Source organism: Sphingobium yanoikuyae (assembly GCF_013001025.1).
Classification (GTDB): Bacteria; Pseudomonadota; Alphaproteobacteria; order Sphingomonadales; family Sphingomonadaceae; genus Sphingobium; species Sphingobium yanoikuyae_A.
This window is the reverse complement of record NZ_CP053021.1, coordinates 4,172,501-4,282,500: the sequence shown is the minus strand read 5'-3', so window position 1 is coordinate 4,282,500 and position 110,000 is coordinate 4,172,501. Positions and strand designations below refer to the sequence as shown.

Annotated in this window: 98 protein-coding genes, 3 tRNA genes and 2 rRNA genes (1 of these 103 cut by a window edge); 61 read left to right on the top strand and 42 right to left on the bottom strand. The window is 65.4% G+C overall.

Annotated elements, in window-relative coordinates:
- From HH800_RS20675 to HH800_RS20655, 5 genes are all read left to right on the top strand, one after another.
- Positions 1–3: transfer RNA gene (locus tag HH800_RS20675), tRNA-Ile, on the top strand (it extends 74 nt beyond the left edge of the window).
- A gap of 8 nt (positions 4–11) precedes the next feature.
- Positions 12–87 (top strand) — tRNA-Ala (locus HH800_RS20670).
- A gap of 314 nt (positions 88–401) precedes the next feature.
- Positions 402–3,193: ribosomal RNA gene (locus tag HH800_RS20665) — 23S ribosomal RNA — on the top strand.
- A gap of 176 nt (positions 3,194–3,369) precedes the next feature.
- Positions 3,370–3,484: ribosomal RNA gene (gene rrf / locus HH800_RS20660) — 5S ribosomal RNA — on the top strand.
- Between the two features lie 112 nt (positions 3,485–3,596).
- A tRNA-Met gene (locus HH800_RS20655) sits at positions 3,597–3,673 on the top strand.
- 68 nt (positions 3,674–3,741) lie between these two features.
- Here HH800_RS20655 and HH800_RS20650 read toward each other — a convergent pair.
- Both HH800_RS20650 and HH800_RS20645 read right to left on the bottom strand, forming a co-directional pair.
- Positions 3,742–4,962 carry a cytochrome P450 gene (locus HH800_RS20650; RefSeq protein WP_169862169.1) on the bottom strand — a complete coding sequence of 407 codons (1,221 nt, stop codon included), beginning with the start codon at positions 4,960–4,962 and terminating at the stop codon, positions 3,742–3,744.
- 11 nt (positions 4,963–4,973) lie between these two features.
- Positions 4,974–5,297 (bottom strand): 2Fe-2S iron-sulfur cluster-binding protein, encoded by a 324-nt coding sequence (locus tag HH800_RS20645; RefSeq protein WP_169862168.1) that lies wholly within the window; start codon positions 5,295–5,297, stop codon positions 4,974–4,976.
- Positions 5,298–5,403: 106 nt separating this feature from the next.
- Between HH800_RS20645 and HH800_RS20640 the strand changes: the two genes are divergently transcribed.
- Complete coding sequence (locus HH800_RS20640; protein ID WP_169862167.1) at positions 5,404–6,048, top strand: TetR/AcrR family transcriptional regulator; 645 nt, start codon at positions 5,404–5,406, stop codon at positions 6,046–6,048.
- Here the strand turns inward: HH800_RS20640 and HH800_RS20635 are convergent.
- Complete coding sequence (locus HH800_RS20635) at positions 6,045–7,130, bottom strand: alpha/beta hydrolase fold domain-containing protein (RefSeq protein ID WP_169862166.1); 1,086 nt, start codon at positions 7,128–7,130, stop codon at positions 6,045–6,047. The genes HH800_RS20640 and HH800_RS20635 overlap by 4 nt on opposite strands.
- A gap of 82 nt (positions 7,131–7,212) precedes the next feature.
- Here HH800_RS20635 and HH800_RS20630 point away from each other — a divergent pair, with 82 nt between their 5' ends.
- Positions 7,213–7,668 carry a MarR family winged helix-turn-helix transcriptional regulator gene (locus HH800_RS20630; RefSeq protein ID WP_169862165.1) on the top strand — a complete coding sequence of 152 codons (456 nt, stop codon included), beginning with the start codon at positions 7,213–7,215 and terminating at the stop codon, positions 7,666–7,668.
- Here the strand turns inward: HH800_RS20630 and HH800_RS20625 are convergent.
- Positions 7,665–8,279: a glutathione S-transferase gene (locus HH800_RS20625; RefSeq protein WP_169862164.1), complete on the bottom strand. Its 615-nt coding sequence runs from the start codon at positions 8,277–8,279 to the stop codon at positions 7,665–7,667. The two genes, HH800_RS20630 and HH800_RS20625, sit on opposite strands and share 4 nt — an antisense overlap.
- A gap of 31 nt (positions 8,280–8,310) precedes the next feature.
- Positions 8,311–9,093 (bottom strand): SDR family NAD(P)-dependent oxidoreductase, encoded by a 783-nt coding sequence (locus HH800_RS20620; RefSeq protein WP_097384894.1) that lies wholly within the window; start codon positions 9,091–9,093, stop codon positions 8,311–8,313.
- A gap of 156 nt (positions 9,094–9,249) precedes the next feature.
- Here HH800_RS20620 and HH800_RS20615 point away from each other — a divergent pair, with 156 nt between their 5' ends.
- Positions 9,250–10,158, top strand: coding sequence for an SDR family NAD(P)-dependent oxidoreductase (locus tag HH800_RS20615; RefSeq protein WP_097384893.1), 909 nt, complete (start codon positions 9,250–9,252; stop codon positions 10,156–10,158).
- Between the two features lie 100 nt (positions 10,159–10,258).
- The gene (locus tag HH800_RS20610) at positions 10,259–10,651 is read left to right on the top strand and encodes a group III truncated hemoglobin (protein ID WP_097384892.1); all 393 of its coding nucleotides are present in this window, start codon (positions 10,259–10,261) and stop codon (positions 10,649–10,651) included.
- 30 nt (positions 10,652–10,681) lie between these two features.
- On the opposite strand, the gene HH800_RS20605 is transcribed toward HH800_RS20610, so the two are convergent.
- From HH800_RS20605 to HH800_RS20595, 3 genes are all read right to left on the bottom strand, one after another.
- Complete coding sequence (locus HH800_RS20605; RefSeq protein WP_169862163.1) at positions 10,682–11,458, bottom strand: helix-turn-helix domain-containing protein; 777 nt, start codon at positions 11,456–11,458, stop codon at positions 10,682–10,684.
- A gap of 68 nt (positions 11,459–11,526) precedes the next feature.
- Positions 11,527–11,964 carry a c-type cytochrome gene (locus HH800_RS20600; RefSeq protein ID WP_169862162.1) on the bottom strand — a complete coding sequence of 146 codons (438 nt, stop codon included), beginning with the start codon at positions 11,962–11,964 and terminating at the stop codon, positions 11,527–11,529.
- Between the two features lie 49 nt (positions 11,965–12,013).
- On the bottom strand, positions 12,014–13,642 hold the full coding sequence (locus HH800_RS20595) for an AMP-binding protein (protein WP_169862161.1): 1,629 nt from the start codon (positions 13,640–13,642) through the stop codon (positions 12,014–12,016).
- Between the two features lie 154 nt (positions 13,643–13,796).
- Here HH800_RS20595 and HH800_RS20590 point away from each other — a divergent pair, with 154 nt between their 5' ends.
- Positions 13,797–15,296: a CoA-acylating methylmalonate-semialdehyde dehydrogenase gene (locus HH800_RS20590; protein ID WP_169862160.1), complete on the top strand. Its 1,500-nt coding sequence runs from the start codon at positions 13,797–13,799 to the stop codon at positions 15,294–15,296.
- Positions 15,297–15,425: 129 nt separating this feature from the next.
- Entirely contained in the window at positions 15,426–16,454 is a 1,029-nt protein-coding gene (locus HH800_RS20585; protein WP_169862159.1) for an acetyl-CoA hydrolase/transferase family protein, read from the top strand.
- On the opposite strand, the gene HH800_RS20580 is transcribed toward HH800_RS20585, so the two are convergent.
- Positions 16,455–17,225 (bottom strand): thioesterase family protein, encoded by a 771-nt coding sequence (locus tag HH800_RS20580; RefSeq protein ID WP_169862158.1) that lies wholly within the window; start codon positions 17,223–17,225, stop codon positions 16,455–16,457.
- 198 nt (positions 17,226–17,423) lie between these two features.
- Here HH800_RS20580 and HH800_RS20575 point away from each other — a divergent pair, with 198 nt between their 5' ends.
- Together HH800_RS20575 and HH800_RS20570 are read left to right on the top strand one after the other, a co-directional pair.
- Positions 17,424–18,509: an endonuclease/exonuclease/phosphatase family protein gene (locus tag HH800_RS20575; RefSeq protein ID WP_169862157.1), complete on the top strand. Its 1,086-nt coding sequence runs from the start codon at positions 17,424–17,426 to the stop codon at positions 18,507–18,509.
- Positions 18,506–19,675, top strand: a complete 1,170-nt coding sequence (locus HH800_RS20570; protein ID WP_169862156.1) for a TonB-dependent receptor domain-containing protein — start codon at positions 18,506–18,508, stop codon at positions 19,673–19,675. The genes HH800_RS20575 and HH800_RS20570 overlap by 4 nt, the downstream gene beginning before the upstream one ends.
- A 23-nt stretch (positions 19,676–19,698) precedes the next feature.
- Here the strand turns inward: HH800_RS20570 and HH800_RS20565 are convergent, their stop codons facing one another.
- Positions 19,699–22,092: a membrane-bound PQQ-dependent dehydrogenase, glucose/quinate/shikimate family gene (locus HH800_RS20565; RefSeq protein ID WP_169862155.1), complete on the bottom strand. Its 2,394-nt coding sequence runs from the start codon at positions 22,090–22,092 to the stop codon at positions 19,699–19,701.
- A gap of 197 nt (positions 22,093–22,289) precedes the next feature.
- Here HH800_RS20565 and HH800_RS20560 point away from each other — a divergent pair, with 197 nt between their 5' ends.
- The 4 genes from HH800_RS20560 to HH800_RS20545 are packed head-to-tail and all read left to right on the top strand — an operon-like array spanning position 22,290 to position 26,540.
- Positions 22,290–24,413 carry a TonB-dependent siderophore receptor gene (locus tag HH800_RS20560; RefSeq protein WP_169862154.1) on the top strand — a complete coding sequence of 708 codons (2,124 nt, stop codon included), beginning with the start codon at positions 22,290–22,292 and terminating at the stop codon, positions 24,411–24,413.
- Positions 24,410–24,718 carry a hypothetical protein gene (locus tag HH800_RS20555; protein ID WP_010336207.1) on the top strand — a complete coding sequence of 103 codons (309 nt, stop codon included), beginning with the start codon at positions 24,410–24,412 and terminating at the stop codon, positions 24,716–24,718. The genes HH800_RS20560 and HH800_RS20555 overlap by 4 nt, the downstream gene beginning before the upstream one ends.
- Positions 24,715–26,229 carry a PepSY-associated TM helix domain-containing protein gene (locus HH800_RS20550; RefSeq protein ID WP_010336208.1) on the top strand — a complete coding sequence of 505 codons (1,515 nt, stop codon included), beginning with the start codon at positions 24,715–24,717 and terminating at the stop codon, positions 26,227–26,229. The genes HH800_RS20555 and HH800_RS20550 overlap by 4 nt, the downstream gene beginning before the upstream one ends.
- On the top strand, positions 26,226–26,540 hold the full coding sequence (locus tag HH800_RS20545) for a DUF3325 family protein (protein ID WP_010336209.1): 315 nt from the start codon (positions 26,226–26,228) through the stop codon (positions 26,538–26,540). The genes HH800_RS20550 and HH800_RS20545 overlap by 4 nt, the downstream gene beginning before the upstream one ends.
- Here the strand turns inward: HH800_RS20545 and HH800_RS20540 are convergent.
- Together HH800_RS20540 and HH800_RS20535 are read right to left on the bottom strand one after the other, a co-directional pair.
- Positions 26,537–27,907, bottom strand: coding sequence for an ATP-binding protein (locus HH800_RS20540; RefSeq protein WP_010336210.1), 1,371 nt, complete (start codon positions 27,905–27,907; stop codon positions 26,537–26,539). The genes HH800_RS20545 and HH800_RS20540 overlap by 4 nt on opposite strands.
- The gene (locus HH800_RS20535) at positions 27,904–28,632 is read right to left on the bottom strand and encodes a response regulator (RefSeq protein WP_004209098.1); all 729 of its coding nucleotides are present in this window, start codon (positions 28,630–28,632) and stop codon (positions 27,904–27,906) included. Before HH800_RS20535 ends, HH800_RS20540 begins: the two co-directional genes overlap by 4 nt.
- 197 nt (positions 28,633–28,829) lie before the next feature.
- On the opposite strand from HH800_RS20535, the gene HH800_RS20530 reads away from it, so the two are divergent.
- The 4 genes from HH800_RS20530 (at position 28,830) to HH800_RS20515 (ending at position 36,421) form a co-directional block, all read left to right on the top strand.
- Positions 28,830–29,963: an efflux RND transporter periplasmic adaptor subunit gene (locus tag HH800_RS20530; RefSeq protein ID WP_026109107.1), complete on the top strand. Its 1,134-nt coding sequence runs from the start codon at positions 28,830–28,832 to the stop codon at positions 29,961–29,963.
- A gap of 10 nt (positions 29,964–29,973) precedes the next feature.
- Entirely contained in the window at positions 29,974–33,135 is a 3,162-nt protein-coding gene (locus HH800_RS20525) for an efflux RND transporter permease subunit (RefSeq protein ID WP_206379181.1), read from the top strand.
- Positions 33,132–34,502, top strand: coding sequence for an efflux transporter outer membrane subunit (locus HH800_RS20520; RefSeq protein WP_169862153.1), 1,371 nt, complete (start codon positions 33,132–33,134; stop codon positions 34,500–34,502). Before HH800_RS20525 ends, HH800_RS20520 begins: the two co-directional genes overlap by 4 nt.
- Before the next feature lie 302 nt (positions 34,503–34,804).
- Positions 34,805–36,421 carry an alpha-amylase family glycosyl hydrolase gene (locus HH800_RS20515; protein WP_169862152.1) on the top strand — a complete coding sequence of 539 codons (1,617 nt, stop codon included), beginning with the start codon at positions 34,805–34,807 and terminating at the stop codon, positions 36,419–36,421.
- A 1-nt stretch (position 36,422) separates the two neighbouring features.
- Here HH800_RS20515 and HH800_RS20510 read toward each other — a convergent pair whose 3' ends face one another.
- From HH800_RS20510 to HH800_RS20485, 6 genes are read right to left on the bottom strand one after another with little or no spacing between them, the layout of a single operon-like run.
- Entirely contained in the window at positions 36,423–37,421 is a 999-nt protein-coding gene (locus HH800_RS20510; protein ID WP_169862151.1) for an NAD(P)H-dependent flavin oxidoreductase, read from the bottom strand.
- Positions 37,421–38,584: an acetyl-CoA C-acetyltransferase gene (locus HH800_RS20505; protein WP_037508496.1), complete on the bottom strand. Its 1,164-nt coding sequence runs from the start codon at positions 38,582–38,584 to the stop codon at positions 37,421–37,423. The genes HH800_RS20510 and HH800_RS20505 overlap by 1 nt, the downstream gene beginning before the upstream one ends.
- A gap of 3 nt (positions 38,585–38,587) precedes the next feature.
- Positions 38,588–39,379, bottom strand: a complete 792-nt coding sequence (locus HH800_RS20500; protein ID WP_169862150.1) for an enoyl-CoA hydratase/isomerase family protein — start codon at positions 39,377–39,379, stop codon at positions 38,588–38,590.
- Positions 39,379–40,140, bottom strand: a complete 762-nt coding sequence (locus tag HH800_RS20495) for a 3-hydroxyacyl-CoA dehydrogenase (RefSeq protein ID WP_169862149.1) — start codon at positions 40,138–40,140, stop codon at positions 39,379–39,381. The genes HH800_RS20500 and HH800_RS20495 overlap by 1 nt, the downstream gene beginning before the upstream one ends.
- A 22-nt stretch (positions 40,141–40,162) precedes the next feature.
- On the bottom strand, positions 40,163–41,347 hold the full coding sequence (locus HH800_RS20490; RefSeq protein WP_010336219.1) for an acetyl-CoA C-acyltransferase: 1,185 nt from the start codon (positions 41,345–41,347) through the stop codon (positions 40,163–40,165).
- 12 nt (positions 41,348–41,359) lie between these two features.
- Positions 41,360–42,484, bottom strand: coding sequence for an acyl-CoA dehydrogenase family protein (locus HH800_RS20485; RefSeq protein ID WP_169862148.1), 1,125 nt, complete (start codon positions 42,482–42,484; stop codon positions 41,360–41,362).
- 83 nt (positions 42,485–42,567) lie between these two features.
- Here HH800_RS20485 and HH800_RS20480 point away from each other — a divergent pair, with 83 nt between their 5' ends.
- The 12 genes from HH800_RS20480 to HH800_RS20425 all read left to right on the top strand — a co-directional run bounded on the left by HH800_RS20480 (position 42,568) and on the right by HH800_RS20425 (position 56,414).
- Positions 42,568–43,203, top strand: a complete 636-nt coding sequence (locus HH800_RS20480) for a TetR/AcrR family transcriptional regulator (RefSeq protein ID WP_169863382.1) — start codon at positions 42,568–42,570, stop codon at positions 43,201–43,203.
- Between the two features lie 112 nt (positions 43,204–43,315).
- Positions 43,316–43,855, top strand: coding sequence for a nuclear transport factor 2 family protein (locus HH800_RS20475; protein WP_169862147.1), 540 nt, complete (start codon positions 43,316–43,318; stop codon positions 43,853–43,855).
- An 11-nt stretch (positions 43,856–43,866) separates the two neighbouring features.
- Positions 43,867–44,745 (top strand): SDR family NAD(P)-dependent oxidoreductase, encoded by an 879-nt coding sequence (locus HH800_RS20470; RefSeq protein ID WP_169862146.1) that lies wholly within the window; start codon positions 43,867–43,869, stop codon positions 44,743–44,745.
- A 1-nt stretch (position 44,746) separates the two neighbouring features.
- Positions 44,747–45,295 (top strand): nuclear transport factor 2 family protein, encoded by a 549-nt coding sequence (locus HH800_RS20465; protein WP_169862145.1) that lies wholly within the window; start codon positions 44,747–44,749, stop codon positions 45,293–45,295.
- Between the two features lie 163 nt (positions 45,296–45,458).
- Entirely contained in the window at positions 45,459–46,907 is a 1,449-nt protein-coding gene (locus tag HH800_RS20460) for an NAD-dependent succinate-semialdehyde dehydrogenase (protein WP_169862144.1), read from the top strand.
- A 19-nt stretch (positions 46,908–46,926) separates the two neighbouring features.
- Positions 46,927–47,604, top strand: coding sequence for an SDR family NAD(P)-dependent oxidoreductase (locus HH800_RS20455; protein ID WP_169862143.1), 678 nt, complete (start codon positions 46,927–46,929; stop codon positions 47,602–47,604).
- Positions 47,605–47,741: 137 nt separating this feature from the next.
- A complete protein-coding gene (locus HH800_RS20450) occupies positions 47,742–47,912 on the top strand; it encodes a hypothetical protein (RefSeq protein ID WP_155276487.1) in 171 nt (56 codons plus the stop codon).
- A 186-nt stretch (positions 47,913–48,098) separates the two neighbouring features.
- A complete protein-coding gene (locus tag HH800_RS20445) occupies positions 48,099–49,928 on the top strand; it encodes a flavin-containing monooxygenase (protein WP_048939201.1) in 1,830 nt (609 codons plus the stop codon).
- Between the two features lie 167 nt (positions 49,929–50,095).
- A complete protein-coding gene (locus tag HH800_RS20440) occupies positions 50,096–51,472 on the top strand; it encodes an aromatic ring-hydroxylating oxygenase subunit alpha (protein WP_004209075.1) in 1,377 nt (458 codons plus the stop codon).
- Entirely contained in the window at positions 51,469–53,253 is a 1,785-nt protein-coding gene (locus HH800_RS20435) for a thiamine pyrophosphate-binding protein (protein ID WP_169862142.1), read from the top strand. The genes HH800_RS20440 and HH800_RS20435 overlap by 4 nt, the downstream gene beginning before the upstream one ends.
- Before the next feature lie 145 nt (positions 53,254–53,398).
- Positions 53,399–54,814, top strand: a complete 1,416-nt coding sequence (locus HH800_RS20430; protein WP_169862141.1) for an aldehyde dehydrogenase family protein — start codon at positions 53,399–53,401, stop codon at positions 54,812–54,814.
- A gap of 1 nt (position 54,815) precedes the next feature.
- Positions 54,816–56,414, top strand: a complete 1,599-nt coding sequence (locus HH800_RS20425) for an SMP-30/gluconolactonase/LRE family protein (RefSeq protein ID WP_169862140.1) — start codon at positions 54,816–54,818, stop codon at positions 56,412–56,414.
- Here the strand turns inward: HH800_RS20425 and HH800_RS20420 are convergent.
- The gene (locus HH800_RS20420) at positions 56,400–57,233 is read right to left on the bottom strand and encodes an IclR family transcriptional regulator (protein WP_169862139.1); all 834 of its coding nucleotides are present in this window, start codon (positions 57,231–57,233) and stop codon (positions 56,400–56,402) included. The genes HH800_RS20425 and HH800_RS20420 overlap by 15 nt on opposite strands.
- 155 nt (positions 57,234–57,388) lie before the next feature.
- Between HH800_RS20420 and HH800_RS20415 the strand changes: the two genes are divergently transcribed.
- The 4 genes from HH800_RS20415 (at position 57,389) to HH800_RS20400 (ending at position 62,409) form a co-directional block, all read left to right on the top strand.
- The gene (locus HH800_RS20415; protein WP_235681928.1) at positions 57,389–58,957 is read left to right on the top strand and encodes an AMP-binding protein; all 1,569 of its coding nucleotides are present in this window, start codon (positions 57,389–57,391) and stop codon (positions 58,955–58,957) included.
- A gap of 16 nt (positions 58,958–58,973) precedes the next feature.
- Positions 58,974–60,122 carry an FAS1-like dehydratase domain-containing protein gene (locus tag HH800_RS20410; RefSeq protein WP_010338881.1) on the top strand — a complete coding sequence of 383 codons (1,149 nt, stop codon included), beginning with the start codon at positions 58,974–58,976 and terminating at the stop codon, positions 60,120–60,122.
- Positions 60,123–60,190: 68 nt separating this feature from the next.
- Entirely contained in the window at positions 60,191–61,408 is a 1,218-nt protein-coding gene (locus HH800_RS20405; RefSeq protein ID WP_169862138.1) for a CaiB/BaiF CoA transferase family protein, read from the top strand.
- Between the two features lie 83 nt (positions 61,409–61,491).
- A complete protein-coding gene (locus HH800_RS20400) occupies positions 61,492–62,409 on the top strand; it encodes an SDR family NAD(P)-dependent oxidoreductase (protein WP_169862137.1) in 918 nt (305 codons plus the stop codon).
- Positions 62,410–62,413: 4 nt separating this feature from the next.
- Here HH800_RS20400 and HH800_RS20395 read toward each other — a convergent pair whose 3' ends face one another.
- The 8 genes from HH800_RS20395 to HH800_RS20360 are packed head-to-tail and all read right to left on the bottom strand — an operon-like array spanning position 62,414 to position 70,741.
- On the bottom strand, positions 62,414–62,821 hold the full coding sequence (locus HH800_RS20395; protein ID WP_169862136.1) for a nuclear transport factor 2 family protein: 408 nt from the start codon (positions 62,819–62,821) through the stop codon (positions 62,414–62,416).
- A gap of 4 nt (positions 62,822–62,825) precedes the next feature.
- Positions 62,826–63,989: a sulfotransferase family protein gene (locus HH800_RS20390; RefSeq protein ID WP_169862135.1), complete on the bottom strand. Its 1,164-nt coding sequence runs from the start codon at positions 63,987–63,989 to the stop codon at positions 62,826–62,828.
- Between the two features lie 21 nt (positions 63,990–64,010).
- Positions 64,011–64,760, bottom strand: coding sequence for a 3'(2'),5'-bisphosphate nucleotidase CysQ (locus tag HH800_RS20385; protein WP_328805808.1), 750 nt, complete (start codon positions 64,758–64,760; stop codon positions 64,011–64,013).
- An 8-nt stretch (positions 64,761–64,768) separates the two neighbouring features.
- Entirely contained in the window at positions 64,769–66,691 is a 1,923-nt protein-coding gene (gene cysN, locus HH800_RS20380; protein ID WP_169862102.1) for a sulfate adenylyltransferase subunit CysN, read from the bottom strand.
- Complete coding sequence (gene cysD, locus HH800_RS20375) at positions 66,691–67,596, bottom strand: sulfate adenylyltransferase subunit CysD (RefSeq protein ID WP_169862133.1); 906 nt, start codon at positions 67,594–67,596, stop codon at positions 66,691–66,693. The genes cysN (HH800_RS20380) and cysD (HH800_RS20375) overlap by 1 nt, the downstream gene beginning before the upstream one ends.
- A 23-nt stretch (positions 67,597–67,619) precedes the next feature.
- Positions 67,620–68,888 carry an MBL fold metallo-hydrolase gene (locus HH800_RS20370; RefSeq protein ID WP_169862132.1) on the bottom strand — a complete coding sequence of 423 codons (1,269 nt, stop codon included), beginning with the start codon at positions 68,886–68,888 and terminating at the stop codon, positions 67,620–67,622.
- On the bottom strand, positions 68,885–69,898 hold the full coding sequence (locus HH800_RS20365) for a zinc-dependent alcohol dehydrogenase (RefSeq protein ID WP_169862131.1): 1,014 nt from the start codon (positions 69,896–69,898) through the stop codon (positions 68,885–68,887). The genes HH800_RS20370 and HH800_RS20365 overlap by 4 nt, the downstream gene beginning before the upstream one ends.
- 21 nt (positions 69,899–69,919) lie before the next feature.
- Positions 69,920–70,741 (bottom strand): SDR family oxidoreductase, encoded by an 822-nt coding sequence (locus HH800_RS20360; protein ID WP_169862130.1) that lies wholly within the window; start codon positions 70,739–70,741, stop codon positions 69,920–69,922.
- Between the two features lie 151 nt (positions 70,742–70,892).
- On the opposite strand from HH800_RS20360, the gene HH800_RS20355 reads away from it, so the two are divergent.
- The 4 genes from HH800_RS20355 to HH800_RS20340 all read left to right on the top strand — a co-directional run bounded on the left by HH800_RS20355 (position 70,893) and on the right by HH800_RS20340 (position 73,988).
- Entirely contained in the window at positions 70,893–71,759 is an 867-nt protein-coding gene (locus HH800_RS20355) for a helix-turn-helix domain-containing protein (protein ID WP_169862129.1), read from the top strand.
- A 127-nt stretch (positions 71,760–71,886) separates the two neighbouring features.
- Positions 71,887–73,038, top strand: coding sequence for a sulfotransferase family protein (locus HH800_RS20350; RefSeq protein ID WP_169862128.1), 1,152 nt, complete (start codon positions 71,887–71,889; stop codon positions 73,036–73,038).
- A 3-nt stretch (positions 73,039–73,041) separates the two neighbouring features.
- Positions 73,042–73,509, top strand: coding sequence for a VOC family protein (locus tag HH800_RS20345; RefSeq protein ID WP_169862127.1), 468 nt, complete (start codon positions 73,042–73,044; stop codon positions 73,507–73,509).
- A gap of 95 nt (positions 73,510–73,604) precedes the next feature.
- Positions 73,605–73,988, top strand: a complete 384-nt coding sequence (locus HH800_RS20340) for a VOC family protein (protein WP_037518825.1) — start codon at positions 73,605–73,607, stop codon at positions 73,986–73,988.
- 1 nt (position 73,989) lies between these two features.
- Here HH800_RS20340 and HH800_RS20335 read toward each other — a convergent pair whose 3' ends face one another.
- Positions 73,990–74,790, bottom strand: a complete 801-nt coding sequence (locus tag HH800_RS20335; RefSeq protein ID WP_235681927.1) for an SDR family NAD(P)-dependent oxidoreductase — start codon at positions 74,788–74,790, stop codon at positions 73,990–73,992.
- A 258-nt stretch (positions 74,791–75,048) separates the two neighbouring features.
- Between HH800_RS20335 and HH800_RS20330 the strand changes: the two genes are divergently transcribed.
- The 8 genes from HH800_RS20330 to HH800_RS20295 all read left to right on the top strand — a co-directional run bounded on the left by HH800_RS20330 (position 75,049) and on the right by HH800_RS20295 (position 83,954).
- Entirely contained in the window at positions 75,049–77,478 is a 2,430-nt protein-coding gene (locus HH800_RS20330; RefSeq protein WP_169862125.1) for a TonB-dependent receptor, read from the top strand.
- Positions 77,479–77,688: 210 nt separating this feature from the next.
- Positions 77,689–78,369, top strand: coding sequence for a TetR/AcrR family transcriptional regulator (locus HH800_RS20325; protein WP_010336475.1), 681 nt, complete (start codon positions 77,689–77,691; stop codon positions 78,367–78,369).
- Between the two features lie 42 nt (positions 78,370–78,411).
- Entirely contained in the window at positions 78,412–79,395 is a 984-nt protein-coding gene (locus HH800_RS20320) for an MDR family oxidoreductase (RefSeq protein ID WP_169862124.1), read from the top strand.
- A 4-nt stretch (positions 79,396–79,399) separates the two neighbouring features.
- The gene (locus HH800_RS20315; protein ID WP_169862123.1) at positions 79,400–81,076 is read left to right on the top strand and encodes a class I adenylate-forming enzyme family protein; all 1,677 of its coding nucleotides are present in this window, start codon (positions 79,400–79,402) and stop codon (positions 81,074–81,076) included.
- Positions 81,073–81,972: a sugar phosphate isomerase/epimerase family protein gene (locus tag HH800_RS20310; protein ID WP_169862122.1), complete on the top strand. Its 900-nt coding sequence runs from the start codon at positions 81,073–81,075 to the stop codon at positions 81,970–81,972. Before HH800_RS20315 ends, HH800_RS20310 begins: the two co-directional genes overlap by 4 nt.
- A gap of 27 nt (positions 81,973–81,999) precedes the next feature.
- Positions 82,000–82,761 carry an SDR family NAD(P)-dependent oxidoreductase gene (locus HH800_RS20305; RefSeq protein ID WP_169862121.1) on the top strand — a complete coding sequence of 254 codons (762 nt, stop codon included), beginning with the start codon at positions 82,000–82,002 and terminating at the stop codon, positions 82,759–82,761.
- Positions 82,761–83,183 (top strand): nuclear transport factor 2 family protein, encoded by a 423-nt coding sequence (locus tag HH800_RS20300; RefSeq protein ID WP_169862120.1) that lies wholly within the window; start codon positions 82,761–82,763, stop codon positions 83,181–83,183. The genes HH800_RS20305 and HH800_RS20300 overlap by 1 nt, the downstream gene beginning before the upstream one ends.
- Positions 83,184–83,261: 78 nt before the next feature.
- Positions 83,262–83,954, top strand: a complete 693-nt coding sequence (locus tag HH800_RS20295; RefSeq protein WP_017501849.1) for a CDP-alcohol phosphatidyltransferase family protein — start codon at positions 83,262–83,264, stop codon at positions 83,952–83,954.
- Between the two features lie 6 nt (positions 83,955–83,960).
- On the opposite strand, the gene HH800_RS20290 is transcribed toward HH800_RS20295, so the two are convergent.
- Positions 83,961–84,500, bottom strand: coding sequence for a cupin domain-containing protein (locus tag HH800_RS20290; RefSeq protein WP_169862119.1), 540 nt, complete (start codon positions 84,498–84,500; stop codon positions 83,961–83,963).
- 185 nt (positions 84,501–84,685) lie between these two features.
- Between HH800_RS20290 and HH800_RS20285 the strand changes: the two genes are divergently transcribed.
- From HH800_RS20285 to HH800_RS20270, 4 genes are all read left to right on the top strand, one after another.
- Positions 84,686–85,468 (top strand): hypothetical protein, encoded by a 783-nt coding sequence (locus tag HH800_RS20285; RefSeq protein WP_169862118.1) that lies wholly within the window; start codon positions 84,686–84,688, stop codon positions 85,466–85,468.
- Between the two features lie 100 nt (positions 85,469–85,568).
- Positions 85,569–86,306, top strand: a complete 738-nt coding sequence (locus tag HH800_RS20280; RefSeq protein WP_169862117.1) for an SDR family oxidoreductase — start codon at positions 85,569–85,571, stop codon at positions 86,304–86,306.
- A gap of 51 nt (positions 86,307–86,357) precedes the next feature.
- Positions 86,358–87,827, top strand: a complete 1,470-nt coding sequence (locus HH800_RS20275) for an aldehyde dehydrogenase family protein (RefSeq protein ID WP_169862116.1) — start codon at positions 86,358–86,360, stop codon at positions 87,825–87,827.
- A gap of 31 nt (positions 87,828–87,858) precedes the next feature.
- The gene (locus HH800_RS20270; RefSeq protein WP_010336464.1) at positions 87,859–88,593 is read left to right on the top strand and encodes a TetR/AcrR family transcriptional regulator; all 735 of its coding nucleotides are present in this window, start codon (positions 87,859–87,861) and stop codon (positions 88,591–88,593) included.
- Between the two features lie 265 nt (positions 88,594–88,858).
- On the opposite strand, the gene HH800_RS20265 is transcribed toward HH800_RS20270, so the two are convergent.
- The 4 genes from HH800_RS20265 to HH800_RS20250 are packed head-to-tail and all read right to left on the bottom strand — an operon-like array spanning position 88,859 to position 92,978.
- Positions 88,859–89,665: an enoyl-CoA hydratase/isomerase family protein gene (locus HH800_RS20265; RefSeq protein ID WP_169862115.1), complete on the bottom strand. Its 807-nt coding sequence runs from the start codon at positions 89,663–89,665 to the stop codon at positions 88,859–88,861.
- Between the two features lie 10 nt (positions 89,666–89,675).
- Complete coding sequence (locus HH800_RS20260; protein ID WP_169862114.1) at positions 89,676–91,886, bottom strand: acyl-CoA dehydrogenase; 2,211 nt, start codon at positions 91,884–91,886, stop codon at positions 89,676–89,678.
- A gap of 5 nt (positions 91,887–91,891) precedes the next feature.
- Positions 91,892–92,725 (bottom strand): coniferyl-alcohol dehydrogenase, encoded by an 834-nt coding sequence (locus tag HH800_RS20255; RefSeq protein ID WP_169862113.1) that lies wholly within the window; start codon positions 92,723–92,725, stop codon positions 91,892–91,894.
- A gap of 22 nt (positions 92,726–92,747) precedes the next feature.
- Positions 92,748–92,978, bottom strand: a complete 231-nt coding sequence (locus HH800_RS20250; protein ID WP_004209034.1) for a ferredoxin — start codon at positions 92,976–92,978, stop codon at positions 92,748–92,750.
- A gap of 234 nt (positions 92,979–93,212) precedes the next feature.
- Here HH800_RS20250 and HH800_RS20245 point away from each other — a divergent pair, with 234 nt between their 5' ends.
- From HH800_RS20245 to HH800_RS20225, 5 genes are read left to right on the top strand one after another with little or no spacing between them, the layout of a single operon-like run.
- The gene (locus tag HH800_RS20245) at positions 93,213–94,466 is read left to right on the top strand and encodes a cytochrome P450 (RefSeq protein WP_169862112.1); all 1,254 of its coding nucleotides are present in this window, start codon (positions 93,213–93,215) and stop codon (positions 94,464–94,466) included.
- Positions 94,466–94,870 carry a Zn-ribbon domain-containing OB-fold protein gene (locus HH800_RS20240; protein ID WP_169862111.1) on the top strand — a complete coding sequence of 135 codons (405 nt, stop codon included), beginning with the start codon at positions 94,466–94,468 and terminating at the stop codon, positions 94,868–94,870. Before HH800_RS20245 ends, HH800_RS20240 begins: the two co-directional genes overlap by 1 nt.
- The gene (locus HH800_RS20235; RefSeq protein WP_169862110.1) at positions 94,867–96,033 is read left to right on the top strand and encodes a thiolase family protein; all 1,167 of its coding nucleotides are present in this window, start codon (positions 94,867–94,869) and stop codon (positions 96,031–96,033) included. Before HH800_RS20240 ends, HH800_RS20235 begins: the two co-directional genes overlap by 4 nt.
- Positions 96,034–96,038: 5 nt before the next feature.
- Positions 96,039–96,785: a DUF2889 domain-containing protein gene (locus HH800_RS20230; protein WP_169862109.1), complete on the top strand. Its 747-nt coding sequence runs from the start codon at positions 96,039–96,041 to the stop codon at positions 96,783–96,785.
- A gap of 13 nt (positions 96,786–96,798) precedes the next feature.
- A complete protein-coding gene (locus HH800_RS20225; protein ID WP_169862108.1) occupies positions 96,799–97,767 on the top strand; it encodes an alpha/beta hydrolase in 969 nt (322 codons plus the stop codon).
- A 9-nt stretch (positions 97,768–97,776) separates the two neighbouring features.
- On the opposite strand, the gene HH800_RS20220 is transcribed toward HH800_RS20225, so the two are convergent.
- The 6 genes from HH800_RS20220 to HH800_RS20195 all read right to left on the bottom strand — a co-directional run bounded on the left by HH800_RS20220 (position 97,777) and on the right by HH800_RS20195 (position 102,656).
- Positions 97,777–98,784: an LLM class flavin-dependent oxidoreductase gene (locus HH800_RS20220; RefSeq protein ID WP_169862107.1), complete on the bottom strand. Its 1,008-nt coding sequence runs from the start codon at positions 98,782–98,784 to the stop codon at positions 97,777–97,779.
- A 78-nt stretch (positions 98,785–98,862) separates the two neighbouring features.
- A complete protein-coding gene (locus HH800_RS20215) occupies positions 98,863–99,702 on the bottom strand; it encodes a TauD/TfdA dioxygenase family protein (protein WP_037512962.1) in 840 nt (279 codons plus the stop codon).
- A gap of 73 nt (positions 99,703–99,775) precedes the next feature.
- A complete protein-coding gene (locus tag HH800_RS20210; RefSeq protein ID WP_230588698.1) occupies positions 99,776–100,360 on the bottom strand; it encodes a TetR/AcrR family transcriptional regulator in 585 nt (194 codons plus the stop codon).
- Positions 100,361–100,427: 67 nt separating this feature from the next.
- A complete protein-coding gene (locus HH800_RS20205) occupies positions 100,428–101,180 on the bottom strand; it encodes an SDR family NAD(P)-dependent oxidoreductase (protein ID WP_026109319.1) in 753 nt (250 codons plus the stop codon).
- A gap of 37 nt (positions 101,181–101,217) precedes the next feature.
- Positions 101,218–102,039 carry a TauD/TfdA dioxygenase family protein gene (locus HH800_RS20200; protein ID WP_169862106.1) on the bottom strand — a complete coding sequence of 274 codons (822 nt, stop codon included), beginning with the start codon at positions 102,037–102,039 and terminating at the stop codon, positions 101,218–101,220.
- Positions 102,040–102,143: 104 nt separating this feature from the next.
- Positions 102,144–102,656: a nuclear transport factor 2 family protein gene (locus tag HH800_RS20195; protein ID WP_169862105.1), complete on the bottom strand. Its 513-nt coding sequence runs from the start codon at positions 102,654–102,656 to the stop codon at positions 102,144–102,146.
- 124 nt (positions 102,657–102,780) lie between these two features.
- On the opposite strand from HH800_RS20195, the gene HH800_RS20190 reads away from it, so the two are divergent.
- Together HH800_RS20190 and HH800_RS20185 are read left to right on the top strand one after the other, a co-directional pair.
- Positions 102,781–103,341, top strand: coding sequence for a TetR/AcrR family transcriptional regulator (locus HH800_RS20190; RefSeq protein WP_037512969.1), 561 nt, complete (start codon positions 102,781–102,783; stop codon positions 103,339–103,341).
- 97 nt (positions 103,342–103,438) lie between these two features.
- Positions 103,439–104,890, top strand: coding sequence for a carboxylesterase/lipase family protein (locus HH800_RS20185; RefSeq protein WP_169862104.1), 1,452 nt, complete (start codon positions 103,439–103,441; stop codon positions 104,888–104,890).
- 140 nt (positions 104,891–105,030) lie between these two features.
- Here the strand turns inward: HH800_RS20185 and HH800_RS20180 are convergent, their stop codons facing one another.
- The 3 genes from HH800_RS20180 to cysD (HH800_RS20170) are packed head-to-tail and all read right to left on the bottom strand — an operon-like array spanning position 105,031 to position 108,625.
- Positions 105,031–105,762 (bottom strand): 3'(2'),5'-bisphosphate nucleotidase CysQ, encoded by a 732-nt coding sequence (locus HH800_RS20180; protein WP_328805806.1) that lies wholly within the window; start codon positions 105,760–105,762, stop codon positions 105,031–105,033.
- 8 nt (positions 105,763–105,770) lie between these two features.
- A complete protein-coding gene (gene cysN / locus HH800_RS20175; RefSeq protein ID WP_169862102.1) occupies positions 105,771–107,693 on the bottom strand; it encodes a sulfate adenylyltransferase subunit CysN in 1,923 nt (640 codons plus the stop codon).
- A complete protein-coding gene (gene cysD / locus HH800_RS20170) occupies positions 107,693–108,625 on the bottom strand; it encodes a sulfate adenylyltransferase subunit CysD (RefSeq protein ID WP_169862101.1) in 933 nt (310 codons plus the stop codon). The genes cysN (HH800_RS20175) and cysD (HH800_RS20170) overlap by 1 nt, the downstream gene beginning before the upstream one ends.
- 191 nt (positions 108,626–108,816) lie before the next feature.
- Between cysD (HH800_RS20170) and HH800_RS20165 the strand changes: the two genes are divergently transcribed.
- A complete protein-coding gene (locus HH800_RS20165) occupies positions 108,817–109,830 on the top strand; it encodes an aldo/keto reductase (RefSeq protein WP_169862100.1) in 1,014 nt (337 codons plus the stop codon).
- Positions 109,831–110,000: the final 170 nt, after the last annotated feature.

Genomic DNA, 110,000 nt, shown 5'->3' with positions numbered 1-110,000 from the left:
CCATATGGTTGGGGGCTTTAGCTCAGCTGGGAGAGCGGTTGCTTTGCAAGCATCAGGTCATCGGTTCGATCCCGATAAGCTCCACCATTTGATTTTGGTCCGCCGCATGAGCGGCGTTGATCGGTCAGATGGGTTCTAGCCAAGATTTCCAGGGATGAAGATAGCGGTTTACCAGCCAAGGCTGGTGATATGGCTCGCACAAGCGAGCCTCTTTGACATTGTGAATGGGTTTTTTAATCGATGCCGTGGCGACATGGTTCGGTTTTTGGTGTTTCCGCAAGGAAGCATCCGGAAAGCGAGCGATGTTGTACACACAAGATTATCTGGCTGAGTTTAATAACCACACCGATACAGCTAATGGCAAATGCTACCCAGTATTGTCGTTGGTGGTGTGGACTCTCAAGCGTGAGGTAAGGGCATCTGGTGAATGCCTTGGCATGTACAGGCGATGAAGGACGTGGCACGCTGCGATAAGCGTGGGGGAGCCGTGAGCAGGCTTTGATCCCGCGATTTCCGAATGGGACAACCCACCTTCACCATTTAATTCCGTTGTCGGTTTTCCGGCCGCGTAGTTAAATGGGAGAGGTATCACTAAGCTGAATAAAATAGGCTTTGGTGAAGCGAACCCGGAGAACTGAAACATCTCAGTACCCGGAGGAAAAGACATCAACCGAGATTCCGTTAGTAGTGGCGAGCGAACGCGGACCAGGCCAGTGCCTGATGTTTAATTAGCAGAACGATCTGGAAAGTTCGGCCATAGCGGGTGACAGCCCCGTATGCGAAAATGAAACATCAGGACTTGAGTAGGGCGGAGCACGTGAAACTCTGTCTGAACATGGGGGGACCACCCTCCAAGCCTAAATACTCGTACATGACCGATAGTGAACCAGTACCGTGAGGGAAAGGTGAAAAGCACCCCGATGAGGGGAGTGAAACAGTACCTGAAACCGGATGCCTACAAGCAGTGGGAGGGTCCTTGAGACCTGACCGCGTACCTCTTGCATAATGGGTCTGTGACTTAGTGTATCAAGCAAGCTTAAGCCGTTAGGTGTAGGCGCAGCGAAAGCGAGTCTGAATAGGGCGCCATAGTTTGATGCATTAGACCCGAAACCCGGCGATCTATGCATGACCAGGTTGAAGGTGCGGTAACACGCACTGGAGGACCGAACCGTTCAATGTTGAAAAATTGTCGGATGAGTTGTGCTTAGGGGTGAAAGGCCAATCAAGCCGGGAAATAGCTGGTTCTCCGCGAAATCTATTGAGGTAGAGCGTCGAATATTTGCCGTTGGGGGTAGAGCACTGGATGGATGCGGGGGTCGCGAGATCTACCAATTCTAACCAAACTCCGAATACCAACGAGTCTAGTTCGGCAGACAGACGGCGGGTGCTAAGGTCCGTCGTCAAAAGGGAAACAGCCCTAACCTACAGCTAAGGTCCCCAAGTCATCACTAAGTGGGAAAGCATGTGGGATTTCCAAAACAACCAGGAGGTTGGCTTAGAAGCAGCCATCCTTTAAAGAAAGCGTAACAGCTCACTGGTCTAAATAAGAGATCCTGCGGCGAAGATGTAACGGGGCTAAAGTGATGCACCGAAGCTTAGGGTTCAGTCTTTGACTGAGCGGTAGCGGAGCGTTCCGTAGGCCGTTGAAGCGGAAGGGTAACCGACCGTGGAGGTATCGGAAGTGCGAATGCAGACATGAGTAGCGATTAAGAGGGTGAGATGCCCTCTCGCCGAAATTCCAAGGGTTCCTGCTTAAAGCTAATCTGAGCAGGGTAAGCCGGCCCCTAAGACGAGCCCGAAGGGGGTAGTCGATGGGAACCACGTTAATATTCGTGGGCCTGGTGGTGTGTGACGGATGCCGTAAATTGTTCGGGCTTATTGGATTGCTCCGGGCAGTGAAGGGGTCCCAGGAAATAGCCCCACCGTATAGACCGTACCCTAAACCGACACAGGTGGAATGGTAGAGTATACCAAGGCGTTTGAGAGAAGTATCCTGAAGGAACTCGGCAAATTGCCTCCGTACCTTCGGAAGAAGGAGGCCCCATCTTAAGGCAACTTTTGATGGGGGGCACAGGCCAGGGGGTAGCGACTGTTTAGCAAAAACACAGGGCTCTGCTAAGTCGGCTTCAAGACGACGTATAGGGCCTGACGCCTGCCCGGTGCCTGAAGGTTAAGAGGAGGAGTGCAAGCTCTGAATTGAAGCCCAGGTAAACGGCGGCCGTAACTATAACGGTCCTAAGGTAGCGAAATTCCTTGTCGGGTAAGTTCCGACCTGCACGAATGGCGTAACGACTTCCCCACTGTCTCCAGGATATGCTCAGCGAAATTGAATTCTCCGTGAAGATGCGGAGTACCCGCGGTTAGACGGAAAGACCCCGTGCACCTTTACTGCAGCTTCAGAGTGGCATTAGGAAAGAACTGTGTAGCATAGGTGGGAGGCTTTGAAGCATTGACGCCAGTTGATGTGGAGCCATAGGTGAAATACCACCCTGTTGTTTTCTGATGTCTAACCTCGCACCGTTATCCGGTGCAGGGACCCTCTGTGGCGGGTAGTTTGACTGGGGCGGTCGCCTCCTAAAGAGTAACGGAGGCGCGCGATGGTGGGCTCAGGACGGTTGGAAACCGTCTGTTAGAGTGCAATGGCATAAGCCCGCCTGACTGCGAGACTGACAAGTCGAGCAGAGACGAAAGTCGGTCATAGTGATCCGGTGGTCCCTCGTGGAAGGGCCATCGCTCAACGGATAAAAGGTACGCCGGGGATAACAGGCTGATGATTCCCAAGAGCTCATATCGACGGAATCGTTTGGCACCTCGATGTCGGCTCATCACATCCTGGGGCTGGAGCAGGTCCCAAGGGTTTGGCTGTTCGCCAATTAAAGTGGTACGTGAGCTGGGTTCAGAACGTCGCGAGACAGTTTGGTCCCTATCTGCCGTGGGCGTCGAAATTTGAGAGGAGTTGACCCTAGTACGAGAGGACCGGGTTGAACATACCTCTGGTGTACCTGTCGTCACGCCAGTGGCGCAGCAGGGTAGCTATGTATGGACGGGATAACCGCTGAAAGCATCTAAGCGGGAAGCCTCCCTCAAGATAAGATTTCATCGAGCCGTCGTAGACCACGACGTTGATAGGCTGGATGTGGAAGTGCGGTAACGCATGGAGCTAACCAGTCCTAATTGCTCTGTTCGCGCTTAAGAGTCCCACCATCAACGACAATGCTGGAAACAGCTAAGACGCTGATGGCGTGGTGTTAAGCCAGCCCAGATATACGAACATACAAACTCAAAAGCTCTTGTTGTTCACTTTCCCAAGTGAAAGTGAATAGTGCACGGTATCGATTAAAAACCCGCAGTTATGCGCCTGCTTCATTGCTTGGTGACCATAGCGTCTGTGACCCACCCGATCCCATCCCGAACTCGGCCGTGAAACCAGTCTGCGCCGATGGTACTATTGCTCAAGCACTGGAAGAGTAGGGCGTCGCCAGGCATTGAAGCACGCGCATAGCAACGGATCAAAAACCCATCACAATGTTACAAAACAGGGCGGCCCGCAAAGCCGCCCTTTTTGCATGTCAGGGCCACACAAAAACGCCCAGTGTCGCGGGATGGAGCAGCCCGGTAGCTCGTCAGGCTCATAACCTGAAGGTCGTAGGTTCAAATCCTACTCCCGCAACCAACACAAACACAGCACACACACGCACGCCGCCTCGGAGCACTCCAAGGCGGCTTTTTCGTGTCCGCGCCTTACCAAAACAGCGGCAGCGACTTGGGCCCAACCACACCGCCAGGCCAGTAGCTGATCTCCGCATCCGACCGAACCGCAAAGTCCGGCAACCGTCGCAGCCACTCCTGCAACGCCACCTTCACCTCCAGACGCGCCAAATGCGCACCAATGCAGCTATGCACCCCGCCGGCAAAGGCCAGAATCGGCTTGCGTGGCCGGTTGAAATCCACGCGCGTCGGATCCGGGAAGATATCGGGGTCATAGTTGCAGGCAGGCAGGATGCTGTTGAACTTGTCGCCTTTCTTCATCTGCACGCCGCGCATTTCCAGATCCTGGGTCAGGGTGCGGCCGGAGAAAGTGACGGAAAAGACCCGCAGCAATTCCTCCACCTGGGCATTGATCTGGTCGGGATGGGCGATGATCTCACGCCGCCGATCGGGATTTTCCGCCAGCCATAGCCAGATATTGTTGAGCGTCGCGAACACCGTGTCGAGCCCGGCGATGAACAGGAAGAAGGTGAAGCCGAAAATCTCCCGCTCCGTGAGCGGTTCGCCGCCGGGTCGCGCCTGGATGATCGTGCTGATGACGCCATCATCGGGCCTGGCCGTCTTCTCGACGATCACCTGTGCCAGATAGGCCTCGATCCCGCGCATGGCGAGGCCGGCAGTCATGCGATCCTGCGAATGGAGCAGGTCGACCGCCCAGCCGACGAAGGTATCGCGCATCTCCTGCGGCAGGCCCATCAGGTCGAGGAAGATCGACACCGGCAGCGGTCGGCCGAAGGCGGTGGTGAATTCCACTTCGCCGGCATCGATGAAGCTGTCGATCAGGTCGTTGGTCAGGCGACGCATATAGGCTTCAAGCCGCAACACGCTTTGCGGCGAAAAGGTCGAATCGAGGATCGCGCGATATTTGCGATGATGCGGCGGATCGATCTCCAGCGGAATGAAATGGAAATAATTATTGGGATCGCGCGGGAAGGGGGTGGCCCCGGCGGTGGTGAAATATTCCGGGTGGCGCAACGCGAAGAAGGCATCCTCATGCTTGATCGTACACCAGCTGTTCCCGATCAGCGGATTGACGCTGTAGAAGATCGGCGGATGCGTCTCGTGCAGTTTCGCCATGAAGGCGTGGGGCGCGGCGAGAAATTCCGGGCCGGTGGTCAGGCCGATCTCGCGCACCAGTTCGGGCGGGACATGGGCCGGAATGTCCATCACCGGCGTCGCTTGAGTGGTTGCCATGATCGGGTTCCTCAATATTGCGCGGCGGGCAGATGGACGACCAGCCCGTCGAGCGCGTCGCTGACGACGATCTGGCAGCCAAGGCGGCTGCTCGGGCGGCGCTCGCTGGCGGTGCATTCGAGCATGTCCAGCTCGGTCTGCGCAGGCGCGGGCAGACGGTCGGCCCAATCCTCCTCGACATAGCAATGGCAGGTCGCGCAGGCGAGGCCGCCGCCGCATTCGCCGACCATGCCGTCGAGCCCTTCGTTGAGCGCCGCGCGCATCAGATTCTCGCCCGCCGGGACATCGATCCGATGCTCCGCGCCGCTGGCCTCGACAAAGAGGACCGTCGCCATCCTGCTCTCCCATATATCTTCGTGATGAGAACATTGTTCTCAATGCTGGCACTATAGTCGCGGGCTGCTAGATGGAAAGCGATTATTGCAGAGAGGATCGCCGAACATGTACCGGGCGCAGCAAACCGACGACGCGATCGCGGAACTGGACGATCGCAACCAGCAGATCGTCGCCGCCGCCTATGATCTGCTCGACGAGGAGGGGCTGGAGGGGCTGACGATCCGTGCCGTATTGCAGCGCACCGGGCTCGCGCGTCGGGCGCTGTACGATCGCTTTGCGGGCAAGGACGATCTGGTTCTGGCGGTGTTTGCCCATACACTTCGCCGCGCAGCGGAACAGTTCGGCGAACAGGTGCGCGACCTGCCGGATCCGCTGGCGCGCTTGCATCATATCGTAACGGCCATTGTCATCGGTCGCGCAGCCATTGATGGCGATTGGCAAGGCGGCCAGCGCCGGAGCGCGGCGCTCAGCCGCGAGCATCTGCGCCTGGCGGAGGCGCGTCCGGTCGAACTGCAAAAGGCGGTAAGCCCGCTCATCGACCTGATTGCCACGATCCTGTCCGAAGGCATGGCAGAGGGGCAGGTCCGCGCAGGACCGCCGTCGTGGATGGCGCTGCTCGTCTATAATCTGGTCTCGACCACCGTCCACAGCCAGTTGCTTGCCGAGGAGGCCGCCATTCCCGACCGCCAGCGCCGATCCGAACTGGCGGTCGAGATATGGGAATTTTGCCGCCGGGCGATCGCGGCCTAGCGCGCCAGCTTCAGCCGATCGCGGAAGAAGGCGGTCATGACGTCGAAGGCCTCGCGCGATTCCGGCAGGGCAGGATCGTAGAAAAAGGCATGGCCCAGCCCATCCCACATATGCAGGTCGGCATCGACCCCGGCCTTCACCAGTTCGCGATGGGTATTGACGGTCGCGCTCATTTCGAAGGCGCGGGTGCCGGTGATCAGCAGCGTCGGCGGAAACTGCTTCAGCGTCGTGGGCGACAGCGCCGGCGACACCAGCGGATCGCTGCGGTCGATACCCTTGAAATAGGCGCGGACATCGTCACGCGGCGGCAGCGCCTGGAACGGCCGGGCGAAGCTCTGGCTGTCGCCGCCCCAGCGCGCATCGCCCGAGGCGCAGAAAATGCCGATCGCACCGGGCAGCGGCAGCTTCTCATGGATGAACCAGGCGATCGCCTCGGCCGTCAGCAGCCCGCCGGCCGAACAGCCGAAGATGCCGATATCCTGCGGCTGGTAGGTCTTGAGCAGTGCGCGATAGACCTTGGTCACATCCTCGGTCGCTGCCGGCCAGATGGTCTCGGGCGCCTGGCGGTAGGTGATGGAGAGGATCTCTACCCCGGCCAGCCCCGCAAGCGGGATCGATTCCATCATGCCGGTGCCGCCGGCCACGCCCATGATGAAGCCACCGCCCGGCAGGTTGAGCAATATCTTCCTGCGGTTGCCCGGTGCGACGCCGGCCGCCGGGGTCGCGCGCACGGCCGCTATGCCGGCGATCTGTTCCTCGCGCGTCGTCACCTTGTACATCGCCTTCAACGCGTCGATGCGCGGCGCGACCAGTTGCGGCATGCGCTGGCGCAGCGCACCGGCCTGCCCGGCGGCGACCGCGCGCATCATCGGCTCTTCGGGATCGGTCGGCGTGCGCGGCAGCGCCTTCTTTGCCGCCTCGCTCAGATAGATGGAGGGCGGCAGGCGAAAGCCGGGAACATGGACCGTGCCATCCGGCTCGATCGTGCCGGAAGCCGCGGGGCTATCGGGTGGCGGCGTCTGAGCCGCTGCCGTCCCGGCCAGGGCCAGCAGGGTCAGCGGCAAGGCGAATCGCATCGTCATGAACATCGCTCCTCTCCATCTTATATTATGGTATATAACATATCGACTTGAGCCGGCACGGCAAGGGGGCTAGACCCGCGCGGTGACGATCGACCCCGACAGCGCCTTCACCGACCCGCTCGACGCGATGCTGGGCTTCCACCTGCGCCGCACCGCGGCGGCGGTCACCGGCGCGCTGGGCGAGGCGCTCGCGCCGCTCGGCCTCAATCCGGGCGAAGCGACCTTGCTGCGCCTGATCGGCGCCAATCCGGGGTGCAGCCAGAGCGACATTGCCCGCGCGCTGCGCGCCCAGCCGGCCAATCTGGTGCCGCTCATCAACAAGCTGGCGCTGTCTGGCCTGTTGGAAAAGGGCGCGGGCAAGGGGCGCGCCATTCCGCTGACGCTGACGGCGCAGGGGCAGGCGCTGCATGGCCAGGTCTGCGCGGCGTTCGACGCGCATGAGGCGCGGATCGGCCGCTCCATCCCGATCGAACAGCGCCGCGACGTCATCGCCCTGCTGCGCCAGATCTGCCTCGACGCCTGTTGCGGTCCGGACTAGCCGGCGTCCGCCTCCACCCATAGCGGGTGCCGCACCATGGCTTGAGCGAACAGCTCGGATTCCAGATGCCCGGCCAGCCAGCCGCGCAATGCGGCCCAGGGCTGCGCCGCAAACCAGTCCGGCTCCACCGCCGCAAACTGCCGCACGAACGGAAAGATCGCCATGTCGGCCAATGTCCGCCGCGCACCGCAAAGCTGGGCCTGATCCCGCAACCGCGCCTCCAGCGCGTCGAGCAGTCCGGCCGCCTCGGTCCGATGCGCGATAGGGTCGCTGCCATGGCGCTCGGCATATTTGTAGCGATCCAGATGCCGTTTGAACGGTCCGTCATTGGTCGCGATCAGCGCCGCGTCATCACCCGCCAGCCACGCCTCTGGGTCATGCTGCCCCAGCGCCCAGCGCATGATCTCCAGACTCTCGTCGATCACCCGTCCGTCGGGCAGGACCAGCACCGGCACCGTCCCCTTGGGCGAGGCGGCCAGCATCGCCGTCGGCTTGGCGCGCAGCAGGATTTCGCGATGCGCCACCGGCTGCCCGCTCACCAGCAGCGCCAGCCGCGCCCGCATCGCATAGGGACAGCGGCGGAAGGAATAGAGGATCGGGGCATCGGCCATGGCCCGCCCTAACCGAGCGGCCGGCCAAGGACTAGCCTTGCTCCGCCTCGACCCATGTCGTCGTCAGCGCGCGCGGCGAGAGATATTTGGTCGAGGTCCAGCCGCCATCCACGACGATCGTCTGGCCGTTGATGAAGGCGGCGCCGGGCGAACAGAGGAAGGCGATGGTGCTGGCCACATCCTCCACCTCGCCCAGCCGCGGGAAGGGGGTGGTCTCCACATTCACCCGCTTGAACATCTCGTCCTCGAACCGGTGGCGCACCATGTCGGTCATGGTGACGCCGGGTGCGACGCAATTGGCGCGGATGCCCTGCGGGCCGTAATCGCAGGCGATATGCTTGGTCAGCGCGTCCAGCCCGCCCTTGGCCGCCGAATAGGCGCCGCCGCGCCGCCCGCCGATCACCGCATAGGTGGAGGTGACGTTCACGATGCCACAGCCCTCGCCCATATGGACGATCGCCTCGCGCGCCAGGCGGAAGGGCGCGCGCAGCATCAGGTCCAGGAACCCGTCCAGCGTGGCGTCGTCGGTTTCGTGCAGCGGTTTGGGGCTGCCCGCGCCGGCATTGTTGACCAGGAAGTCGATGCGGCCGAACCGGTCGAGCGCCAGCTGCACGATCTGCGCCGGCGCATCATCCTGAGTCACGTCGATGGACAGGGTGGCGACCCGCGCCGGATCGCCGATTTCGCTCTCCAGCGTCGCCAGCTTGGCCGGATCGCGGCCGACGCCGACGATCGCCATGCCGGCGTTATGCAGCATCTTCGCCGTGCAGAGCCCGATGCCGCTGCCCGCCCCTGTGATGATCGCTACCTGCATCTATCCTGTCCTCTACTCTGTCCTGCCCCGCTCTTATCCCCTTCGCCGGGCATCGGCGAACCGCCATGGCGATGCCTTGCCGCCCCGGCTTGAACCCACGCGCGCGCCGCGTCACCCCTGCGCCATCATCTGCATAATCCAGCGAAAGGCCCGCTCATGTCCGAACTGCGCTACGACGATCGCGTCATCGTCATCACCGGTGCCGGGCGGGGGCTTGGCCGCGCCTATGCGGAACTGCTGGGCGCGCGCGGCGCCAGGGTCGTGGTCAATGATCCGGGCAGCGCCGTGCGCGGCGAGGGGATCGACGTCGGCCCGGCGGCCGAAGTGGTCGCCGCGATCCAGGCGCAGGGCGGCGACGCGATCGTCTCGACCGACAGCGTCGCCACGCCGGAGGGGGGGCGTGCCATCATAGAGGCGGCGCTCGACCATTATGGCCGGATCGACGGGCTGATCCACAATGCCGGCAATGTCCGCTACGGATCGATGCAGGATCTCAGCCAGGAAGATTTCGACGCCGTGCTCGACGTCCATCTGCGCGGCGCCTTCCATGTCGCCCGCGCTGCCTTCCCGCACATGTGCAAGGCCCGCTATGGCCGCATCATCCTCACCAGCTCGATCGGCGGCCTCTATGGCAACAGGGATTGCGTCAATTATGGCATGTCCAAATCGGGGATGATCGGCCTCAACAATGTATTGGCGCTGGAGGGGGAGGCCGAAGGGGTCAAATCCAACATCATCGTGCCCGGCGCCGTCACCCGCATGGCCGAGGGGCTGGATATCTCCCAATATCCGCCGATGGGGCCGGAACTGGTCTCGCCGGTCGTCGCCTGGCTGGCGCATGAAAGCTGTTCGGTCACCGGTGAGATGCTGGTGTCGATTGCCGGCCGCGTCGCCCGCGCCTTCATCGCCGAAAGCAAGGGCGTGTATCAGCCCAGCTGGACGCCGGAGGATGTCGGCGCCCGGATCGACGCGATCATGGACAGCCAGGATCCGCTGGTCTTCGGGCTGGAGGGCCATGTCGATCATATCCGCTACAGCTTCGGCCGCGCCGTCGCGGGGGAATAAAGGCCGCGTTCCGATCGCATCCGGCCAGTCGAAACCGGCCGGTCGAACCCCGGCGGTCGATGCGCTATGGATCGGGCATCCCCGTGCGGAGTCGGAACCCATGAAGGCGGAACGGATCGACGAGGCCAGTCTGCGCCAACTGGTCGAAAGCTTCTATGCCCGCGTCCGCGCGGACGACCGGCTTGGTCCGATCTTCAACGACGCCGTGGATGACTGGCCGGCCCATATCGACCGGCTGGTCGATTTCTGGTCGTCGGTGATGCTGTCATCGGGCCGTTACAAGGGACAGCCCGTCCCGGTGCATATGGCGCATCGCGACCGGATCACGCCCGACCTGTTCGACCATTGGCTGAATCTCTGGTCGCAGACGACCGACGCCGTCATGGTTCCGGCGGCGGCCGCCGCCTTGCAGGACAAGGCGCAGCGGATCGCGGAAAGCCTGCAACTCGCGCTGTTCTTTCGGCTGGGGACGCCACCGGCCGCGGGGGCATGAAGGGCGCGCGGATACGCGCCCCTGTCCGCCTTATTCGATCGTCACGCCGACCACGCGCCATGCGCCATTTTCGCGATCCAGCGTCACCGTCTCGATCGCCTGTGCCTGGTTGGCGTAGCTGGCGCGGAACTTCACCACTTCATAGCCATGGGGCGGGGCCGGCAGTTCCTCCTGGCTCAGCAGGCTGCGCGACTGGAGGGCGCCGAACCGGCCACGCATCGTCTGCGACACCTGCGTCCAGACCTGCACCGTGTTGAGCTTCTGGAAAGCGCTGCCGGTGCCGCGATAGCTTTCGGCCCATTTGTCCTGGTCGATCAGCGCCAGCCATTGGCGCGCGGCGTCGACGACCTCGGCATTATGGGCCTGGGCAGCGGCCGGCGTCGATTGTGGTGTGGGGGCGGCATCGGGCAGGGCGGCGAGCGCCAGCAGGCCAAGGACAAAAGTCATGAGAAGCACTCCAGGCAGGATCGGGCGCCGGCGATCGGCCGGCCCCACGCCGACGACCGGCGCCTCGTCCTGATCCACCTCGACCGGGGCTGCGTCTGCCCCCAATAGCCTGTCCCTCAGAAAATCGGGGGGTGATGCCTCGGGCGTGCCTTCGGCTTCCAGCAACAGCCGGGCGGCCTCGCGGCTGCTCGACACCGCCATCTTGCGCCGGGCGTCGCGCAGCCGTTCGTTGATGGTATGGACCGACAGGTCCAGGCTGCGCGCGATCGATTTCGCGTCATGGCCCCGAACCATCAGGCGCAGCGTCTGCTTTTCCTTCTCGGTCAGCGCCCAAAGGCCGTCTGTCATCCCACTGGTCATGGCGCCAGATGTACGAAGCCCCCGGCGCGCCAGCTACCCCAAAAAATTCGTATCTTCGGCGGGGCCGCTCAGTCCGACAGGCTGCGCAGATAGGCGATCAGGTCGGCGCGCGCGAGCGGGTCGGGGATGCCGCTGAATTGCATCTTGGTGCCGGGCACGAAGCGCTGCGGATTGGCGATCCAGGCATCGAGCGCCTTGTCGTCCCAAACGCCGCCCTTGGCGCGCAACGCGGCGGTATAGCCGAAGCGGGCGCTGTGCTGGCCGATCGGCTGGCCGTAAATGCCGTGCAGATTGGGTCCGCCAGTGTCGGGGCCGCCGGCGCTGCTGGTGTGGCAGGCGGCACAGGTGCCGAACAGGCGGGCGCCCGCCTTGGCATCGGCCACCGTCATCAGCTTTTCCAGTGTCGGATTGGGGCCGGCCGCCTTCAACCGCTCGGCGCGGTGATCGTCGGCACAGCCGATCAGGCTCAGGGTCAGCAACATGGCGGCGGAGGCGGAACGCAACATGGCGCGCCCATGCCCGATCGCACGGCGCGTGGCCAGCGGACCAATTGTCCTACGACGTTGCTGGTGCGGCCTCTTCCACCAGCCGGGCGCGGATCTGCTGCTTCAGCACCTTGCCGGCGTCATTCTTGGGCAGCGCGTCCCACAGCGCCACCGCCTCGGGATATTTGAAGCGCGCGACGCCATGGCCGGCCAGATGTGCGGCCAGCGTCGCGACATCGGGCGTGGCGCCGGGACGCGGCACGATCACCGCCACCGCCCGCTCGCCGGTGCGCGGGTCGGGGACGCCGACGATCGCGATCTCGGCAATGGCGTCATGGCCGACCAGCAGATCCTCGATCTCCTTGGGCGCGATATTCTCGCCATTGCGGATGATCAGATCCTTGATCCGGCCGGTCACCACCAGATGGTCGCCATCGACCCAGGCGCCCTGGTCGCCGCTGCGATAATAGCCGTCAGGATCGAAGCTCGCGGCCTCATCCGCCTTGTGGATATAGCCGACCATCATCTGCGGCCCGCGCGCGCGGATCTCGCCATCCTCCGCGATGCGGACGGTGGCGATGCCGGGGCGGCCGTCGGTCTCGGCGGCATGGGCGACATCGGCCCGGTCGATCACCCCCACCGTGGTAACCGGCAATTCGGTCGATCCATAGACGCGGCTGACCACCGCCTGCTCGAAATAGCCGGCCGCTTCGCGGATCAGCGCCGGCGGCACCGACGCCCCGCCACAGATGAACAATTTGAGCGCGGGCAGTCGCGTATCCGCCGCGCGCGCCGCCGCCAGCAGATGTTGCAGGAAGGGGGTGGCCCCGGCCATATGGGTGCAGTCGGCTTCGGCCATGATCCGCACCGCATCGTCCGGGTTCCACTGTTCCATCAGGATCGCCGTCGCGCCCAGCAGCAGCGGCGTCTCGAACGCATAGATCGACCCGCCAATATGGCTGATCGGCGACGGCACCAGGAAGCGGTCGCCCGGCTCGACCAGCCAGTGGCGGCCGATCTGGCGGATCAGCGCATTGATCGAATTATGGCTGTGCATCACCCCCTTGGGCCGGCCGGTGGTGCCGCTGGTATACATCACCATGCGCACCTCGTCGGCATCCAGCGCGGGCAGGGGGGCGCCGGCCGGGGCCGAAGACAACAGGGCGTCATAGGCGCAAACTTTGCCATCTTCCGCCCGGACGATGACGATCTCCGGCGGCCTTTCCATCTCCGCCGCCACCCGTTCCAGCATCGCGCCATAATCATGGCCGCGGAAGCTGTGCGGCACAAAGATCATCCGGCTGTCCACATCCGCCAGAATGAAACGCAGGTCATGGTCGCGCAGCGACGGCAGGATCGGGTTGGCGACCATGCCGGCGAGTGTCACGCCCATGTAGATGACGGCCGCCTCCTGCCAGTTGGGCAGCATGAAGGATATGACGCTGCCGACCGGGAAGCGCGCCAGCAGCGCCTGCGCCAGTCGCTGGGCCTGATCGTGCAGGCCGGCGGCGGTCAGGCAATGATCGCCGTCGATCAGCAGGATGCGGTCGGGCGTATCGCGCGCTGCATGCGCCAGCGCATCGGCAGCGGTGTCCGATCGCCACCAGCCATCGGCATAGGCCTGCGCCGCCTGATCGGCGTCCCAGCGTATGTCCCACCCTGCGGCGGTGATCCGCCGTCCTGCTCCTGTCCCGGCCATGCTCGCTCCGCTGTCGATGGATGAGCCATGCGAAAGAAGCGCCGACCGGGCAAGCGCAGCGCCGATCCACCGTCCCCGCGATCAAATCGGCCAGCCGGTTCCGACCCTTCCGATCCTCCTTTATGGCCGACCCGATCCGTTTCGAGAGGGCAGCATGCGCATAGTCGACAATTTCATCGGGGGGCAGCATCGCGCATCGGCGTCGACGCGCCTGGGCAACATCTTCAATCCCGCCACCGGCCAGGTGCAGGCGCAGGTCCGCCTGTCCGCGCCCAGCGAACTGGATGAAGCCGTCGCCAATGCGCAGGCCGCCCAGCCCGCCTGGGCTGCGATGAACCCGCAGCGCCGCGCCCGGGTGATGTTCAATCTCAAGGCGCTGATCGAACAGCATATGGACGAACTGGCCGAACTGCTGTCGGTCGAACATGGCAAGGTTCATTCCGATGCCAAGGGCGATATCCAGCGCGGCCTCGACGTGGTCGAATTTGCCTGTGGCATCCCGCATTTGCTGAAGGGCGAATATACCGAAGGGGCAGGTCCGGGCATCGACGTCTATTCGCTGCGCCAGCCGATCGGCATCGCGGCCGGCATTACCCCGTTCAACTTCCCGGCAATGATCCCGATGTGGATGTTCGCGCCGGCAATCGCCTGCGGCAATGCCTTCATTCTGAAGCCCAGCGAGCGCAATCCCTCTGTCCCGGTGCGCCTTGCCGAACTGGCGATGGAGGCGGGGCTGCCGGCCGGCATCCTGAACGTCGTCCATGGCGACAAGCAGGTGGTGGACGCGATCCTCGATCATCCCGCGATCAAGGCGGTCAGCTTCGTCGGCTCGTCCGACATCGCCCAATATGTCTATGGCCGTGGCGCTTCGAACGGCAAGCGGATGCAGTGCATGGGCGGCGCCAAGAATCACGGCATCGTCATGCCCGACGCCGATCTGGATCAGGCGGTCGCCGACATTCTGGGTGCGGCCTATGGTTCGGCGGGCGAGCGCTGCATGGCGCTGCCGGTGGTGGTGCCGGTGGGCGAGCAGACCGCGGTGGCGCTGCGCGCCAAGCTGGAGGCGGGGATCGCCGGGCTGCGCGTCGGCGTGCCGAGCGATCCTGACGCTCATTATGGCCCGGTGGTGAGCGCCGCGCACAAGGCGCGGATCGAAAATTATATCCAGATGGCGGTCGACGAAGGTTCCGAGCTGGTGATCGACGGCCGCGGCTTCGCGCTCCAGGGCTATGAGGACGGCTTCTTTCTCGCCCCGACCCTGCTCGACCGCGTGACGCCGCAGATGAAGAGCTATCAGGAGGAGATTTTCGGTCCCGTCCTGCAGATGGTCCGCGCCGAGACGTTCGAGGAAGCGATCGGCTATCCGACCAGGCATCAATATGGCAACGGCGTCGCGCTCTTCACCCGCAATGGCGATTTCGCGCGCCGCTTCTGCGCCAATGTCGAGGTCGGCATGGTCGGGATCAACGTGCCGATCCCGGTGCCGGTCAGCTATCACAGCTTCGGTGGCTGGAAGCGCTCGGGCTTTGGCGACATGAATCAATATGGCATGGACGGCGTGCGTTTCTACACGCGGGTCAAGACCGTGACCCAGCGCTGGCCGAGCGGCGGCGCGGTGCTGGACCAGAGCTTCGTCATCCCGACCATGGGCTGACGCGTCTCCTGGGAAGGAGAAGACGAGGGCGGGCCGGGCAACCGGACCCGCCCTTGGTCCTTTTGCCGCGTGGTGAAACGCGCGCCGGCGGCTATAGGTTAGGGATCGACCACAGGAGAGAGGCGATCCATGACCCCAAAGGGCGACCAGGCATTATATCAGCAGACACGGCGTTCGGCGCAGGAGGCGGCGGCGCTGATCCCGTCGGGTGCGAAGATCTGCATGGCTTTGGGTACCGGTCAGCCGCCCGCCCTGCTCGCTGCCCTTGCCGAACGCGCCCGGTCCGGTTCTGTCGCTGATCTGCGTATCTATTATATGCTCTGCACCGGGATCGCCGGGGCCAACGTATTCGACTTCGCGCTGCGCGACCGGATCACGCCGATGAGCCTGTTTCATGGCGGCGTCGAACGGATGCTGGATCGCCAGCATGGCGACGCGCATCTGCCGATGGTCGATTTCCTGCCCTGCCATTTCAGCCAGGTGCCGCGCGCCATGGTCGAGCATGTCGGCGTCGACACGCTGATTGCGACGGTCGCGCCGATGGATGCGGACGGCAATTTCAGCCTGGGAACCGATGTCGACTATGCACTGGCGGTGGCGCGCAAGCCGGGCACCCGGATCATCCTGGAGGTGAATGCGCATATGCCCTATGTGCGGGGCGATTGCATGATCCCCCTGTCGGCGGTGACGGCGCTGGTCGAGCATGATGTCGCGCTGCCGACGCTGCCGGCCATCACCCGCACGGCGGTCGACGATGCGATCGGCGCCACCGTCGCCGGTCTGATCCGCGATGGCGACTGCCTGCAGATGGGGATCGGCGCCTGCAATTCCGAATTCGTCAACGGGCGACAGTTCAGCGGCACCGGCGGACAGGTGGATTTCGTGCGCGGCGCCTATGCTTCGCGTGGTGGACGATCGATCATCGCCTGCCATTCCACCGCCGCCAAGGGCACGATTTCCCGCATCACCCCGCGTCTGGACGGGCCGGTGACGACGCCGCGCATGGACACGCATCTGATCGTCACCGAATATGGCCTGGCCGATCTCAAGGGCAAGTCGGTGGGGCAGCGGGCCAAAGCCCTGATCGCCATCGCCCATCCCGATTTTCGGGAACAGCTGGAGCGCGCCGCGTTCGAAGCGGGATTGTTTGCCAACTGATCAGCGCGGACGGATCGTCAGCCATTGCGAGACGGTGCCGATCGCGCCATCCCGGTCGTGAAGGATGCTGTGGGTAAGGCCGATGCCGTCGGTGCCGAAGGAGACGGTAACGTCGCAGCCCAGCCATTCGCCGACCGGCGCGCGGAAGATATGGGCGGTGAGGTCGAGATTGGGAAAGGCGGCGTCGGCGGTCGATACCAGAGGCGCCAGGCCATTGGCGGTATCGACCAGCCCCATGGCGCGGGCGAGCGGCGATACTGCCTCATCCTCGATCAGCGCATGGGGCGTGCGGATCCAGCCAACGGCGCGGCCCGGCGCGATAGGCTGGCGGCGGGCGTCGATGCTGGCGATGAAGCCGCCGGGCCATTCGCCGGTGCCGTCCCAGGGGGCCATGGTTTCCGGGCCGGGAACGGGATCAAAGCCCCCGCCGGCGATCGCGCTGGTGTCGTAGGTCTGGGCCAGCCAGGCGCGCAGCAGGATTGCGGGTCGGCCGCCATGGCTGAGCCGCGCTTCGACCAGCTCGATGGTGCGGCCGGGTCGGATGACGCTGACGTCGATTTCGATCGTATCGAGCGGGATGGTGCCCAGGATATCATAGGACAGGCGCCCCAGTTGCAGCGGATCGGGTCGGCGTGCCTTGGCGTCCACCTCGATCGCATGGGCCAGCAGGCCGATTGCGGGGGCGACATGCTGTTCCGTCACGTTCCAGGCGCCGCCGACTAGTTCCGTCGGGGTGAAATGGCGGGCATCAAGCCGCCGGAAATAGGCCATGGGATCCTCTTCATTGCCGTCTGGGCGGGTCGGATTTCCCCTATCAGCAGGAACCGGCCGCCCGCAAGCTGACGGCGATGATGACAGTCCGGCGTCGGTCGGATGACGATCGCCGCCTTCAAAATTTAACCCCACTGCCGCGCGAACGACACGAGCATGACTCATGCGCCTGCTAGGGAGGAGGCAGGGGAATGAGGGATGGCGAAGCCTTTGCGTGCCATATTGGTCGCGAGCCTGGCGGTGTTGGCCGCCACGGGATCGCAGGGCGAAAGTCGGCGGAGCGATACTGCCGGGCTGGCGGCGACCGCGCCACAGCCGGATAGGCCGCTGTCGGTGATGACCTATAATGTGATGGGCCTGCCCTGGCCGATCGCCCTTGGCCGGGACGAGGCACTGGGCCACATCGCCGATCGGCTGGCGGCGCTGCGCCGGGCCGGGCGCCAGCCGCATATCGTCCTGTTGCAGGAAGCCTTCTCGCCGCAGGTCGCACAGTTGGCGCGCCGTGCGGGCTATGCCCATGTCGCGATCGGCCCGGACAGCGGGTTGCGTACGGCGATTGTGGCGGGACCGGATGACCGCCACTTTCTGCAGGCGGCGCGATGGGACCGGGGCGAGACAGCACCCAAGCAGTTGAACAGCGGTCTGCTGATCCTGTCCGATTATCCGATCGCCGGCATCGACCGCATGGCCTTTCCCGATTTCGCCTGTGCCGGCTTCGATTGCCTGGCGAACAAGGGCGTGCTGATCGCTCATCTGGCGGTGCCGGGCTTCGACGGGCCGGTCAGCATCGTCAACACCCATCTCAACGCGCGCAAGGCGGCGGGCGTGGCGATCGCCCGGTCGCAACGGGCGTTCGACAGGCAGGCCGGGTTGCTGGCCGATTTCGTGCGTGCCCATGTGCCGGCCGGACAGCCGATGATCCTGGGCGGTGACCTCAATATCGGCGGCGATCGCAACCGCATCCACGCCTTCTTCGCCCATTGGGCGCGGACGGGCATGGGCTTTGTCGCGGCGCATCTGGGCGGCACACGTCGGGTTTTGGCGGACAGCCTGCCATCCGATGTCGGCACGCACCGGGATCTCGAACAGGCGAGCGCGCGCGGCAAGGATTGGCTGTTCGCTCGCGACGATCGTGGTCGGCCGATGCGGGCCATTCACGCGGCCGTGCCCTTTGGTACGGAAGTGGAGGGCGCGCCGCTGTCCGACCATTTCGGCTATATGATCGCCTATGAACCTGAACGTCGCGCCGGAGCCGTCATTCAATTGGCGCAGGTGGCGTCATGACGATGATCCGCTGGATGGTGGTGCCGCTGGCAACCCTGGCGTTCGCGGTCCCGGCATCGGCGCAGACGATTACCCCCGATCATGGCGGCTTTGTGCTGAAACGGCCCTTGCGGTTTTCCCTGCTGCCCGCGCCGCTGGCCGGCACCGCGAAACCGGCGCGCATCTATGCGGTCGAACTGGCGCCATCGCCGGCCGAGCCGGCGGCGATCGGCATCGCCGTCCAGCGCAAGCGCGACCGGATGGTGGCGCTGCCCGCGCGGCGGATCGGCGCGGTGCCGCTGCCTGCCGACCTGTCCGGCGATGCCCAGCCGCGCAGCAGTCTGATGCTGGTCGACGCCCATGGCAGCCTGCCACTGGCGGACGGCTTGCAGGCTGAGCTGGGCTGGCAGGGGGCCAAGCTCAACAATCGCGGGGCCAATGTGACCGCGCTCTATGGCAGCGACGCAATCAAGAGCCGCGACCTGTTCTTGCCGACGGGGCGGCTGGCCTATGACGCCGCGCCCGGCGTCACCCTGCGCGCGGATTATCGCGAGACGATAGAGGCCTATGCCGGGGTCGGCCTGTCGGGTGCGCTGGGGCTGACGCGGGAGGCGTTCCGCACATTGCAGGCCGGTTTGCGGCCGGAACGCGACAGCCGCATGCGGCTGGGCAGCGACTGGATGGTGGCACCGGACCTGACATTGGCGGTCGATGCCTTTGACGGCGAGATCGAGGACCGGCTGGCCTTTGTCGAGGACGGCTATCTGCCGGTCAATCGCGGATCGGCACATGTGCGGGGGCTGGCGATGCGGGCGGAGCATCGGCTGACGTCCGCGCTCAGCCTGTCGGCGCGCTACCATGTGGCGCGACTGCGCCAGGAGCAGGGCGGCCGCGTGCAGGAGCAGCAACTGATGCTGGAAGGACTGTGGGCGCAGGGCCCATGGCGATGCCGGGTTGCTGCAGCGCAGAGCAGCGCGCCGGCGCTGATGCAGGATGATGGTGGCCTGCGGCTGGAGGCCGGAATCGATTATGCGTTGGCGGGGCGTCGACCGATGCGGGTCGGCCTGCACCTCACAGACCCCGACCAACTGGCGAGCAGCCGGCTCCTGCGCACCGATGCCTCCGGCGCGGCGCGGCCGGAGGATCAGGCGCAGGCACTGATGCTGACCGCCGCCCTCGCCTGGTAAGGCAAGGGGCGGCAGGAAGCACCTCAGTTCAGGGCATAGGCAATCAGCTCGTCGCCCACTGGCGTCTGCATGAAATGATGACCGCCGGCCATGATGACCAGATATTGCTTGCCATTCTGGCTGTAGGTCATCGGCGTCGCCTGACCACCGGCGGGCAGCACATCCTGCCACAGCGTCTTGCCGGTCTTGAGGTCGATCGCGCGGATCAGATTGTCGGTCGCGGCGGCGACGAAGATCAGCCCGCCGGCCGTTACCACCGACCCGCCATTATTGGGTGTGCCGATCGTCAGCGGAAGCATGGAGGGGATGCCGAACGGCCCATTGGTCCGTGCCGTGCCGAAGGGGCGATCCCAGATGGTCTTGCCGGTGGCGATGTCGATCGCGCGGATCCCGCCATAGGGGGGCTGCTTGCACAGCAGGCCGGTGAAGGGCAGGCGCCAGCCGGCATTGACGTCGATCGCATAGGGGGTGTGCGCCTGCGGATCGCCCGCGCCCTCCGCCCCGCCAATTTCGCCGCGTGCCTGATCGCGCGGTGCCCAGCCCTTCTTGTTGGCTTCCTTGCGGGGTACCAGCCGGACATAATTGGGCATATCGTTATAATTGGCGACGATCACCCCGCGTGCCGGATCGACGGCGATGCCGCCCCAGTCGGTGCCGCCATTATAGCCGGGATATTCGATCGAGTGCTTGTCGGCCTCGGGCGGAGTGAAGAAACCCTTGTAGCTCGCCCGGCGGAACTGGATGCGGCAGATCATCTGGTCGATCGGCGACATGCCCCACATGTCCTTTTCGGTGAGGTCTGGCTTGCGCAGCGTATGGTAGAGCGAGATGCGCTGGGTGGCGGCGCGCTGCTGCGGCTCCACGCCGATCTGCGGGGCCTTGATATCACCGATCGGGGTCAGCGGCCGGCCGGTGCGGCGGTCGAGCACATAGATGTCGCCCTGCTTGCTGGGCAGCAGCATCGCCGGCACCGGGCCGCGCGTGGTCGGGAAGTCGATCAGGGGCGCCTGGGCGCCGAAATCATAGTCCCACACATCCTTGCGCACTGCCTGGAAATTCCAGCGCGGCTTGCCGGTCATCACGTCGATCGCGACCAGCGAGGTGGCGTAGCGATTTTCCTCCGGCCGGCGCAGGCTGCTGTAATAATCGGCGGCGCTGTTGCCCATCGGCAGGTAGACGAGGCCAAGCTGCTCGTCGCCCGAGGCGATCGTCCACATGTTCGGCGTGCCGCGGGCATAGGTCTGGCCGGCCGGCGGCGGACCGCTGCGTTCCGGGTGCATCATGTCCCAGGCCCAGCGCATCTTGCCGTTGACCGCGTCATAGGCCTGGATCACGCCGGACGGCGCCCAGCGATCCTGCCCGTCCAGCACCTGATGGCCGGTGACGATGACGCCGCGCACGATGGTTGGCGGCGAGGTGATGGAGACATAGCCTGGAGGGACTTGGCCCATACCGTCGGTGATGCGGACCTGGCCATTATTGCCAAAGTCGCGGCACTGCTGGCCGGTGCGGGCGTCAAGCGCCATGATCCGTGCGTCGAGCGTGCCCAGGATGATGCGCTGGGCGCAGGGCGTGTCGGCCGCAGCGCCGGGCACGGCATAATAGCTGACCCCGCGACAGGCGGCGGTGTATGGAATGGCCTCATCCGACACCCTGGTATCGAAGCGCCATTTCTGTTTGCCGGTGGCAGGATCGAGCGCGATCACCATGCTCTTGGGCGTGCAGACATAGAGGGTGTCGCCGATCTTGAGCGGCGTGTTTTCTGCGCCATAGGTGTTGCGGATCTGGGCCGAGGCCGGCAGGTCGCCGGTGTGGATCATCCAGGCGCGCTTGAGGTTACCCACATTGGCCGGGGTGATCTGGGCGAGCGGCGAGTAGCGCCGGGCGCTGTTGGTGCCGCCATAGGCCGGCCAGTCGGCGCCGGTGGTGCCGATCGAGGGATCGGCCATGGCATAGCGGGCGTCGGGCAGACCCTGCAGCACCGGCGGAATGAAGTTGCTGGCGATGCTCCAGAAAAAGCCGATCGCGACAACGAAAGTGACAGCTACCCCGACCCATGCACGGCGCCAGCGACCAGCGCTGCGGTCGAGCGTCGGCCACACCAGTTGCAGCGTGATCAGGAGGACCAGCGGGGCGACGACGCGCGGCACCAGTGCCCAGGGATTGAGGCCCACTTCCCAATAGGCCCAGAGCAAAGTGACAGCGAAGATGACAATGTAGAGCCAGCCGCCCACCTTGCGCCCGCGCGCCAGCAGCACACCCGAAATGATCAGGGCGATGCCGGTGACCAGATAATAAGGCGAGCCGCCCGAGATCAGCAGCCAGGCGCCGCCGCCGGTCAGCACCAGCCCGATGAGGCCGAAGACGATGCCAAATATCAGGGCGGCGATCGATCGGCGGGGCGGTGCGTTTGTCATGGTCGGATACTCCCTGGGCAGGAGGCACGGGCAGGTGCCGGTTTACAAAGGAGAAACCGACCAGCTTCGTTCCAGACATGAACAAAATTTCATCTTCGTGGCGCGATTGTAGCGCGCATGCAATGCTAATGCGTTTGACTCGCATTCTGGACATGCCTAACGCGCGGCGCAGATAGAGAGCCATCCGGGAAATCATAATGCGTCTGTCCTTGCGCCACCTCCTATTGAGCAGCAGCTTTGCCCTTGTCGTGATGCCGCATGTCGCCCGCGCGGCAGAAGCGGACAATGCCGCAGAGGACGCGTCGCGGATCGTCGTGACTGCGGCCAACCAGCCGTCCAGTTCCGCCACCGCCCTGTCGCTGTCGGTGCGCGAGACGCCGCAGTCGGTGACGATCATCAATCGCGAACGGATCGAGGATTTCGCGATCACCAATGTCAACGACCTGCTCGACCAGACGATCGGCATCAATGTCGAGCGCGTCGAGACGGACCGCACCTATTTCAATTCGCGCGGTTTCGACGTGTCCAACTTCCAGGTCGATGGCGTCGGCCTGCCGCTGGCCTGGGGCATCCAGTTCGGCGATCTCGACACCGCCCTGTTCGAGAATGTCGAGGCGGTGCGCGGCGCCAATGCGATCATGACCGGCATCGGCAACCCGTCGGCGACGATCAACTATGTCCGCAAGCGGCCGCTCGACGAGTTCCAGGCCAAGGGCACGGCCCAGGTCGGTTCGCGCGACCTGTGGCGCGTGGAAGGCGACGTCAATGTCCCGGTCACGGATACAGTATCGGCGCGCTTCATCTATGCGCATGAGGATCGCGACACGCATCTCGACTATAACCATATCAATCGCGACGTTTTTGGCGCGATCGTCGCCTGGCAGGTGACGCCCGATCTCAAGGCGACGGTCGGTTATACCCGCCAGGAAAATGACGCCGACGGCGTGCTGTGGGGCGCGATGCCGCTGGTCTTCACCGACGGCACGCGGATCGACCATGCGCGTTCGGCAACCACCTCGGCCGACTGGACCTATTGGAACACCAAGGACCAGAATAGCTTTGGCGAACTGGTCTATACCATGGGCCAATGGACGCTGAGCGGCATGTTCACCTACAAGCGCTTCCAGGAGAATGCGAAGCTGCTCTATGCCTATGGCTATCCCGACAAGGAGACGGGCGAGGGCGTTTACGGCATGTCCGGCATCTATCCGTCCGACTATAAGCAATATCTGGGCGATTTCAGCGCCACCGGTCCGTTCAGCCTGTTCGGCCGCGAGCACAAGCTGGTGCTCGGCCTCTCCTACGCCAAGTCGAACGCCAAGGAGTGGGAGAATTTCGCCGAGGACACGGCGCTGGTCTATCCGTCGGTCTATGACTGGGGCAGCGCGCAGGTGACCGAGCCGGATTATCCGGGCGAATATCTGGCCGCCAAATATAGCGACGAGCTGACCCGCCTCTATGGCGCGGCGCATCTCAACTTCACCGACCAGTTGAAGGGCGTGATCGGCGCCAGCGCGATGTGGATCAAGTCGTCCGGCTATTCCTATGGCACCGATCAGGCGCGCGACGACCACAAGATCAGCCCCTATCTCGGCCTGCTCTATGACGTGGCGCCCAACGTCACCCTTTATGCCAGCTATACCGACATCTATAACCCGCAAGCGGAGGTCGACGCCAATAATCGCAAGCTGGACCCGGCCAAGGGCACCAGCATCGAGGGCGGCATCAAGAGCAGCTGGTTCGGCGATCGCCTTTATGCGACCGCCACCGTGTTCCGCGCCAAGCAGAAGGGACTGGCCGACTATGCCGGCACCTTTGGCGAGGATGGACCGGGCAAGGCCGGCGGCAGCTATTATGCCGGCGTCGATACCACCTCGACCGGTTTCGAGCTGGAAGTGGCGGGCAAGATCACCGACCAGTGGACGCTGAGCGGCGGCTATACCCAATATGATATCGAGGATGACGAGGGCAACGACACCCGCACCTGGTTGCCGACCAAGTCGCTGAAGCTGGCCACCACCTATCAGGTGCCGCAGCTCAACGACCTGAAGCTGGGCGCGCAGATGCGCTGGCAGAATGCGATCAAGACGACGCTGACCGATGTCTATGACGGCGATGTTTACATGGGCGATGTCGTCGTTAAGCAGAAGAGCTATGCCGTGCTCGACCTGATGGCGGGTATCCGGGTGGTCGATCATCTGCGGGCGAGCGTGAACGTGAAGAATGTCACCAACACCAAATATCTGGGCAGCCTGATGTGGGGCCAGGCCTTCTACGCCGCGCCGCGCACGGCGGTGCTCACGCTGAGCGTCGACTATTGACGAAGGCGGCGGCTCTGCGCGCCCGTAGCGGCTGGCGTTATCGCGGCAATGTCGCGCTGCGCACGCTCGCGGGCACGGTGGGCGCCTATGCGGTTGCGGCGCTGGCGGCGATGCTGCTGGCCCGCACCCTGCCGATGGGCCGGCTGGAGGCGGTGACGGTGGCGACCATGTTATCCTATCTGTTCGCCCCAGCGGTCAGCGTGTGGGCCTTTCTGGCGCGCGGACCCTGGGTCGCTCTGGGCGGCGTGATAGTTCTTTCCGCACTGCTGGCCGGACTGGTCTGGACCAGCGGAGGCTTTGCATGAGCGGGGCATCGGCGATGGTGCGGGATGGCGTGCGGCAGGCGATGGCCTGGCTGCACGGCTGGACCGGGCTGCTTCTGGGCTATGTGCTGTTCGTCATGTGTCTGGCCGGGACGCTCAGCGTCTTCAAGCCGGAGATCGGTCGCTGGATGCGGCCCGAAGTGACGGTGCAGGCGGATGGCAAGAGCGCGATCGTCGCGGCGACCGGCTGGCTGTCGAAACATGCGCCCGGTTCCACCGGCTGGTATCTGACCGCGCCTGACGGCCGGGCCAATACTGTCGAGGCATCCTATGACCAGGGCAGCGATTATCTGTATCGCGCGCTAGATCCGGTGACCGGCGCGCCGGTCGCGCGCGAGACGTTGGGCGGCGAATTCTTCTACCGCCTCCATTTCGAGCTGGAAATTCCCTATCCCTGGGGCCGGCTGCTCGCCTCGCTGGCGGCGATGGTCATGCTGGTCGCGCTGGTCACCGGCATCATCGCGCACAAGCGCATCTTCAAGGACTTCTTCACCTTCCGCCCGGCCAAGGGGCAGCGGTCCTGGCTCGACGGGCATAATGCGACGGGCGTGCTGGCCATGCCCTTCCACCTGATGATCACCTTTACCGGGCTGCTGACGCTGGCGTCGCTCAACATGCCCTGGCCGATCAGTGCCGGCTATGGTGACAAGGTGATGGAGATGTACGAGGCGCTGGCGCCGGGTTCGGTGACCCGTCCGGCGGCCGGCAAGCCCGCGTCGCTGGCGCCGATCGCACCGATGCTGACGGCGGCCGAGCGCGCATTTGGCGGCGGCCATGTCGGCCGCGTCTATGTGTTCAATCCCGGCGACGCGGCATCGATCGTCACCGTCTACCAGTCCGATGCCGACTCGATCGGCTATATGCGGGGGCAGGCGAGCTTCGACGGCGCGACGGGTCGGCTGCTCAAGAGCTGGGTCGAGCGGCGGCCGGCGATGCGCACCTATCAGGTCGCCTATGGGCTGCACATGGCGCGCTTCGCACCGATGGCGACGCGCTGGCTCTATGTGCTGGGCGGGGCGATGCTGACGCTGGCGATCTCGACCGGGATGGTGCTGTGGATCGCCAAGCGGCGCGAGCGCCAGCCGCTCTCGATCGGCAATCGCATCCTTGAACGGCTCAATGTCGGCGTGATCACCGGCGTGCCGCTGGGCGCGGTCGCCTATTTCATCGCCAATCGCCTGTTGCCGATCGGCATGGCGGGGCGCCCCGAAGCGGAAGTGTCCGTGGCCTTGTGGACGGCGGCTGCGGCACTGCTGGCCGGGCTGGCGCTGCGTCCGGCCATCGGCTGGCCGTTGATGATGGGACTGCTGGCCTTTGCCTGCGCGTTGGCGGCAGTGCTGGGGCCGGTCTGGTCGACCGAACCGGTCCTGCTGGCCGGCAATCTTCTGTTCCTGGCCATGGCGGCCGCGCTGGCGCTGATCGTGCGTCGGCAGGTGCGGCGGCGCAATGCGCCAACACCAGCGCGACGGCGGATGCGGGAGCAGCCGGCATGATCGTTGCGGGACTGCTCTATATCGGTTTCTTCGCATTGGCGGCGGCGATGACGCGGCATGGACCGGCGCTGCTTGGTCCATGGCAACGCCATGGGCTGGCCCGGTATCTGCCGCTGCTCGGCTGGAGCGCGATTGCCCTGTCGCTGCTCGGCGCGATCCTGGCCGGCGCCGACGGGATCGGCATCGTCACCTGGTGCGGGCTGCTGCCGCTGATGGCGGGGGCGGTGCTGCTGGCGCTGACCTATGGCCCCCGGCTGGCGCGCGGCGGGCTGCTGCTGGCATTGGCGCTGATGGTCGTCGGCGCGGTTTAGGCCGCCTTCATCTCGATACTGGCGATCAGCCCGCCATCGGGTGCATTGCGCAACGCGACGATCGCACCGAAGCTGAGGCCCAGCGACCGCGCGATGGTGAGACCGATGCCGGTGCCGTGGCGGCCGCCCGGCTGGCTGCTGGCGCCGCGGGTGAAGGGTTCGAACATCTGGTCCAGATCCTGCGGCGGGATGCCGGGGCCATGGTCGCGTATCTCGATCGTGACATGGCCGGGCGTGCGCAGGCAGCTGATCTTTGCGCATCCGCCATATTTGACGGCATTGTCGACCAGATTGCTCATGCAGCGGGTCAGCGCATTGGGCTTGACCCGGACCGACGCGCCGCAACCGGCGGCGAACTGGACGGGCGCTCCCAGTTCCTGCGCATCCTCGGCCATGCTGGCGAGCAGGGAGTCGAGGTCGATCACCGACCAATCCTCATGCGTCTCGGTGCTGGCGGCAAGGTCCAGCCCTTCGCGCACCAGCCGCTGCATCGCCTCATGATCCTGCAGCAGGCGGGCGCGCAGTTCCTCATTCTCGACCAGTTCCAGCCGCAGCCGCAGCCGGGTGAGCGGGGTCTGGAGATCATGGCTGATCGCCGCCAGCAACTGGGTCCGTTCGGTGAAGCCGGCGCGGACGCGGCGCTGCATCAGGTTGAAGGTGGAGAGGGCGGCGCGCACCTCCTCCGGCCCGCGCTCGGGAATTTCCTCCGGGTCGCGCGACACGGAAAAGGCTTCGGCGGCCTGGGACAGGCGGCGCAGCGGCTTGGCGGCGATCCGGCCGATCAGGATCGAGAGGCCGGCGGCCGAGAGCAGGATGACGACCAGATAGGCCGGACTGAACAGCGAACTGGGCGGTCGGGCGAGGCGCGGGAAGGTGAGCGCCATGCCGCGGCGCTGGCCGGTCGCGTCGGTCATGCGCACGATCCAGCAATCGGGCCGGGGCGCGTCGATCAGGCCGGCGGCGCGGCTGCGCCCGGCATCCTTGTCCGGGAAACAGAGGCCGAAGGGCACCTGTCCCGCCTCTGGCTGGGCGCGGGGGCCGAAACGCCGGGCGAGCGCGGCTTCGAGATCGGGATCGGGCTCGTTGATGGAGATGCCGTCAGGGGCGATGGAAGCGCCGACAATGCCGTGATTTTCCAGCATCTGCTGAACCCGCACCGGATCGCGGCGCAGCCGGTCGGCGACGTCGAAGGCGCTGGCCAGCACGCGCTGGCGGCGGACGCGTTCGAAATCATGACGCCGCCCCTGTTCCGACACGGCGAGCGCGAGGATGGCCGAAAGCGAGATGCCGACGGTCAGCAGCACGAAAATATGCCCCGCCATCGAGCGGAAGAAATCCCGCACGCGCTGCACCGGCTGGCCGATCATTCGTAGCGCACCGGGCTGGCGAGGACATAGCCTTCGCCCCGAACGGTCAGGATCAGGTCGGCGCCGCCGGTGGCGCCGGCCAGCTTCTGGCGCAGGCGGCTGACCTGCAGGTCGATGGTGCGGTCGAAGGCGGCGGTGGCACGCCGTTCGGGCAGCAACGTCTCGCGCGCCAGCACGACATTGGGCTCCTCGATGAAGCGGGAGAGCAGGCGAAACTCGGCCGAGGACAGCATGACGAGCCGATCATCCGGGGCGATCAGCCGGCGTTGCAGCAGATCGAGCCGCCAGGGACCGAAGACGGCATAGCGGGACTGGTCGGCGGGTGCCGGGGCCTCGACGCGGGGACGGCGCAGCAGGTTGCGGATACGCACCAGCAGCTCGCGCGGCTCGAACGGCTTGGTCAGATAATCGTCGGCGCCCAGTTCCAGCCCGAGCACCCGGTCGATCGCGCTGCCGCGCGCCGTCACCATGATGATCTGGATGCCCGATCCTTCGGCGCGCAGTTCGCGGCACAGCGACAGGCCGTCGCCATCGGGCAGGTTGAGGTCGAGCACGATCAGGTCGACCGGCTGGTCGCGCAGGGCCTGGCGCAGTTCGGCGAGGTTGGATGCAGAGAGCAAGTCGTAATTTTCCTGCCGCAACTGATCGACGATCAGACCGCGAATATCGGCATCATCGTCGACGACGATGACGCTGTTGCGGCGGGGATCGGACAGGTCAGCCATGTTGCGCTTCTAGCGGCGGATATTGCAAAAGTCTGTGCCTCTACCGGGGATGATACAGGGCGATACAAAGCGATACGCGTTCGGATGTCACGCGACATGATGATGCGTCAGGATATCAACTTGGTCTAGCAGGATACCGCCCAAATCGCGATCAGGCGATCGTCGGCGCTGCCTGCCGGCGGTAACGATGTGAAGCCATGCCCATTTTCACAGAGCTCCGGAGCCTCCGGGTCGCACCGATCGCATTATGCATCCTGATCACCGCTTGCGGACAGGAAAAGGCGCCAAAGAAAGGGCCTGTGGAAGTGGGCGTGGTGACGCTGGCGGCACAGAATGTGACCGTCTCGTCCGAATTGCCGGCGCGCACTGTGTCCACCATGCAGTCGGAAGTCCGGCCGCAGATCACCGGCGTGATCCAGAAAAGGCTGTTCACCGAAGGATCGATGGTGACGGCCGGCCAGCCGCTCTACCAGATTGACGAACGGCTCTATCGCGCGTCGCGCGACGAGGCGCAGGCGGCGCTGGTCAGCGCGCAGGCGACGGCGGTAGCGGCACAGGCCAAGGCGCAGCGCTATCGCGGCCTGGGCGATACCGAGGCGGTGAGCGCGCAGGACCGCGACGATGTGATCGCGACGGCGCGCCAGGCAGCGGCCGCCGTGGGCCAGGCGCGCGCCTCGCTCGACACCGCCAATGTGAACCTGACCTTCACCCAGGTGCGCGCCCCGATCAGCGGCCGGATCGGCCGGACCCTCTTCACCCCCGGCGCGCTGGTGACCGCCAGCCAGACCGATCCGCTGACGACGATCCAGCAGCTTGACCCCATCTATGTCGACGTCACCCAGTCGAGCAGCCAGCTGCTGCAGCTGCGGCGATCGCTGGCGGCGGGCAAGACGCTGCCGGCTAGCGCGACGATCCGGCTGAAGCTGGACGATGGCAGCGAATATCCGCTGGAAGGGCGGATCGAATTTGCCGAGCCGATCGTCGATGTCGACAGCGGCACGGTGACGCTGCGCGCGCGCTTCCCCAATCCCGACGGCATGCTGTTGCCCGGCATGTTCGTGCGCGTCGTGGCGCCCCAGTCGGTCGTGCCCGGCGCGATCCTGGCGCCGCAGCAGGGCATCGCCCGCGACGCCAAGGGCAATGCGACCGCGCTGGTCGTGACCAAGGACAACAAGGTCGAGCGCCGCACCGTCACCGCCGCGCAGGCGATCGGCGACAAATGGCTGATCACCGCAGGCCTGAAGGCCGGCGACCGGCTGATCGTCGAAGGCACCGACAAGGTCCAGCCCGACGACAAGGTAAAGCCCGTCGCCGTCGCGGCGAAGAAGTAGGAGAGGCCCGGTGCTGAGCCGCTTTTTCATCGACCGGCCGATCTTTGCCTGGGTCATCGCCATCGGCATCATGCTGGCGGGCCTGGGCGGCATGCTGTCGCTGCCGGTCGCCCAATATCCCGACATCGCGCCGCCGGGCGTGGGCATCAGCGCCACCTATCCGGGCGCGTCAGCCGAAACGGTCGAGACCAGCGTCACCCAGGTCATCGAGCAGCAGCTTACCGGCATCGACGGCCTCATGTATTTCTCCTCCTCGTCGACATCGACGGGGCAGTCGCGCATCACCGTCACCTTCCAGAAGGGCACCGACCCCGACACCGCGCAGGTGCAGGTGCAGAACCGGGTGCAGCAGGCGCTGAGCCGCCTGCCCAGCGCCGTGCAGCAGCAGGGCCTGTCGGTCACCAAGCAGCAGACCGACTTCCTGATGCTGGTGGGTCTCTATGACGAGACCGACAATGCCACCCAGGCGGACATTGCCGACTATCTGGTCAATAATTTCCAGGATTCGATCGCCCGTATCGACGGCATCGGCGCGACCCAGATCTTCGGGTCGCAATATGCGATGCGCATCTGGCTGGACCCCTATAAGCTGGCCGCGGTCAAGCTGATGCCGTCAGACGTCGAAACGGCGATCAAGGCGCAGAATATCGAAGTGTCGGCCGGCCAGATCGGTGCCGATCCGGCACCGGCGAACCAGCAGATCAACGCCACCGTCACGGCGCGCGCGCGCCTGGAAACGCCGGACCAGTTCCGCAATATCGTGGTGAAGACGCAGAGCGACGGGTCGGTCGTCCACCTGTCCGACGTGGCCCGCGTCGAGCTGGGCAATGAAAGCTATACCACCAGCGCGCGCCTCAACGGCCATCCGGCATCAGGCATGGCGTTACAGCTGGCGCCGGGCGCCGACGCGCTCAAGACCGCCGAGCTGGTGAAGGCGCGCGTCGCCGAACTGGGCGGCAATCTGCCGCACGGCTACAAGATCGTCTATCCGCGCGACACCACGCCCTTCATCAAGCTGTCGGTCGAGGAAGTCGTGCAGACGCTGATCGAGGCGGTCGTGCTGGTCGTGATCGTGATGTTCGTCTTCCTGCAGAGCTGGCGTGCGACGCTGGTGCCCGCGATCGCGGTGCCGGTCGTCCTGCTCGGCACCTTCGGCATCCTTGCCCTGTTCGGCTATTCGATCAACACGCTGACCCTGTTCGGCATGGTGTTGTCGATCGGCCTGCTGGTCGACGACGCGATCGTCGTGGTCGAGAATGTCGAGCGCATCATGGAGGAAGAGGGGCTGTCGCCCCGCGACGCCACGATCAAGTCGATGATGGAGATCGGCAGTGCGCTGGTCGGCATCGCGCTGGTGCTGTCGGCGGTGCTGCTGCCCATGGCCTTCTTCGGCGGATCGACCGGCGTCATCTATCGCCAATTCTCGATCACGATCGTGTCGTCGATGCTGTTGTCGGTCGTGGTCGCATTGATCCTGTCGCCGGCCCTGTGCGCCACCATCCTGAAGCCGATCGACAAGGCGCATCGCGAGAAGGGCTGGTTCGGCAAGTTCAACCGCTGGTTCGAGCGGCTGACCAATGGCTATGTCCGCCGCACCCAGGGCGTGATCGGCAAGCGGGGCATCTTCTGGGGCCTCTATGCGGTGGTGCTGGGTATATTGGTCGTGCTGTTCATGCGCCTGCCCACCAGCTTTCTGCCGGTCGAGGATCAGGGCCAGGTGATGGTGCAGGTCACGCTGCCGTCCGGCGCCAAGTCGAGCCGCACCAATGCGGCGATCGACCAGGTGCAGAGCTATTTCCTCAATGACGAGAAGGATAATGTCGCCTTCGCCTTCATCATGACCGGCTTCAGTTTCCAGGGGCAGGGCGAGAATGTCGGCCAGGGCTTCATCAACCTGGCGCCATGGGACGACCGCAAGGGCAAGACGAACGAGGCCGGCACGATCGCCAATCGGGCGACCAAGCAGCTGGGCGCGATCCGCGATGCCAAGGTGCTGGCGATGACGCCGCCGGCAATTCGCGGCCTGGGCCAGTCCAACGGCTTCACCTTCGAACTGCTGAATAGCGGCGGCCTCAGCCGCGAGCGCTTCCTGGAGCTGCGCAACCAGCTGATCGCGTCCGCGCAGCAGGATCCGGTGCTGGCCGGGGTGCGTGCGGCCTCGCTGGAGGACACGCCGCAGCTCAAGATCGACATCGATACCGAGAAGCTGACCGTGCTGGGCCTGACCCAGGCGAATGTCGACGATGTGCTCAGCTCCGCCTGGGGCAGCACCTATGTCAACGACTTCGTCGATCGCGGCCGGGTGAAGCGCGTCTATATGCAGGCCGACGCTCCCTATCGCGCCTTGCCGAGCGATCTCGACAACTGGATGGTGCGGTCGAGCACGACCGGCGAGATGGTGCCCTTCTCCGCCTTTGCCACCAGCCATTGGGTGATGGGGCCGAGCAGCGTGCAGCGCTTCAACGGCCTGTCCTCCTTCGAGATCCAGGGCCAGTCGGCGCCGGGCGCCAGTTCGGGCGATGCGATGGACCGGATGGTGGCACTACAGAAGCAGTTGCCGGCCGGCACCAGCTATGCCTGGAGCGGGCTCAGCTATCAGGAGCAATTGTCCGGCGGACAGGCGCCCCTGCTCTATGGACTGTCGGTGCTGGTGGTCTTCCTCTGCCTAGCTGCGCTTTATGAAAGCTGGTCGATCCCGCTGTCGGTGCTGCTGGTCATTCCGCTCGGCCTGATCGGTGCGGTGCTGGCGGTGACGCTGCGCGGGCTGGAGAATAATATCTTCTTCCAGGTCGGCCTGCTGACCACCATGGGTCTGGCGGCGAAGAATGCGATCCTGATCGTCGAGTTTGCCGAACTGGCGCATCGCAATGGCCGCAATGCGCTGGAAGCGGCGCTGGAGGCGGCGCGGCTGCGCTTCCGTCCGATCCTGATGACCAGCCTGGCCTTCATCGCGGGCGTCATTCCGCTCGCCATCGCCACCGGCGCGGGCGCGCAGAGCCGTGTCGCGATCGGCACGGCGGTGGTCGGCGGCATGGTGACGGCGACGGTGCTGGCGATCTTCTACGTGCCGCTCTTCTTCGTCTCGATCGCCCGCCTGTTCGGCATGGACAAGAAGAAGCCGGGTGGCGAGCCGCCGGCCCAGGAACCGCCCGTGGACGGAGTGCCCGCATGACCCGCGCTGCATGGATGATGATGCCGCTGTCGGCGCTGGTGCTGGCCGGGTGCGACATGGCGCCCAAATATGTCCGGCCGCAAACGCCGGTAGCGCCGGCCTTCCCCACGGGTGAGGCCTATGCCCCGGCCAGCGCCGAGCCTGCGGGCCTGCCCTGGACCGCGCTGATCGGTGATACCCGGCTCAAGACCGTGATCGAGCGGGCGCTGGCCAATAATCGCGACCTGCGGGTGGCGCTGGCCAATGTCCAGTCGGCGCGGGCGCAGTACAAAGTCGAGCGGGCGGCGCAGCTGCCGACGATCACGGGTGACGCGGCGGCGAGCTTCAGTCGCCAGAATGACAATCGGCAGAACAGCTATAGCGCCGATGTCGGCTTCAGCGCGTTCGAGATCGATCTGTTCGGCCGGGTCAAGAATCTGACCCGATCGGCGCTCGAATCCTATCTGGCGACGCAGGAAGGGATGCGGTCGACCCGCATCACCCTGATCGCCGAGACCGCGAACGCCTATGCGACGATGGCGGCGGACCAGGAATTGCTCGCCCTGTCGCGCCAGACGCTGGCGAGCGCGGAGCGCAGCCTGAAACTGACGCAGACGCTCAACACTTCAGGTCTGGCCGGCAAGCTGGACGTGCATCAGGCCGAAACCACGGTGGAGCAGGCGCGCTCCGACATCGAGGCGAATGTCACCCAGGTGGCGCAGGATCGCAACGCGCTGGAACTGCTGGTTGGTACGCCGGTCGAGGATGCGTTGCTGCCGCAATCGCTCGACAGCCTGTTGCAATCGACCGCGAAGGTGCCTGCCGGCCTCTCCTCCGACGTGCTGTTGCAGCGACCCGATGTGTTGCAGGCGGAGCATCAGCTCAAAGCCGCCAATGCCGATATCGGCGCGGCGCGGGCGGCGATGTTCCCCAAGATCAGCCTGACCACGGCGATCGGCGTGGCCAGCTCTGCCCTGTCCTCGCTGTTCAGCGATGGCGGATTTGCCTGGTCGGCGGCGCCATCGGCCAGCATGCCGATCTTTGGCGGGGCGGCGCGCGGCAATCTGGACTATAGCAAGGCGCAGCGCGACCTTTACGTCGCGCAATATGAGAAGGCGATCCAGACCGCCTTCCAGGAAGTGTCGGACGGGCTGGCGCGGGCCGGCACGATCGACCGGCAGCAGGCGGCGCAGCAGGCGCTGGTGACGGCGAACCAGCGTTATTACGCGCTGGCGGACCAGCGCTATCGGGCGGGTATCGACACCTTCCTCAATTCGCTGACCAGCCAGCGTTCGCTCTATAGCGCGCAGCAATCGGCGATCGCGACTGAGCTGGCGGCGGTGCAGAATCGCATCCTGCTCTACCGGGTGATCGGCGCCGACCAATAGGCGCCGATCCGCTCTCTTCTCCGGCTTTTCCATGCCCGCGAATCCTGTTATTCTGCGCGCATAAAGAAGAAGGAGAGGGCCATGGCATTTCTGGCTCGGTGTCTGGACTGGCTGTGCGGCATCTGTGCATCCGCCGCGCAGGATGAGTGCGTCATCAACCAGCTGATCTCCAGCGTGACGCGATCCCGACATACGCCCTGATCCCTTCGCAGCCGCAACATAGTTCTTCACCTGCGCGCGCCGCCGTGTAAACTGGCGCTGCGGCATGATGCGCCGCAGGCTTGGGACATGGGGTGGCGCAAATGGCTCCCGACAGTCGTGATGCAGGCGATCGGCCCTGGTGGAAGGGCGCGGTCCTCTATCAAATCTATCCCCGCAGCTTTCAGGATTCGAACGGTGATGGCATTGGCGACCTGCCGGGCATCACCGCGCGGCTGGAGCATGTCGCCCGGCTGGGCGTGGACGCGATCTGGATTTCGCCCTTCTTCCCCTCGCCGATGCGCGATTTCGGCTATGATATCGCTGATTATTGCGGGGTGGACCCGATCTTCGGCACGCTCGCCGATTTCGATGCGCTGGTGGCGCGCGCGCATGAACTCGGGATCAAGGTCACGATCGACCAGGTCTATGCCCATAGTTCCGACCTGCATCCCTGGTTTGCGCAGAGCCGGCAGGACCGGGACAATGACAAGGCGGACTGGTTCGTCTGGGCCGATCCCAAGGCGGACGGCACCCCGCCCAACAACTGGCAGTCGGTGTTCGGTGGTCCGGCCTGGACCTGGGACGCGCGGCGGCGGCAATATTATATGCACCAGTTCCTGACCAGCCAGCCGCAGCTCAACGTTCACAATGTTGCGGTGCAAGATGCGCTGCTGGGCGCGATGCAATTCTGGCTGGACCGGGGCGTCGACGGCTTTCGCCTCGATGCGCTCAACCATGCGATGCACGACCCGGAATTGCGCGACAATCCGCCCGCGCCCGAGGGGGAAGGGCCGCGCACCCGGCCGTTCGACTATCAGATTCGCCGCTACAGCCAGTCGCATCCCGGCGTGGTCGATTTCGTCGCGCGCATCCGCGACCTCACCGATCGCTATGGCGCGATCTTCACCGTGGCGGAGGTGGGCGGCGACCTCGCCGAGCAGGAGATGAAGGCCTATACGGCGGGGGAGGCTCACCTCAACAGCGCCTATGGCTTCAACTTCCTCTATGCCCCGGCGCTGACGCCGGGCCTGATCGCGGACACGCTGGCGCGCTGGCCGGACGAACCGGGCATGGGCTGGCCGAGCTGGGCGTTCGAGAATCATGATGCGCCGCGCGCCCTGTCGCGTTGGTGTGCGCCGGAGGATCAGCCCGCCTTCGCTTGGCTCAAGATGCTGCTGCTGATGGCGCTGCGCGGCAATGTCATCCTCTATCAGGGCGAGGAGCTGGGCATCACCCAGGTCGATATCCCGTTCGAGAAATTGCAGGATCCCGAAGCGATCGCCAACTGGCCGCTGACCCTGTCGCGCGACGGCGCGCGCACGCCGCTGCCCTGGTCGGTCGATGCGGCGGAGGCGGGCTTTACCGATGGCGAGCCCTGGCTGCCATTGGGCGCGGAGAATGTGGCGCGGGCGGTGGCGGCGCAGGAGGGCGACCCCGCGTCGCTGCTGCACTTCACCCGCGCGATGATCGCGCTGCGCAAGGCGAATCCGGCGTTGCGCCATGGGCGCCTGGATATCATGCGTGCCGACGACCAGTGCCTGGCCTTCCGCCGTGTGGCAGAGGATCAGGCGCTGACCTGCATCTTCAACCTGTCGCCGACACCCGCACCCTGGCCGGAGGAAGTGGAGGCCGATGGCACGATCGTCGCGGCGATCGGCGACGCCGCGCCGGGGATGGCATTGCCGCCCTATGCGGCGCTGCTGCTGGCGCAGGATTAGGTCAGCCTACTGCCGCCAGTTCCGGCGTGATCAAGCCGGCAAGGCGGCGTTGGATGATGACGGTGGCGTCGTCGACGATGCGGGTGATGAGGTCCTGACAGGTCGGGATGTCGTGGATCAGGCCCTGAATCTGGCCGGCCCAGATCAGGCCGGCGTCCAGATCACCGGTTTCGAGCGCGACCCGGCCCTTGGCGCCCGACACCAGCGGCTGGATGTCGGGGAAGACCGATCCTTCGCGCAGCGAGATTTCGACCACCTCGTCCGACACGCTGTTCTTGGCGACGCGGCCGGTATTCTTGAACTTGCGGAAGATGAGGTTGGTGCCGCGCTCGTCATTGTCGACCAGGAACTGCTTCACATTCTGGTGGATTGGCGCCTCGACCGTGGCGCAGAAGCGGGTGCCCATGTTGATGCCCTCGGCACCCAGCGCCAGCGCGGCGGCGAGACCGCGGCCGTCGCCGAAGCCGCCGCTGGCGATCATCGGGATGCTGAGCTTGTCGGCCGCCGCCGGGATCAGGATGAGGCCGGGAATATCGTCCTCGCCCGGATGACCGGCGCATTCGAAGCCGTCGATCGAGATGGCGTCGACCCCCATCCGCTCGGCCGACAAAGCGTGGCGGACGGCGGTGCATTTATGGACGACGATGATGCCATGCGCCTTGAAATCATCGACATGTTCCTGCGGCTTGTGGCCGGCGGTCTCGACGATCTTGACGCCGCTGTCGATGATCGCCTGGCGATATTCCGCATAGGGCGGCGGATTGACCGACGGCAGGATGGTGAGGTTCACGCCGAACGGCTTGTCGGTCATCGTGCGGCAGCGATCAATCTCGCGGCGCAGGTCGTCGGGCGTCGGCTGGGTGAGGGCGGTCAGGATGCCCAGCCCCCCGGCATTGGAGACGGCGGCGGCCAGTTCGGCGCGGCCGACCCACATCATGCCGCCCTGCACGATCGGATGCTCGATGCCGCACAATTCGGTGAAACGCGTCTTCAAAGCCATCACAGTGCCTCCACGATCGTCACATTGGCGATGCCGCCGCCTTCGCACATGGTTTGCAGGCCATAGCGCTTGCCCCGTGCCTTGAGCGCATGGACCAAAGTGCTCATCAGCTTGGTGCCCGATGCGCCGAGCGGATGGCCGAGCGCGATCGCGCCGCCATGGACGTTCAGCCTGGCCGGATCGGCGCCGATCGCCTTGAGCCAGGCCATGGGGATGGAGGCGAAGGCCTCGTTCACCTCGAACAGGTCGATATCGTCGAGCTTCAGGCCCGAGCGTTCGAACGCCTTGCGGGTGGCGGGGATCGGCTCCTCCAGCATGATGACCGGATCGCCGGCGGTGACGGTCAGGTTGACGATGCGGGCGAGCGGCGTGAGGCCGAAGCGCTTGATCGCTGCTTCGCTCGCCACCAGCACGCCCGATGCGCCGTCGGTCATCTGGCTGGCGTTGGCGGCGGTGATGGTGCCGCCTTCCTCCAGCGTCTTGACGCTGGCCATTGCCTCCATCGTGCCGCCACGGCGCACGCCGTCATCGGTGTCGAAAATGCCTTCGGGGGTCAGGACGGGCACGATCTCCGCCTTGAAGGCGCCGCTGTCGATCGCGGCCGCCGCCTTGGCATGGCTGGCCAGCGCATAGGCGTCCATATCCTCGCGGGTGAAGCCATATTTGTTGGCGATCGCCTGGGCGCCATGGAACTGGCTGAATTCGGCGACGCCATAGCGTTTCTGGATGCTTTTGGGCCAGGGGCCATCGCCCAGGCCGGCGGCGGCATGGAGCTGGAAGTTGGAGCCCATCGGCACGCGGGTCATGCTTTCGGCGCCGGCGGCGATGACCAGATCCTGGGTGCCGGACAGGATCGCCTGCGCCGCGAAATGCAGCGCCTGCTGCGAGGAGCCGCATTGCCGGTCGATCGTCACGGCCGGTACGCTGTCGGGCAGTTTCGAGGCGAGGACGAGGTTGCGGCCAAAGGCGAAGCTCTGTTCGCCCGCCTGGCTGACGCAGCCGACGATCACATCCTCGATGGCGGCGGGATCGATGCCGGTGCGGTCGACCAGCGCGTTGAGGATGGTGGCGCCCAGATCGGCGGGATGGACGTCGATCAGCCCGCCCTTGCGGGCGCGGCCGCCGGCGGTGCGGACAGCATCGACAATATAGGCCTCGGCCATGGATCAGGCTCCTCTGAAATTGGGGGGGCGCTTGGCGAGCAGGGCGGCAAGCCCTTCCTGCGCCTCACCGGCGCCGGCGACCGCCATCGATCGCAATTCACGGTCGAGCTGGGTCTCGAAGCCGGTGTCGAAACTGTCGTGCAGCAGGGTGCGGGCGGCGCCGTATGCCGCCGTCGGCGCATCGGCGAGGCGGGCGGCGAGCGCCAGCCCCTCGGCCTCCAGCGCGTCATCATCGACCAGCCGGGTGACAAGGCCGATCGCTTCGGCCTCCTCGCTTTTGATGCGACGGTTGGTGAGGATGATCTCCTGTGCGCGGCGCAGACCGACCAGGCGCGGCAGCAGCCAACTGAGCCCGCCATCGGCGGTCAGGCCGATCGCGCAATAGGCGGCGGTATAATGGGCCGAGCGGGCGGCCAGCACGACATCGCCCAATATGGCGAGGCTAAAGCCCGCGCCCGCCGCCGGACCGTTGACCAAAGTCACCAGCGGCTTGGCCATGCGGGTGAGGCGGGTGACGGCGGCGTGGAAGGTGGCGATGAGTTCGGTGAGGACGGTGGGCAGTTGCGCGCCCGCGCCGCCCATCAACGCGACATCGCCGCCGGCGCAGAACAGCTTGCCATTGCCGGTGAGGACGACGCAGCGGACCGCCGCATCGCCCTCGCAGCGGATTGCGGCGTCGAGCAGCGCACGGGCGAGCGACAGATCGATCGCATTGCCGACCGCTGGCCGGTCGAGCGTGATCCGGGCGATGCCGTCGGCGATCGCCAGGGTCACGCCGCTGCCCGACCCGCTCATCAGCGCGGCGCCATGCGGATGGCGCCGTCGAGGCGGATCACCTCGCCATTCAGCATCGGGTTGCGGACGATCGATTCGACCAGCTGGGCATATTCGGCGGGTCTGCCCAGGCGGCTGGGGTGGGGCACCTGCGCGCCCAGCGCATCCTGCACATGCTGGGGGAAGGCCTCCAGCATCGGCGTCAGGAAGATGCCCGGTGCGATCGTCATGACGCGGATCTTGTGCTGCGCCAGATCGCGGGCGATCGGCAGGGTCATGCCGACCACGCCGCCCTTCGACGCGGAATAGGCCGCCTGGCCGATCTGGCCGTCATAGGCCGCGACCGAGGCGGTGTTGACGATGACGCCCCGCTCGCCGTCCATCTCCTCGGCCGCTGCCGCGCGGGCGGCGAATTTGGATATCATGTTGAAGGTGCCGATCAGGTTGACGGTCACCGTTTTGGCGAAGCTGTCGAGCGGGTGAGGCAGATTTTCCTTGCCCACCGTCTTCACGGCCGGGGCGATGCCGGCGCAATTGACCAGGATGCGGGCCGTGCCATGGACGGCTTCGGCCGCGTCGAACCCGGCGGTGACGCTGGCATCGTCGGCGACGTTGACGCCGACATAGAGCCCGCCGATTTCGGCCGCGACTGCCTTGCCGGCGTCCTCATTGAGGTCGAAGATTGCGACCTTGGCGCCCTGCGCCGCGAGCATGGTGGCGGTGGCACGGCCGAGGCCGGAGGCGCCACCGGTGACGATGGCGGCCAGTCCCTTGATATCCATTATCTGTCCTCTCCCGGCAGAATTATACGAGTTCGACGGCCATGGCGGTGGCTTCGCCGCCGCCGATGCAGAGGCTGGCGACGCCGCGCTTGAGGCCGCGTGTTTCCAGCGCGCCCAAAAGGGTGGCGACGATGCGCGCGCCCGATGCGCCGATCGGATGGCCGAGCGCGGTGGCGCCGCCATTGACGTTGAGCTTGTCCGCCGGGATGCCCAGTTCCTTGGCGGCGATCATCGCGACCACGGCAAAGGCTTCGTTGACCTCGAACAGGTCGACATCCTCGACCGACCAGCCGGCCTTGGCCAGCAGCTTGCGCATCGCGGGCACCGGCGCGGTGGTGAACTTGGCGGGCTCATGGGCATGGGCGGCGGTGGCGACGACCTTTGCCACCACTTTAAGGCCCTGCTTTTCCGCGACGCTCTGGCGGGTCATCACCAGCGCGGCGGCGCCGTCCGAAATGGACGAGGCATTGGCGGCGGTGATGGTGCCATCCTTGACGAAGGCGGGCTTGAGGCCGGGGATCTTTTCCGGTCGGGCCTTGCCGGGCTGTTCGTCGGTGTCGATGACGGTGTCGCCGCCCCGGCCCGATACGGTGACCGGCGTGATCTCGCGGACGAAGGCGCCGCTGCCGATCGCCGCATTGGCGCGGTCGAGCGAGCGGATGGCATAATCATCCTGGTCGGTGCGGGTGAACTGATAGTCGCGCACGGCCTCTTCGGCGAAGACGCCCATCGCCTTGCCGGGTTCATAGGCATCCTCCAGCCCGTCCATCATCATCGTGTCGATGATGCGGTCATGGCCGATGCGGGCGCCGCTACGATGTTTGGGTAGGGCATAGGGGGCGTTGGTCATGCTCTCCATGCCGCCCGCGATGACGATATCGGCCGCGCCCGATGCCAGCGCCTCATGCGCCATGATCGCCGCCTGCATGCCCGATCCGCACATCTTGTTGACGGTCGTCGCCTCGGTATTGAGGCCAAGGCCCGCGCCGAGTGCCGCCTGACGCGCGGGCGCCTGCCCAAGGCCGGCGGGCAGCACGCAGCCCATATAGATGCGATCGATGGCGTCAGTGGCGACGCCGGCGCGCTCAACCGCGGCCTTGACCGCCGTCGCGCCAAGATCGGTCGCCTTGACCGCCGAGAGCGCGCCCTGGAACCCGCCCATGGGGGTGCGGGCATAGCTCGCAATGACTACCGGATCGTCCTGCATCGAAATACTCCTTCAAAGGCTGCGCGCAATGACCATGCGCTGGATGTCCGACGTGCCCTCGTAAATCTGGCACACGCGGACATCGCGGTAGATTTTCGCGATTCCGAATTCTTCAAGATAGCCATAGCCACCCAGTGTCTGCATCGCGCCGGATACCACCGCCTCGGCAGCTTCGGAGGCGAACAGCTTGGCCATCGACGCCTGGGTGAGCGCAGGCTGGCCACTGTCCTTCATCGCGGCGGCGGACAGGACGAGCTGGCGCGCGGCCTCCAGTCGGGTGGTGAGGTCGGCAAGGCGGAAGCCGACCGCCTGATGCTCGATGATCGCCTTGCCGAAGCTCTTGCGGTCCTTGGCGTAAGCGATGGCGATCTCCAGCGCGGCCTGGGCCATGCCGACGCATTGGGCGGCGATGCCGATGCGGCCGGTCTCCAGATTGGCGAGCGCGATGCGATAGCCCTGGCCTGGCTGGCCGATCAGCAGATCATCCTCGACGAACATGTCCTCGAACCGCAGCGCGCAGGTGTCCGATGCGCCCTGGCCCATCTTGTGCTCGACCTTGTCGACGAAATAGCCGGGGCGGTCGGTCGGCACGATGAAGGCAGACAGGCCCTTCTTGCCGGCATCGGGATCTGTGACGGCGATGATCATCACGACCCCGCCAATCTTGCCGGAGGTGATGAACTGCTTGGCACCGGTGATGCGCCAGCCGCCATCGACCTTGGCCGCGCGGGTGCGCACGGCCGACGCGTCGGAGCCGGCGTCGCTTTCGGTGAGGGCAAAGGCGCCGATGGTGCGGCCGCCGATCAGGTCGGGCAGGAAGCGGGCCTTCTGCGCCTCGCTGCCATCCTTGAGCAGGCCGGAGACGAGGATCGAATTCTGGATCGAGACGATGGTGGAAAGGGCGCCGTCGGCAGCGGCCAGTTCCATCAGGGCGAGGGCATAGGAAACGGAGTCAGCCTCCGCGCCGCCATAGGCTTCGGGCGCGGTCATGCCCCAGAGGCCAAGGCCCGCCATCTCCTCGAACAGCGAACGGGGATAGCCGCCCTCCGCCTCGAACCGGGCCGAATGCGGGCGGATCGTCGCCTGGGCGAAATCCCGGACGGTGTCGCGAATCGCGCTCTGGATTTCGGTCAGCATAAACCCTTGCGTCTCTCCTATACTCATGAGTAGGTTGCGCCTGTTGCGATTTCTTGTCAACAGGCGGCATGGAGGAACAGCGAGTGTCGGCGAAAAGCGCAGTGGCGATCCCGTCTCCCTTCCGCACGCGGGAGGAGAAGGCGCGTGAGCGGGAGGAAAAGCGCGAGGCGGTACTGCGCGCGGCGGTGCGCATGTTCAACGCGCGCGGCTTCCATGCGACATCGCTGGACGATGTCGCCGCCAGTCTGGGGATCAGCAAGCCGACCATCTATCATTATCTGGGCAACAAGGAGCAGGTGCTGATCGAATGCGTCACCCGCGGCCTGGAGATGCTGCGTGCGGCGGCCGATGAGGCCCGCGCGGGGGAAGGCAATGGCCTGGCCCGGCTTGGCTATTTCCTGCGCCGCTATGGCGCGGTGATCATGGATGATTTCGGCGCCTGCGTGGTGCGGACGGGTGACGAATGCCTGTCGGCCGAAGGTGCGATCCTGTTCCGATCGCGCAAGCGCGACATCGACCTGTCCATGCGCGGGCTGATCGCCGACGCGGTGGCGGACGGGTCGATCGCCCCGGTCGACGTGAAGCTGGCCGCCTTCACCCTGGCCGGCGCACTCAACTGGGCGGCGCGCTGGCGCGATCCGGCGGGCGCGATGAGCGCCGAGGCGATCGCGGCGGCGCAGGTCGATCTGCTGATTGCCGGCCTCGCCCCGCGCGACTGAGGCCGGCCGGCTTTCTCCTGTCCGAATTGGTCAAGCGACGCGCCATGGCGCGCGCCTATGACCGGCCCATGGACAGACAGCCCGCCATGACGGGCGCGAAGGAGAGGGCCGGATGGATATTGCCGCCATGCCATTGCAGGCGATGCTGGACCGAGAGGCGATCCGCGATTGCCTCGCCCGGCTGGCGCGGGGTGAGGACCGGCGCGATGCCGATCTGGTCCGCGCCTGCTGCTGGCCGGATGGGAGCACCGACTATGGCGTGTTCGCCGGCGATTTCGACGCCTATCTTGCCTGGGTAGTGCCCGGCGCCGACGCGATCCTCTGCACCCAGCATCTGCTGGGGCAGAGCGTCATCGATCTGGCGGGCGACACGGCGCGGGTCGAGACGCAGGTCCAATCCTATCATCGCATCGACATGGGCGAGGCGCAGCGCGACGTCATGATCGGCGGCCGTTATCTCGACATTTTCGAACGGCGCGAGGGCCAGTGGCGGATCGCGCGGCGCACCATGCTCTATGACTGGTTGCAGGATATCGGCGTCTCAGCCGACTGGAGCCAGGGCGTGATGGGCATGGCGTTCAGCGCGCCGCATTTCACCGGTCGCGCGAACGGCGATCACAGCATGCGCTTCTTCGCGCGCGAGACGGATTGAGGGAGAGGATCATGAAACCGCTGGACGGCAAGGTCGCGATCGTCACCGGCGCGAGCCGGGGCATCGGCAAGGGGATGGCGCTGGCGCTCGCCGAGCAGGGCGCGACCGTCTATGTCACCGGGCGCACGGTCAATGTGGGCGACCATGAATTGCCCGGCACGGTCGGCGAGACGGCGGCGCAATGCGATGCGCGCGGCGGCCGGGGCATTGCGGTGCAGGTCGACCATGGCGATGATGCGCAGGTGGCGGCGCTGTTCGATCAGTTGCGGCGCGAGCAGGGGCGGCTCGACCTGCTGGTCAATAATGCCTTTGCGATCCCCGAGGATCTGACCGTGCCGGGCAGCTTCTGGGAAAAGCCCTTGTCCAACTGGGACATGGTCGATGTCGGCGTGCGCTCCAATTTCGTCGCGGCGCGCCATGCTGCGCAGATGATGGTGCCGCAGGGATCGGGGCTCATCGTGGCGATATCGGGCTATGTCGGGGTCACCTACACCTATGGCGTCGTGTTCGGCACAGCCAAGTCGGCGGTCGACCGGATGGCGCGGGACATGGCGATCGAGCTGCAGCCCCATGGCGTCGCTTCGCTCTCGCTATGGCAGGGGCTGACCATGACCGAGCGGGCACAGCGCAATATCGCCGCCAATCCGGCGATGAAGGCGCTGACCGTCACCAATCCGCTGGTCGGTTGCTCGCCCGAATTTCCCGGCCGGGTGATCGCCGCGCTGCTGGCCGATCCGGCGATCATGGCGCGATCGGGCGGCACCTTCATCACCGCGGAGCTGGCGCAGGATTATGGCATCACCGATGTCGACGGAAAGACCATCCCGTCGCTGCGGGCCGAGCGCGGCGCGCCGATCTGGCAGCCGATCGCCCCACGGACGGAGGCATAGGATGGACGCGGATCGCCAGGCGCGGATCGACGCGCTGCTCGACCGGCAGGATATTGTCGACTGCCTGACCCGGTTCAGCCGGGGTATGGACCGGTTCGACCGCGCCCTGTTCCTGTCCGCTTTCCATGACGATGCCACGGTCGCGGCGGGCAGCTTCGTCGGCGCGCCCGATGCGCTCTATGGCTGGGCCAGCGCCCTGCACGAGGGCGGGCAGGTGGCGACCCATCATAATCTGCTCAACATGACGATCGATATCGATGGCGACAGCGCCCATGCCGAAACCTATTATCTGTTCGTCGGCCGCAACCGGGACGAGAGCAATTGGATCGCCGGAGGCCGCTATCTCGATCGGCTGGAACGGCGCGATGGCCAGTGGAAGATTGTGCTGCGCACCAACATGATCGAATGGTCCGGGCTGGTGCCGACCCTGCCGCTGCCGTTCGGCGACGTGCTGGACCTGCATGCCAATGGCGCGCCGGCACGGGACAAGAGCGATCCCTCCTATCAGCGACCGCTGGCCAACCGGCGGGCGCCGCATATTCCCCAATAGCGCGCATCGCGGGGTCGATCCTTGGGCGGGGACATTCTGTCCACGTTGACGCCGCCTGCCGCGCATCCCACCTTCGCATCGAAATGGGGCCATGCTGCGTTGGACGCAGCGACGGGTGCGCCCTGTGCCCGCTGCCCTACATCCTGCCGAAGAAGGTGATCCGATGACCATAGCCCTTGCCGACCCCAGCCTGCTGCGCGAACAATGCTATGTCGACGGCCAGTGGATCGGCACCGCCAGCATCGACGTGACCGACCCGGCGACGGACGAGCGGCTGGCCGGCATTCCCGCGATCGACGAGGCGGGGACGCGCGCGGCGATCGAGGCGGCCGAGGCGGCACTGCCAGAGTGGAAGGCGAAGACGGCAGGCGAGCGGTCGCGCATATTGCGCCGCTGGTTCGAACTGCTGATCGAACATCAGGATGACCTGGCGATGATCCTGACCCGTGAACAGGGCAAGGCGCTGACCGAGGCCAAGGGCGAGATCGCCTATGCCGCCAGCTTCATCGAATGGTTCGGGGAAGAGGCCAAACGCATCTATGGCGAGATCATTCCCAGCCATCGCGCCGACAGCCGGATCGTCGTCATCAAGCAGCCGGTCGGCGTGGTCGCCGCGATCACGCCGTGGAATTTCCCCGCCGCGATGATCACGCGCAAGGCGGCACCGGCGCTGGCGGCAGGCTGCACCATGGTCTTGAAGCCCGCCACCCAGACGCCGCTGACCGCGCTGGCGCTGGCCGTGCTCGCCGAACGGGCGGGCGTGCCCAAGGGGGTGTTCAACGTCGTCACCGGATCGTCGCGGGTGATCGGCGCGGAACTGACCGGCAACCCGCTGGTGCGCAAGCTGAGCTTCACCGGATCGACCGAGGTCGGCAAGACGCTGATGGCGCAATGCGCGCCGACGATGAAGAAGCTGTCGATGGAGCTGGGCGGCAATGCGCCCTTCATCGTCTTTGCCGATGCCGATCTGGATGCCGCCGTCGAAGGCGCGATCGCGTCCAAATATCGCAACAGCGGCCAGACCTGCGTCTGCGTCAACCGCATCCTGGTGCAGCGCGACGTCGTGCCGGCCTTTGCCGAGAAGCTGAAGGCCGCCGTCGCGAAGCTGAAGGTCGGGCCGGGCACGGAAGCGGGCGTGACCCAGGGGCCGCTGATTGATGAGAAGGCGGTGGAGAAGGTCGAGGAACATGTCGCCGACGCGCTGGCCAAGGGCGGCACGCTGGTGAGCGGTGGGCATCGCCACGCACTGGGCCACAGCTTCTTCGAGCCGACCATCATCAGCGGCTGCACGCCGGAGATGAAGCTGGCCGACGAGGAGACGTTCGGGCCGCTTGCCGCGCTCTTCCTGTTCGACACGGAAGAGGAAGCGGTCGCGCTGGCCAATGCCACCGAAGTCGGCCTGTCGGGCTATTTCTACACCCGCGACCTGTCGCGCGCCTGGCGCGTGGGCGAGGCACTGGAGGTCGGCATGGTCGGCATCAATACCGGCCTCATCTCGACCGAGGTCGCGCCGTTCGGCGGCATCAAGGAATCGGGCATGGGCCGCGAAGGATCGCGCCATGGCATCGAGGACTATGTCGAGATCAAATATCTGTGCATGTCCGGGATCTGACGCAGACTATCGAAAGGGGATGATGATGGCGGGAGTGGTGGCGGTAACCGGTGCGGCCGGTGCGCTGGGCCGGGCGGCGGTGCAGGTGCTGCGCGCGGCCGGCTGGACGGTGGCGGGTATCGACCTGGGCGATGTGCCGGCCGATGGCGTCGACCTGGCGCTGGGCGGCATTGACCTGTCCGACGAGCAGGCGGTGGCCGGCGCGGCGGCGAAGATCGGCGAAGCGCTGGGCGGGCTCGACGGGCTGGTCAATATCGCCGGTGGCTTCAGCTGGGAGACGGTGGAGGATGGCTCGGTCGCCACCTGGGACCGGCTCTATGGCATGAATGTCCGCACCGCGCTGATCGCGACTCGCGCGCTGTTGCCGCTGCTGCGCGATGGCGGCGGGGCGATCGTCAATATCGGCGCGGCGGCCTCGGTTAAGGCGGCGGCCGGCATGGGCGCCTATGCCGCGTCCAAGGCCGGCGTGGCGCGCCTGACCGAGGCGCTGGCCGAAGAACTGAAGGATGCGGTCGTGCGCGTGAATGCGGTGCTGCCCAGCATCATCGACACGCCGGCCAACCGCGCCGACATGCCCGACGCGGATGCCAGCCGCTGGGTCTCGCCCGAGGCGTTGGGAGGGGTGATCGCCTTCCTGCTGTCGCCCGCCGCTGCGCCGATCACCGGCGCGCTGATCCCGGTCACTGGCCGGGTCTGATCGCGATCGACCGGTTGCCGTTGCAAGGCGCGCAACCGGTCGATGGCGTTTCGTGCAACTGGCCTTGGCGCCTTTGCATTTGCGAAAAAAGCCGGGGAGGACCAGATGAACCTCGATGCTGCGACGCAGCAATATTCTTGTCTGAGGTTCTTATGTTTTCGCTCATCTCGCTCTATTTCGCCTATCGCCGGGACGTCGTCACCGCCGAGCGTTATATCGCCGCGCTGACCCCCGCTGCCGAGCCGGTTTCGGCCGACGTCGTGACCTTCCCGGTCGCCAAGGAAGAAAAGCTGGCCCGCGCCGCCTGATCGGCGCGCTAGCTGACGACTGACTACCTCTCCCGCTGACTGCCCATTTTCAGGGCAGCGCCGCGGCCAGAAGGCCGCCAAGGGATCGCCACAGCGCTAACAGCGCCGGCCCGCCGCTCCGCCATTGCAAGTCAACATATGTGTTGATTAACAAAATGGCGAGAACAGCGATCCCCAGGAGAGGTCATGACCTGCAAGCCGACGCAGACGCCTGCGGCTGACACATTCGATATCCCGACCCTGCGCGAGAAATATCGCGCCGAGCGCGACAAGCGGATGCGCGCCGACCGGGAAGGCCAATATCAGCCGACCACCGACGACACGACGCACAGCTATGACGTCGACCCGCATATGCCGGTCGTCGCGCGTGACCCGATCGTCGAGGAACTGGATGTCGTGGTGCTGGGCGCGGGCTTTGCCGGCCTGCTCGCCGGCTATCACCTGACCAAACAAGGCGTCACCAATTTCCGCAATATCGACCATGGCGGCGATTTCGGCGGCGTCTGGTACTGGAATCGCTATCCCGGCATCCAGTGCGACAATGACGCCTATTGCTATCTGCCGCTGCTGGAAGAAACCGGCTTCATGCCGTCGAAGAAATTCGCCGACGGCGCGGAGATCCAGGCCTATTGCCGCCAGATCGCCGAAAGCTTCGGTTTCGCCGACAAGGCATTGTTCCACACCCTCATCACCTCGCTGAAATGGGACGAGACGATCCAGCGCTGGCGCGTCGGCACCAGCCGGGGCGACGAACTGCTGGCCCGCTTCGTGGTGATGGGCTGCGGCGTGCTCAACATGCCCAAGCTGCCCGGCATCGCCGGCATCAACAGCTTCAAGGGCAAGATCTTCCACACTGCCCGCTGGGACTATGATTATAGCGGCGGCAGCTACGCCAATCCGGTGCTCGACAAACTGGCCGACAAGCGCGTCGCCATCATCGGCACCGGCGCGACCGCGATCCAGGCGGTGCCCTATCTCGGCCGCTATGCCAAGCAGCTCTATGTCATCCAGCGCACGCCATCGACCGTGGACGAGCGGCCCAATCCGGCGACCGACGCCGACTGGGCGGCATCGCTCCAGCCCGGCTGGCAGGCCGATCGCCAGGCCAATTTCCACCGCGCCGCGATGGAATCCTTCGCGCCGGGCGAGCCGGACCTCATCTGCGACATCTGGACCGAGATTGCCCGCAACCTGTCGGCCGAACTGGAAGCCGAAGGCTGGCCGGAAATGTCGATCGAGCAGTTCATGGCCAAGCGCGAGGTGGTCGATTATCGCGTGATGGAGCGGCTGCGCGCCCGCGTCGACGAGATGGTCGATGACAAGGCGACGGCCGAGGCCCTGAAGCCCTGGTATCGCTTCCTCTGCAAGCGTCCGCTGTCGAGCAATGAGTTCTACCCGACCTTCAACCGGCCCAATGTCACGCTGATCGACGTTGCCGACAGCAAGGGGCTGGAGAAGATCACCGAGAAGGGCTTCGTGTCGGGCGGCGTCGAATATGAGGTCGACTGCATCATCTTCGCCAGCGGCTTCGAGGTGACGAGCGAGCTGAAGCGCCGCTGGGGCATCGATGCGGTCGAGGGACGCGATGGCCTGTCCATCTACGATCATTGGGCCAATGGCCCGCGCACCCTGCACGGCACCATGACCCATGGTTTCCCCAACCAGTTCTTCATCGGCTATATCCAAGGCGGCCTCAACGCCAGCGTGACCGAACAGTTCGGCCGCCAGGCGGAGCATATCGCCCATATCATCCATGCGGTGATGGATAAGGGCGCCAAGGTGGTCGAGACCACCCTGCAGGGGCAGGAGGATTATGTCCGCCATTTCGAGGAAATGGAAATCGACATGACCGCCTTCCAGCAGGAATGCACCCCCAGCTATTTCACCAATGAAGGCCAGGTGAAGGCGCCCTGGGCGCTGTTCCGCAGCTATGGGCCGGGCTGGGGCGCATTCCAGAAACTGGTGCAGGACTGGCGCGCGAAGGGCGATCTCGACGGCATGGAATTGCGGTCCTGAGCCATGGGCCGGATCGCCCCGGGGATGGTTCGTAGCGGTCGCCGCTCTTCCCTTGGGGCGCTCCCGCCAGTTGCGATAGGCAGGTTGAAAATATTGTCCTTGCGGACCCGGCGAGCGGACTCGCGGGCCGTACCCATCGGGCAACGCGGACGTTGCAGGAGGATGCCATGAGCAAGATCGACAATATCGATGTGGAGGCGCTGGCCAAGCCGCTGACCTACCCGACCGAGGCATTCCTGTCGAAGGACTATGCCCTGGCGGAGAAGGAGAAGCTGTGGCCCCATGTCTGGCAGATGGCGGCGCGGGTCGAGGAACTGCCCGATGTCGGCGACTGGATGACCTACGACATTTGCGACGAGTCGATCATCATCGTGCGGACCGCGCCCGACACGTTGCGCGCCTTCTTCAATGTATGCCCGCATCGCGGCCGCCAACTGGTCGATGTGCCCAAGGACGTGCATTCGGTGCGTGGCAAGAACCGGCGCAGCTTCGTCTGCGGCTTCCATGGCTGGACCTTCGATACAGAGGGTAACAACACCTACATCCTCGACCCGCAGGACTGGCAGGGCGCGCTCAATGCCGAATGCACCCGCCTGTCGGACGTCAAGATCGATATATGGGGTGGCTGGATCTGGATCCATATGGACCTCAATGCCGAGCCGCTGATCGATTTCCTGGGCGATGCCGGCCGCATCCTGTCCCACTTCGAAATGGACAAGATGCGCTACAAATGGCGCAAATGGGTGGTCTATCCGGCCAATTGGAAGACCGCGCTGGAGGCTTTCATGGAGCCTTATCATGTCGCGGGCACCCATACCCAGCTGCTCGATTATGGCGATTATTACGCATACAGCGCGGCCTATGGCCTGCATGGGGTGAGCGGTTTCGACCAGCGCGACCCGGCTTTCCAGATGAGCCAGAGCAGCAGCGTCACCCGCGCCGGCAAGGGCGATGATCCGCGCCGCTCCACCTATGAGCTGATCCGCGAAAATTACGAGACGCTGAACTATGCCGCCTCGACCGAGACCTTGGTCAATGCGGCGAGCCGGCTGGTCGACGAACTGCCCGAGGGCACGGCGGCGGGCGACGTCATCGCCCATTGGCTGAAATCCGCCAAGGCGGACGATGCCGCGCGCGGCGTCATCTGGCCGGAAATCCCGCCCGAGGTGATGGCCGAGGCGGGCCTCGCCTGGCACGTCTTTCCCAACATGTCGGTGCTGCAGGGGATCACCTTCGCCCTGTGCTACCGCACCCGTCCCTATGGCGACGATCCCGACATGTGCATCTTTGAATCCTACGCGATCGAGCGCTTTCCCGAAGGCGAAGTGCCGGTCACCGAATGGGAAGAGACGGAGGCTACCGCCGAGGGCTGGGGCGCCGTCCTCGCCCAGGATTTCTCGAACATGGAATGGGTGCAGAAGGGCATGAAGTCGCGCGGTTTCCGCGGGCCGCTGCCCAACCCCCACCAGGAACGCAAGATCACCAATTTCCACCGCAACCTAGCCACGTACATGGGTACGGGCGCACCGAGGTTACTCAAATGAGCTATGACGATCCCAAGCCCGCCGTCAACGTGAACGCCACCGACAAGAAGGGCACGCCGGTCTACAAGCGGATGCTGGACCTGTTCGAGGCCGAAGGCATCAACACGCTGTTCGGCATTCCCGACCCGAATTTCGTCCACATGTTCCTGGAGGCCGAACGGCGCGGCTGGACTGTGGTTGCGCCCCATCATGAGGCCGCTGCCGGCTTCATGGCCGAGGCCGCGTCGCGCATCACCGGCAAGCCCGCCGTCGCGATCGGCACGCTGGGGCCGGGCATCGCCAATATGGCGCCCGCCATCCAGTGCGCGCTGGTCGAAAATTCGCCGGTCATCTTCCTGTCGGGCCAGCGCGCCCGCGTCACCGAACAGCGCGTCCGTCGCGGCCGCATCCAGTTCGTCAAGCAGATGCCCCTGTTCGAGAATAGCGTCAAATATGCTGCCTCGATCGAATATGCCGACCAGACCGACGAGGTCGTGCGCGAGGGCATCCGCAAGGCAATGGGCGGCACTCCCGGCCCGGTCTATATCGAATATCCCAGCCACATCATCCTGGAGGAACTGGACCTTCCCGCGCCACTGGCGCCCGATCGTTATCGCCTGGTCAACCAGGGCGCCGACATCGACCGGGTCAAGGAAGCGGCCGACCTGATCCGCGCGGCCAAGAACCCGATCCTGCTGGTCGGCCATGCCGTCCACACCTCGCGCTCCGGCGCGGCGGTGAAGGAACTGGCGGACCTGATGAACTGCCCGGTGATCCAGACTTCGGGCGGCACCAGCTATATCAAGGGGCTGGAAGATCGCACCTTCCAATATGTCTTCTCCAAGGCGTCGATCGAGGCAGTCACGGAATCGGATCTGGTGCTGGCGCTGGGCACCGAACTGGGCGAGCCGGTCCATTTCGGCAAATGGCGCTACTGGATGAAGAATGAAGCGATCCGCAAGTGGATCTATGTCGAGCAGGATCCCGCCGCGATCGGCGTCAACCGCCCGATCGACGTGCCGCTGGTCGGCGACCTGCGCGGCGTCGTGCCGCAGCTGGTAGAGGCGCTGAAGGACACGCCGCGCGCCCCTGCGCCGATGCTGGAAGCCTTCATGCGCGACGGTCAGGCGGAACTGGACGAGCTGGCGGCGGAATCGCGCACCAAGAGCGACGGCACCGGCGACCTGCCGATCCATCCCGCCCGTCTGGCGGTGGAAGCGACCGAGGCCTTCCCCAAGGGCGGCATCCTGATCCGCGACGGCGGCGCCGGCGTGATCTTCCAGTGGACCTATTCGCAGTGCAAGCCGAACGACGTCATCTGGAACCAGAATTTCGGCCATATCGGCACCGGCATCCCCTATGCCACCGGCGCGATGCTGGCGGACAAGGCGGCCACCGGCGTCAGCCGTCCGGGCCTGTTGCTGACTTCCGACAGCAGCTTCATGTTCCATATCGCCGAACTGGAAGTGGCGGTGCGCACCAAGCTGCCGCTGGTCTGCGTCGTCGGCGTGGATAATCAGTGGGGCCTGGAAGTGGGCGTCTACAAGCGCACCTTCGGCCAGGGCACGGAAGAAACCGGCACCCATTGGAGCAAGGAAGTCCGCTTCGACAAGATCGGCGAGGGCTTTGGCTGCCACGGCGAATATGTGACCCGCGCGGAGGACATCAAGCCGGCGATCGCGCGCGCCTATGCCAGCGGCAAGCCGGGCGTCGTCCATGTCGTGATCGATCCCAAGGCCAATTCGGAAGAAATGCCGAAATATGCCGAATTCCGCACCTGGTATGCCGAAGGCACCCAGTAAAATGCCCTTCCTCCCCGGATAAGGGGAGGGGGGTCGCCGCAGGCGGTGGAGGGGTGTCTCCCTGGCGGACACACCCCTCCGTCTGGCCTTTGGTCAGCCACCTCCCCTTAACAGGGGAGGATTTTGGAGAGGATGGGACATCGACATGCGCGACTATCGGAACTTCTATATCGACGGCCAATGGGTCGCCCCGGTCGAACCGAAGACCGCGGATGTCATCAACCCCGCGACCGAGGCGGTGGCCGGTACCATCTCGCTCGGTGGCGTGGCCGATGTGAACAAGGCGGTCGCCGCAGCGCGCAAGGCCTTTGCCGGCTGGTCGCAGACCACGCGCGAACAGCGGCTCGACCTGCTGCTCTCCATCCAGGCCGAATATGCGCGGCGCCAGACCGAACTGGGCGATGCGATCATCGAGGAGATGGGCGCGCCGTCCTCGCTCGCCCATGGCTTCCATGTCGACTTGGGGGCCGGCCATCTGCAGACCGCGATCGAGGTGCTGCGCGAGTTCAAGTTCGACGAGCCGCATGGCGCGACGATGATCGCGCGCGAGCCGATCGGCGTCTGCGCCCTCATCACGCCGTGGAACTGGCCGATGAACCAGACCTGCGTGAAGATTTTCCCGGCGCTGGCCACTGGCTGCACCATGATCCTGAAGCCGCCACAACTCGCGCCCTTCTCGGCCCAGATCCTGGCTGAAATCCTCGATACGGCGGGCGTGCCGGCGGGCGTGTTCAACATGGTGCAGGGCAGTGGCAGCGTGATCGGCACCGCGCTGTCCACCCATGAGGATGTCGACATGGTGTCCTTCACCGGGTCGGAGCCGGTCGGTGTCCAGATCCAGAAGGATGCCGCGACCACGATCAAGCGGGTCGGCCTGGAACTGGGCGGCAAGAGCGCCTTCATCGTGCTGGACGATGACGCGCTGGCCGCCAATGTCGCGGGCGCGACCGGCGGCATGATGGGCAATTCGGGCCAGACCTGCAGCGCCGGATCGCGCCTGCTGGTGCCGGCAGCGCGCATGGATGAAGTGGTGGCCGCAGCCAAGGCGGCGGCGGACGCGGTGACGGTCGGTGATCCGACCGGCAATGTCGCCATGGGTCCAGTCGTGTCGAAGAGCCAGTACAACATCATCCAGGACTATATCCGCAAGGGCCTGGACGAGGGCGCGACCCTGATCGCCGGTGGCGCCGGTCGCCCGGACGGGATCGACAAGGGCTGGTTCGTGAAGCCGACCGTGTTCGTCGGCACCAATGACATGGTGATCGCGCGCGAGGAGATATTCGGCCCAGTGCTGGTGATCATCGGCTATGAGGATATCGATCATGCGGTCGATATCGCCAATGACAGCAATTTCGGCCTTGCCGGCTATGTCAGCGGCACCGATGTCGACCAGTGCCGTGCCGTCGCCCGACGGATGCGCACCGGCTGGATCAGCATCAATGGCGGGTTCGATTTCCATGCCCCCTTTGGCGGCTACAAGCGCAGCGGCAATGGCCGCGAATGGGGCGAGCATGGCTTCCTCGAATATCTCGAAGTGAAGTCGCTGCTGGGCTACGCCTGAGATGGCGGTCCAGTCCGGGCGTTATGGCGCCGCCAGTGCTGCTATCGCTGCCGAGGGCTGGACCCTCGCGCGGCTGACCCCGCCCAGTCGCCTGCACGGCGCCAATGGTCTGGCCACCGGACCGGACGGGCGTCTCTATGTCGCGCAGGTTGGTGGCAGCCAGGTCAGCGCGATCGATGTCGACAGCGGCGCGATCGAGACGATCAGCGCGATGGGCGGCGCCATCGTCGCCCCCGACGATCTGGTGTTCGACGATGCCGGCAACCTCTATCTGACCGAGATTACCGAGGGCCGGGTCGCGATGCGCACGCCATCGGGCGACGTGCGGGTGGTGCGCGGCGACATTCCGGTCGCCAACCCGATCACCTGGCATCAGGGCCGGCTGATCGCGGGCGAATGCCGGATCGGCGCGCGGATCATGGAACTGGACCTGGATGGCGGCGAACCGCGCATCATCCTCGACAATATACCGATGGCCAACGCCTTTCAGGTCGGGCCGGACGGCAAGCTCTATTTCCCGGTGATGGGCGCCAACGAGATTTGGCGGGTGGACCTGAATGGCGGTGCGCCCGAAGTGGTGGCCGGCGATCTGGGCGTGCCGGATTCGGTGAAGTTCGACAGCAAGGGGCGGATCGTCACGACCCAGGTGGCCAGCGGGCAGGTGCTGCGGCTCGACCTGGTGAGCGGCACGCGCGAGGTGCTGGCCGATCTTGGCCCCGGCCTCGACAATGTCAGCTTCATCGGCGACCGCATCTTCGTGTCGAGCATTCCGGGCGAGATCACCGAATTGCTGGGCGATGGCAAGGTGCGATCGGTGGTGCCGCGCGCGCTGCAATGGCCGCTGGGCCTCGCCATGGCTGCAGATGGCGCGTTGTTCGTTGCTGACGGCACCTTCGGATATACGCTGCGGTCCGGCGAGGCGCTGACCCTGGCCGGCATGATCTTCTACCCCGGCTGCCCCGGCTATATGCGCGGTGTCGCTGCGGGCGCGCAGGCGGGGGAGTGGATCATCAGCACCGGCCTTGGCGCGGTGGCGCGCTATCGGCCGGGGCAGGGGGAAAGCGATTTCCTCGCCTCCGGCCTCGACCAGTTGATGGGTGTGGCGGTCGCGCCGGGCGGCGCGGTGGTGGTTGCCGAATATGGCACCGGCCGGCTGCTCTCGATCGAGAATGGCGCGGTCGGCGAACTCGCGACCGGACTCGACAAGCCGATGGGCGTGGCGCTGGCGCCGGACGGGACAGCCTATGTCGCCGAGGCCGGGGCGGGGCGCGTGCTGCGCATCGCGGGCGGTCGCAGCGAGACGATCATCGACGGGCTCAGCCGGCCGGAAGGGCTGGCGATTGACGGCGGGCAATTGTTCGTCGTCGATACGCGGACCAAGACATTGATCGCCACCGACCTGTCGGGCGGCGCGCGTGCGACGATCGCCAGCGCCCTGCCGGTCGGCGCGCCCGCCGGCATAACGCCCAAATTCCTGGGCCCGATCGGCGACATGGCCGGGCCGATGATCAATTTCGCCGATGTGACGGCGGGACCGGACGGCACGCTCTATGTGTCGGGCGACGCCGAAGGGAGCGTGCTGGCGCTACGCCGCCGGTAAGGGACGGTCGCCGCTGAGCTGCTCGCTGAGCGCGTCCGCCGCCTCGACCAGCGCCTGTTGCAATGCGCCCAGCCCCTCGCGCTGCAGCGCGGCGCCGATGCCGATCGCGACCAGCGCATGGACCGGGCGGCCCGCGCCTTTCCACACCGGCGCCGAAACGACGGTGACGCCGGCAATATATTGCCCCTCGTCCACCGCGAAGCCCTGCGCGCGGGTCTGGCGCAATTGTTCCATCCAGTCGGCGAAGGGCGGCGGATCATCCCAGCGCAGCGTGTCGAACCGCGCCTTCAGTTCCTTCTCGCCATAATCGCCAAAGGCGGCGATGCAGCGGCCGGTGGCGCTGATGAGAGCGGGAAAGCGGCTGCCAACCTGGGCGCTCAATTGAAAGCCGCTGCCTGACTGCGCCATGGCGACGACAATCATATGATCGAGGCCCACCGCCTGCACCCCCAGCATGGTGAGGCCGAAGCGTTGGGCCAGCCGGTCGAGCACCGGCTGGGCAAGGTCATTGAAGGCGTCGCGGCGCAGCCAGTTGCGCGCCAGCGTCAGCACGCCGGCCTGCAGCGCATAGCGTTTGGTATCGGGATCGAAGGCGACCAGTTCCTCCTCCACCAGCGCGCGCAGCACATAGAGGCAGGTGCTGGGCACCAGCCCCAGTTCCTTGGCGATCGCCTGCACGCCGAGCGACCGGTCGCTCTTGCCCAGCAGGCGCAGGATCGCGGCGGCGCGGGCGATGGCGGGCGCCTTGCTCTCCTGCACGGCCTTGGCGACCTTGCGGACGGTGGAGGGCGGGCGGGGCGTCGTGCGGCTGTCGGTCATGGCATCATCCTATCGCGACGCCGATGGGCTGTCATTCGAAATATAGAACATAATTCACTATTTACAACAAATGAGTCGCTGTGACATCGCTTGTGGCAAGCAGCGACGGGCTTCCGACCCGTTCGCCCGGTTGAATACCGGACCGATGGGATGGGATGATGGCGAAGCTAACCGACTATCGCAGCTATGCCGATGCACAGGCACATGCGACCTCAGCGGCGCTGTGGGATCTGTTCGACGGCGACCGCGAAGACCTCAACATCGCCCATGAATGCATCACCCGCCATGCCGACGGATCGGGCCGTGCCGCCGTGCGCATCGCCCATGCAGATGGCCGGGACGAGATATTGAGCTTCGACGCGATCGCGGCGGGGGCTGCGCGCTTTGCCCATTGGCTCGATGCCGAGGGTATTCAGCCGGGCGAACGCATCGCCTTCATGCTGGAGCCTTCGCTGCCCTTCTATGTCTGCCTGTTCGGGGCGATGCAGACCGGCGCGATCTCGGTACCGCTCTTCACCCTGTTCGGCCCGGATGCATTGCGGCTGCGGGTCGATGACTGCAAGCCGACCATCCTCATCACCAATGCCGAAAAGGCGGAGCTGGCGCGCAGCATGGACGGCCCGCGCGTGATCGTCGCTGACGACGCATTGCTCGCCGACCTTGCCCGCTTCCCGGCGACTTACAGCCCGAAGACCAAGGCCAATGACCTGGCCGTCTTCCAATATACGTCGGGCACCACGCGCGAACTGCCGGAGGCGGTCAAGCACAGCCACCGCGCGCTGGTGACGTTGATGTTCGCCGCCCTCTACGGCACCGGCATCCGGCCGGGCGACGAGTTTTTCTGCCCCTCCTCGCCGGCCTGGGGCCATGGTCTGTGGCATGGCACGCTGGCGCCGCTGGGGCTGGGCGTGACAACGGGCACCTTTGCCGGTCGGTTCGATCCGGTGCGGCTGATGCAGGCGCTGGACGCTTATGACATCACCAACATGTCGGCCGCCGCGACCCATTATCGCATGATGAAGAATAGCGGCCGGGCCGCCGACTTCGCTTTCCATTTCGACAAGCTGTCCTACACCGGCGAGCCGATCGACCCGGCGACGCTGGAGTTCATCGACGCCCATTTCAAGGTGCCGGCCTGTTCCATGTACGGCACGACCGAGATTGGCGTGGTGCTGGTCAATTATCCCGGCGCGCAGGATTTCATTGTGAAGCCGGGTTCGCTGGGCAAGGCGGTGCCGGGCCAGAGACTGGAAGTGCAGCGCCCCGACGGCAGCGCCTGCGACCCCGGCGAGATTGGCGAGCTGATGCTGTGGCGCCGCGACCGGTGGGAAACCACCAAAGACCGGGCGAAGATCGACGCCGACGGCTATTTCTACCATTGCGGCCGCGCCGACGACGTCATCATCTCGGCCGGCTGGACGATGAGCGCGGTCGAGATCGAGAATACGCTGCTCAAGCATGAGGCGGTGCTGGAATGCGCGGTGATCGGCGTGCCCGATGACAAGCGCGGCCAGGTGGTGAAGGCCTTCATCATCCTCAATCGCGACGGCAGCGACGCGCTGGTCCGCGAATTGCAGGACTTCACCCGCGAAAAGCTCGCCCAGCATGAATTTCCCCGCATCGTCGAATTCGTGACCGACCTGCCCAAGACGCCGGCCGGCAAGGTCCACCGCAAGATATTGAGAGATCGTGAGGCCGCCAAGGCGGTCGAACTCGCCAACTGAAGTCAGGAGAAGAGAGATGGCAACATTGGCCGAAGCGCCCGTGAACAAATTCCCCAAGATCACCGAGGAGGGGCTGGACGACCTGCGCAAGCGCATCGGCGTCAAGATCGAGAATACGGTCGAACCGTGGAACTACGAAGCCACGCGCGACGCGATCCGCCACTATGCCCATGGTATCGGTGACGATAATCCGCTGTGGTGCGATCCGGCCTATGCCGAAAAGACCAAACATGGTTCGCTGGTCGCGCTGCCGAGCTTCCTGTTCACCACCAGCCGTATCATCTCGGGCTATTGCGGTGGCCTGTCGGGCGTCCATGCGATGTGGGCGGGCGCCGACTGGACCTGGCACAAGCCGGTGTTGCGCAACGACACCATCCGCACCGAGGCCTATTTGAAGGATCTGGTCGAGCATCAGACCAAGTTTGCCGGCCGCAGCTTCCAGCAGATCTACCATGTCGATTTCTTCAACCAGTCGGGCGACAAGGTCGCCGAAGGCGACAGCTGGGTGTTCCGCACCGACCGCGACGAAGCGCGTGAGCGCGGGACGAAGTACACCGAAGCCCGTGGCCGGGTGGAGCCCTTCACCGACGAACAGCTCGCCGAAATGTACAAGCTGTACGAGAAGGAAGAAATTCGCGGCGCCACGCCCCGTTATTGGGAAGATGTGCAGGTCGGCGACGAGCTGCCGCGCATGATGAAGGGGCCGATGACCGTCACCGGCTTCATCTGCTACGCGCAGGGCTGGGGCGGCCTCTATATCCGCGCCAACAAGCTGGCGTGGAAGATGCAGCAGAAGCATCCCGGCACCGGCATCAAGAACCGCTTCAACGTGCCCGACTGCCCGGAACGCGTCCATTGGGACGAGGCGTTCGCGCTCGAAGTCGGCGCGCCGGGCGCCTATGACTATGGTCCCGAACGCTGCAGCTGGCTGACCCATCAGGTCACCAACTGGATCGGCGACGACGGCTTCCTGCACAAGAGCAAGTGCCAGATCCGCCGCCACAATCCCGATGGCGACGTGATCTTCATCGACGGCAGCGTGATCCGCAAGTTCGAGGAGAACGGCAAGAAATATGTCGAGATCCAGCAGCGCGCGGAAACCCATCGCGGCGAAGTCTCGGCCTTCGGCACCTCGATTGCCGAACTGCCCAGCCGCCCGGCCTGATCCGGGCGCGGCGGGCCGTTCCTTCCCCCTGGGGAGGATTTGGGACGGAACGGCCTACCGAAAGATGCATGATGGACAGCCACCACAAGAATATATGGGGAGGGCCACTGGCCGGGGTGCGGGTGCTGGATTTCACCCGCGTCCTGGCCGGCCCCTCGGCTGCACTGGCGCTCGCGGATCTGGGCGCGGAGGTGATCAAGGTGGAGCCGCCGGGCAGCGGCGATGATACCCGCAGCTTTCCGCCGCTGCGTGAAGGCGAGAGCCATTATTTCCTCAGCGTCAATCGCGGCAAGAAGAGCATCGTGCTCGACTTGAAAGCCCCCGAGGGGCTGGCGATCGCCCGCGATCTGGCGGCCAAGTCCGACATCCTCATCGAAAATTACCGGCCCGGCGTGATGGACCGGCTGGGCCTTGGCTATGAGGCGCTGTCGGCGCTGAACCCCGGCCTCATCTATTGCGCCATTTCCGGTTTCGGCATGACCGGGCCGCTCAAGGATCGGCCGTCCTTCGACATCGTGTTGCAGGCCATGTCCGGCGCGCTCAGCGTCAATGGCGAACCGGGCGGGCTGCCGACCAAGCTCGGCATTCCGCTGGGCGATCTGGTTGGCGGCATCAACGGGCCGATCGCGATCCTCGCCGCCCTGCATGAGCGCCATGCCACCGGGCGCGGCCGGCTGATCGACATCAGCCTGATGGACGGGATGATCGGCCTGCTCGGCTATCTGGCGCAACTCAGCTTCTTCACCGGGCAGGATCCGGTGCCGCAGGGATCGCAGCATCCCAATCTCGTCCCCTATGGCGTCTTTCCGGCGAGCGACGGATCGATTGTCATCGCCTGCCTCACCAATCATTTCTGGGGCAAGATCTGCGCTGCGCTGGGGCTGGACGCGCTGGCCGACGATCCGCGCTACGACAGGCTCGACAAGCGGCGCGAACGGCGGGCGGAGGTGAACGCCCTGCTGTCGGCGGTGACCCAGACCCGTAGCGTGGCCGATCTCGCCGAGCTGTTCGCCGCGCATCAGGTGCCCCATGCGCCGATCCTGACCATCAGCGAGGCGCTGGCCCAGCCGCAGACGCTGGCCCGCAACATGGTGGTGGAGACCGAGCACAGGACGCTGGGCACGATCCCGATCGTCAACCGCCCCTTCCGCTTTCCCGGCGCCGAGCAGCCGGTGCCGAGCGCGCCGCCGGTGCTGGGCGAGCATAGCGACGCGGTGCTGGCAGAGCTTCTGGGGATGGATGCGCAGACCATCGCCCGGCTGCGCGACGCCGGGATCGTCGCCTGAGCGATCATTTGGCGGCACGCTTGGGGCGACGGGACTGCCGCCGCTAAGCTCCCCGCCAATCATCATCCGGGAGAGAGACTATCATGCTGCGATTTGACGACCGTGTCGCCCTGATCACCGGCGCCGGGCGTGGCCTTGGCCGGGCTTATGCGCTGCTGCTGGCGGCGCGCGGCGCGAAGGTCGTGGTCAATGATCCCGGCGTCAGCATGCAGGGTGAGGGGACCGACGCTGGCCCGGCCCAGTCGGTGGTGGACGAAATCCGCGCCGCCGGGGGCCAGGCGATCGCCTCGACCGACAGCGTCGCCACGCCCGAAGGCGGGCAGGCGATGATCGACCTTGCCCGCGACCATTTCGGCAGCATCGACATCCTTATCCACAATGCCGGCATCGTCCGGCGCGGCGGCCTGGCGGAACTCAGCTATGATGATTTCGAGACGGTGCTCGACGTTCATCTGCGCGGCGCCTTCCATGTCGTGCGCGCCGCCTTCCCGCATATGTGCGCGGCGAACTATGGCCGCATCGTCCTCACCGGATCGATCAACGGCCTTTATGGCAATGCCGGCGTGGTCAATTACAGCGTCGCCAAGGCCGGGATGATCGGCCTGTCCAACGTCGCCGCGATCGAAGGCGCGGCTCATGGCGTGAAGAGCAACATCATCCTGCCCGGCGCCGTCACCCGCATGGCCGAGGGTCTCGATACCAGCGCCTATCCGCCGATGGATCCGGAACTGGTCGCGCCGGCCGTCGGCTATCTTGCGCATCAGGATTGCGCGGTCAGCGGCGAGATGCTGATCGCCATGGCCGGGCGTGTCGCCCGTGCCTACACGATGGAAACGGTCGGCGTGTTCCAGCCCGACTGGACGATCGAGCAGATCGCCGATCGGCTGGAGGCGATCCGCGACACGCAGGACGCGCTGCTCTTCCCGCCGGTGCCGACCGGCCATCTCGACCATCTGCGCTATAGTTTTGCGATGGCCAGCGAGGGTGCAAAACAGGGCTGATCGCTCAGCTCTGTTTCGCCGCCATCATCGCCTGGATCAGTGGCTTGATCTGGGCTTCCACCGGCGCCGGGTTGAAATGCTCGGCGACCGAAGCGATCCGCCCGTCGCGAATACGCAGCAGGAAGACATAGCGATTGGCGAAGGGCTCGCCATTCACCAGCGTGCCCGCCGACCGCACTTCGGCCGCGACCCGGTCCTCTTGCGCCGTCAATGAATCGACGGTGAAGCTCAGCCCGCCCTGGAACAGCGACCCCAGCATCGCCACGCCGCGCTGATAGGCAGCGCGCGGCGCATCGACGCCCGACGTCGTCGTCCAGGCGGTCATGTCCTCGGTCAGCAATTCGTCCGGCAGTGCCGCCGCCGACAGGGCGGCGAAGAAGCGGCGGGCCAGGTCATGATGGGCCTGCGTCATCGGATCAGGCCTTCACGGGGATCGAGAAGCGGTCGGTATAGGCCTTGAAATGGGCGTGGATCTGCGCCCGATCGAGGCCATAATCGGCCAGGTCATAGCTGTGCTTGCCATGCTTGCCCTGTGGATTGGCCGCCAGCATCGCGGTCATGCCGGCTTCCGCTTCCGCCGTGAACGGCTCGTCGAACCGGGCATAGAGCTTGCGCATCTCGCCGATCGGGTCGCGCAGCTGGTCGTCATACTGGATGTCGTGGATCGCATCCTGGCCATGTTTTTCGCGATAGGCCAGCATCCGCTCGATCATCAGGTCGAAGGTGCGCAGCTGCGAGCGGCCGACCTCGACCGGGTCGACATCGGCGCTGAACATCTTGCGCACCTGATAGACGAGGGAGCAGGCCGAGCCGACGACATCGGCCGGATCGCGATGGGTCATGACCAGCTGGGCATCGGGATAGACGGTGGTGAGGTCGTCCAGGAACAGCGGATGCCAGGGATTCTTCAGCGTCCAGCGGCCGCCATTTTCCGCCTGCAGCAATTGCAGCAGCCGCTTGTGATAGCGGAAGGCGGGCAGGTAGCTCGTGGCGAACAGCCATTTCTGATAGCTCGGGATGTGCAGGACCGAGTCATAATATTGGGCGCAGAAGGACGGTGCCATGGCGAACTGGCACTCGGTCGGGCTGTCGGCATCCTCATGATGGATGGCCGAGATATGCGGCGCATATTTGAGCGACATGTCGAGCCGCGCCTGTTCCGCGACATAGCGCGGATCGCTGCTGAGCGTGCCGGCGGCGGCGGGTGGCGCCGAATTGAACGCCTCCCAGCGCAGGAAGGACCGGCGGGCCGGATCGGCGTTCAAGAGGTTGATGGTCAGTGTCGTGCCGGTGCGTGGCAGGCCGAAGACGAACATCGGCTTCTCGATCGGGGCGTCGAGCAGGTCTGGATGGCGGGCGAGCCAGTCCTCGACCTGCAAGCGGTTGGCGAGCGTCGCGGTCAGCTGCTGCGCCCAGCGGCCCTGCGCGGCTTCGGTGAGGTTGGCCTCGCGATTGATTGCATCGACCAGCACGTCCAGCCCTTCCAATATGGCGTCGTCGCCCAGGTCGGAAAGGCCGGTCTGTTCGCGCGCGGCGGCGACCAGGGCGTCGGCGTCGAGGCCGATGGTGGCGGTGGTCATGATCCTCTTCCCTTCTGTTCTTCAGGCGGCCTGCGCCGCGATCTCGGCCAAGGCCTCCAGCACCATGTCGGCATGCTCATGCCTGCAGATGAGAAGGTCAGGCATGTATGTGTCTTCTTGGTTGTAGATGAGCGGCGATCCATCGATGCGGGAGGCATGGAGGCCGTGGGCGAGAGCGACGGCGGCGGGTGCGCAGCTGTCCCATTCATATTGGCCGCCGGCGTGGAGATAGATGTCGGCCTGGCCCAGGATGACCGCCATGGCCTTGGCGCCGGCCGATCCCATGGGCACCAGTTCGGCGCCGAGCGCCTCTGCCACCGCGACCGCCTGGGGTGCGGGTCGGGTGCGGGAGACGACCATGCGGAGCTTCTCGGGCGCGGGCGGCACGACACGCGGCTGGTCGGTGCGCAGGACGATGCCGTCGTCATGGCCGGGCAGCGCGACCGCGCCGATGGTCGGCACGCCGTCGATGGCGAGGCCGACATGGACGGCCCAGTCGGCACGCGCCTCGCCATATTCGCGGGTGCCGTCGACCGGATCGACGATCCACACCCGGCTATGCTGGAGCCGCGCCCCGTCACAGGCCATCTCCTCGGAGAGCAACCCATCCTCGGCCCGCTGTTCCTTGAGCGCATGGACGAGGAACTGGTTGGCGGTCTGGTCGCCGGCCTTGCCGAGCGCCTGGGCGCTGAACAGGCCCGAGGCGCGGACCTCCAGCAACAGGCGGCCGGCGGTCTCGGCGAGATGGGCGGCGAGGTCCGCGTCTGTCATGACGTTGCTCATTTGAGCGGCATGATCTTGCGGATGATATGCTCGGCGGCTTCCTCCGGCGTCATCTCGACAGTGTTGACCCGGATTTCGGGGCTGGTGGGCGCCTCATAGGGGCTGTCGATGCCGGTGAAGTTCTTGAGGGCACCCGAACGGGCCTTCTTGTAGAGACCCTTGACGTCGCGCGCCTCGGCAACCTCAAGCGGCGTGTCGACGAAGATCTCGATGAACTCGCCGTCCGGCAGCATCTCGCGCACCATCTCGCGCTCGGCGCGGAAGGGGGAGATGAAGGCGGTCAGCACGATCAGGCCCGCGTCGGCCATCAGCTTGGCAACCTCGCCGACCCGGCGGATATTCTCGATCCGGTCCGCCTCGGTAAAGCCCAGATCCTTGTTGAGGCCATGGCGGATATTGTCGCCGTCCAAGAGGAAGGTGTGGCGGTTCATCAGCGCGAGCCGCTTTTCCACCTCATTGGCGATGGTCGACTTGCCCGAGCCGGAGAGGCCGGTGAACCAGAGGATGCGGGGCAGCTGGTTCTTGAGCGCGGCATGGGCCTCGCGGCCGATGTCGGTCGCCTGCCAATGGACATTCTGGGCCCGGCGCAGCGAGAAGTGGAGCATGCCCGCCGCCACGGTGCGGTTGCTCATCTTGTCGATCAGAATGAAGCCGCCCAAGGTCCGGTTGTCGGCATAGGGCTCGAACGTGATCGGCTTGTCGGTCGCCAGTTCGGCAACGCCAATGGCATTCAAGTCCAGCGTCTTGGCCGCCAGATGCTCCATCGTGTTGACGTTGACGACATATTTGGGCGCCTGGACGGTGGCCGAGACGCTCTGCGTGCCGATCTTGAGCCAATAGGGCCGGCCCGGCAGCATCGCCTCGTCATCCATCCACACGATGGTCGCCTCGAACTGGCTGGAGACCTCCGGCGGATTGTCGGCGACCGCGATGACGTCGCCGCGCGAACAGTCGATCTCGTCGGCAAAGCAGAGCGTGACCGACTGGCCGGCGATCGCTTCGTCGAGGTCGCCATCAAGGGTAACGATGCGATTGATCGTCGATGTCTTGCCCGAGGGCAGCACGCGCACGGCGTCACCCGGCTTGACCGATCCGCTGGCGATCAGCCCGGCAAAGCCGCGAAAGTCGAGGTTCGGGCGATTGACCCACTGGACCGGCATGCGGAAGGGCTTGGCCGCCGCAGTGGTGGCATCGACCTCGACGCTTTCGAGATGCGCCATCAGGGTCGGCCCCTGATACCAGGGGGTGTTGTCGGACCGGGCGGTGATATTGTCGCCCTTGAAGCCGGAGATGGGGATCGGCGTGAAGGCGCTGATGCCGATCGATTGCGCGAACGCGGCATAGTCGGCGACGATCTTGTCGAACACGGCCTGGTCATAGCCGACCAAATCCATCTTGTTGACGGCCAGCACGATGTTGCGGATGCCGATCAGGTGGGCGAGATAGCTGTGGCGCCGCGTCTGGGTGAGGATGCCCTTGCGCGCGTCGATCAGGATGACGGCCAGGTCGGCGGTGGAGGCACCGGTGACCATGTTGCGGGTATATTGTTCATGGCCGGGCGTATCGGCGACGATGAACTTGCGCTTCTCGGTAGCGAAGAAGCGATAGGCGACGTCGATGGTGATGCCCTGTTCGCGCTCGGCGGCGAGACCATCGACCAGCAGGGCGAAGTCGATCTCGCCGCCCTGGGTGCCGACGCGCTTGCTATCGGCCTGCAGCGCCTCAAGCTGATCCTCGAAGATCATCTTCGAATCATAGAGCAGCCGTCCGATCAGGGTGGACTTGCCGTCATCCACCGAACCACAGGTGATGAAGCGCAGCATGGTCTTGTGCTGATGGACGTCGAGATAGGCGTCGATGTCCTGCGCGATCAGCGCATCGGTCTGGTATACGGGGTCCTGTGTGATCACGTCGGACATCAGAAATACCCTTCCTGCTTCTTCTTCTCCATGCCGGCGCCGCCGGCATCCTTGTCGATGGCGCGTCCCTGGCGCTCGGATGTGGTGGTGAGCAGCATCTCCTGGATCACCTCCGACAGGGTCGAGGCCTCGCTCTCGACCGCGCCGGTGAGCGGATAGCAGCCGAGCGTGCGGAAGCGGATCGAGCGTTCGACCGGCACTTCGCCCGGTTCAAGCGGGAAGCGCTCATCATCGACCATCAGCAGCATGCCGTCGCGCTCGACGGTGGGGCGGGGGGCGGCGAAATAGAGCGGCACGATCTCGATGCCTTCCAGCTGGATATATTGCCAGATGTCGAGCTCGGTCCAGTTGGAGATGGGGAAGACGCGGATGCTCTCGCCCTTGGCCTTGCGGGCATTATAGAGGTTCCAGAGTTCCGGCCGCTGGTTCTTGGGATCCCAGCCGTGCGACGCGGTGCGGAAGGAGAAGATGCGCTCCTTGGCGCGGCTCTTCTCCTCGTCGCGGCGCGCGCCGCCGAATGCCGCGTCGAAGCCGAACTTGTCGAGCGCCTGCTTCAGCCCTTCCGTCTTCCACATGTCGGTGTGGAGGGCGCCATGGTCGAACGGGTTGATACCGCGCGCCTGGGCCTCGGGATTATGATGGACCAGCAGTTCCATCCCCGCGTCGCGCGCCGCCTTGTCGCGCAGGTCGTACATCGCGCGGAACTTCCAGGTGGTGTCGACATGGAGCAGCGGGAAGGGCGGCGGCGAGGGATAGAAGGCCTTCTTGGCCAGATGCAGCATCACCGCGCTGTCCTTGCCCACCGAGTACAGCATCACAGGCCGCTCCGCCTCCGACACCACCTCCCGCAATATATGTATGCTCTCCGCCTCAAGGCGCTCCAAATGGGTAAGACTGCGTGCCATGATCGTGCTTCCTGAAATGGGGGTCAGGCGGCCGGGAGCCGCTTTTCGGCGTCGGCGATTTCCGCCTTCAGCCACATGGTTTCGGACAGGTTGGTGCCGCCGCTGCGGGCGAGCAATTGTTCGAGCGCGGCTTTCTTGACGGTCAGCGCGGCCTCATGGTCGGGCGCGACGCCCAGCGCGATGTCAAGCAGGTGCAGCGCTTCGAGCGGACGCCCCGCCGCGGTATGGACATGGGCGCGGGCGGCGAGCGCCCCGGCGCCGCCGGCCAGTTCGACCAGGTCGGGATAGACGGTCGGGCGCGGCACGCCGTAGAGGGCGGTGGTGCCATCCTCATAATGGAACCAGCCGGCATTTTCCTCCCAGATGGCGCGGACGACCCAGCTGGTCTTGCCATGAAATTCGCCGATCCGGATATCCTCGGGCAGGACGATCTCGCGCATCAGATCCTGGACATGGCGGCCGGCATTCATGCCGGCGATCGTCTCGCGCTCGATATAGGAAACGGCGGCGTGCATCCGGTCGAGATCGGCACGGATCGTTGCCGCGCCGCGGATCGGATCGCCATGGCCGGTGATCACCAGTTCGGGCTCCAGCGACCGGACATGCTCCAGCGACTGGAGATAGGCGCGCACCAGCCGGGGGCGGTCGCCGCGCATCGTCACCAGATTGGGCATGGAGCGCCACACCGGGCCGAACAGATTGCCGGTGAAGATGATCTTTTCCTCGGGCATCCAGACGAACACCGAGCAGAGCGTCTCGCCGCCCGGTGTCTTCACCACCTCGAACTTGCGGCCGCCCTGTTCGAAGGCATGGACGGTCTCCACCGTCCGGTCGGGGATGATGCGCGGCGGCTTGGGCGGCGGACCGTCGCGCCGGGTCATCGATGCCCAGAGCTTGCCCGATCGGATGCCGAGGAAAGGGCCGAGCCGGTCGAAATAGTCTTCGGTGTCAACGAAATTGACACCCGTGATCACCTCCGTGCCCGGCTCCTGCTGGTCGGGCAGGGCGCCATAATGGTCGGGATGCGCCTGGGTGACGATGATGCGCTTCAGCGCGCCGGTGCGGTGGGGCGCGAACAGCCCCTTGTTGCGCGCGCCATTGCCCAGAAAGCCGGTATTGACCAGCAGGTCGCCATCCGCCGTCGTCACCAGATAGGCGTTGGAAATATCCTTCACCATGAAGATGGTCTCGGTGATCGCTTCCGCCTCGGTCTGGCCTTGCCCGGCCATGACAAGCGCGCCGAGCGGAGTTTGGGGCGGCGTTTGCGGTTTCTCGGCTGATGGCGTGCTCATGCGTCGGCTCCCTCGAACTCGATCATGACCTTGGCGGATTGCGGGCGGGCGGCGATCTCCAGCCCCTCGATCACCTGCGCGAAGGGCAGCTTGTGGCTGATCAGCGCCGCGATCTTGTCCTTGAGGCGCGGCATGGCGGCGATCACGTCGGGCATTTCGGTCGGATAGCCGACCGCCGTGGTGATCGTCATTTCCGTCGTCAGCATCGGGCCTGCGGGCAGTTCGATCGGCTTCATATAGGCGGCGGTGATGACATGGCGGGCATGGGTCTTGGCCATGGCGATCACGTCGGACAGGATGGAGGGCGCGCCGGCCGCGTCGATATAGGCGTCGGTCTGCGCCTTTTCGCGGCCGAACACGGTGGTGGTGCCATGGATCGCCTTGATCCGGGCGATCACATCTTCCTTCGCCGGATTGATCGTGTGGGCGCCGAGCGCGCGGGCGCGCTCCAGCCGTTCCTCGGCCAGGTCGAGCGCGATCACATCCTGGCAACCCCGGTCGATCGCCCAGAGCACCATGCCAAGGCCAATCGGGCCGCAGCCGAAGATGACCACCTTGTCGCCCGCCCTGGCCTGCGCCCGGTTGACGCCATGCATCGCCACCGACAACGGCTCGCACATGGCGGCGACATCATAGGGGATGCCGTCGGGGATCGGCAGCAGGCTGTCGCCCAGCCGCGCGTCGCGGACCAGCAGTTCCTCGGTAAAGGCGCCCTCCGGCCCGCCGCTGCCGATGAAGCTGGGGGTCATCATCGGGTTGATGATGACGCTCTGGCCGACGCTGACGCCTGCCACTTCCTCACCGACCAGCATGATCTCGCCCGCGCCCTCATGGCCGAGCGCGGTCAGCTTGCCGGGGCCGGGAATGCCGCCATTCTTGATATAGCTGAGGTCGCTGCCACAAATGCCGCAGGCCTTCATCTTCACGACGACGTCCTTCGGACCCGGTTCGGGCCGCTGATAGGCGTCGAGCCGGACATCGTTCACATCATGGATGTTGAGCAGGTGCATCGGGGCGCTCCGTCGATCGGCTCAGAAGGCGTAGGGCGGATAGACGAGGCTGCCGCCGTCGATGACGATCGTGTCGCCGCTATGGTAACGCGAGGCGTCGGACGCGAGATAGGCGCCGATGCCCTCGAAATCCTCGATCGCGCCGGGGCGATGGATCGGCGTCTTGGCGGAGAAATGGGCGTCGACGGCGGCCATGCGGGCCTTCATCTCCTCGCTCATTTCGCCATCGCCGCCGATGCCGGTCTTGATATAGCCGGGCGCAATGCTGTTGGCGCGGATCTCATATTTGCCCAGTTCCGCCGCCATGCCGCGCACGGCGGCGCCCATGCCGCCCTTGGACGCCGCATAATTGTTGATCCCGGCAATGCCGTGGAACATCGACAGGCTGCCGCAATAGACCAGGCTGCCGCCCGGCTCGCCGGCTTCGGCGCGGGCGACCATCGCCTTGGCCCCTTCGCGCAGGGTGAAGAAGGCGCCGTGCAGGTTGACCGCCAGCAGATCATGCCATTCCGCCGAATCCAGCGTCAGCACCGAGCGCGAGCGCGAGGCGCGGCCCGAATTGGCGAAGACGCAGTCGATCCGGCCGAAATCGGCGAGCAATGTGGCATAGCCGTCGATGATCGCTTCTTCCGACGCGACATCGACCTGATAGGTTTCGACCCGGCTGGCGCCCGCTGCGCGCAGGGCGGCGGCGGCGGCTTCGTTCTTGTCCGCGTTGCGTGCCCAGATGGCGATGTCGCCGCCCATCTTGGCGACGCCCATGGCGAAGCCCAGGCCAATGCCGCCATTGCCGCCGGTGACCAGCGTGACCTTGCCCGTGCAGTCGAAAAGACCCTTAGCCATTCATCTCTCTCCATAGGGTGCCGCATCGTTGGCGGCTTGCCTGATGGCCCAAGAATGGGGGCGACTCCGGCGCCGACGCAATTGACCAGACTATCGAGAATGGGCCATAGTGCAGCGATAGGGCCAAACATGGCCAGAGAGCGGGGGAGCGATGTCGGAATCCTATGCCAGGTCGGTTTTCGAGGCCGAGATTGCGGTGCCGCAGGCGCAGGCGCGGATCATGCGGCTCGACCTGGCGGGGCCGACCGACCGCATTTTCCGGCGCGAGCGCCATTATTGGCTCGACATGTGCCTGACCCCCCGGCCCGAGCGGGTGCGCGGCTGCTATGCCGACCATTGGGGGCCGCATCGCTATGAGCGGCTGGGCGAGATTTTCCTGGTGCCGCCGGGGCAGGCCTTGCGGTTGCGGACCGAAGGGCAGGGCAGTCAGTCTTCGGTCGTGTGCGAGATCAAGGCGGAGGCGATCGACCGCTGGCTCGATGGGCCGATCGAATGGACCGACGGTCGGCTCGCCGCCTGTCTCGACATCGCCCATCCGCATATGCGCGCCTGCCTGTTCCGCCTGGCGGAGGAGGTGAACCGGCCGGGGCCGGGCAGCATCGTGCTGACCGAGTTGATCGCCGGGCAACTGGCGATCGAGGTGGCGCGCTATTGCCAGGCGATCGCCAGTTGCCCGGCGACCGGGGGGCTTGCCACCTGGCGGCTGCGGCGGATCGACGAGCGGCTGCAACTGGGCGGCGCGGCGCCCTCGCTGGAGGAACTGGCGACCCTGTGCAACCTGTCGGTGCGGCAACTGACGCGCGGCTTTCGCGCCAGCCGGGGCTGTTCGATCGGCGACTATATCGTCCAGTGCCGGATCGATGTCGCCAAACGCTATCTGGGGTCGAGCGAGAGCATCAAGGAGATCGCCTTCGCGCTCGGATTCGCCTCGCCTTCCAGCTTCGCCTTCGCCTTTCGCCGCGCCACCGGGGCGACGCCGCGTCAGTTTCGCCAGCATCTGACATCGCGCCCGCGATAGGGGTTGGCGCCGCGCTTCTGATATGGCCCGATATCGATAGTGCGGCCGGGCCGCGTCATCGGGCAGCATTGGCGCGCCTCGCCCGGCTGCCCATGATGGCGGCAAAAGACATCAGGAGAGACATGCCATGGGCGCTGCTTTGGTTGCCGACGCGCTGATCGACCGCGCGATCAAGGTCACCGGCCTCGATCGCTTCGATTCCGACAGTTATCGCGAAGGGCTGGACATATTGCTGGCCGACGCGAACCAGGCCGGCCTGTCGGACAGCGGCCATGCGCGGATGGAGGCCAATGTCGTCGACCTCCTGTCCAATCGCCTCAGGACCACCGATTATCTGGCGCAGCGGCCCGAACTGCTGGAACGGCCGGTCGAACGACCGGTCTTCGTCTTCGGCATTCCCCGCACCGGCACCACCCTGCTCAGCAATTTGCTGGCCTGTGATCCGGCCCGGCGCTCGCCACTGACCTGGGAGATTGACGAACCGGTGCCGCCGGCGACCAGCGCGACGCTCAAGAGCGATCCGCGTGCCATCGCCCGGCTGGAACAGGAAAAGGCGATGCTCGCCGCCCGGCCGGAAATGGGCAAATATTATCGCAATTCGGCCGTCTATCCCAATGAATGCATCTTCTTCATGGCGCATGATTTCAAGGCGCTGGCGCTGGAATCGCGGGGGAAGCTGCCCAATTATCGCGACTGGCTGTTCTCGACCGACATGACGTCGGCCTATGACTATCACAAACGCTTCCTGCAGTTGCTGCAGGCCGATGCGCCGGGCGTGTGGAACCTCAAAATGCCGAGCCACAGCCTGTGGATCGAGACGATCCGCAAAATCTATCCCGATGCCCGCTTCATCTGGACCCATCGCGATCCCTATACCGCCATGGGCAGCTTCTGCTCGATCATCAGCCTGGGGCAGATGGCCTTTACCGGCCGGGTCGATCCTGAATGGCTGGCGGAAAATTGCACCTATCAGGCGCGGCTCCATGCCGACCGCATCATGGATGCGCGCGAGCGGCTGGGCGAGGACAGCATGGTCGACGTCCATTATGCCGACCTCACCAGCGATCCGATCGGGACGATGCGCCGGCTCTACGCGGCGCTGGGCGATGAGTTCACGCCAGAGGCAGAAGCAGCGATGCAGGCCTGGCTGGACGACAATCCGCAGGGCAAATTCGGCCGCCACGACTATAAGCTCGCCCAATATGGACTGTCGGTGGAGCAATTGGCGCCGCATTTCGAGCGCTATCTTTCGCGCTATGACGTCGCACGGGAGGGCTGAGCCATGCTGACCGGCCATCATTTCCAGAACGCCTATGTCACCCGCAATGTCGACAAGGCGGTCGAACAGTTCCGCACGCAGGCCGATGTCCGCACCCTCTCCGAAATCGAGGTGCCGGTGCAGTTGTGGACGCCGCAGGGCGAGGGGCAGGGGGTGCAGAAGCTCGCCTTCGTCTGGGTCGACGATATGCAGTTCGAGCTGATCCAGCCAATATCGGGGGATGTGCTGGCGCTCTATCGCGATGCGCTGCCCGCCGATGACCGGCTTGTCTTCCACCATATCTGCAACCGGGTCGATGACTGGGCGGCCTTCATGGCGCGGGTCGAGGACCAGCCCTATCCGGTGGTGCTCAAGGGCGGGACGCCGGGCATGCTGGAATTCGTCTATCTCGATACGCGCGAATGGCTCGGCCATTATGTCGAATATGTGTGGATGGGCCCGGATCGCTGGCGCGGCATGGGCGGCCTCTAGAGCGCGCAGCGCGCTCCAGGTCTTTGTTGTCGCATCGCTGTTGCGCAAAACCGGTTCCCACTTTTGCGCGCGATGCTTTGAAAGGGAGAGCGAATATGATCAGCATGGCCCGTTTCGGCACTCGCGACCTCGACGGCGCGAAGCGTTTCTATGACGGCATTGCCGGACTGCTGGGCGCGGTGCGCGCCTATGACCGGCCCGACCTGATCGCCTACAAGACCGCCGAGGGCGGCATGCTGCTGATCGGCATTCCGTTCGAGGGGGATGCAACGCCGGGCAATGGCAATCAGGTCGGCATCCAGGCGGACAGTCGGGCACAGGTCGATGCGGTCCATGCCCGCGCGCTCGAACTGGGCGGCAAGTGCGAGGGCAAGCCCGGCATTCGCGGTGATGATCCCAACGGCTTCTACGGTGCCTATTTCCGTGATCTGGACGGCAACAAGATGACGATCTTCCGCTTCGGCCCGCCCGACGCCTGATTCACAGCAGGCTGCCGCCGTCGACCGGATAGACCTGGCCGGTGATGAAGCCGGCCTGGTCCGACGCCAGATAGACGGCGAGTGAGGCGACTTCCTCGGCAAAGGCGACGGGCCGGCCCAGCACCGTCTGGCGCGACCGCTTCTCCATGTCCTTTGGGCTGGTGCTGGCAAAGGCCCGGCCGAAGAAGTTGCGATCGGGGTGGAATCGGCTGCCGCTGGAGAAGGCGGCGGGATCGCGCGACACGGTGCCATAGGGGGCGACGCAATTGACGCGGATGCCGTGCGGCCCGACTTCCTTCGCCAGCACTTTGGTAAAGCCGTGGACTGCCGCCTTGGCCGCCGAATAGACCGGCAGCATATAGTCGCCGACGATGCCCGCAGTGGAGCCGATATTGACGATCGCGCCCGCCTTGCGCGCGATCATGCCCGGCAACACCGCATGAGTCATGCGCAGCAGCGTGCCGAGGTTGAGGTCGATGTCGCCAGCCCAGCTTGCCGGATCGGAATCGACGAAAAATCCCGCGCCGATATTGCCGCCGACATTGTTGACCAGGATCGCGACCTCGCCCAGCGCGGAGGCCGCCGCCATTATCTGCCCCGGCGCGGCCGGATCGCTGAGGTCGGCCGCCACGAAATGGGCGTCCTGCGCGCCGGCGGCGATGGCCTGCTCCACCAGCCGGGCGCCGGCCGCCTGGTCGCGCCCCACCGCGACCAGCTTCACCGCTTCGGCTGCCAGTCCCAGGCTGATGGCGCGGCCGATATTGGCGGTCGCGCCGGTTACGATCGCGACCCTGCCCGTCATTTGCATGTCCATTGCGCTCTCCCCTCTCATGCGCCATCGGCTGGCGATCATGCAGGGGGAAAGGGCAGGCGCAAATCGCCTGGGGGATCAGTGACGATCTGGTGGAATCGCGATGGCGATATGTCGCCATCTGCAAGGCGGCCGGGCTTCTCGGGCCGCCAATATCAGGCATAACGAGAATCAACCAAAGCAAAAAAGATCACTGCATCAATGGTGACTCAATAGTCAACATGATGTTTATTTGGGGAGGCTTCACTTATGAATCGCATGTCGGCCTATTATTTGATCGGCGCGAGTGTCGCGGCACTCACCATCGCGACGCCGGCTCTTGCCCAGGCGCCCGAGGAGCAGGCTGCAACCAGCAACACTGGTTTCGACGCCCAGATCATCATCGTCGAGGCGCGTCGTCGCGGCGAAGACATTCAGGACGTGCCCGCGGTGGTCAACGCGGTCACCGAACAGGCGATCGGCAACCTCAACATCCGCACCTTCAACGAAGTCCAGGCGCTGGCGCCGGGCCTTGAACTGACCAACAATGCCAATGGCATCGGCGGCAATGCGCGCCTGCGCGGCGTGAATTTCGACGCCAATGCCAGCGGCAACAGCGGCACCATCCAATTCTACTTCAACGACGCGCCGCTCTCGCCGGGCGCCGTGCTGCAGCAGATGTACGACATCGGCCAGATCGAAGTGCAGCGCGGGCCGCAGGGCACGCTGCGCGGCCGCGCTTCGCCGTCGGGTTCGATCACCATCACCACCCGCAAGCCCGACCTCAACCAGTTTGGCGGTTTCATCGACTGGACCGGCAACGATATCGGCACGCTCAACTTCAAGGGCGGCCTCAACCTGCCGATCATCGAAGGGATCGCCGGCATCCGCGTGTCGGGCGTCTGGAACGAGGATGATGCCGATCGCGTGCGGCCGATCAGCGGCGGACCGAGCCCCTGGTCGCGCACCAAGAGCACGCGTATCGTCGGTACGATCGAGCCGACCGACTGGCTGAAGCTTGAGGGCACCTATCAATATATGGACCGCGATGCGCGGACCTATGACCAGGCGATTTCCTTCAGCGAGGCCAATCCCGATGCCACGCCCAGCCCGGTGCTGATCACGGCCAAGGATCGCCTGTCGATCCAGGAACAGCCGCGTATCATCAACCAGCGCTTCGACATCTTCAACTGGCGGTCGGAACTGGCCTTTGCCGGCCAGCGCCTGATCTATCAGGGCATGTATACCAAGCAGAAATTCCATTCGACCGACAATGTCGACGATGGCAATTTCTTCATCGGCCGCGACGTCAACCAGGTCACCGACACGGTGGCCAAGGAAACCTCGCATGAAATCCGGTTGCAGAATGAAGAGCGTGTCTTCGACATGTTCGACTATGTCATCGGCTTCTTCGACGACCGGCTCAACCCGCCGACCCACCTGACCTCGCCGACGATCGTGCGCCTGCCTGCGGCCTTTGGCGGCGGCATCGCCTCGGTCGTGCAGACCGAGATCGACCGCACCGGCAAGTCGCACGAACAGTCCTTCTTCGGCAACCTGACCGCCCATTTCGGCGAGGCAACCGAATTGTCGGGCGGCCTGCGCCAGATCAAGTACAAGTCGAACAACTATCTGGCGGTCAACGGCAACACCATCGCCGCGGACTCGCAGGATACCGACAAGCTGATCTACAGCGCGTCGATCAAGCATAATTTCACGCCGGACTTCCTGGTCTATGCCGCGACCGGCAGCTCCTTCCGTCCGGGCATCAACGTGGTCGGCGACTTCAACATCGCGCCGTCGGCGCTGGAGCGCTCCTTCCTCGACCTGCCGCCCGAAACTTCCAAATCCTATGAGCTGGGCTTCAAGAGCACGCTGATGGGCGGGCGGATGCGCTTCAACGTCACCGCCTATCACCAGAAGTACAAGAACTTCCCCTATCGCGTGCCCAACAACGGCGTTTATTATGTGAACACCGTCGCCGTCCGCAATGCGGCCGGGCAGGTGACCGGCACCGCGCAGCAGGTCGGCTCGTTCAACTTCGTGGGCGCGGTCCCGGTCGAGGTGAACGGCGTGGAAAGCGAACTGGGCTTCGACATCACCCGCAGCTGGAACGTCAACCTGACCGGCAGCTATTCGCTCGGCAAGATCAAGAACGGCACCATCCCGTGCAACGACCTGAACGGTGACGGCATCCCGGATCCGGTCGGCAATGCGCCGAGCCTGGCGGAGCTGCAGGCGGCCGTGGGTGCCGATAATCTGTCGGCTTGCGCCGTGAACCAGCGTGCAGCCTTCCTGCCGCCGATCACCGCCACGCTGCAGAGCGAGTTCCACACGACCATTTCGGGCAAGACCGATGGCTTCATCCGTGGCCTCGTCAATTATAACGGCAAGTCGAAGGGCGATCCGGGCAATAATTATGACGATGTCAGCGCCTATGCGCTGGTCAATCTCTATGCCGGTATCCGCGACCCCGATGGCGGCTGGGAAATCTCGCTGTTCGCCAAGAATCTGTTCGACACGACCAAGGTGCTGACGCGGACCACCCCGCTCTTCACCGGCTATCAGCAGATCACCGGCTTCACCGCGACCGGCGCGACTACGGCGGCGGCGACCTATACCAGCACCTATACCGGTGCCACGGTCACCCCGCCGCGCGAATTTGGCGTCAATCTGCGCTTCGCCTTCGGTTCGCGCTGATCCATCCGCGCCAAGGGCCAGACGATCGGCCGGGCAGCCCCAGGGGGTTGTCCGGCCGATCGGCGTTTGGGGCCATGGCCTTCGCGGGAGCGATGAGGGCGCGGCCGCCGGGCCGCAGCGATTGACTCTGGCCCCGGAGCGGGCAGGGATGGAGCCGATCAACAGGGCTGATCATTATAGGCTCTGAACGATCAACCTAGGTGAGGCAGCATGACGGACATTCGGAAAAGGCGCGCCCGCGATCCCGTGGCGACCCGCGAGGCCATATTGGAAGCCGCCCGTGCGCTGCTGGCCAAGGATGGGCCGGATGGCGTCAGCCTGTCGGAAGTGGCCCATCTCGCCGGCGTCAATCGCGGCACTGCCTATCAGCATTTCGAAACCCGCGAGAAGCTGATCGAGGCGACCGCGGACTGGGTGTCGGAACGCATGTTCCGTTCGGTCTTCGGCGATCCCGAGACGATCGGCGAGCGCCGGGTCGAGGAAGTCGACATTGCCGACACCACCGACCGGCTGGCTTTGTTCGCGATGGACAATCCCGAGCTGTGCCGCATCTGGCTGCTGCAATTGCTGGCCTCGCCCGATCCGATGGCCGACCCCTTCTGGCGCGAATATGAAGGTTCGCTCCAGCGCTTCGCCAACAGCGATCTCGCCGAAGACGGCGTCGACGCCGAAGTCCTGTCGGTGCTGATGCTGGCCGGCGCCTTTCTCTGGCCGATCTGGGCGCGCAGCCATGCGCGCGAAGAGGGGGAACGGCGGGCCCTTGGCCGTCGCCTCGCCCAGGAATGCCTGCGCCTGTGCATGTTCGGATCGATGCGCAGCGACAAATTCCCCGACATTGCCGAGCGGCTCGGCCGTCCGCTCGCGCCGCTTCCCAGGGTTGCCCAGGGATAGGCTGCCCGATTTCCCTTTCTCTCTTCAAGAAGGACCGACCGCATGTTTTCCGCCATCCTGATCGAAAAGACCGACGACAAGCAGAGCGTGTCGCTCGCCCAGGTCGATGAGGCGCAGCTGCCCGAGGGCGATGTGACCATCGACGTCGATTATTCGACCCTGAACTACAAGGATGGCCTGGCGATCACCGGTGCCTCGCCGGTGGTGCGCAAATTCCCGATGGTGCCTGGCATCGATCTGGTCGGCACCGTCCGCAGTTCCGACCATGGCGACTGGAAGGCCGGTGACAAGGTGGTGCTGAACGGCTGGGGCGTGGGTGAGGGCCATTGGGGCGGCCTCTCCCAGGTTGCCCGGCTGAAGGGCGACTGGCTGGTGCCGCTGCCCACCGCCTTCACGCCCAGCCAGGCGATGGCGATCGGCACGGCCGGCTACACCGCCGCGCTCTGCGTCGAGGCGCTGGTGAAGGCCGGCGTGACCCCCGACCAGGGCGAAATCCTCGTCACCGGCGCCACCGGCGGCGTCGGCAGCGTTGCGGTTGCCCTGCTCAAGAAGGCGGGCTTCACCGTGATCGGCTCGACCGGCAAGTCGGCCGAAGGCGACTATCTCAAGACGCTGGGCGCCGACGGCGTGATCGACCGCGCCGAACTGTCGGAAAAGGGCAAGCCGCTGCAGAAGGAGCGCTGGGCCGGCGTGGTCGACTCGGTCGGCAGCTTCACCCTCGCTAATGCCTGTGCCCAGACCCGCTATGGCGGCGCGGTCGCGGCCTGTGGCCTTGCCCAGGGCGCCGATTTCCCGGCAACCGTCATGCCCTTCATCCTGCGCGGTGTGCGCCTGCTCGGCGTCGACAGCGTGATGGCGCCCAAGCCCGTGCGCCTCGCCGCCTGGGCGCGGCTGGCCCGCGATCTCGACCCGGCGCTGCTGGAGGTGATCGCGCAGGAAATCTCGCTCGGCGATGCGATCGGCGTCGCCGCCGACCTGCTCGCCGGCAAGGTGCGCGGCCGCGTCATCGTCGACGTCAACCGCTAAGCCGATGGCTGCGCTCTCGATCGTCGCCGGCCCGCCTCTGTCGGAAGAGGAGGGCCTTGGCACGCTGACGCTCGGCGGCTGGCTGCGTGAGGTCACGCAGGCCCATGCCGGGCGGGAGGCGCTGGTCTTCCACGGGCCCGATGGCGTGGTCCGCTGGAGCCATGACGATCTGTGGGCGCAGGCCAATGCGGTCGCCCGGTCGCTGGTCGCCTGTGGCGTCGGCAAGGGCACGCGCGTCGGCGTGCTGATGACCAACCGGCCGGAATTTCTCTCGGCGGTGTTCGGCGTCGCGCTCGCCGGCGGCGTCGCCGCGACGCTCAGCACCTTCTCGACCCCGGCCGAACTCGACCATCTGGTCCAGTCATCGGCCTGCTCCGTGCTGCTGCTGGAGCGTAATGTCCTCAAGAAGGATTTCGGCGCGATCCTCGCCGATCTGGAACCGGCGATCGGCGTCGCGGGCGACGGCCGGCTGGTCTCCACCCGCTTCCCCTTCCTGCGCCATCTCGCTGCGGTCGATGGGGCGATGGGCCGGATCGAGGGCTGGAGCGACTTCCTCGCGCGCGGTGACGCGGTCGATCAGGCGCTGGTCGATGCCGCTGCCGCCACCGTCATGCCGGCCGATCCGGGCGTGCTCTTCTTCTCCTCCGGCTCCACCGCCAAGCCCAAGGGCATCATCAGCGCCCATCGCGGCCCGACCCTGCAGCTCTGGCGCTGGAAACGCTTCCTGCAAGCGAAGCCCGATGCCCGCGCCTGGTCGGCCAATGGCTTTTTCTGGTCGGGCAATTTCTGCATGGCGATCGGCGGCGCACTGACCGGCGGCGGCAGCCTGATCCTGCAACAGACCTTCCAGCCGGCGGAAGCGCTGAGCCTGATGGAAGCGGAAAAGGCGACCATGGCCTTCGCCTGGCCGCATCAATGGGCGCAGCTGGAAGCCGCACCCAATTGGGGCGATGTCGACCTGTCCTCGCTATATTATGTCAATCCGGCCAATCCGCTCGGCCGCCATCCGACCGTCAGCACCGACTGGCAGGAGCCGATGGCCGCCTATGGCAATACCGAAACCTTTACGATCAGCTCGATCTTTCCGTCCGGCACGCCCGAAGAGCGGATCGCCGGCAGCCATGGCGCGCCGCTGCCCGGCAATATCTTCAAGATCGTCGATCCGCTCACCGGCGCGGTCGTGCCGCTCGGCGAACGGGGCGAGATCGCGGTCAAGGGACCGACCTTGATGCTGGGCTATGTCGGCATCCCGCTCGATGATTCGGTCGATGACGAGGGCTTTTTCCGCACCGGCGATGGCGGCTGGTTCGACACGGAAGGACGGCTGCACTGGGAAGGGCGGCTCAACGACATCATCAAGACCGGCGGCGCCAATGTCTCGCCGATCGAGATCGACAGCGTCATCAAGACCTGTCCGGGCGTCAAGGTGACCCAAACCGTCGGCGTCCCGCATGAAACGCTGGGCGAGCTGGTGGTCACCTGCATCGTCCCGCACGAAGGCGCCATATTGGACGAGGACGGCATTCGCGGCTTCGCCAGGGAGCAACTGGCCAGCTTCAAGGTGCCCCGTCGCGTCCTCTTCTTTGGCGAGAGCGATCTGGAACTGACTGGCAGCGCCAAGATCAAGACCGCCGATCTCAAGGCATTGGTGGTGAAGCGGTTGGAGGTCGAGGCGGCGTGACCGAACCGGCCGGGCACTTGCGGGCGCCGCAATGCCTTGGTCGCCGGTCGCTGCTGCTGGGCGGTGGCGCGGCTTTGTTGCTGCCGGGCCAGGCGGCGGCGAGACACGGCGCATCGACGCTGGGCCTGGCCGACACGACCGTGCGCAAGGAACTGGCGCGCGACTATGCCGGCACGCTGCGCGCCGTGGCGGCGATGGGCTATGGCCGGTTCGGCTTCCGCCTCGCTTCCTATGTCGCCAACGACCCGTCCGAACCCACGCCGCAGGACAAGGCCCGCATGGTGCGCGATGCCGGCATGGCGGTGGGCGTGGTCCGGCTCGGCGTGCGTGGCGCGGACTATGACCGGCAGCTTGATCAGGCGGCGGCGATCGGCGCGAACATCGTCGCGCTGACCACTGCGCCGATCTTCATCGCCAGCCGTACCCTCGGCCAGACGACGCGCGCCGCGCTCGACGCCTATATCCCGCAGCTCGCGGCGTTGGGGGAAAAGGCGAAGGCGGCCGGCCTGACGCTCGCCTATCATAATCATTGGTATGATCTGATGCCGATCGACGGCGACCGGCCGCTCGACCTGATGGCCAGCCGGATCGCGCCGGACCTGCTCTCGTTCGAAATCGACCTGGCCTGGGCCTGGTATGCCGGCGTGGCGCCGCTCGATCTGCTGGCGGCGCTGGGACCGCGGGTGGTGTCGATGCATCTGAAGGATATCGACCGGATCCATGGTACGGCGATCACCGACCATGCGGTCACGCCCGGCAGTGGCGAGATGGGCTATGCCGCGCTGATGCCGCGCATCGCCCGGCTGACCCGCGCGACCGGCTATGTCGAGGTGGACAATCCCCAGGATGGGCTGGCGGCGGCACGCGCCGCCATGGCCTATCTGCGCGGGCGATAGGGTTTCAAACAGAATAGGAGGCAGAGGATGGCGGGACGTTTCGCGGGCAAGACCGTGCTGGTGACGGGCGGCGCGGCGGGGCTGGGGCGCGCTTATGCGCTCGCCTTTGGCGGCGAGGGCGCGCATCTGATCCTGGCGGACATCAACGAAGCGGGGCTGGCCGAGAGCAAGGCGCTGGTCGAACAGCTTGGCGCGACTGCCACCGTCCATCGCGTCGACATGAGCGATGAAGCCGATATCCAGGCCTTCGCCGCCGACGTGCTGGCCGCCCATGACCGGCTGGACGTGCTGATCAACAATGCCGGCCTGCATCTGGGCGAGATTGCGCGCGGCTTCTTCGGCCTGGGCCAGGCCAAATGGCAGCATTATTTCGCGGTCAACACCATCGGCCCGCTGCTGCTGGCCGAAGCATTGCGGCCGGCATTGGCGAAGGCGAAGGGCGTCATCATCAACAAGTCGTCGATGGCCAGCTACAACCCGGCCACCGCCTATGGCATCACCAAGGCCGCGCTCAACATCTTCACCCATGCGATGGCGATGCAGTTCGGCCAGGACGAGATACGCTGCGTCGGCATCGCGCCGGGCCTGATGGCGACCGAGGCGGCGCAGGACGGCGTTGCCGCCGACAATTGGGAACGGCTGAAGGGCATGCAGTCGGTCAAGCGCCAGGGCACGGCCGAGGATATCGCCAATCTCGGCCTGTTCCTCGCCTCCGACGAGGGCAGCTTCATCAATAATCAGGTGATATTGTGCGACGGCGGCAACCAGATGCGCGGTTTCCGTTTCTGATGGCCGCGCCCGATTTCGCCGACTGGCTGGCCATCGCCAATGTGAAGGCGCGCTATTGCCGCCTGCTCGATACCAAGGATTGGGACGGCTTTGCCGCGCTGTTCACGCCCGACTTCCGGCTCGACGCGACCGGATCGGGCGGGCCGCTGCTGGAGGGACGCGATGGTGCGATCGCCAGCGTCCGCGGCTCGATCGACGCGGCGCGCACCGTCCATCATGTCCATTCGCCCGAAATCGCCATAGACGGCGATGAGGCGACCGCCATCTGGGCGATGCAGGACCATCTGGTCTGGCCCGATGGGCGTATGCTCACCGGCTACGGCCATTATCATGAAGATTATCGCCGGGAAGACGGCCAATGGCGCATCGCGCGATCCCGTCTCACCCGGCTGGCGATCGACATGAAGGCGCCGCCGGCCTGAACGGGAAGGCGGGCACCCTGTCGTCATGTGTGGGGGATGTTGCCTTGTCCGCGCCACATATCTCCTCGATAAGGGATCATGACAGATCAAAGACATGATGCGGCCACGACGCTGGACCGCATCCAGCAAAATTTCCTGGCACGCTCCGAACGCCAGCTTCTCACCTGGCTGTGCGCGCATATGCCGCGACAGGTCACGCCGGACCTTTTGACCCTGCTGGGGCTGATCGGCGCGCTGATGACCTTCATCGGTTATACCGCCAGCAATGTCGGTGCATCCTGGCTGCTGCTCGCGATCCTGGGCTATGTCATCCAGTGGTTCGGCGATTCCATGGATGGCAGCCTGGCGCGCTACCGCCGGATCGAACGGCCCTCCTATGGCTATTTCATCGATCATAGCTGCGATGGACTGGTGACCTTGCTGATCCTCGCCGGCATCGGCCTCAGCCCCTATGTCACCATGGATGTCGCCCTTGTGGCGCTCGCCGGCTATCTGCTGCTGTCGATCCACGCCTATCTCTCCGCCCGCGTGCTGGGGGAGTTCAAGCTCTCCTATCTGTCGGCCGGCCCGACCGAATTGCGGCTGATGCTGATCGCGCTGACGGTGATGATGATGGTGCTGGGCGACAAGCCCGGCCTGTTCGGGCGCTGGTCCGGCTTCGATATCTTCGTCGGCACGGTTGGGGTGATCCTGATCATCCTGTTCGTCGGCCAGACGCTGGTGACCGGGCGCCGCCTGGCCGCGCATGAGGCGGCAAACGGCCGGGGCTGATCGCCCCTATCCGCCGCTGGGCTCGAGTCCGAAGGACAGGCCCGACGGCGGCGTCTCGCCTGTCCAATGCGCGCGCTGCGCCGTGACCTGCGCCACCGCCCGGTCCCAATAGGCACGGTTGTTGGCGAGCATCCTGATGTCGAAGCTGTCGGCGCCGCGAAATTCCAGCACCTCGACGCCCTGGTCGCCGGGCACATAGGTGTAGGGGACGTGGGCGCCGACGAAGAAGCCGTCGCCCGCGCCCAGTTCTTCCGTGCCGATGCGCAATGATCCGGCGAGGATGAAATAGAGGCAGTCGACATCATGGCTGTGGCGCGGCAGCGGGAAGCCGCTGCGGAACCAGGCATGGGTGAGGCTGAGGCCCGGCATGGAAAAGAGCAGCTTCACCCGCGTGCCTTCCAGCATGCCCGCCTCGACCGCGGCGATCGATCCTGCCATCTCGATCGGCGTTGGCGGCACTGTCGCCATCAGCCCGCTTTCCTCGAAATCGGTCGCATCCTTCGCGCGGAACAGGGCGAAGCGGGGCGCGGCTACAGGGTCGGTCATCACGCGTCCTTCCGGCATGATTGCGGCGTCAGGATGGGGAGCGCTGCCGACAGGGTCAATTCGCGCCCGCCTCTCAATGCCCCGGCGATCATTGGCCGGCGGCTCTGGCATGTGCGGGGCATCCATGCTGGATTGCCGCCGCACACAGGGTCGGGACCAGCCGGCCGGGCAGCCGGGGACGAGGAATGAGCCTGTATACCACCATCCATCTGCACAATGTCGCGGCCGGCCGCGCGGAGGATTATGCCAGCTGGTTCGACGGCGCGCATCAGCAGGATCTGGCCCGGTTGCGCGGCTTTCGTTCGGCCGATCGCTATGAAGTCACGCCGCAGCAGATCATGCCCGACATTCCCCAGCCCTGGCGCTTCCTGTCGGTCTATGAGTTCGACTATGCCGCGCCGGAGATCGACCTGCCCGCGCTCGCGCCGCTGCTGGCCGATGTGCGCGACGCGGGGCTGATCGACGACAGCGACGAAAGCGAGCGCATTCACAGCTATGCGATGTATTCGGACTGGGTCGCCAGCCCCAATCACCAGCCCGACCAGCCCTTTTCCGGGGTCTCGATTATCCTCGCCAATTTCGTCGCCGGGCGGGAGGCGGAATATCATCACTGGTATGACACGGTCCATGGCCCGGAAGTGACCCGCGTGCCGGGCAAGGTGGCGATGAAGCGCGGCCGGCTGTCGCCTTTGCAGGTCGAACCGCGCCGCTATTGTCCCGGCAGCGACCTGGTCTTCTGCGCCCAGCAGACCGACGACCTGCTGTTCACGGTCAAGGATTTCAGCGCGCGCGCGCGCGGCGTCAGCCCCAGCGGCGTCGCCTTCCAGCCGCGGTCATCGGCCGGCTCCTTCGCCCGCACGGTCCATTATTTCGCCAGGGTCAGCGGCACCCGCTTCTGGCCCGGCGGCATCGCCTATGATGGCGACTTGTCCGTCTATCCGGCCGATTTCGCGCGGCCGGCGGGCTGAATTTCCCAACTATCGCGCGCGCGATGCGGCGCCATCTTGCCGCGCCGCGGACGACATGCGCAAGTAAATGCCAACAGCACAAGAACAGGTGGAGCGAGAGGTGAGCAAGGTCATCGTCATTACCGGTGCGGGCGACGGGCTGGGACGCGCATTGGCGCGGCGGTTCGCGCGCGATGGCGAAACCGTCATCCTGCTGGGCCGCACCCTGTCGAAGGTCGAGGCGGTCGCGCAGGAACTGGGCGAACCCCATTTCGCGTTGGCATGCGATGTCGGCAATCCCGATTCCGTCCGCGCCGCCTTTGCCACGATCGCGCAGCGTCATTCCAGGATCGACGTGCTGATCAACAATGCCGCGATCTACGAACCCTTCACCCTGGCCGAGGTGCGCGACGAGCAGATCGCAGCATCGCTTGCCACCAATGTCGCCGGCCCGATCCATTGCGCGCGGGAGGCGCTGCCGCTGCTGCGCGGGGGTGGCCATATCATCAATGTCACCAGCGAATCCGTGCCGCTGAAAATGCCGATGCTGTGGCTTTATGCCGGCGGCAAGGCGGGGCTGGAACTGATGTCCGACATGTGGGCGCGCGAACTGGAGCCCGAGGGCGTGCGCGTCACCGTGGTCCAGGCCGGCATGATGATGGATGAGACCAAGACCGGCAGCAGCTGGCCGATGGAGGTCGCGATCCGCTTCGCCCAGGAAAATGCCAAGGTCGGCCTCAATCTGCGCGAGCGCGGTATCAGCCATTATAATTCGGTCACCGACGTCTTCCGCGCCGTGCTCGACATGCCGGCGGACCTGCACATCGGATCGGTCGCCCTGAGCGCGCGCAAGCGCTGACCGGGCGACTTATCCACAACATCCACAGAAGTTATCCACAGGAAGGCGATCATGGCCACTCTTCCCGAAGCCAAGCTCTATATCGACGGCGTGCTGCGCGGTGCCGAAGGCGGCAAGACCTTTGAGGTGATCGGCCCCTGGACCGGCGAGCCGGTCGGCACCGCCGCCGATGCCTCGCCCGCCGATGTCGAGGCCGCGATCGTCGCTGCCCGCCGCGCCTTTGACGAAACCGACTGGTCGACCAATGTCGACCTGCGCGTCGCGCTGGTGACGAAGCTGCGCGACCTGTTCCAGGCGAACAAGGAACGGCTGTCGGATCTGGCCCGGCATGAGGCCGGCGCCGCCATGGGCGCGGTCGGCCGTGCCCATGTCGACATGGCACTCGACGGCTGGGACGATTATCTCGCCGTCTTTCCCCAGCTCAAATGGGAAAAGGATTATGGCGGCCGCACCGGCTATGGCTTCGAAAGCCTGCGCAAGGCGGTCTATGAGCCGGTCGGCGTGGTGGCGGCGATCACGCCGTGGAACGTGCCGCTCTATGTGAATGTCGGCAAGGTCGTGGCCGCGCTGCTGGCCGGCTGCACCGTGATCCTGAAGCCCGCGCCCAACACGCCGGGCATGGGCGCCATCTTCGGCGAACTGGCGGCGGAGGCGGGCTTCCCCGCCGGCGTCATCAACGTCGTGTTCGGCAGCGATCCGGCGCTGGCTGGCGAGATGCTGGTCACCGATCCGCGTGTCGACCTTGTCTCCTTCACCGGATCGACGGGCGTGGGCAAGCGCATCATGGAACAGGGCGCCGCCACGCTGAAGCGCGTCTTCCTGGAACTGGGCGGCAAGTCGGCGAAGATCGTGCTCGACGATTCCGCCAATTTCGCGATGGACGTCGCCCAGACCATGCTGGTCTTCCATGCCGGCCAGGGCTGTGCCGTCCATTCGCGCCTGCTGGTGCCGCGCAGCCGCTATGAGGAGGCGAAGGCGATCCTGAAGCATGCCTATGCCAGCTTCGGCGACAATTGGGGCGATTTCGACAATCCCCAGCACATCATGGGGCCGGTCATTTCCAAGCGGCAGATGGAGCGGGTGCTGTCCTATGTCGATATCGGCCAGGCCGAGGGCGCGACCCTGCTGGCGGGCGGCAAGGCGCGGCCGGACAAGGGCGGCGGCTATTTCATCGAGCCGACCTGTTTCGTCGACGTCACCAACGACATGCGCATCGCCCAGGAAGAGATTTTCGGACCGGTGCTGGTGGTCATCCCGTTCGAGGATGATGCCGATGCCGTGCGCATCGCCAATGAAAGCAGCTATGGCCTGTCGGGCGGCGTCAGTTCGGGCAATCTTGACCGGGCGATCAATGTCGCCAAGCAGATCCGCAGCGGATCGATCAGCGTCAATGGCGGCATGTGCATCGCCGGCGACTTGCCTTTCGGTGGCTACAAGGCCAGTGGTGTAGGCCGCGAATGGGGCCTCGAAGGGATCGAGGAGTTCCTGGAAACCAAGCTGATCGCCTGGCGCGCCGCCTGAGGCGCGCGACGGGGCATGGATAGGACGGGTTTTGACGGCAAAGGCATCGATTGCGGCGGACGGGCCGTCGGAACCCAAGGGCCGGGGACGGGCCACCAAGGCGCTGAGCCATAATCTCAATGGCCAGCGCCTTGGTCGCAAGGGGCGCGACACGCGCGAGCGCATCCTGGCGGCGACCAACGAATTGCTGGCGGGGCCGGTGGATGTCGAAATCTCGCTGAGCGCGGTCGCGCGCCAGGCCTCGCTCGGCATGACGTCGCTCTATAATTATTTCTCCGACCTCACCGAATTGCTGCTCGCCGTGCTGGAGCCGGTGATGGCCACGGCCGAGGCCGACTATGTCGGCCTGCTGCGGACCCGATGGAGCGAGGAGGAACTGGGCGAGAAGGCGCTGGCCTTCGTCACCGCCTATCATGGCTTCTGGGTCAAGCATTCCCGGCTGCTCCACCTGCGCAACAATATGGCCGATCGCCAGAATGAGCGGATGATGCTGCATCGCGTCCATGCCGCCCAGCCGGTGATGCGGCTGCTGGTCGACCAGATGGATGGCGGCAGCGAAGAGGCCGGATCGCCGGTGTTCAGCATGGGCACCGCGCTGATGACCGGGCTGGAGCGTGTCGTCACCGTCACCACCGACATGGCGCTGCAGAATATCCTCCATTCCCCCCATCCGCTGGCGCGCACCCATTTGCTGCGGGCCGAGGCGCGGCTGATGGAACTGGGCATCCGCGATTATCGCGCAATGCTGCGCGACGCGCGCGCCTGAGACCGGCGCGCGTTCGACTTATCCACAGGCTTATCGACAGAAGTTATCCACAGCTTTTCCCACGCCTATCTGTGAGAAAAGCTGTGGATAAGTTTGTGGGCAGATGAAGGCGCTTGGCATGTGTTGGAAAATCCGGCCGTAGCCGGATTGCCGCACCAGCCCACAACCCCCACCCGACCGCCCAGACATGGTATCCTGATGGGAGGCCGGGTGGAGTTGTGGGCTGGTGCCGATGCGCCGGAGGCGCATTTCTCCAAAAGAACTCCTATTCCTTCTTGCCGCCAATGCCCTTCAGATAGCGTTCCATCCCCTCCAGATAGGCGGGGTTCAGCATCAGCGCGCTGTTGGCCATGCGTTCGACATGGCGACCCATGGACGGGCCGACTTCGGCGGCCAGCTCGATCGCGATCTTGGCGGCACCCATCTGTTCGCCATTCTGCTTGGTGAGGTGACGGCAGAAGGCCAGGGCTGCGTCCTCGAAGCCCTCGTCGGGCATCACGTCATGCACCAGGCCCATGATGAGCGCACGGTCGGCATCGGCCTTCTGGTTGCCCATGATCAGCCAGCGCGCCCAGTGCGGGCCGCAGATGCGGGTCAGGCGGCTGACCCCGTTGGAGGCCGGCAGCACGCCGAACAGCCCTTCGGGGAAGGAGAAGGCGGCCGACCTGGCCGCCAGGCGGAAATCGCAGGACAGCGCCATTTCCAAGCCCCCGCCGACGCAGGTGGCGTGGATGGCGCAGACGATCGGCTTTTCTACATGCTCCATCTCGTCATAGATGCGCTGCATCCCGTTGAGCTGGAGCCGGTGATTTTCGCGAATGCCGCTGGGCGTGCGGGGATATTCCCTGGGCGACCCGCCGCTCTTCATGTCCGCGCCCGAACAGAAATAGCGGCCGGTCGATCGGACCAGCATCACCTTCAGGTCCGGCGTGTCGCGGAAGCGGATCAGCGCCGCCTCGAACAGCGCCATCGTCTCCGCCGACAAGGCATTGAGCTTGTCCGGCCGGTTCAGCGTGGCGATGAGGATGCCATCCTGTTCCTGCGTCAGCAGATGGGGCGCGTCGTCCGTCATGCGATCTTCCTCAGGCGCGGGTGCGCGGCAGGCCCAGGCCCTTTTCCGCGATCATGCTGCGATGAACCTCGCTGGTGCCGCCATAGATGGTCGATCCCTGGGCGTGGCGATAGAACATGTTGATCTCTTCCGCCGGCCCCTTGCGCTTGGAGAGCGAGGCCGGGGCGGTGAGATCGAGCAGGTCGCGCGCATCGGTCAGGAACTTCTCCGAACTGAACATCTTGGCCATCGGGCCATAGGCATGGTTCGGCTTCTTTTCCGACATCACCCATTGGGCGCGATAGGTGATCAGCTCCGACGCCCACAGATTGGCGGCGGTGCGGGCCAGCCGCGCCTGTGCGCCGCCATCCTCGATCAGCGGCTTGCCCCTGTGGATAAGTTCGCGACAAAGGGCTTCGCCGGCCTGCAGCATCTTGCGCTGATATTTGGCGAAGCCGCCGCCATGTTCCAGCTCCAGGCTGGCACTCATGGTGCGCACGCCGCCGTCGATCTCGCCCAGCCGCCAGCTGTCGGGGATGCGCACGCCATCATAGAAGGTGATATTGGTACGCTCGTCCTGGAAGGTGTGGACCGGCTGCACCGTCACGCCATCGGCCTTCAGCGGCACGATGAACATGGTGAGGCCCTTATGCTTGGCCACATCCGGATTGGTGCGGCAGAGCATCAGCACATAGGTGGAGAGGTTCGCGCCCGAGGTGAACATCTTGGTGCCGTCGATCCGCCAGCTGCCGTCGGCTTCCTGCGTCGCACGGCATTGCGCGGCGAACACGTCGGAGCCCGATCCGGGTTCGGAATAGCCGAGCGAACAGATCACCTCGCCGCGCATGATTTCCGGCAGCACCGCCTGCTTCAGCTCCTCGGTGCCGAAGCGGTGAATGATGAGCGACACCATCTGCGTCACATTGGCGGCGGGGTTGTTATATCCCTGCTCCTCGAACGCATCCATCGCCGCCGTCTTTTCATAGGCGGACAGGCCACGACCGCCGACATCCTTGGGCAGGCCGAGATAGAGGAGATTCTGCGCCGCCAGCTTGCGGTTGAGTTCGGGGTTATAGCCCTCCCAGCTATAGTGGAAAGTCGCCCGCATCTCCGGCGTCACATTGGCGGCGAAGAAGGCGTTGATCTCGTCCTTGATCGTCTGCGCGGCTTCGCCCAGGTCGAAATCGACCGGCATCGGCCCGGCGTCGGGCAGGGCGGCGGCCTCATCGGCGTAGAGCCGGCGGCCGGCCTCATCGAGCCAGCGCTGCGGATCGCCGCCAATCAGCGGCCAGGCCTTGGCGCGAAGATTATAGAGGAAGATGTCATATTCGGTGGTGAGGCCATAGCCGCCGAAGGTGTGGAGCGATTGCGCCACTGCCTTGGCCGCGCTGTTGGCATTCCACCAGGCGGCGATCGAGATCGCGCCCCCAGTTTCGGGCGCGCCATCGGCGAGGTCGCGGATCGCCTTCCAGACCAGGAACTTGCCGCCGTCGATCTCGCAGAGAATGTCGGCCAGCGGATGGGAAATGGCCTGGAACTGGCCGATATATTGGTCGAACTGCTTGCGCTCGCAGGCATAGGCAGCGGCGAGCTTCAGCGCCTCGCGGCCGATGCCGGCCAGACCGGCGGCGATCAGCAGCTTCCATTCCTCGATCCCGGCGGCGAAGGTCGCCAGCGCCTCGGCCCCCGATGCCAGCACCGTGCGTGGATGCGCCGACAGGTCTATCTGCGCGATCGGGGTGGAGGCGAGATTGTCCTCCACCTTGCGTGCCTCTGCCGGCACGGTGACGAGGATGATGTCGTTGCCCGACCGGGCCAGCACGGCTTCGGCCACCAGGCCACCGCCGATCCACTGGACCGGCGTGTCCGCCACATCCTCGAAGGCGAAGCTGGCGACCGCATCGCCCGCCAGTACGCGGCCAAGCAGATCGGCCGTCGCCTCGCCGCCCAGTTGCGCCAGCAAGCGCGCCGCCACCAGCGCTTCGGCCAGCGGTCCCGATGCCAATGTCCGTCCCGCTTCCTCCATCAGGATGGTCGCGTCGAACAGGCCGAGGCCCAGGCCCCCGGCCGCTTCGGGCACGCGGATCGACAGCGCCCCCAGCTCCGCCAGCCCCTGCCACAAAGCGGGGTCGAAGCCGGTCGGCGCGGCGGCGCGGACCCGCGCCATGCTGCTATGTTCGTCCAGGAAGCGCGCGAACATGTCGCGCATCATTTCCTGATCGTCGGTCAGGTCGAAATTCATGGGGTTCAGGCCTCGGCGGGCGCCGAACGCCGCATCATGACGCTGAGGTCGACCTGGCCGGTGGCGACGCCGCCCATGAAGCCGCCATCGACCGGGAAGACCACGCCATTGACGATGCCGGCCAGATCGCTGTTCAGCAGTACGATGCCGCCTGCCTGTTCGGCCGGGGTCGAGTAACGGCCCATCGGCTCGGCGGCGGCGGCGACCACATCCTTGCCGGACGCGGCCTCGAACGTTGCCATCATCGGCGTCTGGGTGGGCGAGGGCAGGGTGCAGTTGATGCGGATGCCCTTCTTGATGAGATGCGCGCCCATATACTGGGTCCAGACGATCACATTCTCCTTGGAGAAGCTGTAGCCTTCCTTGACCACATCATCGAGATGCGCCTCGCACCAGGCGACGGCGGCGTCATAACCCTTGGTGGTGACGAACTCCATGTTGGTCGGGATGCGGCGGCTCCAGCCCAGCCCGCCGGTGGAGGCGATGCTGGCGATCGCGCCGCCCGGTCCCATCAGCGGCAGCACCTGTTCGGTCAGGTGGCGCAGGCCGATGAAGTTCACCTTCATGACGTCGAGCGGCGGGAAGGACTGGGGCAGGCCGGCGCAGTTGAACAGCGCATCCACCTTGCCGCCGATGCCGGCCACCGCCGCCTCGATCGAGGCCGGGTCGCGCAGGTCGACATTGGTGAAGGAGGCGAGCGGCAGGCTGCTGTCCCTGAAGTCGAGGCCATGAACCTTGGCGCCCAGCTCCAGCAGCAGCTTGGCGGTCGCCTCCCCCATGCCGGAGAAGCAACCGCTCACGATCACGCGCTTGCCCTTATAGCCCAAAATGTCGCTCATCTCGCTCTCCCGGATTCTCTGATTATGCCTTGGCCTTGGGCGGCCAGCTGATGCTGCCATCATCTTCCTCGACGACGATGATGCGTTCGGGGCAGGCGCGCGCGCCGCGCTTGGCGGTCTGCTGCTCGCCATCTGCCACGTCGAAACCCTCGGTCGCGATATAGCCGTCCTCGTCCAGCGGATACATGTCCTCGGACACGGCGGCGCAGCGGGCATTGCCCACGCAGCCTGACTTTTCGATGCGGATTCTCATCTGCCCTCTCCGGCTATTCTGACCTTCCTTAGAAAGGAGATTGCGGCCCCGATCAACGTGGTCCCCGGCACAATCGCCATCGCGATACGGCTGCGTCCGGCGGATCGTCAGTGCGTTATGTCGCCGTAGTCATGCGCGATCATTTGCCTTTGCCGGATGGCCGGGCAAAACGGTCCGACAAGAAGGGACGTGCCTCGCGCACGCCCGCCCAAGCAGGGACAGACGGAGAGAATCATGGCCCACGCCACCTTGAGCCCCGCCGCGCCACAGCCGGCCCATGTGCCCGACGCGCTCGTCTATGATTTCGATGTCCATGCCGATCCGGGCCTGCTGGCCGATCCGCACGCGCGCATCCTCGACCTGCTGAAGACGGCGCCGCCGGTCTTCTGGACGCCGCGCAATGGCGGCGGCTGGGTCGCGCTGACCCATGCCGCCAATTATGAGGCGTCGCGCGATACCGAGACCTATTCCAGCGAGTTCGTGCCGGCCGACAAGATGAAGGCGCTGCTCGCCTCGCTGCCGCCGGGCGCGCCGCATATTCCGCAGCCGATCCCGATCACGCTCGATCCGCCCGAGCACACCAAATATCGCCAGCCGCTGCAGAAGGTCTTCTCGCCCAAGACGATCGCGGCCCTGAAGGACAGCATCCGCGAACTGGCGGGCGAGCTGATCGACGCGATCAAGGCCGATGGCCAATGCGAATTCATGAGCACGGTGGCCGAGCCGTTGCCGGTGCAGGTCTTCCTCAAGATGCTGGGCCTGCCGCTGGAACGGCTGCCGGAATATCGCCAGATCGTGAAGGAGCATATGGAGGCGATCGATACCGATCGCGAAGGCTCCATGCGCCGCTTGCAGCGCATTGCGGCAGCGATGCGCGACACCGTGCTGGAGCGCAGGGATAATCCGAAGGACGATATCATCTCTATGCTGTGGAAGCTGGAGGTGGATGGCCAACCGAGCACGCTTGCCGACATGGAGAATTATGGTGTGCTGCTGTTCATCGCCGGCCTCGACACGGTGATGAACGGCATGGGCCTGGCCATGCGCGGCCTGGCGCTCGACCTGCCATTGCAGGCAAAGTTGCGGGCCGAGCCCAAGCTGGTGGCCGAAGCCGCCGAGGAAATGCTGCGCCGCTATACCTTCACCGTGCCGATGCGGGTGATCAAGAAGCCGGCCGAACTGGCCGGGGCCAAGATGATGCCCGGCGACATGCTCAAGCTGTTCCTGCCCGCTGCCGATCTCGATGCGAAGGAATTTCCGCAGCCCGACAGCTATGATCTTGATCGCGAGAACAATGTTCACATCGCCTTCGGCGTCGGCCCGCACCGCTGCCTGGGTTCCCACCTGGCGCGCGTCGAATTGCAGGTTCTTTATGAGGAGATGCTGGCGCGCCTGCCCGAGTTCCGGCTCGATCCCGATAAGCCCACGGTGTTCCATGGCGGCCATGTGATCGGCATCGAAAGCCTGAACCTGGTCTGGGACGTCTGATGGTCTGGCAACGTTCGCGCCCGCGCCTCGATCGGGAAAATCGCGCCTTCTGGACCGGCGGGGCGCAGGGGAAGCTGAACATCACCCGCTGCGACGATTGCGGCCAGTTCACCCATCCCCCGCGCGAGATCTGCCGCCATTGCCAGTCGGAAAATGTCGGCCCCCATGCGGTCGCCGGCACCGGCGCGGTCGATACCTATACGATCAACTATCAGGCCTGGGCCAAGGATATGGAGGTACCCTTCGTCATCGCCCGTGTCCGGCTCGACGACGTGCCGGGCGTCTATCTGACCACCAATATCGTCAATTGCCCGGTCGATGCTGTCGACATGGGTGACCGCGTCCGCGTCACCTTCGAGGAGCAGGACGGCATCTGGTTCCCCCTATTCGAGAAGGTCGCATGAGCATGGCGCGCGAAGCCTATATCACCGGCATCGGCATGTCGGAGGTCGGCGTGCGGCTGACCCGGTCGCCGCTGGGCCTGACGCTGGACGCCGTGCGCGACGCGATTGCCGACGCCGGCCTGACGCTCGACCAGATTGACGGTGTCGCCACCTATCCCGGCAAGATGTCGACCTTCCTCGGCTTCTCGCCGGTCAGTGCCGACGATGTGATCGAGATATTGGGACTCAACACACGCTGGCACATCGGCGCGGCGGAGGCGACGGCGCAGCTGGGCGCGATCGCCGAGGCGGCGATGGCGGTGAAGGCCGGCCTTGCCCGCCATGTCCTGTGCTTCCGCACCGTTTATGAGGCGGCAGCGCTGGCCCGCCCCGAGGAATTTCCGCCGATGGAACGGCGCAAGGATGTGTCGGGCAATTCGCAATGGGTCTCGCCCTTCGGCGCCTTCTCGGCCGCCAACTGGACCGCGCAATTCGCGATGCGCCACATGAAGCGCTATGGCCTGACCCGCGAGCAGCTCGCCCAGGTGGCGTTGAACGATCATGCCAATGCGGCGCGCAACCCGCGCGCGATCGTCAAGAAGCCGCTGACCATGGACGAGTATATGGCGGCGCGGATGATCAGTTCGCCTTTCTGCCTCTATGATTGCGATCGTTTCACCGATGCCTCGACCGTGCTGATCGTGTCGGCGGGCGATGCGCTGGACGAGGTGAAGACGACGCCGATCCGCATCGCCGCCAGCGCCGGATCGGTCGAGCGCTACAGCTGGGACCAGGCCGAATGGGCGAGCGCCTATCCGACCGGGCGCGACCTGTGGAAGAACACGGACTACACGGCAAAGGATGTCGATACCGTCCAATTTTATGACGGCTTCGCCTTCCAGCCGATCACCTGGCTCGAAGGGCTGGGCTTCTGCGATGTCGGCGAAGGTGGCCAGTTCCTCGAAGGCGGCAAGCGCATCGCGCTCGACGGCGAACTGCCGATGAACACCGGCGGCGGCCAGCTCGGCTGGGGCCGGCTGCATGGTTTCGGCTTTGCCTATGAATCGGTGGTGCAGTTGCGCGGAGAGGGTGGCGAACGGCAGATCGCCGGCGACCCGAAGGTGGCCGTGGCGACATCGGGTGGCGGCCCGATGGCAGCGGCGCTGCTGCTCGCAAGGGACTGATCGCGATGGACAGCGGCATGCTGGACATGCTGCCCGGCTTTCGCCGTCGCTTCCTGGTGACGCCGCTGCCCGGCCGGGTGACCGCCGCGGTCGAGGATGATTATCACAGCATGGCGGTCATCCTGCATCATGACGGCGCGCGCATCAGCGGCGTCGACGCGATCATGGAGCGGGTGCCCTGGACCACCTGTCCGGGTGCGCCGGCGGTGCTGCAGGCGACCTTCACCGGTGTCGCGCTGGCTGAGGCGGCGGCGCGCGGCGAGAAGAAGGCGAACTGCACCCATTTGCACGACCTGGCCGTGCTGGCTGCGGCGCACGCTGGCGACGCAGCGCCGACCCGCTATGAGATATTGGCCTGTGATCCGCTCGAAGGCGAGGCGGTCGCGGAAATCAGGCGCGACGGCGTACCGCTGCTGCAGGTCGCCCATCGCAGCCATGTCATGACCGCGCCAGCCGACATTGCCGGCCAGTCGCTGATGAAGCTGCGGCCGTGGATCGATGCGCTGGAAGAACCCCGGCGCGAGGCGGCCCGGCTGCTGCAATGGGGCACGATCCTCGCCAATGGCCGGCTGATCCCGATGGAGCGGCAATCGACCGCGACCCGCGTGCCGCCCAACTGCTTCACCTTTCAGCCGGAAAATGCGGTGAGGGCACAGCGTGTCGGCAGGGTGATCGACTTCACCGCCGAACCTCTGGTGCCGCTCGACCATTTCGATGGTGCCGCCTATGACCGGCCGCGCGACGCACAATAGAGGAAACGGGACGATGGACGAGGCGCGGCAACTGGTAGCCCCCGAATTGCGCGCGGCGCTCGACCTCTTCCCGCCACTCGACCTCAGCGACCAGACGATCGCCGCCTTCCGCCAGCCCTTTGCTAACCGGCCCGCCGAGCCGATGCCCGAAGCGCTGGCCGCCGTGCAGCGCGAAGAAGTCTTCCTGCCTGGCGCGCCCGGATCGCCCGATGTGCGCTGCCTGCTCTATCGTCCGGCAGAGACCGTTGGCGATGCCCTGCGGCCGGCCTATCTCCATATCCATGGCGGCGGCTTCGTGCTCGGCATGGCCGATATGAGCGACCTGTCCAACCGGGCGTGGGTGGCGCAGCTGGGCTGTGTCGTCCTGTCGGTCGATTATCGGCTGGCGCCCGAGACGCCGTTTCCCGGTGCGCGCGACGATTGCTACACTGCGCTCGCCTGGCTGCATGACCAGGCCGACGGGCTGGGCATCGATCCGACCCGCATCGCGGTCGGCGGTGAGAGCGCGGGCGGCGGCCACGCCGTGGCGCTGGCGATCCATGCCCGCGACCTTGGCGCCTATCCGATCTGCTTCATGCTGCTCGACGCGCCGATGCTGGACGATCGCACCGGCAGCAGCGCACCGCTCCACCCCGTCACCGGCCGGTTCGTCTGGACCCCGGCGCAGAACCGCTATGGCTGGGGCGCGCTGCTCGGGCAGGAAGCGGGAACCGATCATGTCCCGACCGACGCCGTGCCGGCCCGTTGCCCCGACCTGTCCAGCCTGCCGCCAGCCTTCATCAGTGTCGGCGCGCTCGACCTGTTTCTGGAGGAGGATATCGACTTCGCCCGCCGGTTGATGGCGCTCGGCATCGCGGTCGAGCTGCATATCACGCCCGGCGCCTATCATGGCTTCGGCCTGGCCGGGCCCGATACGCCGCAGATGCAGGCACTCCAGGCAATGCGCCTCGCGGCGCTGCGCCGCGCCTTGCAGGGGAACTGACGCCACCCTTCAGAAGGCGGGCATCACCCTGTCGGCGAACAACTGGGCATAGGGTTGGAATTTTGCCGGCGGCAGGCCGGGCGGCATCATCATCATGATATGCTCGACATTGATGCGCTGCTGCATCGCGCGGAAATGGTCGATCGCCGCGTCGGGGGTCAGGATCTGCAGGATGCCGCTGCGCTTGAAGGCGTCGAGCGACATGGGTTTCAGCGCCACCTTGTCGATGCCGGACGCCTGATCCTCGGCCAGCCAGGCGCCGTAAGTCTCGTTCACATGGTGGAAATAGGGGGCGATCTCCTCCATTGCGGCCTCGGGGTCTTCGGCGACCAGGGTGAACAGGCTCTGGATGCGGATGCGCGCGGCGGCCGGGTCTTTCCCCTCGGCGCGCAGCTTGTCGGCATAGAGGCCGCACACTTCCTCATTGCCGAAATAGCCGTCGGCATATCTGGCCACCCGCGCCAGCGCCTTTTCGGCAAAGCCGCCAATATAGAGGGGGATGCGGCCGCGCGGCGCGGCCGGGCGCAGGGTTGCGCCGGCGATGCTGTAATGTTGCCCGGCAAAATCGACCGTCTCGCCCGCCCAGAGTTGCTGGACGATCGCGAGGAATTCGTCGAAGCGGGCGCCGCGCTTGCCGAAATCGACGCCATAGGCCTGGGTCTCGCGGCGGCGGTAGCCGATTGCCAGCGCCATCTCCAGCCGGCCGTCGGACAGGATATCCAGCACCGCGCATTCCTCGGCAAAACGGACCGGATGATAGAGCGGGGCGAGCGCGATCGCCGATCCGAGCCTGATCCGGCTGGTGCGCGCCGCGATCGCCGCCAGTGCGACATTGGGCGCGGGCATATAGCCATCCTGCGCGCCATGATGTTCGGGTACCCAGGCGCCGGCAAACCCGGCCGTTTCGCTCCACGCGACGAAGTCCAGTATCTCGGCATAGAGATCGGCCGGGCGCCGTTCCCATTGGGGCGGGTTCCGGAAATCATAAAGATAGCCGAAGGTCAGCGGGGTGCTCATGACGATGCTCCGAGGGCAGGGCAAAACGCCCGCCAACCCGGTTGGGCGGCGGGCGTGGAAAGGCTGTGGGGCCGATCCTTATTCGAAGGGTTCTTCGCCTTGCAGCTTGGTGCGGTGCATCATGCGGTTGCAGTCGGGATCATATTTCTCGGCCCGGTGCATGGTGCCGGTATTGTCCCAGATGACCAGGTCGCCGACGCTCCATTCATGGCTGTAGCTGAATTCCTCGCGGGTCGCCCATTCGCGCAGCCCAACCAGGATTTCGGCGCTGTCATAGGGATCGAGATCCTTGACCCGCTGGGCGGTGCAGCCCAGCACCAGCGACTTGCGGCCCGACTTGTGGTTCCACACCAGGGGCAGCTCATTCTCGCCGACCTGGCGCATGCCCTTCAGCTTGGCGAGGCTGGGCTCGGGCTCATAATAGAAGACCGTCGCCCAGACCGAGTGGATCACGCGCAGCGTCTCATACTCCGCCTTCTGCTCGTCGGTCAGCGCCTCATAGGCGGCATAGGTGTTGCAGAAGCCGGTATTGCCGCCCCAGGTCGCGGGCACCTTGCACGACAGCAAGGAGGCGAGGATCGGCACATCGTTCATCGTGCCGTCGATATGCCAGTAGAGCGAGCCCTTGAGATATTCGGCGCTCTGCGGATTTTCCTTCACGTCGAGGGTGATCTTGTGGATTTCCTCGCCGCCGCGATGCTCGGGGGCAAAGGCGCCCAGCGTCTTGGTGAAGGCGATCTGTTCCTCGTCGGTGAAGTCGATCTTCGGGAAGACCAGCACGCCGCGCTGTTCCAGCAGCTCGCGGATCTGCGGCGCCAGTTCGCCGGCCAGCAGCTCCTCCTTGCTGTTGAGGATGCGGCTGCCGATGCTCGGCTTGATATCTTCATGCACGAAACGGGTAATGGTGGTGGCGGACATGCCTTGCTCTCCTATGCATCCCTGCGCGTTTGAACACATGTTCAACATGCCTGCATGGAAAAGTCAATGCCTCTCATTTTTCGGGCGGCAGCAATTCGTCCAATAGCGCCTCGACCGAAGCGCGCGCGTCGGCATGCCCGCTCGCGACCCCCATGTCGGCCTCCATCACCAGGGTGCGGCCGACCGCCGCGAGCAACAGGCTGAGGCCCGCCGCCGTCACCTTGTGATCGGCGAGTCGATCCCCCAGCAACTGCTCCATCAACTGCGCCTGGCGATCCCGCATCGCTTCGCTGTGGCGGGCGATCTCGGCACGGATCGCCTTGCGATGATTGGCCATGGCGACGAATTCCATCGCCAGCGCGTTGCGACTGGGGTCGGAGAAGAAACGCCACAGTGCCCGCACCGGATCGGCGCTGGTCAGCGCCGCCTCGATCATCGCGTCGCTCTGTTCGGCGCCGCGGCGGAACACCGCCAGCAGCAGGTCGTCGGTGGTCGGGAAATAATAATGGACCAGCGATGGCGGCAGTTCGGCGCGCAGCGCCACCCGGCGCGAACTGGCGGCGGCATAGCCTTCGTCGCGGATCACCTGTTCGGTGGCCTCCACGATCCGGGCGCGGGTTTCGGAGCTTTCGGCGCCGACGCGACGTTTCTGGACCATGGCTGGAGCATAAATGGCCGGGCCGCCCATGCAAGCGTCCCGGCTCTCATCGCCAGATGCGGTCCTGTTAATGCGAACCCATATAGCGGCCGCCATTGGTGCTGATCGTCTGGCCGGTGATGTAGCTGGCCTCTTCAGACGCCAGATAGGCGCAGGCGGCGGCGATATCTTCCGGCTTGCCGATCCGCTTCATCGGCAGCGTCTGGGCAAAGGCGTCGGCATCAATCGGCGCGGCGCGCAGCATCGGCGTGTCGATGAAGCCGGGGGGCACCATGTTGAAGGTCACGCCGCTCGGCGCGAACTCCAGCGCCAGCGCCTTGGTCATGCCCATCAGGCCGCCCTTGGACGAGACATAATGGCCCTGGGCGAAGGAGCCCGACTGGACCGAGGAGGAGGTGATGTTGATCACCCGGCCCCAGCCGGCGGCCAGCATGTCGGGCAGCACTTCCTTGGTCAGCAGATAGGGGCCGCGCAGGTTGATGTGGATCACCTTGTCGAACAGATCGTCGTCAATGTCCATGAACGGGGTGAAGGGGGCGATGCCGGCATTGTTCACCAGGATCGCGATAGGCCCCAGCTTGGCGCGCGTCTCTTCTGCCGCCGCATGGATCGCCGCCTTGTCCGAACAGTCGACGGTGATGGCGATGGCGGTGCCGCCGGCCGCCTCGATCAGCTTGACGGTCTCGGCCGCGCCGTCGCCATTAATGTCCCACACCGCGATCTTGGCCGTATCCTCGGCCAGGCGCAGCGCGATCGCGCGGCCAATGCCCGAACCCGCACCCGTGACCACGGCCGTGCGGCCGTTGAGAGACCTCGTCATCGCAATTCCTTCCTATATGTCAATTTCGGTGTCGCTTTCAGGCGCCGACCAGTTGCTCGATCGCCTCGATCGTCGTGCGGTGCATCATGCGATTTTCTTCCAGCGGATAGGGATCGACCCGGTGCATCGTGCCGCTATTGTCCCAGATCAGCAGGTCGCCTTCCGTCCAGTCATGGCGATAGACGAATTGCGGCTGGATCGTCCATTCGCGCAGCCTGGACAGCAGTACGCGGCCCTGCGCCGGGTCCATCCCCTCGACATGGTCGGCGGTCGATCCCAGCACCAGCGACTTGCGGCCGGTTTCATGGGTCCAGACCAAGGGATGGACCTTGGGCGTGCGCATCTGCCAGAAATTCAGCTCCGCCACGGTGGGTTCGGGGTTCACATAGCGCTGCGACGTCTCGAAGCTGTGGACCACGCGCAGCCCGTCATAGGCCGCCTTTTCTTCGTCGGGCAGGTCGTCCCAGGCCGCATAGGTGTTGGCGAAATAGGTGCTGCCGCCGGTCCTGGACAGCGACTTGGCGTTCAGCGTCGCGGCGAAATTGGGTACGTCGTCGCTCGCCCCGTCGATATGCCAGAAGAAGGCGCCCTTGATATATTCGGCGCCCGGATTTTCCTTCGGGTCGATCGTGACCTTGAAGATGCCGCCTTCGCCCTGTGGCTGGACCCGGCCCAGCGTGTGGGAAAAGGCCAGCTGATCTTCGCGACTCATGTGCAGCCCGCGCACGATCAGCACGCCGCGCTGCTGCAACAACGCCAGGATCGTGTCGGCGTGGGCGCCCGACACCAGGGTTGCCGCGTCGGTCCGGATCTCGGTGCCGATGCGCGCGGTCAGGTCGATCGTCGAAAAGGCCATCATCCGCTCCAGCGGGCGCCTGTCGCGCCGCTCTTCTTGGCTATCATCAACAGGATTGTTGATTTGACTGTCAAGGAAGCGGCGGCGACATCGCTGCGGCGAAGCGGCTAGCGGCCCGCCCCGCGCGCAAACAGCGGCGCCAGCAGGGCATAGCTGGGATCATTCACCGGCACCGGCTTCTCGCCATGGTCGGCGGCGGGTTGCAGCAGCTTCATGTCGAAGCTCACCACCCGCTTGGCAAAGCGCCACTGGTCATCGACGCGGCGATAGCTGTCGATATAGCGCACCCCCTGGATATCGTGCAGCAGCCCGCCCTTGCCGTCGGGGATCAAATGCCAGGCAATGGCATAGACCTCGCCCTCGCCGGTATCGCCAGCGACATTGACCAGATGGTTGCAGACGAAATGATTGCCGATATGCATGTGCGGCAGCGACGCTTCGAGAAAGGCGACATAGCCGTCGACCGGCCCGTCATAATAGGCGCCATGGCTGTCGGTCGCGTCGTCGGTATAGAGCGACCGGATTAGCGCGAAATCCTGCCGGTCGACCCCGCGCGAATAGAGCTGGGCCAGTTCCCTGATCTCTTCCTTGGCGATCAGCGTCTCGATCCGGTTGTCCATGGCGTGCTTCCTCTCCTGTCGGGCCGGACCCTAGTCGGGCAGGGGCGCCGGGCAATGGGGCGGGGACGGATCATCGGCCGGGCGATCCTCCCCTCTGTTCAGGCGGGTGCGAAGGCCCTAAGCCATGGCCCCGATGGATAATCTGCCGACCGACGCGCGCCAGCTGCGCTCCCGCCGCCAGCTGCTCGACGCGATGCTCCACCTGCTGGAAACCCGCCCCTATGATCAGGTGACGATCCGCGAGGTCGCGCGCGAGGCGGAGGTCGGCTACGCCACCTTCTTCCGCCATTATCCGTCCAAGGATGCGCTGCTGCACGATCTGGCGGCCGGACAGATCGCCGACCTTTTGCAACGCGCGCTGCCGATCCTGTTCGCCGATGATGCGCGCCAGTCCTGCATGACCCTGTTCGCTTATGTCGCCGAACGGCGCGCGCTCTGGTCGGCCTTCCTGACCGGCGGCGCGGCGACCATGCTCAAGCAGGAATTTACCGACCAGGCGCGCCAGCTGGCGCAGCAGAGGCCGCATGATGCCGGCTGGCTGCCCGACGAACTGCGCATCGTCTTTGCGGTCAGCGCCACGGTCGAGATTCTCGCCTGGTGGCTGCAGCAGGAACCGGACTATCCGCTCGATCGCATGGCGGAAATTCTCGACCGGCTGGTCGTCACCCCGTCGATGCAGCCCTGATCGGGCAGGGGCATCGCCCCGCCGCTATCTCCGCCCCGTGCGTTGGCGCCTCAACCGGCGCCGCCTAGCATCTTCGCCGCAAGACGGGAGGGGCGGCATGGACGGATTGACGGTGACGACGACGGCCGGGCCGGTGCGCGGCACCCTGGCGAACGGCGTGCGATGCTGGCGCGGCATTCCCTATGCGCGGGCCGACCGCTTTGCCGCGCCGGAGGCGCCGACGCCCTGGAATGATGTGCGTGACGCATCACGCCCCGGTCCGCAATGTCCGCAAATGTATGGCAATCAGGCGAAGCGGGCGCGGCTGTCCATGCCCGACTTTGCCGAGGATTGCCTGTCGCTCAACATCCATGTGCCCGACGGTGCGACCGGCCCGCTGCCGGTCTATGTCTGGATTCACGGCGGCGCCTTCGTCGCGGGCGGCGGCCATAGCTATGACGGCAGCGACCTGGCCCGCGACGGTGACATCATCGTCGTCACCATCAATTATCGGCTGGGCGTGCTCGGCTTCGTCAATTTCGGCGCGGTCGTGCCGGGCATCCCCTCCAATCTCGGCCTGCGCGACCAGATCGTGGCGCTCGCCTGGGTGCGGGACAATATCGCGGCCTTCGGCGGCGATCCGGCGCGGGTGACGGTCGGCGGCCAGTCCGCCGGTTCCATGTCGGTCTCGCTGCTGCTCCATGCGCCTGCCGCGCGCGGCCTCTTTGCCGGGGCGATCATGCAGAGCGGCGCCGTCAGCCTGATCCATGGCCGCGGCCGCAGCGAACAGGTGGCGCGAGATTATATGGCGGCGCTCGGCAACCCCGATCTCGCCGCGCTGCGCGGCATGGATCTCATCCGCCTGTTCGAGGCGCAGGGCGCGGCCGGTGCCGCCAATCCCGGAACTATTCCTGCCGCCCCCTGGTTCGACGGCGACCTGCTGCCCGCCTCGCTGGCGGATGCGGTGGCCGAGCCGGCCGCGCCGGTGCCGTTGCTCGCCGGCGCCACGCGCGATGAAATCCGTCTGTTCGAACTGATGCCCGGCGATATCCTGCCGACCGGCTGGCCGGCGCTCGAAGCCTTGCTCCATGCGCAATTGCCGGCCGATCACGCCGCGCGCATCCTCGCCGCCTATCCCCGCGACAAGGCGGGGCGCCGCGCGCTTGCGACCGATCTCACCTTCCTGATGCCGACGCGCCATTTCGCCGATCGCCAGTCGGGGCAGGCGCCGACCTGGTTCTATCGCTTCGACTATCGCCATCCGATCGCCGGCGCGGCCCATGGGCTGGACCTGACCCTGACCTGGCCGATGCGCGGCCTGCGCGCCGCCTTTGCGCGGGGCGGGCCCATGCGTGGGCGCCGGGCTGCGCTCGGCCGGCGGATGACCGATCATATCGCCCATTTCGTCCGCCATGGCGCGCCCGAGCCGGACTGGCCCGCCTATCATGTCGATCGACCGGCGGTGAAGATCTTCGACCTGGCGGACCGGGTGGCGGTCGATCCCGACGGCGATCGTTGGCGCGCCTGGGTGGGCGCCGATGTCGGCACCGGACTGGCGACCCGCGCCTAGGGGCAATCGACATTCAACCCTGACGGCCTGCAAATGGCGGTTCTCCGCGCTTCCGGTGCTCACGTACTTTAAGTACGCTGCGCTCCGGGTCACGGAAAACCACCATTTTCGTCACGTCATCATCTGAATGTCGATCGCCCCTAGCCCTTCAGTGCCCCCAGCACCATGTCGGCATGCTCATGCCTGCAGATGAGAAGGTCAGGCATGTATGTGTCTTCTTGGTTGTAGATGAGCGGCGATCCATCGATGCGGGAGGCATGGAGGCCGTGGGCGAGAGCGACGGCGGCGGGTGCGCAGCTGTCCCATTCATATTGGCCGCCGGCGTGGAGATAGATGTCGGCCTGGCCCAGGATGACCGCCATGGCCTTGGCGCCGGCCGATCCCATGGGCACCAGTTCGGCGCCGAGCGCCTCTGCCACCGCGACCGCCTGGGGTGCGGGTCGGGTGCGGGAGACGACCATGCGGAGCTTCTCGGGCGCGGGCGGCACGACACGCGGCTGGTCGGTGCGCAGGACGATGCCGTCGTCATGGCCGGGCAGCGCGACCGCGCCGATGGTCGGCACGCCGTCGATGGCGAGGCCGACATGGACGGCCCAGTCGGCACGCGCCTCGCCATATTCGCGGGTGCCGTCGACCGGATCGACGATCCACACCCGGCTATGCTGGAGCCGCGCCCCGTCACAGGCCATCTCCTCGGAGAGCAACCCATCCTCGGCCCGCTGTTCCTTGAGCGCATGGACGAGGAACTGGTTGGCGGTCTGGTCGCCGGCCTTGCCGAGCGCCTGGGCGCTGAACAGGCCCGAGGCGCGGACCTCCAGCAACAGGCGGCCGGCGGTCTCGGCGAGATGGGCGGCGAGGTCCGCGTCTGTCATGACGTTGCTCATTTGAGCGGCATGATCTTGCGGATGATATGCTCGGCGGCTTCCTCCGGCGTCATCTCGACAGTGTTGACCCGGATTTCGGGGCTGGTGGGCGCCTCATAGGGGCTGTCGATGCCGGTGAAGTTCTTGAGGGCACCCGAACGGGCCTTCTTGTAGAGACCCTTGACGTCGCGCGCCTCGGCAACCTCAAGCGGCGTGTCGACGAAGATCTCGATGAACTCGCCGTCCGGCAGCATCTCGCGCACCATCTCGCGCTCGGCGCGGAAGGGGGAGATGAAGGCGGTCAGCACGATCAGGCCCGCGTCGGCCATCAGCTTGGCAACCTCGCCGACCCGGCGGATATTCTCGATCCGGTCCGCCTCGGTAAAGCCCAGATCCTTGTTGAGGCCATGGCGGATATTGTCGCCGTCCAAGAGGAAGGTGTGGCGGTTCATCAGCGCGAGCCGCTTTTCCACCTCATTGGCGATGGTCGACTTGCCCGAGCCGGAGAGGCCGGTGAACCAGAGGATGCGGGGCAGCTGGTTCTTGAGCGCGGCATGGGCCTCGCGGCCGATGTCGGTCGCCTGCCAATGGACATTCTGGGCCCGGCGCAGCGAGAAGTGGAGCATGCCCGCCGCCACGGTGCGGTTGCTCATCTTGTCGATCAGAATGAAGCCGCCCAAGGTCCGGTTGTCGGCATAGGGCTCGAACGTGATCGGCTTGTCGGTCGCCAGTTCGGCAACGCCAATGGCATTCAAGTCCAGCGTCTTGGCCGCCAGATGCTCCATCGTGTTGACGTTGACGACATATTTGGGCGCCTGGACGGTGGCCGAGACGCTCTGCGTGCCGATCTTGAGCCAATAGGGCCGGCCCGGCAGCATCGCCTCGTCATCCATCCACACGATGGTCGCCTCGAACTGGCTGGAGACCTCCGGCGGATTGTCGGCGACCGCGATGACGTCGCCGCGCGAACAGTCGATCTCGTCGGCAAAGCAGAGCGTGACCGACTGGCCGGCGATCGCTTCGTCGAGGTCGCCATCAAGGGTAACGATGCGATTGATCGTCGATGTCTTGCCCGAGGGCAGCACGCGCACGGCGTCACCCGGCTTGACCGATCCGCTGGCGATCAGCCCGGCAAAGCCGCGAAAGTCGAGGTTCGGGCGATTGACCCACTGGACCGGCATGCGGAAGGGCTTGGCCGCCGCAGTGGTGGCATCGACCTCGACGCTTTCGAGATGCGCCATCAGGGTCGGCCCCTGATACCAGGGGGTGTTGTCGGACCGGGCGGTGATATTGTCGCCCTTGAAGCCGGAGATGGGGATCGGCGTGAAGGCGCTGATGCCGATCGATTGCGCGAACGCGGCATAGTCGGCGACGATCTTGTCGAACACGGCCTGGTCATAGCCGACCAAATCCATCTTGTTGACGGCCAGCACGATGTTGCGGATGCCGATCAGGTGGGCGAGATAGCTGTGGCGCCGCGTCTGGGTGAGGATGCCCTTGCGCGCGTCGATCAGGATGACGGCCAGGTCGGCGGTGGAGGCACCGGTGACCATGTTGCGGGTATATTGTTCATGGCCGGGCGTATCGGCGACGATGAACTTGCGCTTCTCGGTAGCGAAGAAGCGATAGGCGACGTCGATGGTGATGCCCTGTTCGCGCTCGGCGGCGAGACCATCGACCAGCAGGGCGAAGTCGATCTCGCCGCCCTGGGTGCCGACGCGCTTGCTATCGGCCTGCAGCGCCTCAAGCTGATCCTCGAAGATCATCTTCGAATCATAGAGCAGCCGTCCGATCAGGGTGGACTTGCCGTCATCCACCGAACCACAGGTGATGAAGCGCAGCATGGTCTTGTGCTGATGGACGTCGAGATAGGCGTCGATGTCCTGCGCGATCAGCGCATCGGTCTGGTATACGGGGTCCTGTGTGATCACGTCGGACATCAGAAATACCCTTCCTGCTTCTTCTTCTCCATGCCGGCGCCGCCGGCATCCTTGTCGATGGCGCGTCCCTGGCGCTCGGATGTGGTGGTGAGCAGCATCTCCTGGATCACCTCCGACAGGGTCGAGGCCTCGCTCTCGACCGCGCCGGTGAGCGGATAGCAGCCGAGCGTGCGGAAGCGGATCGAGCGTTCGACCGGCACTTCGCCCGGTTCAAGCGGGAAGCGCTCATCATCGACCATCAGCAGCATGCCGTCGCGCTCGACGGTGGGGCGGGGGGCGGCGAAATAGAGCGGCACGATCTCGATGCCTTCCAGCTGGATATATTGCCAGATGTCGAGCTCGGTCCAGTTGGAGATGGGGAAGACGCGGATGCTCTCGCCCTTGGCCTTGCGGGCATTATAGAGGTTCCAGAGTTCCGGCCGCTGGTTCTTGGGATCCCAGCCGTGCGACGCGGTGCGGAAGGAGAAGATGCGCTCCTTGGCGCGGCTCTTCTCCTCGTCGCGGCGCGCGCCGCCGAATGCCGCGTCGAAGCCGAACTTGTCGAGCGCCTGCTTCAGCCCTTCCGTCTTCCACATGTCGGTGTGGAGGGCGCCATGGTCGAACGGGTTGATACCGCGCGCCTGGGCCTCGGGATTATGATGGACCAGCAGTTCCATCCCCGCGTCGCGCGCCGCCTTGTCGCGCAGGTCGTACATCGCGCGGAACTTCCAGGTGGTGTCGACATGGAGCAGCGGGAAGGGCGGCGGCGAGGGATAGAAGGCCTTCTTGGCCAGATGCAGCATCACCGCGCTGTCCTTGCCCACCGAGTACAGCATCACAGGCCGCTCCGCCTCCGACACCACCTCCCGCAATATATGTATGCTCTCCGCCTCAAGGCGCTCCAAATGGGTCAGGTTCCGGGTCATGGGCTCGCTCGCGCCGCTGGGCGGCATAAGGGTCTATAATGTGCCGTCGAAATGACCCCGCTACGCCCGCCGGGCAAGATTGGCTTTATTAAGCCGGGTAAACCCCATCTTCTTTCGTCCTGCCGGATGAGGGCATGACCAAGGGCATGACAGAGCGGAGAGGCGGACCTATCTCTTGCGCCATGCACGGCCCCAACCGACAGGATGTTTCCCACCCCATGACGACCGCTCTTCCCACCCGCCGCCTGGGCGCACTCACCGTTTCCGCCATCGGCCTTGGCTGCATGAACCTCTCCCATGCCTATCTGCCGCGCCCGTCCGCGGACGAGGCCGAACGGCTGCTGCGCCATGCGCTCGACGCCGGCGTGACCTTCTTCGACACCGCGGCCCTCTATGGCTTTGGCGCCAATGAGGAATTGCTTGGCCGCACCATCATGGACCGGCGCGCCGATTTCACCCTCGCCAGCAAATGCGTGCTGGCGGAGATTGACGGCAAGCGCGGCCTCGACGGCTCGCCCCAGGCGATCACCCGCGTGCTGGAGGATTCGCTGCGCCGGCTCAGGACCGACCATATCGATCTCTATTATCTCCATCGCCTGGACCCGCAGGTGCCGATCGAGGAATCGGTCGGTGCGCTGGTGCGCGGTGTGGAGGAAGGCAAGATCGGCGCGATCGGCCTGTCGGAAATGTCGGCAGCGACGATTCGCCGCGCCCATGCGGTCCATCCGATCACCGCAGTGCAGACCGAATATTCGCCCTGGAGCCGCAACCCGGAGGTCGCCGTGCTCGATGCCTGCGCGGAACTCGACATCGGCTTCGTCGCCTTTTCGCCGGTCGGCCGCGGCCTGCTCGCCGGCGGGGTCGGGCCACAGGGCGTGCCACAGGGGGATATTCGCGGCGCCATGCCGCGTTTCCAGCCGCCCCACCTTGCCCATAATCTGGATCTGGCAACGAAGCTCAAGGGGCTCGCCGACGAAGCGGGCTGCACCATGGCGCAGCTCTGCCTGGCCTGGCTGCTGTCCCGTCGCGATTTCATCGTGCCGATTCCCGGCACGACCAACATGGCCCATCTCGACGAGGATCTGGCGGCGGCCAGGCTCGATCTGCCGCGTCCGCTGCTCGACCGCGTCGACAGTCTGTTCGATTTCAGGGCGGTGTCGGGGCCGCGTTACCCGCGCGATGCGCAGGCGCAGATCGACACCGAATTGTGGGAAGGCGAGCCGCTGGCCTGATTCTCGTACCGATTCTCCCCTGATTCCCGATTCTTGCCGCAGCAGGATCGGGATTCGGATGGAGAGGAGCGGGAGCCGGCGCCCGATCCGGTCTCGGAAACGCATTTTTATTACAAGTGCGTGAAATCTCCGAAATGCCCGAAAGACCGGGCTTTTCACGCGATCGGGAG

Coding starts and splice junctions, on each gene's coding strand:
- HH800_RS20650 (WP_169862169.1), bottom strand. CDS start 4,962: ATGGCAACCACTCAAGCGACGCCGGTGATGGACATTCCGGCCCATGTC.
- HH800_RS20645 (WP_169862168.1), bottom strand. CDS start 5,297: ATGGCGACGGTCCTCTTTGTCGAGGCCAGCGGCGCGGAGCATCGGATC.
- HH800_RS20640 (WP_169862167.1), top strand. CDS start 5,404: ATGTACCGGGCGCAGCAAACCGACGACGCGATCGCGGAACTGGACGAT.
- HH800_RS20635 (WP_169862166.1), bottom strand. CDS start 7,130: ATGACGATGCGATTCGCCTTGCCGCTGACCCTGCTGGCCCTGGCCGGG.
- HH800_RS20625 (WP_169862164.1), bottom strand. CDS start 8,279: ATGGCCGATGCCCCGATCCTCTATTCCTTCCGCCGCTGTCCCTATGCG.
- HH800_RS20620 (WP_097384894.1), bottom strand. CDS start 9,093: ATGCAGGTAGCGATCATCACAGGGGCGGGCAGCGGCATCGGGCTCTGC.
- HH800_RS20615 (WP_097384893.1), top strand. CDS start 9,250: ATGTCCGAACTGCGCTACGACGATCGCGTCATCGTCATCACCGGTGCC.
- HH800_RS20610 (WP_097384892.1), top strand. CDS start 10,259: ATGAAGGCGGAACGGATCGACGAGGCCAGTCTGCGCCAACTGGTCGAA.
- HH800_RS20605 (WP_169862163.1), bottom strand. CDS start 11,458: ATGACCAGTGGGATGACAGACGGCCTTTGGGCGCTGACCGAGAAGGAA.
- HH800_RS20600 (WP_169862162.1), bottom strand. CDS start 11,964: ATGTTGCGTTCCGCCTCCGCCGCCATGTTGCTGACCCTGAGCCTGATC.
- HH800_RS20595 (WP_169862161.1), bottom strand. CDS start 13,642: ATGGCCGGGACAGGAGCAGGACGGCGGATCACCGCCGCAGGGTGGGAC.
- HH800_RS20590 (WP_169862160.1), top strand. CDS start 13,797: ATGCGCATAGTCGACAATTTCATCGGGGGGCAGCATCGCGCATCGGCG.
- HH800_RS20585 (WP_169862159.1), top strand. CDS start 15,426: ATGACCCCAAAGGGCGACCAGGCATTATATCAGCAGACACGGCGTTCG.
- HH800_RS20580 (WP_169862158.1), bottom strand. CDS start 17,225: ATGGCCTATTTCCGGCGGCTTGATGCCCGCCATTTCACCCCGACGGAA.
- HH800_RS20575 (WP_169862157.1), top strand. CDS start 17,424: ATGGCGAAGCCTTTGCGTGCCATATTGGTCGCGAGCCTGGCGGTGTTG.
- HH800_RS20570 (WP_169862156.1), top strand. CDS start 18,506: ATGACGATGATCCGCTGGATGGTGGTGCCGCTGGCAACCCTGGCGTTC.
- HH800_RS20565 (WP_169862155.1), bottom strand. CDS start 22,092: ATGACAAACGCACCGCCCCGCCGATCGATCGCCGCCCTGATATTTGGC.
- HH800_RS20560 (WP_169862154.1), top strand. CDS start 22,290: ATGCGTCTGTCCTTGCGCCACCTCCTATTGAGCAGCAGCTTTGCCCTT.
- HH800_RS20550 (WP_010336208.1), top strand. CDS start 24,715: ATGAGCGGGGCATCGGCGATGGTGCGGGATGGCGTGCGGCAGGCGATG.
- HH800_RS20545 (WP_010336209.1), top strand. CDS start 26,226: ATGATCGTTGCGGGACTGCTCTATATCGGTTTCTTCGCATTGGCGGCG.
- HH800_RS20540 (WP_010336210.1), bottom strand. CDS start 27,907: ATGATCGGCCAGCCGGTGCAGCGCGTGCGGGATTTCTTCCGCTCGATG.
- HH800_RS20535 (WP_004209098.1), bottom strand. CDS start 28,632: ATGGCTGACCTGTCCGATCCCCGCCGCAACAGCGTCATCGTCGTCGAC.
- HH800_RS20530 (WP_026109107.1), top strand. CDS start 28,830: ATGCCCATTTTCACAGAGCTCCGGAGCCTCCGGGTCGCACCGATCGCA.
- HH800_RS20520 (WP_169862153.1), top strand. CDS start 33,132: ATGACCCGCGCTGCATGGATGATGATGCCGCTGTCGGCGCTGGTGCTG.
- HH800_RS20515 (WP_169862152.1), top strand. CDS start 34,805: ATGGCTCCCGACAGTCGTGATGCAGGCGATCGGCCCTGGTGGAAGGGC.
- HH800_RS20510 (WP_169862151.1), bottom strand. CDS start 37,421: ATGGCTTTGAAGACGCGTTTCACCGAATTGTGCGGCATCGAGCATCCG.
- HH800_RS20505 (WP_037508496.1), bottom strand. CDS start 38,584: ATGGCCGAGGCCTATATTGTCGATGCTGTCCGCACCGCCGGCGGCCGC.
- HH800_RS20500 (WP_169862150.1), bottom strand. CDS start 39,379: ATGAGCGGGTCGGGCAGCGGCGTGACCCTGGCGATCGCCGACGGCATC.
- HH800_RS20495 (WP_169862149.1), bottom strand. CDS start 40,140: ATGGATATCAAGGGACTGGCCGCCATCGTCACCGGTGGCGCCTCCGGC.
- HH800_RS20490 (WP_010336219.1), bottom strand. CDS start 41,347: ATGCAGGACGATCCGGTAGTCATTGCGAGCTATGCCCGCACCCCCATG.
- HH800_RS20485 (WP_169862148.1), bottom strand. CDS start 42,484: ATGCTGACCGAAATCCAGAGCGCGATTCGCGACACCGTCCGGGATTTC.
- HH800_RS20475 (WP_169862147.1), top strand. CDS start 43,316: ATGGATATTGCCGCCATGCCATTGCAGGCGATGCTGGACCGAGAGGCG.
- HH800_RS20470 (WP_169862146.1), top strand. CDS start 43,867: ATGAAACCGCTGGACGGCAAGGTCGCGATCGTCACCGGCGCGAGCCGG.
- HH800_RS20465 (WP_169862145.1), top strand. CDS start 44,747: ATGGACGCGGATCGCCAGGCGCGGATCGACGCGCTGCTCGACCGGCAG.
- HH800_RS20460 (WP_169862144.1), top strand. CDS start 45,459: ATGACCATAGCCCTTGCCGACCCCAGCCTGCTGCGCGAACAATGCTAT.
- HH800_RS20455 (WP_169862143.1), top strand. CDS start 46,927: ATGATGATGGCGGGAGTGGTGGCGGTAACCGGTGCGGCCGGTGCGCTG.
- HH800_RS20445 (WP_048939201.1), top strand. CDS start 48,099: ATGACCTGCAAGCCGACGCAGACGCCTGCGGCTGACACATTCGATATC.
- HH800_RS20440 (WP_004209075.1), top strand. CDS start 50,096: ATGAGCAAGATCGACAATATCGATGTGGAGGCGCTGGCCAAGCCGCTG.
- HH800_RS20435 (WP_169862142.1), top strand. CDS start 51,469: ATGAGCTATGACGATCCCAAGCCCGCCGTCAACGTGAACGCCACCGAC.
- HH800_RS20430 (WP_169862141.1), top strand. CDS start 53,399: ATGCGCGACTATCGGAACTTCTATATCGACGGCCAATGGGTCGCCCCG.
- HH800_RS20425 (WP_169862140.1), top strand. CDS start 54,816: ATGGCGGTCCAGTCCGGGCGTTATGGCGCCGCCAGTGCTGCTATCGCT.
- HH800_RS20420 (WP_169862139.1), bottom strand. CDS start 57,233: ATGACCGACAGCCGCACGACGCCCCGCCCGCCCTCCACCGTCCGCAAG.
- HH800_RS20415 (WP_235681928.1), top strand. CDS start 57,389: ATGATGGCGAAGCTAACCGACTATCGCAGCTATGCCGATGCACAGGCA.
- HH800_RS20410 (WP_010338881.1), top strand. CDS start 58,974: ATGGCAACATTGGCCGAAGCGCCCGTGAACAAATTCCCCAAGATCACC.
- HH800_RS20405 (WP_169862138.1), top strand. CDS start 60,191: ATGATGGACAGCCACCACAAGAATATATGGGGAGGGCCACTGGCCGGG.
- HH800_RS20400 (WP_169862137.1), top strand. CDS start 61,492: ATGCTGCGATTTGACGACCGTGTCGCCCTGATCACCGGCGCCGGGCGT.
- HH800_RS20395 (WP_169862136.1), bottom strand. CDS start 62,821: ATGACGCAGGCCCATCATGACCTGGCCCGCCGCTTCTTCGCCGCCCTG.
- HH800_RS20390 (WP_169862135.1), bottom strand. CDS start 63,989: ATGACCACCGCCACCATCGGCCTCGACGCCGACGCCCTGGTCGCCGCC.
- HH800_RS20385 (WP_328805808.1), bottom strand. CDS start 64,760: ATGACAGACGCGGACCTCGCCGCCCATCTCGCCGAGACCGCCGGCCGC.
- cysN (WP_169862102.1), bottom strand. CDS start 66,691: ATGTCCGACGTGATCACACAGGACCCCGTATACCAGACCGATGCGCTG.
- cysD (WP_169862133.1), bottom strand. CDS start 67,596: ATGGCACGCAGTCTTACCCATTTGGAGCGCCTTGAGGCGGAGAGCATA.
- HH800_RS20370 (WP_169862132.1), bottom strand. CDS start 68,888: ATGAGCACGCCATCAGCCGAGAAACCGCAAACGCCGCCCCAAACTCCG.
- HH800_RS20365 (WP_169862131.1), bottom strand. CDS start 69,898: ATGCACCTGCTCAACATCCATGATGTGAACGATGTCCGGCTCGACGCC.
- HH800_RS20360 (WP_169862130.1), bottom strand. CDS start 70,741: ATGGCTAAGGGTCTTTTCGACTGCACGGGCAAGGTCACGCTGGTCACC.
- HH800_RS20355 (WP_169862129.1), top strand. CDS start 70,893: ATGTCGGAATCCTATGCCAGGTCGGTTTTCGAGGCCGAGATTGCGGTG.
- HH800_RS20350 (WP_169862128.1), top strand. CDS start 71,887: ATGGGCGCTGCTTTGGTTGCCGACGCGCTGATCGACCGCGCGATCAAG.
- HH800_RS20345 (WP_169862127.1), top strand. CDS start 73,042: ATGCTGACCGGCCATCATTTCCAGAACGCCTATGTCACCCGCAATGTC.
- HH800_RS20340 (WP_037518825.1), top strand. CDS start 73,605: ATGATCAGCATGGCCCGTTTCGGCACTCGCGACCTCGACGGCGCGAAG.
- HH800_RS20335 (WP_235681927.1), bottom strand. CDS start 74,790: ATGACGGGCAGGGTCGCGATCGTAACCGGCGCGACCGCCAATATCGGC.
- HH800_RS20330 (WP_169862125.1), top strand. CDS start 75,049: ATGAATCGCATGTCGGCCTATTATTTGATCGGCGCGAGTGTCGCGGCA.
- HH800_RS20325 (WP_010336475.1), top strand. CDS start 77,689: ATGACGGACATTCGGAAAAGGCGCGCCCGCGATCCCGTGGCGACCCGC.
- HH800_RS20320 (WP_169862124.1), top strand. CDS start 78,412: ATGTTTTCCGCCATCCTGATCGAAAAGACCGACGACAAGCAGAGCGTG.
- HH800_RS20315 (WP_169862123.1), top strand. CDS start 79,400: ATGGCTGCGCTCTCGATCGTCGCCGGCCCGCCTCTGTCGGAAGAGGAG.
- HH800_RS20305 (WP_169862121.1), top strand. CDS start 82,000: ATGGCGGGACGTTTCGCGGGCAAGACCGTGCTGGTGACGGGCGGCGCG.
- HH800_RS20300 (WP_169862120.1), top strand. CDS start 82,761: ATGGCCGCGCCCGATTTCGCCGACTGGCTGGCCATCGCCAATGTGAAG.
- HH800_RS20295 (WP_017501849.1), top strand. CDS start 83,262: ATGACAGATCAAAGACATGATGCGGCCACGACGCTGGACCGCATCCAG.
- HH800_RS20290 (WP_169862119.1), bottom strand. CDS start 84,500: ATGACCGACCCTGTAGCCGCGCCCCGCTTCGCCCTGTTCCGCGCGAAG.
- HH800_RS20285 (WP_169862118.1), top strand. CDS start 84,686: ATGAGCCTGTATACCACCATCCATCTGCACAATGTCGCGGCCGGCCGC.
- HH800_RS20275 (WP_169862116.1), top strand. CDS start 86,358: ATGGCCACTCTTCCCGAAGCCAAGCTCTATATCGACGGCGTGCTGCGC.
- HH800_RS20265 (WP_169862115.1), bottom strand. CDS start 89,665: ATGACGGACGACGCGCCCCATCTGCTGACGCAGGAACAGGATGGCATC.
- HH800_RS20260 (WP_169862114.1), bottom strand. CDS start 91,886: ATGAATTTCGACCTGACCGACGATCAGGAAATGATGCGCGACATGTTC.
- HH800_RS20255 (WP_169862113.1), bottom strand. CDS start 92,725: ATGAGCGACATTTTGGGCTATAAGGGCAAGCGCGTGATCGTGAGCGGT.
- HH800_RS20250 (WP_004209034.1), bottom strand. CDS start 92,978: ATGAGAATCCGCATCGAAAAGTCAGGCTGCGTGGGCAATGCCCGCTGC.
- HH800_RS20245 (WP_169862112.1), top strand. CDS start 93,213: ATGGCCCACGCCACCTTGAGCCCCGCCGCGCCACAGCCGGCCCATGTG.
- HH800_RS20240 (WP_169862111.1), top strand. CDS start 94,466: ATGGTCTGGCAACGTTCGCGCCCGCGCCTCGATCGGGAAAATCGCGCC.
- HH800_RS20235 (WP_169862110.1), top strand. CDS start 94,867: ATGAGCATGGCGCGCGAAGCCTATATCACCGGCATCGGCATGTCGGAG.
- HH800_RS20230 (WP_169862109.1), top strand. CDS start 96,039: ATGGACAGCGGCATGCTGGACATGCTGCCCGGCTTTCGCCGTCGCTTC.
- HH800_RS20225 (WP_169862108.1), top strand. CDS start 96,799: ATGGACGAGGCGCGGCAACTGGTAGCCCCCGAATTGCGCGCGGCGCTC.
- HH800_RS20220 (WP_169862107.1), bottom strand. CDS start 98,784: ATGAGCACCCCGCTGACCTTCGGCTATCTTTATGATTTCCGGAACCCG.
- HH800_RS20215 (WP_037512962.1), bottom strand. CDS start 99,702: ATGTCCGCCACCACCATTACCCGTTTCGTGCATGAAGATATCAAGCCG.
- HH800_RS20210 (WP_230588698.1), bottom strand. CDS start 100,360: ATGGTCCAGAAACGTCGCGTCGGCGCCGAAAGCTCCGAAACCCGCGCC.
- HH800_RS20205 (WP_026109319.1), bottom strand. CDS start 101,180: ATGACGAGGTCTCTCAACGGCCGCACGGCCGTGGTCACGGGTGCGGGT.
- HH800_RS20200 (WP_169862106.1), bottom strand. CDS start 102,039: ATGATGGCCTTTTCGACGATCGACCTGACCGCGCGCATCGGCACCGAG.
- HH800_RS20195 (WP_169862105.1), bottom strand. CDS start 102,656: ATGGACAACCGGATCGAGACGCTGATCGCCAAGGAAGAGATCAGGGAA.
- HH800_RS20190 (WP_037512969.1), top strand. CDS start 102,781: ATGGCCCCGATGGATAATCTGCCGACCGACGCGCGCCAGCTGCGCTCC.
- HH800_RS20185 (WP_169862104.1), top strand. CDS start 103,439: ATGGACGGATTGACGGTGACGACGACGGCCGGGCCGGTGCGCGGCACC.
- HH800_RS20180 (WP_328805806.1), bottom strand. CDS start 105,762: ATGACAGACGCGGACCTCGCCGCCCATCTCGCCGAGACCGCCGGCCGC.
- cysN (WP_169862102.1), bottom strand. CDS start 107,693: ATGTCCGACGTGATCACACAGGACCCCGTATACCAGACCGATGCGCTG.
- cysD (WP_169862101.1), bottom strand. CDS start 108,625: ATGCCGCCCAGCGGCGCGAGCGAGCCCATGACCCGGAACCTGACCCAT.
- HH800_RS20165 (WP_169862100.1), top strand. CDS start 108,817: ATGACGACCGCTCTTCCCACCCGCCGCCTGGGCGCACTCACCGTTTCC.